The following is a 115,343-nucleotide window of genomic DNA, read 5'->3' on the forward strand; positions in this document are numbered from 1 at the left end:
AAAAACTTATATATATTTGTTCAGAAACAAAATCACTCATGGAGAATAACGCAACGAGTAACGAGTACGTACGCGGTACATTGAAAACCATAGTTTTGAACCTATTGGCTGAGCATGACCGAATGTACGGATATGAGATAACCCAGGAGGTAAAAGAAAGAACAGGCGGCGCTATCGCATTAACATTCGGCGCATTATATCCTGTTTTACATAAATTGGAACAAGAAGGAATGCTGATCACGGAGTCGGTCGAGGTGGATGGACGTTTGAGAAAATATTATTCACTGACAACCCCTGGAAATGAGGCTGCCCGTAATAAAACCAATGACCTTGAACGTTTTATAGATGCTGTGAGATTATTACTGGCCCCGAAAAGTTTGGCAACTGAGTAAAACCTTGTTACATGGCTCATATCTAAACAGATAATCCGATGAAACGCCTTCAGGAAAATCGCATTGATTTGATTAATAAATATTTGCAATCAAGCAAGCTGGATCCGGAACTCCTACCGGAGATCCTCGATCATTTGGCTTGTGAAGCAGAAGAGCGTCTTTGGGATGGGAAACCGTTTGAGCAGATCTATCATAATATGATGGAAACGGCTGATCGGCAATCACTCCTGAACCTGAGTGTTGATCATCAAAATCTGTTAGCCATGAAAAAATCATTAAATGACGTCGTTTTCGAAGGCCGCAACAAACTTTACGGAGCTTATGATTTAAGAAAAAGTTACGGGCAAACCATCCAGCGCTCCGTGCTGATGGGCGTGACGCTTTTCCTGCTGCTGGTCATGTTTCCCAACCTTTACGCGCGTCTCGTGCCGGAGTCGAAGCCGGATGACATTGCGTATATTGTGGAAGCGAACCCGATCGACATTACCCCGGAAATGCTTCCCAAACCACCACTTAAAGAGGAAGTAGCGCCAATGCCTAAAACGGTTCGTTCGCTGCCGCCGGTTGTTTTGCCGGATGAACAGGTAACGGTCGAAAATCTGCCACCAGCCATTGAAGAGCTGGCAAATGCCCAACCGGCAGAAAAAACGCTGGATGGCACCGAGGAGATAACATTAATTGTCCCTCCGGCACCAGAGGTTGCTTCATCAAAGCCAGCAACTGCCGGATTAGAAACAAGGAAAGAAGAAATATTCAGGAGCGTTGAACAAGCGCCTCAATATAAAGGTGGACTGGCGGAAATGGGTGCTTTCCTCCAAAAAAACCTGAGATACCCGGCTCCCGCAACGCAAGCTGGCATTCAGGGAAAGGTATTTGTTGAATTCACCGTTGCATCTGATGGAAAAGTTGAAAATGTAACTGCAATCAAAGGAATTGGGTTTGGCTGTGATGAAGAGGCAGTACGCGTTGTGAAGCTGATGAAAAATTGGGCCCCCGGCAAGCAAGCCGGAGTGCCTGTGAAGGTTCGCTTTACATTGCCTATCAGTTTCCAGCTCAATTAATGATTGCACACGGCATTGCGTAAATGCCTCCTTGTTATTGAAAAAATCCTCGCTTTGCCGGGGATTTTTTTGTTTTTTTGTAGTCAAATCAAAAGGGAAGGCAGCAGGTTAATGTACGCGATAGTAGATATTGAAACAACAGGTGGGGGAGGAGCAGCACGCATTACCGAAATCGCCGTTTTCCGGCACGACGGCCAGCAGATCGTCGATATATTCCATTCACTGATCAATCCCGAGATTTATATCCCGCCATTTATCACCCGCCTTACCGGGATAGATAACGAGATGGTGAAAGATTCGCCTACATTTTATGATGTGCAAGATTCCGTTCGCGCATTAACCAAGGATGCCTGGTTTGTTGCCCACAATGCAAAGTTCGATTATGGCTTTATCAAACGCGAGTTTGGTGCATTGGATGAATATTTCCAGCGCGATTTACTGTGCACCGTTCAGTTGAGCAGGAAAATATTTCCGGGACTGAAGTCTTACAGTTTGGGAAATCTGTGCGAAAGTCTGGACATCAACATTGAAAATCGCCACCGTGCTCACGGCGATGCAGCTGCAACCGTCCAACTATTTGAAAAACTGTTGTTTAACGACCGGAACAGTTTGATCCCTATGGATTTTATGCTTAAATAAGTGCAACAGGACGGTCTGGAATGATTCTTTAGGTAAATGATGGAAAGTACTAACCTAAAGTTACCGTCACATGAAAGCATACATCAACTTCCTCATCGTTTTGCTATTAACCGTAACACTTACAAGCTGTGAAGTTGTTGGCGGCATTTTTAAAGGTGGTGTCTGGACGGGTGTTATTCTCGTGGTTGCTGTAATTGCAATCGTAATTTGGGCATTGTCAAAAGCATTCGGAGGTGGTAGGAGGTAATTTCTCACTTCGTAATGGCCTTTTCGCTAAAAGATAAAGTTTGCTACAAGCTTGCTTATAAGCTTTCTCCGTTTCATCTTTGCACTCCCTTCAACGGAGGGGAATACATATTTGAAATGGGGGATTAGCTCAGTTGGCTAGAGCGCTTGCATGGCATGCAAGAGGTCGTCGGTTCGAATCCGATATTCTCCACATTCACATTCAGCCACTTACAATTAGATTGTAGGTGGCTTTTTTATTTTCAAACAGGTTAGGGTTTTTTGCTTCTCATCACGATTTATGATGATCTTCCTCATACTTTTGCTGTTTTTACACTAAGCGGACAACGCTGTTCGCGGAAAGTTGTCAGGTGGTCAGGGCTGCAGTGATGGGCTGGCTCAGCTCCTGAAAACAGAATGATATAATAAATCCAAAAATGAAAAGCTTCTTCAATCTGTTCGATTTCAAGCAGAAAGTAAATTATAAAAATGAAATTTTAGCCGGACTGACCGTCGCAATGACGATGATGCCGGAATCGCTTTCTTTTGCTATTCTGGCCGGTTTTTCACCTTTGGTCGGGCTTTATGCAGCATTCATTATGGGCTTGGTCACTTCCATTTTCGGCGGGCGGCCGGGCTTAATTTCGGGCGGAGCAGGAGCCACAGTGATCGTATTGATCGCGCTTATGCAATCGCACGGGGTAGAGTACGTGTTTGCAGCCGTGGCGCTGGCCGGCGTTTTTCAGATCCTGGTTGGCATATTCAAGTTCGGGAAGTTTGTGCGGTTGGTGCCGCAGCCGGTCATGTATGGCTTTGTGAATGGTTTGGCAGTGGTCATTTTTATGTCGCAGCTGGAACAGTTCAAAACGGTTGTAAACGGTAAAACTACCTGGTTAGCAGGTGCGCCGTTGCTGGTTATCGCTGGTTTGGTGGCGCTTACGATCGGCATTATTATCATTTTTCCAAAACTTACAAAGGCAGTTCCGCCTTCACTGGTCGCGATCATTATCGTATCCCTCGTTGTCCTGGGATTGGGAATTGAAACCAAAACAGTGCGCGACATTGCGTCCGTAAGCGGCGGGTTTCCTCCCTTTCACATTCCGGACATCCCGCTCAATTTCTCCACATTACAGATTATTTTTCCCTATGCGCTGGTCATGGGTGCGGTGGGGCTTACCGAAGGACTTCTCACATTGAATCTGGTGGACGAAATAACCGGAACGCGGGGCGATGGAAACAGGGAATGCATTGCACAGGGAAGTGCAAACATTTTAAATGGTTTTTTTACCGGAATGGGTGGATGCCCCATGATCGCGCAAACGCTCGTTAACCTTTCGGCAGGCGCAAGGGCCAGATTATCAGGCATTATCGCTTCGCTGACCATTCTGATGATCATTCTTTTCGGTGCGCCAGTCATTGAGCTCGTTCCCATGGCCGCGCTTACGGGGGTAATGTTCATGGTCGCCATCGGGACTTTTGAATGGGTCAGTTTCAGGATTATTAATAAAATGCCCAAGCAGGATGTTTTTGTAGGGATACTGGTTGCGGCGATCACGATTTACCTGCATAATCTCGCCCTAGCTGTCCTCATTGGCGTCATTATTTCGGCATTGGTATTTGCCTGGGAGAGTGCCAAACGGATCCGCGCGCAAAAAATGACCGATGAAAATGGCGTCAAACATTATAAAATCTACGGTCCGCTGTTTTTCGGATCGGTAACCGCATTTTCCGAGAAGTTCGACATTGCTACTGATCCTGAAAAAGTAATTATAGACTTTTCAGAAAGCCGTGTCGCCGATATGTCCGGCATTGAAGCGCTTAATAAGATCACTGAAAAGTATCAGAAAGCAGGCAAAAAAGTCCACCTCACGCATTTGAGCCCTGATTGCCGCAGGTTATTGGCCAATGCACAGGACGTGATCGAGGTAAATATCGTCGACGATCCCAATTACCACGTAGCGCTCTGAGCGGCGGAAGCCATATAGTATTCCCCAATTTTTCAACTACAATCCTCGCCAAAAAAGAGGAAGAAGTGCTCACGCCACTACTTCATTCGTATATTTAATACAAAAGAATTCGACATTAAATTAGCTTCACTCTTCGTTTAACATTTGCATATTGAAATAATATTTTCAAAATCAAGCCCCGGCGTGTTGCACACATCCTAATGGATTTAAAATGGAGAGTAGTCTGAAAATAGTTTATCTGGAAGATTCACAGGATCAAGCGGCCATTGTAACAAAAGCCTTACATAAAGCGCAACTGCTTCCAGAGATCACAATAGCTGGCACGAGAGAACAATTCATTACTGCTATCATGGAATCTGCTCCCGACATCATTCTTTCCGAATACAATTTACCCGGCATTAAATGCTCCGAGGCGCTTGAAATCCTGCGGTCACTTGACCTTACGATTCCCTTCATTGTCATTTCCGATGCGATCTCCGATACAATGGCGGAAGAAATGTTGCTGACCGGGGTAGACGACTATATAATCAAAAACGAAGCTGGGCGTTTGTCATTTGCAGTGCATAAAACCCTTGAAAAATACCAGGTTAAGCGGGAGCAACAGGCGTTGCTGCAACAATTGACAAATAGTGAAAGGCGTTTTCGCACCCTTGTTGAAAATAGCAGCGATGCGGTGGTGATACTCGATAGCGAAGCGCGTCCGACTTATGCATCGCATGCGGTAAAAAACGTCCTGGGATATACGGCTGAGGAAGTTATGGCTATGGACATTTTCTCCAAGGCGCACCCCGACGACCTTTCCGGGTTATCGGATACCATGATGAAAGTATTTGCCAATCCCGGAACGGCCATACCGGGGCACACCGGCCGAATGCTTCATAAGGATGGCACATGGCGCTGGATAGAAGCAACGGTAATCAACCTCCTGGACGAGCCGGCGGTGAACGGGATCGTTGACAATTTCAGGGATATTACAAAACAAAAGGTCGGTGAAGAGAAAATATTGCATCTGAACAGGCTGTACGCTTTCCTGAGCCAGGTTAACCACACGGTTGTACATGCGGCGGACGCGCAAACGGTCCTGAAAGAAGTTTGCAGGATTGCGTGTGAAACCGGGAGATTTCAGGGAGCCTGGGTAGGGATGTTTGTCCACGACACTGAAAAAATCAATGTTGTTGAACAGCATGCCGTGCCGGAAGAATTTATGGCTGGCTTTGCAAATGTAGCTGACGGGCAGACCATGTTGCGTTCGTTCCTCGGATCACAGCCTTATTATATCACCAATAACACACAGGAAAAATTTCTTTCCGATTCCTGGAAAGCGCTGGCAGCTTTGGCTGGATACCAGTCTTGTTTGGTTTTGCCCATCAAAAGATCGGGTGAGATCGTGGCGACGTTTAACCTTTACGCTTCCAAAACGGATATATTCACCGAGGCGGAAATTACTTTGTTGGAGGAAGCAGCCATGGAAATCTCTTACTCCCTGGATTTCTTCGAAAAAGAAAGACTGAAACTGATCGCTGACGAACAACTCAAACACAAAGAAAGACGTTTGCGGCAGGCCCAGGCCATAGCGCATTTGGGCAGCTGGGAAACGGACCTGGCAACCAATACCAGTGTATGGTCGGATGAAGCATGCCGGATTTACGGCCTGGAAGATCAGGACAACATTCAATCCACAGCGTCGTGGCTGTCATTTGTGTATCCCGAGGACCTGGAATATGTGATAAAAAGCAATCAGCTCGTATTGGATTCCATGCAGCCCGCCGACTATCATCACCGTATCATCAGAAAAGACGGGCAGGTCAGGCATTTGCACGTGCGGGCGCAGATCGAGCTGAACAGCCTGGGAGAACCAGCTATATTATATGGTGTTTTACATGATGTTACTGAGCAAAAACAAGCCGATGAAGAAGTAATTAAGGCACTTGAAGAAAGAAAAGTGATCCTTGAAAGCATAGGGGACGGGTTTTATGCATTGGATAAAAACTGGATCGTCAACTATTGGAACAAAGAGGCCGAGATCCTGTTGCATCTCCCGAAAGAGAAAATACTGGGTCGGAGCTTGTGGGATGTTTTTCCGCACGTCGTCCTGACAGATGTTTATCAGGCATATCATAAAGCAGTCGAACTCAATTCGATCCAGCATTTCGAGTTTTATTATGAAATGGACAATACCTGGTTCGAGATTACAGCTTATCCTTCCCTTAACGGCCTATCGGCGTATTTCCGGGACATCACCGAGCGGAAAGAGTCTGAATCAAGGCTCCGGGAGCTTAATGAGAGTTTACGGAATTACGCGAGCGAGCTTTCCGAATCCAACAAAGGTCTTGACCAGTTTGCTTACATCGTATCACATAACCTGCGTGCGCCCGTAGCAAATATTATCGGCCTGGGCGAGCTGATCAGTCAGGATGCTTATCCGCAACAGGTGAAAGACGAGTTCCTGGAAGGCATATTATTAAATGTGAAAAGACTGGATGATGTCATTTCGGATTTGAATACAATCTTGCGTATCAAACGTGAGGTAAGTGAAAACAAAGAATCGGTGAATTTGCAGCATTTGGTCGATAACATAAGGTCGAGCCTTCAAAATATCATTGATAGAGAGCAGGTCAGCATTCAAACAGACTTCCACGCCGTGGATGAGTTCTTTACGCTTAAAACTTACCTGTACAGCATCTTTTACAATTTGATTATCAATAGCATAAAGTATCGCCGGCCGGATCTGTCGCCTGTTATTTACATTAGCAGCAGCCTTGACGACGGCCTGGTAAACATTAGCATACGCGATAATGGGATGGGAATTGATCTCGGCCGAAAAGGCGCTCAGATATTTGGTTTATATAAACGCTTCCATCAGCACGTTGAAGGCAAAGGCCTGGGGCTGTTTATGGTCAAAACGCAGGTCGAAATGCTCGGTGGAAAGATTCATGTGAATAGTACTGTAAATGAAGGCACTGAATTCAAGATTGAATTTCAATCTGATCTGTATCAAAACCCGGTTTTATGAAGTTACCTCCCCAATTTATTGTGGTCGACGATGATCCGATCAACAATATGGTCTGCAAATATGTGATCGCGAGTGTTGCGCCCGCAGCCAGCATACAGCTATTTACCAGTCCGGAAGAAGCGCTCACGTCCCTCAAAGAAGCATTCGGGGATGCGACACCTTGTGGGGAAATGGTGCTCTTTCTTGACATTAATATGCCCACAATGAGTGGGTGGGAATTTCTGGATGAGGTGGCTTTATTTCCCAGTCAAATGCGCTCACAACTTGCAATATATTTGCTTTCGTCCTCCATCGACCCGGAGGATATCAGGAGTGCCGAAGAACATCCGCTTGTGCAGGGCTATTATTCCAAGCCGCTCAGTAAGGAAGTGTTCGGGAAGATTTATTCAAAGAATAAGTAAAAGGCGGTTCAGAAATTATTAGGGGCAGCACACTTTTTCCAATAGTCGATCATCACTTTGATAGTCGACTTAATCTCTTCAAATTCACCTGGTTTTACAAAAAAACCCTGCGCTGATGTGCTGTAAGCGTCGATCACAACCTGGTGGTTGATGGCTGTCGTAAAGTAAACGTAAGGAATGCATTTAAGGCTAAGTTCAGCGTCTGTTTGAACCTTTCTCCTCAGTTCCAGTCCGTTAAGCTGTGGCAAATTAATGTCCGAGATAATGATAAAGGGCCGTTCGTTAACCTGATACAAATATTGTAATGCCGTTTGCCCATCCGTAAAATACATCCGCGGATTGGAGTAACCAAGCTCATTAAAAACTTCTTCTAATACAAACTGATCGTCGGGGTCGTCTTCTATGATGATAATCGGGCCGTTCTTATTCATGCTATATAATTGTGTAGCGGGGAACTCAATTAAATTACAACCATACTTTTGCAGGAGGTCATTTGCCAAAGCTAAACAGCTTTAATGTTAAATCAACATTCGCGCCGTAAATAACTTTGCCAGCGAATTCTGCATGGCTTAACATTGCATTATGCGTCGCTGAATCGTCCCTGGCTTTTCGCCTGGCACATTTTTAGCAGTAATTAACGCTCAACTAAACATTATAATGTCATGAGCTCGAAGTATCATTATGAAGACAAAGAAGATTTCAACGGCGGTTTTGTAATTGGTGTGCTCGTAGGTGCGACAGTTGGTGCGTTAGCTGCCATGTTATTCGCTCCAAAATCAGGCGCAGAGACACGTCAGCAGATTAAAGACCTGGCCGATCAGCAAAAAGACAAGCTGAAAAATCAATGGGAAGAAACAAAATCAAAGGCCGCCGAAGTAGCTGGCACAGCCAAAGACAAGCTTAACTCTTTGACAGACCAGGTTAAAGACACAGCGAATGCATATGTCGATAAAGCAAAGGGTTCCGCTGAACAACTTGCCGGTGAGACAAAAGAAACTGTGGATAAATTTCCGAGACAATAACAATGTCTTCTAATCAGGACGATTCCGGGATCGGTCATGAATTTTCTTCCGGGGAAACAAAAAAGATCCCGGTAATCGAGGAAAAACTGGTTATATCTTCCAAAGTCGTGGAAACGGGAAGCGTTTTCATTTCAAAAAAAGTGCTGGAAGAGGAGGTTTTTGCTGATGCTACGGTTACAAGTGAAGAAGTGACCATAGAAAGAAAAGAAATCAATCAGTACGTGGACGCTGCTCCGGCACCTGTCCGACAGGAGGGGGATATTACCATTATTTCGGTTGTTAAGGAGGTTTTGGTTGTGGAAAAGCGGTTGATGCTTGTTGAAGAAATTCACATAAAAAAGCAACAGCACCAGGATCAGAAAACATATTCACAAGTGCTGAGAAAAGAAGAAGTCACGATATCAAGGGACACTTCAGGCATGGAAATTTAAGGGTGGGCGGCGAATCAACAAACCAATAACTTTTAAAATAAGAAATCATGGCTAATACAGTAGTTGGAATTTTCGAATATGAAAGTGATGCGCAGGAAGCGCAAAACTATTTACTGGCAAACGGATTCGCAGGCGGCGATGTCGATATCAAAACGGCTTCCTACAAGTCGGACCAGGAAACATCAACTGTTAATAATGATGACGATGATGTTATGGACCGTATCGGCAACTTTTTCAGGGATCTGTTTGATGGTGACGAAGAAGAAACAAGACGTTACTCGGAAGCGGGACGTCGTGGAACCATTGTTACTGTACATGCTGCCAATGCTATGGAAGCTGAAAATGCAGCTGCTATTCTCGACCAGTTCGGTGCAGTCGATGTGAATGACCGCGCTGCTCAGTACACAGCAGACCAGGGATATGCAGGAACCGCTACGGAAGTTCCGGTAAATCCATATCCGGATAACACAGTCGATCCTTATGCAAACCGATCGCTTAACGTTGTATCTGATGCAGACGATCTAACAACCCGTAACGACAGCTCCCTGATTGGCGATGAGTATTCAACCAACCGCGATCGTTCACTTATTGAAGATGACTATTCAACAATCCGGAATGACAGCTCAATTGTTAGCGATGACATTTCAACAAATCGCGAGAGTTCACTGATTGGCGATGACTATTCGACCAATCGGGATGAAAGATCCATCCTTGCGGATGAGCAATCCGGATCGTTACCAGTCATTAAAGAAGAGTTGCAAGTTGGAAAACGCGAGATCGAAACGGGCGGCGTGCGTCTGAGAAGCCGCATTATTGAACGACCGGTTCAGGAAAGCGTTCGCCTTCGTCAGGAGCAAGTGAATGTGAACAGGACACCTGTTGACCGCATTGCTTCGGAATCGGATTTTGACACTTTCACGGAAGGAACTATTGAAATGAAGGAATATGCAGAAATCCCGGTTGTAAATAAGGAAGCTCGGGTGGTGGAAGAAGTAAGCTTAAACAAAACGGTGGATGAGCGCGATGAGGTAATCAACGAAATGCTGCGTCATACAGAAGTGGAAGCCGAAGATCTGACCGATGAAGAGCGATTGAGAAGAAGGGGTCTCGACCTTTAATCAGGCATAATTAGAAAATCAAATAGGCACTTCAACAAGTGCCTATTTTTTTGTGCTCAAAAATGAAAATTTGTTAGTGAGCGATCTGATCTGTTTGGCATGCCTTTTATAATATCCTCCGCCTGGAATGGCTATCATGCCCAAACATTATTCATCAAACACTAACCGAATTATGAACAAGCCAATAATCTCATTTCTTGCAGCAATGCTTTTCGCTGCCACCGTGTCGTATTCTCAAAATGCAACCGTCTCGGGCGGGCAGGATTCTGATAAGAGCAAGCAAGGACAAAGTGCATCGCAAACTCAGCAAGGACAGTCTGCCTCTCAGAGTAAGCAAGGCCAGAACAGCGCGCCGGCTGCAACCCCATCCAATCCCAGGCCGGAGGGCAGGAGCAACGCTAACAGCGGCGACGTAAAATCAAGCACGAGACCGGGAGGCGCCACCAACGAGAACGCGAACGACGTCGGCAAATATTCTTCCGATAAAGAGGATTCGAAATCATTACTGAACTCAAAGGAAGCAGTAGCAAGGCGCAAAAAAAACCTGACCGAGTCGGATACGACAGTGAAGAAAGGCAGCGGTTCTGCACCAAAAAATACGAAGAACCACACCGGGAAGACCAACAATTACAAAAACGAAGCCACCAAGCATAATACGAAGCAGGAGTAGTTGCGCAGGAGTAGTTTCTGATTAATGCGGCAAAATGAAATACCGCCATAGAAATGTGGCGGTATTTTACGCTATGTAATCATTGCTTTGTCCTTGAAATTGGCACAATTTTTATAGAATATATGCAATTTTTTCTGTCGATGAGGAGTTACAATTAACATCAAGGATTCATTTAATTCATCAACCCATCAGCTATGCGTAATTATTATACCCTGTTTCAACTCTTATTTATTCTGCTTTCCAGCGTTCATTGTGCCCTCGGGCAGGGCACTAATGTAACCGGTGTCGTGCAAACAGCCACGGGTGAAGCGCTGCCTGGCGCCACGGTCGTCGTCACAGGAACGAATGCCGCCACCATTACAGATGCCGACGGAAAGTTTACAATTAACGCCCAAAACGGTCAGACATTACGGGTTACTTTTATCGGCTACCTGCCTTCGGACGTGCCCGTTACCGACCAGACCAGCTACACGATACAGCTCGCCGAGGATGCTCAGAATCTGGAAGAATTTGTGGTGATCGGTTACCAGTCGGTCCGCCGCTCAGATCTGACGGGCGCAACGGGTATCATTGATGCCCAGAATACGAACAAACGGATTGCCCGTTCGGTCCCGGAAGCATTGCAGGGCATGACCCCGGGCGTCGCGGTCCGGAATGGCGGTGCGCCCGGACAGGAAGCAGTAGTAAACATTCGCGGACTGAGTACACTGTTCGGAAATGCAAGCCCGCTGTATGTCATCGACGGTATGCTTGCCGATGCCAACACAACGGTCAATCCCAATGATGTAGAAACGATACAAGTGTTAAAAGACGCGTCGGCGGCGGCCATTTATGGTTCCCGGGCTGCAAACGGAGTCATTATCATTACTACCAAGAAAGGAAAAGAAGGTGCACTGAAAGTGGATGCATCGGCGCGTTTTGGCATTTCATCGCTTCCCAAACGGTGGGATATGATGAATGCACAGGAATACGTGGCAACAAATACCCGCGCTTACCAGGCAGCAGGTTATGCATTGCAGCCATCTGTGGCTAACTATAATGGCGCTGTTAATACAAACTGGGCTGACGAGTTGCTGCAAACAGGCAGTATTCAGGATTATAATGTCAGCTTGTCTGGCGGAGGCAAGGATAGCAAATATCTCATCTCCGGCTCTTATTTTGCGGATGAAGGTGTGCTCAAAGCCCGGGATTTCAAGCGTGGTTCGATGCGGATCAATACCGAGGCAACCCGCAATAAATTTACTTTCGGCGAAAACCTGATGGTGTCGAGCACCGAGCGGAATGCGCCTTTTCAGGGTGGATTTGCAGAGGGAAATGCCTGGTATGATGTATGGACGAGCCTGCCGATCATCCCGGTCCAAAGTGCCGACCTGCAAAGCACTTCCAATCCGGGCGGCTGGGGTTACGGGTCATTCAATGCCCGGTCATTTTCCAGAAACCAGGCTGCCATCAACGACATTACCCGCTCAACTTCCAATTTTTTCAAAGTGCTGGGTAATGCATTTATCGATTATAAAATCCTGAAAAATGTTACTTACCGCTTCAATGCCGGTTTGGAAACGAGTTTTGACAAAACCAATAACATCAGGAAAGAAGGCCTCTGGTACTGGAACCAATCGCCGGAATTCAGCAGCGTAGGGCAGACAAGGGCGCAATTCCTGAGCTATCTGTTTGAGCATACATTGAATTTCAATTTTACATTTAATAAACACAACTTAAACGGAGTCGTAGGTTACACGCAGCAGACCATTCGCAATGATGATGTTGGCGGGCGACGTTTACAGCTGGGTGTGTATGGCGGTGATTATTTTACAACCATCAATTCAGCCAGTGGTGGCATGACTGCGACGGGAACACGTTCACAAACGCTGATCAATTCCGCTTTGGGCAGGTTGAACTATAACTTTGCTGAAAAATATTACCTCACATTCACTTTCCGGGCTGATAAGGACTCACGTTTCTCGCCGGCTCACCGCACGGGATATTTTCCATCGGCCGCAGCTTCATGGAAAGTCTCTAATGAAGAATTTTTCAAATCTGACATTATCGACGAGCTGAAACTGAGAGGTTCTTATGGTGTCCTTGGCTCGGCGAATTTGAGTAACTATCAGTTTACCGGATTCTTGAACCAGGCTCCACGGGCAGTTTTTGGATCGGGGCAGACAGAATTTCCAGGTGCTACGCAAGCCAGGCTGGTTTATGAAGATATTAAATGGGAACAAAAAGCGACAACCAACATTGGTGCTGACCTGGTGCTTTTCAACAACAAGCTTGCTATTACCATTGACGCGTTCCGTTCTGTGGCAAAAGACGTTCTACTGTCCCTGCCATTGCCCCTTTACATCGGGAATTTGCAGGGCGATCCGTTGGTTAACATTGGTTCTATTGAAAACAAAGGCATTGAGCTGGATTTCGCCTACCGCCATACATCCGGACCATTCACATGGAGCGTTGCGCCCAATTTCAGTCTGATCCGGAACAAGGTGCTCGAACTGGGTAATCTGGGTGTGGATGAAGAAACGGGGGAGCCGAGAAATTACATTCAATCGGGCAATACGCGTTCGCAAGTGGGCCGCTCTATTGGTGAATATTATTTGATTAAAACAGATGGCCTCTTTCAGAATGACGAAGAAATTCAGGCGCATAAAGCACAGGCGGCTTATGCAAAACCGGGTGATGTCCGCTACGTAAACCGCATCGATCAGGGAACCAATGATGATATCAACGACCGCGACCGCACATTTGCGGGCAGTCCCTGGCCGAAACTGACTTCCGGTTTGATCCTGAACGGGTCGTGGTCGGGCCTATCGCTGAATGTCCAGTTCTATGGGGCATTTGGCCAAAAAATTTACAATGATGTGAGGAGGGACATTGACGGAATGGGCTACTCCAACTACCGCAGTGACATTAACCCGTGGACTCCACAAAATACAGACACTGATTTCCCACGCTTAGGTGTTTCGTATTCCACCGGAGCAGCAGGCGACCCAGCCAGTGCAGATCGTGGCATTGTATCCAATGTGCGCGGCAATACGGACCGCTGGCTGGAAAACGGGTCCTATCTGAGGCTTAGAAATGTGGAACTTTCATATTCCATCCCCGAAGCTGTGACTACCAAACTGGCTCTGAGCAACGCCAGAGTATATGTAAGCGCACAGAACCTGCTGACGTTTACCAAATATACGGGGCTTGATCCGGATGTGGTCGGAGCGAATTTCAATCTCGAACCGGGCGTCGACCTGGGCGGATATCCGTCTTCCCGTATCATTTCTTTCGGCATCAACCTGGGTTTCTGATCAGCAGCCTTTATCTCAAAAGACATCAACATGAAAAAGATATTTTTGCTTACCTCATTCATTTTAATGGTTGCCACGGCTTGTAACCGCGATTTTGATCAGCCGAATCCGAATAACCCTACCATTGCGTCTTTCTGGAAGAGCCAGAACGATGCCATTAAAGGGATCAACGCCGTTTACAGCACATTCCACAGGACTGCCACGCTTTATTCCCGGTTCCTGTTTTACCACGGCATGCTGCGTTCGGACGAAGGTTACGGCTCAGGCGGTGACATTACGCTCAACAATGTGATGGGTTTCAATCAGACCAATTACAACGAAGGACTGACCGCCGGGACGTGGCAAAATCTGTTTATCGGCATTTTCAGGGCCAATCAGGTGCTTGCTTATGTGCCGGGGATCGAGATGGACGAAGCATTGAAAAACCGGATCATCGGCGAAGCGAAGTTTATGCGCGGCCTGTTTTATTTCAACCTGGCGCTTTATTTCGGAAGGCCACCCATTATCCTTGAACCTTCCGAACCAACAGATCGTCCTGTAAATGCAACCAATGAGCAGGCGTGGGCGCAAGTTGTAAAAGACCTGACCGAAGCCGCACCTGCATTGCCATTAAGCTACACCGGAGACGACCTCGGCCGGGCCACACGCGGCGCAGCCATGGGTTTATTGGGAAAAGCCTTTTTGCAGCAAAATAAAAATCAGGAAGCAGCAACAGCATTGGCCTGGTTCATCACAGGAGAAGGAAAAGGGCTGTACACGCTTACCGCCAATTATCAGGACAACTTCAAAGCATCCACGGAAAACAACAGCGAATCGGTATTTGAGATCCAGTTCCGTTTTAATCCGAACGAGAACACGGATGACGACGTGGATGAAACCCGCATCAACAACACCGGAACTTCCATTGCGCAGTTTTATGCGCCACGGGGCGTAGGCTTTTCGGATGGAGGTGCGCGTCGCTGGCTGGTAGGGGAATTTAAAAAAGAAAATACCGCACTGGGCACCAGAGACCCCAGACTTGCCGCAACATTACTCTTCGATTCCACAGACGTTCGTGGTCCCAACTTTACCATGGTTTACGGCAAAACATTTGCCAGCCGTTACGGCACCAACACCGGCGAAAGCAGTTCAGTATGGTTCAGAAAACAGCTCAATGACAATGAAGCGGGCCGGACCGAGGAAGGTTTCCGTTCGCCCAATAACCATCGCTTGCTGCGTTATGCCGATATTTTACTCATGTACGCGGAGGCGCTTAACGGACTCGGGCAAACAGCACAGGCTTATCCATTCGTAGACATGGTGCGTGTGCGGGCAGGTCTGCGACCACTTACACAGGCCAGACCAGGCTTGTCACAAGCACAATTCGTTGCCCAGATCAAGCATGAGCGCATTACTGAGCTTACTGGTGAAACCTGGCGATTTGCCGATCTGCAACGCTGGGGAGATTTAGGAAAAGAGCTGGCTGCCCGTGACCCGGAATTTACGAACTTCGAAAAAGGCAGGAATGAATGGTATCCCATTCCACAATCGGATATCGATTTAAATCCTAACCTAACGCAGAATCCACGTTATTAGTAGTAAATTCTGGTTCATTTAAACCGCCGTTATGACATTCAAAACCCTGTATAAGCCAGTCCTGATCTGGTGCCTTGCATTTTTATTTATAGACGCATCCTGTAAAAAGGAAGCAAAAAGCCCCGAGCCGGGTAAGCAGCAGCAGGCAGCAACATTTTCCAACCCCTTATTGAATGCTGCTCCCGATCCCTGGGTTTTTCAAAAAGATACAACCTACTATTATTTGCATACGTTGGGCAACCGGATACAGATCTGGAAGACGGGTAAAATGAGCCGCTTGAAGGATGTAACGCCGGTTACGGCCTTTAATGCGCCCGCATCAGGCGGAAACTCGCGGGATATCTGGGCACCGGAGCTCTTTTTTCTGAATGGTAAATGGTATATCTACTATACCGGCTCCGACGGACAGGACCGCAACCACCGCATGTGGGTGCTTGAAAATGCGAATGCAGATCCGACGCAGGGCACCTGGACGGATAAAGGCCAGCTTAAAACACAGCCGAAAGACCTCTGGTCCATTGACGCGACTGTTTTTCAGCAGGATACTACGCTCTTTATGGTTTGGTCAGGAAGGCCTTTTGCAGGTGGAAGCACCGACTTAACCCAGAACTTATACATTTCGCGGATGGCTAATCCGTTTACCCTTGCCGGGCCTACGGTGAAGATCGCTGATCCGCAGTATGATTGGGAAAAGCGTGGGTTTCCAGTGAACGAAGGGCCGGAGATTTTGAAAAACCCGGCCGGACAAACCCTTCTCGTATATTCGGGAAGTTACTGCGGGGATGACCGTTATTCCCTCGGCATCTCACGTTTGCAACAAGGAAGTGATCCATTGAAACCTGCAAGCTGGACCAAACTGGCCAATCCGGTATTCACAGGCCTGGCTTCGGCCAATGCTTTCGGCGTGGGGCACAATGGCTTTTTCAAATCCAGAGACGGTAAGGAAGATTGGATCATTTACCATGCTAACTCGGCATCGGGGCAGGGCTGCGGCGGTTCACGGAATGTGAGAATGCAGAAATTTACCTGGACAGCGGACGGGCTTCCCAGCTTCGGCGAGCCGGTTTCTACGGGGCAAGCCATTGCCGTTCCCTCGGGCGAATAGCGTTTTGGCTTATATTTGGGGCCGGAACGCAGTTTACATTTAAAAGTTATTTATGAAAAAATTGAGCATTAGTCTGCTGTTGTTGATATTCGTACACATTGCCCATGCACAGCAGGCAGTAATCCGCGGGGATTTCGCGGACCCCTCCGTTATTAAAGTAGGAGACACCTATTACGCCGCAGGCACGAGTTCCAACTGGGCGCCGGGCTTTCCGATGATGAAGTCCAAAGACCTGAAAAACTGGACACAAACAGGATCCATTTTCCCCGACCTGACCGCCTGGGCGGATTATTACTACTGGGCGCCCGAGCTGAATTACGAGAATGGGAAAGTATATGTTTATTATACAGCACACAAAAAAGGAGGTAACCTGTGCGTAGGGGTAGCCAGTGCCGACACACCCGAAGGACCATTCAAAGATCACGGCCCGCTGGTTTGTCAGGAAGTAGGCTCAATCGACGGTTTCCCGATCCGGGATGAAAATAACAAGCTGCACCTGATCTGGAAAGAAGACGGCAATAGCGTAGGTAAGGCAACGCCGATCTGGGTCCAGGAAATCAATGAGGAAAAAACGGCGCTTGTGGGCGAAAAAAAGGAGCTTTTTAGAAATGATACGCCCTGGGAAGCCAACCTTGTAGAAGGCGTTTCGGTGATAAAAAACAATGGCTATTTCTATGCAATTTATGCAGCAGCAGGCTGCTGCGGGCCCGGTTGCACCTATGCAACCGGCATTGCGCGCTCTAAAAGCCTCATGGGGCCTTGGGAGAAATTCAAAGGAAACCCGATCATGACCGGCCAGGGCGACTGGATATGCCCGGGACACGGAACAGCCGTTACCTATCAGGGAAAAAATTACTTCCTTTATCACGCTTACGACAAGTCTTCAAACAAATATACGGGCCGTCAGGCGCTGGTTCGCGGTTTTGAGTTCACACCCGATAACTGGATCCGTTTTACGGATGAATATCTTACCCCGTCGGATAGCCCGAAAATGTTTACGGCAACAGATGATTTTAACAAAGAGAAACTTGATCTGCAATGGAGCTGGTCGGTTTTCAACAAGCCCGCTTTCGAGCTGAAAAACGGCCGTATCGGTTTACAGATTAAAGATGACCGCGAGCTGTTTATTGCAAGAAGGATAGAAGGCCCCAATTATGAGGCAACTGTGGAGACCATTCCCGCAAAAAGCGCAATGGCCGGTATAGCATTGATCGGTGATGAGAAAAATTTGATCTATGCTGTCGCAAAGCAGGATAGCATAGGCATTACCATTGTTAAAGATGGCGCAAGAAGCAGTCTGGGTAAGTTCCCTATTGCCACGCAGGGGAAAAATTTATTTATTAAAATGGCTGTAAAAAACAATACGGAGATTAGTTTTCAATACAGCCTCAATGGCACCGCTTTTACGGCTTTGAAGATCAGCGCGCCTGATATTACTTTCCTGCCTCCATGGGACCGGGCGGTCCGGGCCGGCGTTTTGGCCAAGGGTGTTGAGGGTGAAGTGGCGATTATAGAGAAATTTGTGTTTAAGAATCAATAATAAAAAGCCCACCGTGTCTTGAAGTAACGCACGGTGGGCTTTTTTAAGTTTGCATTGACTAATCGCCTTCCTGATCGTGTCCTTGCGTTTTTACAATCTTGTTATAAACGCCTAGCAGCAAAAATGGTGCTGCCCATTGTCCTACAAACAAAGCTGTATGCTTGCGTTTCATGATTTTCAATGCAAGCGAAACGCCCATTGATCCCAGCGCAGCCCATAAGAAAATGTCAGATGGTAACTTAGCGGTCTGCTCTTCGATTGCCTCGGCTACTTTGCCTTCGCTATGCGTGGCATTTGTTATATTTTCCATATTTATTGGTTTTAGTGCGGCTCGGGTATGTAAAAACCATACCAGCCTCCGCGTTGTTGATTCATATTGCTCTACACAATTCGTTTGTCCTTGAAAGCAGATAATGTTACCCCGAAAATGAGGTGCGCGATCATAAGCTGCGTGTAATATCCTTTTCGGTGCGTTTTGGGAGGATTAGGGTGGTTTTCAAACATTGTTTTCCACCAGAGTATCCCCGAGGTGCCTGCGACGGCCCCGTATAAAAGCCCGTTCAGCGGTGAAGCCTGCGCTTTGCCCAATTTGAGAAATAACTTATAACCTACCCCGAATCCTGCACCAATGAGATAATGGGATAGCCAGCCCAGAGGTGGCGCCGCTTCTTTTTCAATATCGAGAGATCTTTCCAGGAATGTGGCGAGCAGCTTTGGTTCGCTGAAATTTTCATCCTCCTTGTACGAAGCAATATAGCTGAACAGCGTCATGGCGGATGTGGCCGTCGCGGCAGCCAAAAGGGTGTTGGTTGCTGGTTTCATAACATAATCTTTATTGTGATGGGTTGGGAGTCATTCACGAGGCTAAGTGAATAACGGTCATGTTGCTTACAAAGATTGTACCGTTGCAAAACCAACAATATGTTTCCTTTTGCGATCGTATGGCCAACTTTGGCACACATTTTATATTCGCCGGAAGTTTAATGTACAGTAAAGCAAAACACATTATGGCAGATCGACATATAGAAAATGAATTGATTAAAGCGCCGAAATCACGGCAGCTGAAAGTTTTACCGGGAAATCCGTTCCCACTAGGCTCAACTTTTGACGGAAATGGGGTCAACTTCGCAGTATTTTCTGAAAATGCCGAAGAAGTTGATCTGTGTCTGTTCAAATCGGAGCATGATACCGAAGAATACATCAAGATCAAGATTGAGGAAGTGACGCACCACGTATGGCACGTGTACATACCCGGGCTCAAACCCGGACAGTTATATGGTTACCGTGTGGCAGGCCCCTATGAGCCGGAAAATGGACATCGGTTTAATCCTAACAAATTGCTGGTAGATCCGTACAGCCGCGCATTAGCCGGTGACCTGAAATGGGATGATGCATTATTCGGTTATGAGGTAGGCCATGAGGACGAAGACCTGAGTTTCAGCGAGTCCGACAGTGCGCCCTTTATCCCAAAATCGATTGTGATTGACGGCCAGTTCGACTGGGAAGACGATAAGCGTCCTGAAATTCCCTACCATGACTCGATCATTTACGAAGCGCATGTCAAAGGGCTGACGATGATGCATCCGGACATTCCCGAGGAAATTCGCGGCACTTATGCAGCCCTGGCCCATCCGGTTACTATTAACTATCTTACTTCGCTGGGAATAACGGCCATTGAACTGATGCCCGTCCACCAGTTTGTGGCCGACAGGCATTTACTGGAAAAAGGGCTGACCAACTATTGGGGCTATAACACCCTCAATTTTTTTGCGCCCGACCCACGTTACAGCAGCAGCGGGCACAATGGGGAGCAGGTGACTGAGTTCAAAAATATGGTGAAAGAGCTCCATAAAGCGGGTATAGAAGTGATTTTGGACGTAGTGTACAACCATACCGCGGAAGGCAATCACCAGGGACCAACGTTTTCTTTCAAAGGATTTGACAATGCTTCCTATTACCGGCTGACCCCGGAAGACCAGCGTTATTACATGGATTATACGGGCACAGGAAACACGCTGAATGTGCAATTGCCTAATGTGCTCGCGCTGATCATGGACAGCCTGCGATACTGGATCACCGAAATGCACGTGGACGGTTTCCGCTTTGACCTGGCATCTACGCTGGCTCGGACGCTGCATGAGACGGATAACCTGGGTTCTTTCTTTAACATTATCCATCAGGATCCCATTATTTCGCGCGTCAAACTGATTGCGGAGCCTTGGGACATTGGTGACGAAGGTTATATGGTAGGGAAATTCCCTCCTGGTTGGGCGGAATGGAATGATATGTTCCGGGATCAGATCCGTGATTTCTGGCGCGGGGAGGCGGTAGGGATAAGTGCTTTTGCCAACCGTTTTACAGGCAGCCCGGACCTTTACCAGGGCGATTACCGCCGCCCCACGGCAAGCGTTAATTTTGTTACGGCCCATGACGGCTTCACACTGCACGATCTTGTTTCCTATAATTCGAAGCATAATGAGGCGAATGGTGAGGATAACAAGGACGGGGCCGATGATAACAGGTCGTGGAACTGCGGTGTAGAAGGTGAAACGGACAACGAAGACATCATTCTGCTCCGGAACAAACAAAAAAGAAATTTTCTTGCGACAATGTTCCTGTCACAAGGCGTGCCGATGCTGGTGGCAGGTGACGAGCTGGGTCGTACGCAGGGTGGCAATAACAACAGCTATTGTCACGATGATGAAATATCCTGGGTTTCATGGGAAAAGGCTGATAACCAATTACTTGATTTTACCAGATCGCTGATCCGGTTCTGCAAGGAGCATCCGACATTCCGGCGCCGGAGATGGTTCCAGGGCTTGCCACTTCACGGTTCCGAAGCCAAAGACATTATGTGGTTTATGCCCGACGGAAGTCAGCTTACGGATGAGCAGTGGGAAAGAAGCTGCGCAGGTGCGATAGGGGTTTACCTGGATGGAAAAGGGATCCGGTGCGTAAATATGGACAACGAACGCATTGTAGACGACAGCTTCCTGCTGATTTTTAACAATTCCGATGAAGCGGTGGACTTTGTGCTCCCGTCAGAAGAATGTGGTGAGGATTGGGAAATTGTAATCGACACCGATGCAGGGATGATCGCAGAATCGGGCGATGATTTCAAACCCGGAGAAGTATTAACTGTGCCTGCCAGCTCCATTATGGTCCTGAAATGCCCGGATGCAGGAATAGAGAAAAATACTTTAACCTAGATCTTTTTGAAATAATGAAGAAGGAAGACATACAACCCTGGGATTGGCAAAGGATACTATTTGGGGAAGCGCCGCCTGAATTCCTGGTGGAAGTTTTTGTACGGACGTTCATCATTTATCTTGCTTTGCTCATCATCGTGAGGCTTATGGGTAAGCGCATGGGCGGTCAGTTGACGGTATCCGAGCTGGCCGTGATGGTCACGCTCGGGGCGATCGTCTCACCTGCCATGCAGATTCCGCAGCTGGGCGTGCTGATGGGTATCCTGATCCTGATCTGCGCATTGATCTTTCAACGCGGCTTGAACCTTACGGAGACAAAGAGCCCGGCATTTGAAAAAATAAGCCAGGGAGAAACGCAGCTTCTTGTCAAGCATGGTCGCATTCAGCTCGATCAGATGGCCGTTGCAAAGGTGTCGCGGCAGCAGCTTTTTTCCGCTTTGAGAAGTGAGAATGTCTATAACCTGGGTGATACGGGGCGCGTATACTTAGAAGCTTGCGGCATTTTTAGTATTTACAAAACCGAAGAGCCTGCCGCAGGCCTTCCTATTTTTCCTCCCACCGACGATGCTGTGAACTGTTATGCACAGGAACTGGTGGAAAATTGCCGCGCATGTGCCACCTGCGGTAATGTTACAGATTCGGAGGATGAGGACGAGGCATGCCAAGTTTGCACCGCTAAAACCTGGATCTCCGCAACCATTTCCGTAAAATCCCAACTTGCCGATTCATGAAACCAGAAGACATCCAAATCAATGATTGGCAACGAATATTTATAGGCGACGTTCCTCCTGCATTTTACCTGGAAGTGGTGTTACGCATTGCTATTATCTATCTCATCCTCATGGTTTCAATGCGGCTTATGGGCAAAAGAATGGCCTCTCAGCTCAGCCGCAATGAAATGGTAGCGATGGTATCTCTTGCTGCCGCCATCGGTGTGCCGCTGCAATCACCCGATCGCGGCATTCTTGCAGCTGTGGTTATTGCAATAATCGTTGTTTCCGTTCAGCAGCTGATAGCCAGGCTTGCCACCAAAAATGAAAGGCTGGAAACGGTTACACAAGGGGATATCACACCGCTAATCGAGGATTCCCATCTGAATTTGCATAACATGAAAAAGGTGGGAATAACCCGGGAAAGAGCGTTTGCGCAGCTTCGCAGTAAAAGTATCCGGCATTTGGGAGAGGTGAAAAGACTTTATTTTGAAGCCGGTGGCACTTTCACCTTAATGCGAAGATACGATGAGGTGCCCGGCCTGCCTATTCTGCCTATATGGGACAAGGAATATCAGTATGAGATCAGCGAAGCAGCGGATGAGTACGTTTGTGAGCAATGCGGAAATGCGGCGGTCGACAATGCAACCGATCAGAAATGCACCAACTGTGACAGTGACATATTTGTTTTTGCAGTAAAGTAGACGGCAAATCATCTAAAGCAGACCATGGGCACTGATTTTTTAAGGATAGAAAAGAAACATCCTAGCCTAGTCCATGAAAACCATACAGTTATTTGACCAATATGACCTTGGCGCGTTATTTTTAAAAAAAACAAACGAGGTTAACGACCTTATAGACGAATGGCCCGACGCTAATTTCGCGCCGGAGCAAATCGAATTGCACATTAGCAGTCTGAAAAACGATCATGAGCTGAAATTACCTCAGTTGGATTTTCTCAACGGACAGCATGAATTGTGTGAAAGGATTTATCCTGTTTCGGTTTACCAGCCGGGACGAAATAACAAAGCAAAGGTCAAGGTTTCAGTGCTGATCGTTCATTACGCCTTTAACGGACAAACATATCTCCTGGGATGTCGTCCGCCTATGGAAGTGCCGGCACCGATAGGGGAATGGCAGGCGGATACACTAAGCCAGCATATCAGTGTCGAATATATGGAATATGAAAAGTATCCCAAAAAGACATTGGCAGCGCATCAGGAATATGCAGCAGGTCTGCAACGCTGTTATGAATCGTTGCTAACAGCATTTGCAGAATTCAATAACAGGCTTGACGATATCATTAAAACCGCTATTAGTCAAAAAAGCGGTGAAATGGATGATATGCACCGGTTGATAGCCTTGCTGAGATAAGGTAAGGTGCAATGCATGAAGGAGTTAAACTGGGCAGATTAATGCCAACATTGGGGAATTTATAAAGCCGGAACATACCGGCTTTTCTTTTGAGCCCAAACGTCAAATTCGTCTTCCTATCAAAAAAAAGTTAAGCATCAGTCCGCCTTCTTTACAGCATTCATGATTTCATCGAGCGTGCCGGTAATGGTTGTAACCATTTTACTTTTGTTGAGCATCTTGTTTTCAGAATCGATCGTACCCGCAAACTTGCATGCAAACTGCGTATCTTTTTTATCAGTCAGCATTTTCCAGCCGGTTTTGAGCATATTGCCGTCTGTTAACTGTGCATGCACAGAAATGTTCTGGCTTCCTTTTGCCGGAATTGAAATGGTTTTTTCCAGAACTCCATTCATTTTAAGCGCGTCTTCCACGCTAAACTCAAATTTCCCATCACTTAATTTCAGCGGAAATAAATTCGGGTTAAACACTGCCACTTCGATATCCATGCCTTTGCTTTTTAGCGCAAGTGCATTCAAATCCACATGATTGATTTTTACTTTTGGTATTCTCAAAGCAGGCAGTCGCTTCGACACTTTCATGGTAAATTCGCGGTCACCGGCAATAGGAACATCCACCTCAAAAGAAGCTTTCATCTGATAGTCCGCACTGTCAATCTTATTGTCATCAAAATATTTGAGTACTCGGGCCATTGGCTTTACCAGCAGCTCCATAGGCATGGTAAGCGTGGTGCTGTCAGATGAACGGATGTTGATAGGTTTCTCATAAGCGTCTTCAATCACCTTTACGGAATCGATATAGACGACGTAATTAAGACGGCTTGTTTTAATGTCGACAGGAAGGGGATTATGAAGTATGACCTTGCTTTGCATTTTGATCCGGTCCGCATCAATATCCGTGATGTTTGTTGAAGCCACGCCGATTGTAGGCATCACCTTATCTGCCGCCTTTTCTTTTGCGTTTTCCGAAGAAGGCGACTTCCACCACCAGATCCCCACCCCAGCCAGTACAAGCAACACCAGCAAAACGATTAACCATTTATTGACCCGCATATGCATGAATTTTAGATACCAATTTATCCCCGCGGGCTATAATTTTTGTGCCATTGCCGATTTAGCGTGCATATATCTAATCTTTTGAGGAATGGTTTTTTAGTAAGGCGCGCTTCAACAGGAATATTAATCATCACTAACTAAAGAAAATAATATGTTAGCAATGAATTACCGCGGACCTTACCGCGTAAGAGCAGACCGGAACAAGCCAATGCCTGAAATTGAGCATTCCGGTGATGCGATCGTGCGGGTTACCCGCTCATGTATTTGCGGCTCAGACCTGCATTTATATCACGGATTAGTGCCAGACACAAGAGTAGGCACCACGTTTGGCCACGAGTTTATTGGCGTTGTTGAAGAAATCGGAGATTCGGTTCAAAATCTGAAAGTGGGCGATACGGTCCTTGTGCCCTTCAACATTGCGTGCGGAAAATGCGTTTTCTGCCAGCAGGGGCTGTATGGTAACTGCCATGAATCCAATCCGGAGGCAACTGCGGTAGGCGGGATCTTCGGTTATTCGCACACGGCCGGTGGTTTTGACGGAGGGCAAGCGGAATATGTACGCGTTCCGTACGCGGACTTTGGCCCGACGCTCATTCCCGAAGATATGGATCACGACGACGCGGTCCTGCTCACAGACGTAGTGCCCACAGGTTACCAGGCTGCTGAAATGGCCGGTATTAAACCGGGTGATACGGTGGTGGTCTTCGGTGCCGGTCCAATAGGCATTATGGCTGCTAAATCGGCCTGGCTGTTCGGTGCAGGCAGGGTGATCGTTATTGATCACATCGAATACCGGTTGGAATTTGTAAAACAATACGCGCAATGCGAAGCCTATAACTTCCGCTCACTGGAAGATCCTGTGCTTTTTATTAAGAAAACAACAGACTGGATTGGTGCTGATGTGTGTATTGACGCAGTAGGCTGTGAAGCGGCCGGCGATGCATTGCAGACCATTACAGGCCGGAAACTAATGTTACAGGCCGGTTCGGCCACTGCCTTACACTGGGCCATTAATGCTGTCAAAAAAGGAGGAATTGTGTCGATTGTAGGTGTTTACGGTCCTACGGGTAACCTGATACCCATTGGTAATGTAGTCAACAAAGGCATCACGATCAGAGCCAACCAGGCGTCTGTGAAACGATTGCTTCCAAGGTTGATCGAGCACGTGCAAGCGGGCCGCCTCGATCCGAAAGGGATCATTACGCACCGGATTCCGCTGGAAGAAGTAGGGGACGCTTACCATATTTTTTCCGCGAAACTGGACAACTGTATTAAAACGATTCTTATCCCACCATCAGCAAGAAAATAAGCTCGATATGAAAAAGACAGCAAGTGATTACAGCCATATTAACGGATGGGGAATTGACGCGGACCCTTTGGACGTGCCGAACTATCCGATAAAAAAACGAAACGAGAACGATAACAAAGGGATGATCTGGGAGCGCCCGGCGCAACAACCGGCGCTGGTGGAAATATTGCATTCCAACGAGCGTCCCGGACTTACAGCCGTGTTCGGCACACCCAATCCGCCAAGAGGGCTGAGCGGGCAGTTGCGGCGCTTTGCTTTCCGGTACAGTGAAAACACCTGGACACACTGGCTGGCACTTTTGGTAGCCGACCGGATCAACATGATGGAAGGAATCGGTGAAGATCTGAAAAACGGTCACATACCGGATCTGATCGCAGAGCACGGATTGAAATCCGAGCTGCAGTTTAATAAAATAGGATTGGCAAAAAAGGTGCTGACGGGTGCAGCAGTGATTACATTGGCTGTGTTGCTGATGAAGTCACGCTCGCGGGACGACAGTTAAGAAGCATGCATTTCAATCCAAAAAAGACCCGTACTCATATCAGTGCGGGTCTTTTTTTATAGCGCCATTTTCGCCTGGCACAATTCTTATTTAAGTGGGAGTTTTTTCTTTTAATCCGACACCGTTTTCTTATGACCACCAGACTTCAGAAAGACCTACTATGTTTTTCCCACCTCAGGTGGGACTTTGTGTTTCAGCGGCCTCAACATTTGATGACACGCTTTGCCCAAAATGGGAACGTTTATTTCCTGGAAGAACCTTTCTTCGATGCTTCCGGGGAGGCATATCTTGACATTAATAAAAAGCTGCCCGGATTATGGGTTTGCGTTCCGCATCTTCCGGCGGGCGGCACACAGGAGCAGACCAACGCGCTGATCAAAATGCTACTGGATTCATTCTTCGAGGAGCGTGACTGCGCGGATTTTGTCTTTTGGTATTATACGCCCGTTGCCTTTGAGTTTTCAAGATCATTTGCGCCCGGCCTGATCGTGTACGATTGCATGGATGAGCTGTCGGCATTTAAGTTTGCACCACCGCGTCTTAAATTCGTCGAGCAGCAGCTTCTGGCCAAGGCCGATGTTGTGTTTACCGGCGGCGTAAGTTTATATGAAGCCAAGAAGGCAAGTCACCACAACATTCATCCATTCCCGAGCAGCATTGATAAGCAACACTTTCAGGCAGCCAGAAACCAGCTGGCAGAGCCGGAAGACCAGGCTTCCGTTAAAGGAATAAAACTGGGCTTTTATGGGGTGATCGATGAGCGTTTTGATCAACAGCTGATCAGGGAAATAGCTGGCAAGCGACCGGACTGGCATTTGATGCTGATAGGGCCTGTTGTAAAGATCGATATGGCCGAACTGCCTGTTGCAGACAACATTCACTATCTGGGTTGCAAGACTTACCAGGAACTGCCCTCCTATCTGGCAGGATGGAATACAGCATTGATCCCGTTCCTTTTGAATGAATCCACGCGTTTTATTAGTCCTACAAAAACACCCGAATATCTCGCCGCAGGCAAGCCTGTGGTATCCACTGCGATCCGTGACGTTGTTTTTCCATATGCAAAAATGGGTCTTGTGAGTATCGGGCACGATGCAGATACTTTTATTAATGCTATTGAGCATGAGCTCACTAACCAGGAGAATGCGCAATGGCTGCAGTCCGTAGACGAATATCTGGCGGACAAGTCCTGGGAACATACTTTTAGCGCTATGCAGCGGTTGATGCTTTCGGCCAAAAAGCAGGAAACGCGGGTTGTGCTGACAAGGGAGCTCAAAAGTGCCAGCTAGTAGCAGTATCAGTCCGCATTAGCGGACATAACCGACGCGGAATTCAAAATAATAGCAATGCAAAACCATACCAATTACGGCTCGTCTAAAAGCCGGGAAGCGAATGTTGAGGACCTTACATTTCAGGATGATCTGCCCCGCGCGGTGCTCCGGCCCAATGAATATGTGCTGCTCGATGGAGAGTGGAAATTTGCAGTCGATCCGAATGACCGGGGGATTACAGAAAGCTGGTATGTCCGGCACAACTTTTCACAAACCGCGCAATGGCCCGGAAGTGTAGAACAGCATCTTGCAGCATCCCAGCATGATGTTGCTTCCTGGAAGGACAAAATTGTAGTCTGGTACGAACGTGAATTCGAACTTTCTCAGGAAGCATTGGCCGAGCATGACACGGACAGCATTTTGCAGCTGACTTTTGGTGCCTGCGGTTATGAGACCCGGGTTTGGTTAAACGGGCATCTGTTATCCACCATTGAAGGCGAGCAGGTCCATATGGGCGAGTACACTTCCTTCTCCTATGAATTGGAAGTGCTCCGACCGGTCAACAAGCTTACCGTTCGTGTTACCAGCAGTATGGACGCTGATATTCCGCGTGGTAAGCAGGAATCCCATGTTTACAAACGGGGCGGCATCTGGTACCAGACATTCACCGGCGCCGTCCGCAGCATATGGCTTGAAAGGGTAGAGCGGAACCGTTTGCGATCCAGGGTAGGTGTTGTGAGCATTATCGAGGATAACCTGGTGCGGTTCACACTTACCACGCGTATTCATGACCCGGGACAGTACAAGATCAAGCTGTCGGTTTTCGGTGCCGAATCGGGCAAATATGATAGACTCGTGGCAGAGGATGAATTTCCGCTGGTGCTTGTTGCAGGACAGAAGGCGCAGCGGCTTGTGCTGGACGTGCCGGATGCATTGTTATGGTCGCCCGAAACGCCTAACCAATACCGGCTTGTGGCGCAGCTCATTGATGAAAGAGGCGCTATTTCTGAAATTGAAACAAAATTCGGCCTCAGAAAATTTGAGGCCCGGGGCAGTCGCCTGTATCTTAATAATTTGCCGGTTTACCTCGACGGAATTCTTTACCAACCGGGTAATGCCAGCTATGACCAGATCAAGAAGCATTTGCTGGCTATGAAAGAGCTGGGATGCAACTTGGTAAGGATCCACATTGCCGGTGTAGACCCGCGTATTTATAAATTGGCCGATAAAATTGGCATACTGCTTTGGGTGGAAGTTCCCAGTCCGCACCAATCGACGCAGAAGAGCCGAGAGAATCACCGCGCCGAGCTGATGCGCATGCTGGCATTGATCGGGACGCATCCTTCCGTGGTGATCTGGAGCTTGTATAATGAAGACTGGGGAGCCCAGGACATTGCCGTGAATGTGGATACGCGCCAGTACATTACCGATATGTATCACTTCATGCAGATTGCCTACCCGCAGTTTATAGTTGTTGATAATGACGGCTGGCAGCATATTTCCTTTGAGGGAAGATTAAAGTCCGATCTGCTGACCGCGCATTTGTACACACCTGACCTCAATCATTGGAAATGGATGCTCGATGAATTGACAGCCGGGAATCTCAATTCGGTTGCAGCCTTTCCGCTCGTTGTCGGCGACCCGTTCTTTTACAGGAAACAGGTGCCGTTGATCGTGAGTGAATGGGGAGGTTTTGGATTTGAAAACTACGGCGGGCCGGTGGACGATTCTGCACGCGCCAGCCAGATCGCCCTTTTTAAAAAGGAACTGAGAAAGCGGTCCTTTTCTGGAGACGTTTATACGCAGGCCACCAACATTGAGGATGAACGCAACGGATTGATTGACTTTGAAACCGGCGAACTAATGGTTCCGGCCGGCTTGCTTACTTCGTCGCCCGACCCGGATCAAGAAAAGAACCCGCAGTGACAGACATTAGACCAAAAGAAATGCTGACTGAAAATAACATCCTCACTGAGTCAAAACGGATTTTCGAGAATCCATTCAAAACATTTTGGATGGCAGGCTTTGAATGCACCGATCAGTTGAACAACAGCGGCGAACGGGTTGATCTGCTCGAAATGACCGGTCACCTCGAACTGATCAGGGCGGATTATGCGCGGATTTCGTTACTGGGAATTTCAACGGTACGCGAGGGCATCCGTTGGAGTTTCGTGGAGAGGAGACCTTACGAGTATGATTTCAATCCAGTGCTGGAAATGATGCGTGCGGCTGACGAGCACGATGTGCAGCAGATCTGGGACATTTGTCATTTTGGTTACCCGGATGATCTGAGCCCTTTCCATCCCAAGTTTACCGCGCGTTTTGTGGCGCTTTGTGAGGCATTTGTTGATTTTTACTTACAAAATAATCCTGGGAAATTATTGCTCGTAACGCCGATCAATGAAGTGAGCTTTATTTCCTGGCTGGGCGGAGAGGTGGCCGGAACGGTGCCTTACTGTACGAAAAACGGCTGGGAATTGAAGTATGCATTAATGCGCGCCTACATTGCAGGAGCCAGGGCAATGAAACAGCGCAGCGGCCTCGTCCGGATCGTGACAACAGAGCCGCTCGTGAATATGGTGCCGGATTTTGACCCGGATTTGGAAGACCTGGCAACCGCCGCTGCCCAGAATGAGCAGCAGTTCCAGTCCGTCGATATGCTTTGCGGGCGGATATGCCCCGAGCTTGGTGGCAGCGAGGATCTGGTGGATGTAATTGGCTTTAACTTTTATTATAATAATCAATGGATCATAGGTGGATACCAGTTTCTCGGCTGGAACGATCCTGTGACTGATCCCCGCTGGAAACCACTGGCCGATCTTTTGCAAGCCGGATACGAGCGATATAACAAGCCTATCATTATATCCGAAACGAGCCATCCCAAGGAGGACAGGCCTTTATGGATCAATATGATCGCATCGGAATGTGCCGATGTGCTGGATCGCGGCGTGCCGTTGCTGGGTGTGTGCCTGTATCCCATCATCGACCGGCCCGACTGGGACCATCTCCATATCTGGCATCATTCGGGACTATGGGATACTGATTTTTCGAGTAAATACAGCCGGGTTTTGCATGAAGAATCGCAGCACGCGCTAATGGCGGCACAATTGCTTATTGCAAACACACTGGAAGCAAAAACGCAGCCCGCTATGCACTTGAATGTGACAGATCCGGACGAAGTGTCGTATCGTAAAACGAACGACTTCAATACGGAAGATCTGGCGACAATGAAGACGAGCGACTTTGATCCGGAAGGTCTGTCGTATAACTAAATGTTGTTTAGGGAAATAGGAATGTCGTTATATGAAAATCGGAGAGAAATTACAGAAAGTGCTCAGTAAGCAATATGCACCGGAGGAAATGATCACGCGGAAGTTTGAGCGTTACGACATCAGCTTCAAGACCGATGCAGATGGAAACCCTATCCTGCTTTTTATAGGCGCGCTTACACCGGATGGCAGGATCAAAGGTGAGCGTTTTACGCGTGTTTTAATTAAAGATAAACAAGGCGCAATCCTGAAAGACCATTGGGATGCGAAAGGTAAGATCTGAATATTGCATTCAATGTGCCGTAATGCTGCTCAGCAGGTTGTCAAGCGCCATGCGGACGTTTCCGAACGATGTATCCCTGGTCCAGTCGATAGTATAATGCAGAGATTTATTCAAAGGTCCCCAGCGTTCGGGCTCTCCGTCCATACTGATGACAATGCTGCGCGTGCGCGTGGCGGCCGCAATGTGGGAAACGCCCGTGCAGTTACTGATCAGCAGGTCTGCCCCTTCGATTAGCGCGGCAATTTCTCCCAAACCCGTTTTGCCGGTAAGATCCAAAACCCGACTTTTCATTAAGCCAATCACCTGCGCAGTAATAGGCGCCTCGTCCTTTGTGCCGGTAATGATGATGTGATAGCCTTGATCTGCGCAATGATCCGCCAGGCTCGCGAAATGTGCGGGAGGCCATTGCCGCCATGCACCGCGCGAGCCTGGATGCACACATATATAACGCCCATCCGGCAGGGAAACAGACTCCTGCAGATGCCGCCTTTCAGCCGCTGATATCGGGAATTCCAGATCGGTGCCTAGTGAAGGAATCCCGAGGTTTTCCAGCATTTTTAAATGTTTCTCAATCTCAGAAATGCCATTGGGATATTCGAGAAAAAGCGCTTCATTTCTGTGGTTACCAACACTATGAAAGCCCGCGACCGGACCGGCGTCTAACTTTTCCAGCATGTCATTGACAATGTTCCCGTTCCCCTGCATTTGCAGGATAAGGTCAAAATCCTCCTCCTTTAACTGCGCGTGAAACGCATCCCAGGCCGCTTCGTCAAACGGTTGCTCCGGTAAGCCGTGGTAGCCGGGGAAATGAATGAAACGATCGATATAATCAGAAAACCGCTCGCGGAAAGATGCCGCCCAGGGCAAGCCCAGCAATGTTATTTCGGCGTCGAGATAGCTATTGCGAAGCGCCCGTAATGCTGGCACGGTGCAAAGCATATCACCCAGTTGCAACGCCCGGAAAATGGCGATCTTATGTGTGGTATCGGGGTAAAATTTCATAGGAAAAAAACTTTATAACGCATGGCTCCGCGCAATGTCCAATATACGGAAAGGTAAGGGATCAGAAACGAAGTAATGATCATTTCCAACCGGTGCGACCAACTTAAATCTGTGCCTTTCAGGCGTTTCAGGGTAAAACGCATTACTGAAATGAGCCATATCCCAAGCGCAATTCCCGCAATCCATTTATTGCCTGCCAGCAATCCAAGAAAGGCGACAAAGGTCGACAATATAATGATATAATAATTCCACACCGGCCCGCTGGCGATCCTGGTCCTGTAAAGGTCGGGGTGCTTTTTGAACAGCAAGGCGTTGAACATACTTTTTTCCTGGTCACGAATGCTCGATCCCCAGCCCGCCTCGCGCACTGGATGGCATACCAGCGCTTCGTGCACCTTGATAATGGGTATTTTATTTTTCAAAAACTTGAATTGCAGATCAGAATCTTCACGCCAGGCTGCCGGAAACGATTCATCGAACCCGTTAACCTGCTCCAATGCGGCTCTGGTGCAAGCGCAGTTAGCGGTAATAAACTCGGCCGTGGCCAGATGTGAGACATTTTTCTGATAATCCGTGGGCCGCTCAGGAACCGGAACTTCAACCTGTCCTGTAAATGCAATCGCTGGCACAGCCTCATTTTTATAATATTGCCAGAACCCTTGCAGCCAGTCCGGTGCGGGAATGCAGTCATCATCCGTAAAAGCGATCAATGAACCCTTGCTGTTTTTCCAGCCGAAATTCCGCGCAGCGGCGGGGCCACTTTTTCTTTCAAGGGGAAGAAATGAGATGGATAAATGGGGCTGCTCGGCCCTGATACGCTCAATAAGTAATGCCGTTGCCGGATCGGGCCCGTCGGAGACCACAATAACCTCGAAGGCAAAGGCCCTGCACGTTTGCAGAGCTATGGCTTCGAGGCATTTGCGCAAAAGTGTGGGTCGCCGATAAGTTGGGATCACTACACTAATCAGGTCTGCCATTATTTTTCGAGGATGAAAGAATTAATGATCAGGGCGTCGAACGGTGATGTCCAGAAACATTCGATGGCATCCCGCGGTGAGCAAACGATCGGTTCGCCGCGCGTATTGAATGATGTATTTACAAGAACAGGCACGCCCGTTTTTGCCTTGAACTCCCGGATAAGCTCATAATATAACGGGTGCTGCTGTGCATTAATGGTCTGCACGCGAGCCGTGCCATCCGTATGACGCACAGCCGGAATGCGGTCCGCTTTGTCATCTTTTACAGGATATACAAAAAGCATGAACGGAGAAACGGTTGCGTCTTCAAACCATTCAGGGGCATCTTCTTCCAAAACTACCGGAGCAACAGGCCGGAAATCTTCCCGGTCCTTGATATCGTTAAGCCTGGCCTGCATATCCGGGTGAATAGGTGACGCCAGGATAGACCTGCTCCCCAGCGAGCGCGGACCAAATTCCATACGGCCCTGATACCAGGCAATAATTTTATCCTCAGCCAGGATAGCGGCCGTTTCGCTGGCAACATTATACAATCTCTTATAAGGCATCTTCGCCCAGATCATGAATTTTTCTATCTCATCATCGGTATATTCAGGTCCCCAGTAAACGTGATTCATTTCTGCCGTATAGCGCATATCGCCTTGCGCGTTCAACGCCACATCCAGCCACTGCGCCGCTCCCAGCGCCGTGCCTGCATCTCCTGCCGCCGGTTGTACCCACACATTTTTGAACGGGCCATGATCCCGGATCACTGCATTCATTACGCAGTTCAGTGCAACGCCGCCGGCCATGCACAGGTTTTCCGAATGGGTTTGTTCGTGCAGCCAGTGAACCAGTTTCAGCACAGTTTCCTCCAACGCTTTTTGCAGGGAATGTGCAATGTCATGGTGAAGCTGCTCAAAAGGATCATCTTTTTTCCTCCCTGGTCCCCACCATTGTTCCGGGTCGAAGTCATCAATTGTATATTGTCCGTTGTCCTCAATATGGATCACGGAACGGAAATCTTCTATATAGACCGGCTTACCATAGGAAGCAAGGGCCATGACTTTGTATTCATCGGATGAATGCAAAAAGCCCAGATAGGTTGTGATTTTTTCATATAACATACCCAGCGAGTGCGGCATATCCACCGTCGCCAGCTGTGTGATTTTATTTCCTTGCCCTAAAAAATAGCCCGTTGTTGCCTTCTCACCGCGGCCATCCAACGTCAGCACGGCTGCTTCTTCATAAGGAGAGGGAAAGAAAGCGCTTGCCGCATGCGCATTATGATGGTTGATGAATGTCCATTTTGCATTTAAATCACCCGCATCCGCAAAGCGTTTTTGCAAATGGTGCGGATAACCGTCCCGGAGCTGATCGGGTGCTTTGCGTATGTAATTGAGAAATAATGTATCCCAGCCATTGTATACATCTGCCGCTTCCAGCACATCAGAGCCGGAAAGCAGGTCGTCTTCGTATACGGCTGCTTCGCTTACGCCATCCGGATCAAATGAATACGCAATGTGGTCGACGTCCTTCATGGTGATGCCCGCTGTTTTGAGGCAATAATCAATGGCATGAAACGGAAGTTCCCACGTGGAAAAAGGAACAGGCCGTTTCCCGTGCTTGATATGCGTAAAACGCTCTTCTTCGGCGGCAGCAATGATCTTGCCGTCCTTTACGAGTGCTGCGGCGGTATCGTGAAACGCAGCATTGATTCCAAGGATATACATAAGCAGTGGTCTGGTTTAAAATGCAGCGGGTTGCTTACAAGTTTGGTGCCAGCAAGATGTGTGGAACTTATTGCTTGTAAATCCGAGATTCTAAAATGTTGATAAAAATCCTGAAATCGTTTCGTCCTGACAATGAGCAGGTTTCGTAACTCATTGATAATTAGGGAAGCGTTTTGTGCTGAATGGCATTGTTTTTATAACGCCGTTCTGTCCCCATCCAAATCCGCTGACCTATGCATCAAATCAACACGACAAATGGAAGGTTAAAAATCTTTACCTGGCACATTCACGGAAGCTATTTGTACTATTTATCACAAGGTGATTATGACATTTATATCCCCGTTACTGAACGCCAGAGTGAAGGCTATTACGGTAGGGGAGAAACGTTTCCTTTTGGTCCGAATGTGATTGAAGTGCCGGCAGAGGAAGTCAGGAACATGCAGTTTGACTGCATCCTTTTTCAGTCCGAACGTAACTTTCTGATTGATCAGCATGAGGTTCTCGCCGACTGGCAGAAACAACTCCCGCGCGTATACGTGGAGCATAACACACCGGAAAAGCATCCGACCAACACGCGGCACGTTATGTCCGATCCTCAGGTGACGCTTGTGCATGTAACGCATTTCAATAAGCTGATGTGGGACAGCACCGGAATTCCCAATGTGCGTGTGATTGAGCATGGGGTATGCATCCCGCAGGTTGCTTATCAGGGAGATATTCCCCGGGGCATTGTGGTGATAAACCATATACAGCAGCGGGGGCGGATCACTGGTTGGGATATTTTTGATGAAGTGAGAAAGCATGTGCCGCTGGACCTGATCGGCATGGGAACATCAGAATCCGGTGGGTTAGGCGAGGTGCTGAACCCGCAACTTCCCGAATTTATCAGCCATTACCGATTTTTCTTTAACCCTATCCGGTATACGAGCTTCGGGCTGGCGGTGTGCGAAGCCATGATGACCGGTATGCCAGTTGTTGCGCTCGCTACCACGGAATATGTGACCGTGATCAAGGATGGCGAATCCGGATTTATTGATACCAACATTGGAAATCTAATTGATAAAATGAATTCGCTAATAGCTGATCCTGTGAGGGCTGCGGATATGGGTACGAAAGCGAAACAGACGGCGCTGGAAAAATTTGACATTAACAGGTTTACCAGTGATTGGGAAAATATCTTCAGACAAACGATCCAACTAACGATCCACAATCATGACAAAAAGAATAGCATTTATCAGTGAGCACGCTTCGCCGCTGGCAACCCTGGGCGGAGTGGATAGTGGAGGCCAGAATGTATACGTGGCCGAACTATGCAAATGTCTGGCTAAACTGGGTTATGTGATTGACATTTTTACGCGGAGAGACGATGAAGATCTGTCTCAGATCGTTCACTGGCTTCCCAATATCCGCGTTATTCACATGGATGCGGGGCCTGCGCAGGAAGTGCCTAAGGAAATGCTGCTGGGATATATGGATGAATTTACCCAAAGCATGATCCGGTTTATCAACCAGCAGGACTTCCAGTATGATCTTGTACATGCTAATTTTTTCATGTCCGGCCTTGTGGCTTCCGAAGTTAAAAAACAACTGGATATTCCTTATGTAATCACTTTCCATGCCTTAGGTAAGATCCGTATGATCCATCAGAAAGATAAGGATGCATTTCCTGCAGCCCGGATGGACATTGAGCAGATGCTTGTGGACGACGCAGATTTCGTTATCGCCGAGTGCCCTCAGGACAAACAGGATCTGATCGAACATTATAATGCAGACCCTTCGCGCATTACGATCATTCCGTGCGGGTTCAGTTCCGAGGAATTTTATCCGTATCCCAAAGAAAAAGCCAGACGTAAGCTCGGCCTTGAAAAAGATGATGTGGTGCTGCTACAACTGGGCAGGGTTGTCCCCCGCAAAGGCATTGACAATGTAATCCGCGCCATCCGGTTCCTGAAACATATACCGAAAATCAAACTGCTTGTGGTAGGCGGTGCGGATGAGAAGCCTGACTTCGTAAACGATCCGGAACTCAAACGCCTCAAAGAAGTGGCAGAAATAGAGGAAGTATCCAACGCGGTGGAGTTCGTAGGACGACGGAACAGGCAGCAACTCCGCTATTATTATCAGGCAGCCGATTTCTTCATTTCAACGCCCTGGTACGAGCCATTTGGCATAACGCCCCTAGAAGCTATGGCTTGTGGCACGCCCGTCATAGGCTCCGATGTTGGCGGCATCAAGTTTACAGTGTTAGATAAAAAAACGGGCTTTCTGGTCCCTCCGCACAATCCTAAGGCACTTGCCGATGCTTTGCTGGAAGGATTATCATGCCCTGAAAAGTATCAGGCCTTGTGTAATAATGCTTTGAAACGGGTAAATGAGAATTTTACCTGGGCTTATGTCGCAGAAAAGGCGCATCAGCTATATTGCAAACTGAATGTTGTTTCAGCCAAAAAGCCTGTATATCTTTTTCATTACAAGAGAGCGCAAAGAAAACGGGCTCGTCTATACGGCCTACCAGCCGCAACTTATGCAGTTTCCTGATTAAACCATTGAAAATATGCCTTCACAACTGATTATTGATTGTAGTAAAGTTTTAAACGAAAAAGGACTGACCATTGCCTTCGCCGAAAGTGCGACGGCGGGTCGGCTAGCTGCGGAGTTTTCACTGACGGAAAATTCCGGCAGTGTCCTCAAAGGCGGACTTGTGTGTTATGATGCGGAAGTAAAAGTGGATGTGTTAGGTATGGATCCGGCTTTGATAGAAGAATTCACTCCTGAATCCGGGGAAGTTACCAAAGATCTGGCCCTACGCCTGAAAAACCTAATCAAATCTGATGTCCAGGTTGCGGTTACCGGGTTAACCACACCGGGTGGGAGCGAAACGGAACAAAAGCCAGTGGGCACCATCTTCATTCATATGTTCCTGAATGAACGCTCTATTGCTGCAAGGGAAGTTTTTGAAGGCTCTCCGGAAGAAATAGTGCTGCTCGCAGCAGACCTGGCCGCGAAGACGGTTATCCACGAACTGGAGCAATTATGAGTATGATTTAAAACCATACTCATAATTATTACTAATATCATTTTACCCCAATGTTGACCGGCTGGAGATTTTTTCTGGCCGGTCCTGTTAGTACGGTCCCGTCCGTATCAAAGCGCGCTCCGTGGCAGGGGCAGTCCCAGCTTTTTTCAGCATTATTCCAGTTCACAATGCAATGGGTGTGTGTGCAAACCGGATCAAGTGCCTGAACTTTACCTGTTGGATCTTTGTAAATGGCCAGCTTCTGACCGTCCAGTTCAACAATTTCACCTGAATCAACCGGTAATTGGGCAACTGAATCGATTTCGTGCAGTCCAAAGCGGTCTGCTATAAAGCGGCCCACGACGTCAGCATTTTCTTTGATAACCTCTGTAAAACCAGCGATCGGCTTAATTCTTGCCGGATTGTACAGATCCTCGTATTCGCTTTTTCCGTTTAAAATAATATCTGAAAGAACCATCGCCGAAACTGTTCCCAGGATCATACCATTTCCGTTGAAGCCTGTGGCTGTATAAATTCCGTCCGAGGCCCCGGGCGACTTGCCAATGTAAGGCAACCCATCCGCTGGAACATAATACTGTGCCGACCACTGGGTGTAAATGTCTTTGACCGGATAACATTGCTTTGTAAAATTGATCAGGTCAGTAAATGACTGCTCCGGATCACCGTGGCCCGTTTTATGGTCGTGACCTCCTGCGATCAGATACTTTTGCCCATCGATTTCATGCGTCCTGAAATAATGGTAAGGCTCTTGCATATCATACACCAGATCCTGGGGATATTCGTCATTGGTAAGCGTAGCTGCTATGACGTAACTGCGATAAGGCGCATTCCGGAAATGGAGCACATTAACTCCCCCTGGCGGAATGTGGGTGGCATACACAACCGTTTTTGCCTTAATTTCCCGCGACGTTGCTGAGGCAATGTGAACACCGTCTTCTGTTTTAATATCATCGATCAGCGTATTTCCCAATGTTACACCGCCCAGCTTTTCAAACTCCGAAAGAAGGCCCTGGATGTATTTGAGCGGATGGAATTGTGCCTGGTTTTCAAATACAATGGCTTTTTGAAATTCGGCGTTTACCGGAACCTGGCTGGTCACTTCCACTTTCACACCAGCCCGCAGCGAGCTGTCGAAAATATCGTCCAGCTCCTTGGTTTCTTTATCCGTTTGCGAATACACATATCCTTTTTTCCATTCAAAATCGCAGTCGATCCGGTAGGTTTCAACATGCTCATGGATCAAGCGTACGGACCCGGCGATGGAATCTGCGAATTGTTTGGCCGCCTCTTCACTGAATTTACTTTCGACTTCTGCATAGGTGGTGTCTGCAAATGTATTAATGTGTGCCGTCGTGCCACCTGTTGTGCCATATCCGGGATTGTGCGCGTCCACTAGGATGCAACTCCTCCCAGCCCTCTGTAAGAGTAAAGCCGTTGTTACTCCCGTAATTCCCGCACCTACAATGAGTACGTCAAATGTCCTGGAAGTGTCGAGCCCATTTGAAGCTGCTGCATGGGATGTATTTTTTTGCCAAAGGCTTGTGTTGCGTCCGTCGCGCATATTTTTATTGTTTTCCATATCAATTATCTAATTTTTTCGTCACTGCCGAACTAAAACCGTACCAACCGGCAGGCTATAAATGCGTGGTGCAGCAATAGTTTTTGAAAAGTGTTTAAAAAGATGGACTAGGGATTAATTTTGCAGGGAAGCCTTCTGACATGCGATATCGTTTTACTATCTTCTTCTTGCTTTTTTGCCTCACAACAAATGCACAGGTTTTGCGGAAAAGGACCACTATGCTCATGGGTGGCCGTTTTGACATCACCATCGTAGCACAAGATTCCGCCACAGCGGAAGCGGGCATTGATGCCGTGATCGTAGAAATTACGCGGATCGAAAATCTGATTTCCGATTGGAAACCCGACTCCCAGGTTTCGGAAGTCAATGCTAATGCGGGTATCCGGCCGGTGAAGGTCGCTGCGGAAGTTTTCGGGTTAACGGAAAGGGCCATTGCACTTTCCAAACTGACCAATGGTGCCTTCGATATCAGCTTTGCGGCTATGGAACGCGTCTGGAAATTCGATGGCTCAATGACAGAAATGCCCAGTGCCGATGCTGTTAAAAGATCTGTTGAAAATGTGGGTTACCAAAACATTATCCTGGATAAAGAGGAAGGAACTATTTTTCTGAAAAAGAAAGGAATGAAAATCGGGTTCGGGGCGCTGGGCGAAGGTTATGCGACGGACCGGTGTCGCGATATGATGTTGAAAGAGGGGATTAAGGCTGGCATAGTGAATGGTTCGGGAGATATGAGCGCGTGGGGAAAACAGCCTGACGGCCGCGACTGGGTGATTGGCATAACGGATCCGGGGCGTCCGGGAGAACTTTTTGCCGTGGTGCCGCTTCGTCAGGGTGCCGTAGTGACGTCGGGAAGTTATGAGAAGTTTGTGGTCATAGATGGCAAGCGTTATGCGCACATTATCAATCCCGCTACGGGTTATCCTGCCACAGGCCTCACGAGCGTGACCGTTTTCGGGCCCGGTGCCGAGCGCGCCAATGGCTTTAGCACATCGCTGATGGTTATGGGGCAGGAAGCCGGAATGAAGCTTATCAACCAATTCCCGGAATTCAGTTGCGTAATGATCACCGACGACGGTAAAGTGGTTACTTCAAAAAATTTCAATATTGCCAAATGCCGCCCTTAGTAACAATCCATTAGGACCTGGCCGTGCGACTGAAAGTAACTGATGTTTTTGTCCAGGCGGGTTTGACAAATATGGTCCAGCAAAGCGACTACATTGTTCTGCATGGCCAACGACCCGCAGAGCATGATTACACCATTGTTCGACAGGGTTTCGGCCACAAAAGCTTCGTCCCTCGTCAGCAGATCCTTCACATATTCCCTGGCGCCTTCCCGCGAATACGCAATGTGCAGGCTGTTTAATTTCCCGTTTTTCAGGTTAGTTTGAATGGAAGTTTTGTAAAGCGAAAACGACGCATCATCCCGGAAACCGCAGTATAAACGGCAATTCATCGGAGCAATTTGCTGATCGATCATGCCCAGGAATGGTGCTATGCCCGTCCCGTTGGAGATCATAATTACTGAAGATGCATTCTCGGGAAAGTGGAAATGCGGGTTGACCACAATCCTGGCACCAATCTCACTCCCTGGATTCAGGCGATATAGATACTCAGAACCCAACCCGCCTTCATGCAATTTTACACTCAATTGAATGTTGCTACCAACCTTGCCAATCGAATAAAGCCGCTCCCGGTGATCATTTGCAGGATAAATGGCAAGTAAATCGCCGGAGGTAAAATCGGTCGGATTATTTGCATGAAGGCTGATGAGAAAGGCTTCGCCCGCGGCTGAAACCGTTGTTTTATCAACCACCGTAAGCTGTTGCACGGGTTCATGGCGGGTTGTCAGCGAATCGGAGGATATGGCAAGCGCCACACCTGCATGCTGCGACCAGCTCGCTGCCCACTGCCCGAACTCATCCGGGGATTTGTCATTGACGGTGTGAATTTCAAGGGCAGGAACAGCCCAATCCTGTTTTGCCAAAAGATTATCAACCTCAAAGGCGAATTTGCAAAAATCGGGATAACCGTGTGAACCAAAGCCTACAACAGAAAAACGGACGGGACGGGGTTGTTTGTGCTTTTCCAGGTGTGCAGCGAAATGTGCAGCATTGGTAGGCGGGTTACCCAGCCCGTAAGTGGCCGCCATGACAATGATGTTTGATGCTTTCGGGAAAACTTTATAATTGTTAAGCTCCGTAACATAAGCCGATCGGCCTCCTGCGATCAGCTGCTTGTGAATGGCATTGGCGAAACCAAAAGTGCTGCCGTTTTCAGATCCTACCAGGATGATAAACTCACTTTCATCCGCCGTGTACTTATTTTTTACCCGGTTAGCCCTGCGCCTGAATGTCATCGCAAAGCCAGAGTAGATGAAAAAGAGAATGTTACCACAAGCAACGGCAAGGATAACAGCCCATATCGCATGGGTGCGGCCCGTGTGCAGGTCCAGGTTCAGCTCGGTGAGCAATGTAGCCGTCGGATATCGGACCTCGCTTAAAATGTCTCCGTTAATCTGATTAACCGTTATCTCACGGTCCGTAAGTTTTAATGTATAGTAATCCTCAGGGTCTTCAGAAAATGGAAATTCAACGGTCTGAACTTCGGATAAATTTATTTTCTTAAAAACTTCAAAATCAGCCGGATCTCGAACAGGTCCCGACTTGATCGCATCAAAATCAACCTCAGCCGATACAACCGGGGATTCTATCAATCCAAACCGGGCCAGCGAGAGATACGTGCCACTTAATGCAATGATGAAAATAGGAATGAGCGACAGCCTGCCGAGGACCACATGGTAATACTGCGCAAAATTATCCTTCACAATGCGGCTGAAAAAACGCTTCAATCCACGCTGCCGCTGAATGATGAGCATTGTGCCGGAAACGGTGATCAGAAGCAATAAAAACGCAGTCAGCCCGATAAAAAACCGGCCTGTTTCATGAATAAAGAGTGAGCGGTGCAGCGCAGTTACCCATTCGAAAAATTCGCTTTTGGGTGCCGGGTAACCCAGTAGGGTGCCGGTTTGCGGATCAATGTAAGCTTGCAGTTTTTTCCCTTCTGCATCACTGCCTTTGATTTGAACAAACTGATTTTTATCAACCGTAAGCTCGCTGATTCCAGGATATTGTTTTCGTAAAACGGGTAATGTTCCCGCCAGCGTCGTTTCACTGAAATGATCGGTGCGGTAGGGCAGGACTTTTTCGGACAATGGCTGAAATGCCAGAATGATGCCCGTAACAGCGGCGAGGGTCAGTAAAAGAAAAGAAGATACAGCCAACGCAAGGTGGCTGTATCTCCATACAGAAATGGTCATAAGGAACTTAAACTTTAATTAGCGCTGAAACGGACGTAACGAATGTATCCAGTTCCCTCGTTTTTCGCAGCCAGTGACTCGGTAGTCAATGGGATTTCCAGGTCTTTCACGTGGTATTCCTTGTCTTCCACAGCGCTTTCAAAACGGATCTTATATCCCGCATTGATCTTGGCATTATCAATTTCAAACACGTTCACGCTCCGGTCGCCTCCCGTTACCGAAGCACCGGTAATGGCGCTTATGTTCGCTTTTTGCTTGGATTGGAACTTGTGCCATTCTTTCATGCTGTTGTACCACTTTTTATCAGGCCCCAGCACATACAATGTCTTCTCGTAAGCACCTTTACTATTGATAAGCGAAATCACGATATAAGCGCCCTCACCCATGTAATTGGTCATCTGGATCATGCACTTGTATTTGCTCGTGCCGGTCGCCTGTGCAACAGCATTGTTTGGGCGGCCGATCGTCAGTGTCAGGAAAAGGAGTGTTATTTTAAATAAATTAGACATGAAAGTTATTTCAGGAAATTGACAGTTACATTGTTTTTAGAAAGCGACTCATTCTCTCCCGCCAGGTCAAAAGCAGTTTCGTTGAAGTTTGTCTCGATCTCTTTTTTGGCACCGATGGAAAGCAGATATTTCAGCATTGCATCGTCTTTCGAAACCATAGCAGCCTTGTGCAATGCGGTGATGCCTTCGCTGTTTTTTGCATTCACATCTATCTGATATGCTTCCAGACTTTTAACCAGTGCCAGGTCGTTTTTTGCTACTGCGATATGGTATAATGTGTTACCGTTTTTCGCCGGTGCAGCGATTTTAAAACCTTTGTCCTGCAACACTTTTATTTTGGGTCCAAACTCACCAGCTGTTCTGGCATTGTAAGATTGAGCCAGATAGAAGGCAAGGTTATCGCCGTTTTTATCCGTTGTATTAATATCTGCACCTTTGCCGATCAGATAACCGATCACCTCAGGAGAATTACCACGAACAGCCATTGCCAACGCACTAACGCCCTTTTCGTTCAACTGGTTAATGTTCTTAACACTGGAAAGTAATATGCTAATGGTCGCTGTATCCCGACTGCTGGCCGCGGCATTCATGAAAACCGTGTTGCCGTCTTCGTCCGCTTTGTTCACATCCACGCCTTTGCTCAAGAAATATCTGATGATGTCTTCCTGCTTTGGCTTGCGCACAATAGCATGCAATGCATTCTCTCCATTCTTCCCGATAACAGTCGGTTTCAGTTTCAGACTTTCCAGATATTGATAAACTTCGATAGGGTTAGCACTGCCACGGGCGCCTTGTGCAGCCATCAGAATCGCATCCGAATTGGCAGGAACTCCTTTCGTTAAAAGTGTTTTCAAAACATCGATTTTACCCGCACGTGCAGCGTAACTGAATGCATTGTGTCCCGCAGCGTCAGTGCTCTTTAAGTCCAGGCCTTTGGATATAAAATAATTTGTCAAAGCCAGGTCTTTATCATTTGCTATGCCGATCAGCAATGCATTAGCACCATCATTATTCAGGTCTTTTTTCAAATCGGCGCCATGCGCCAGGCATATGTCGTAAACTTTGGTGTTCTGCTGACCACCGCCCGCTGCAAAGTTGATCGGCGTAGCGCCGTGGCCATCTACGTAATTTCCTTTCGCTCCTTTGGCAACCAGATATTCCATCAATTCTACATTGCCTCTCATAGCAGCCCAATGTAGATAAATCCGGCCGTCGTGGGTTGCCTTATCCACTGTGTTGCCCGGCTGGGTCAGCAGATATTCAATGGTAGGGTTGGGCGCTCCTGCGTTAATGGCAAGCACAACCGGATCAAACATATTGTTATTGAACTGAGCAGGATTGCTTCCTTTTTCAATCTCCGCTTTCACTGCATTCACATCCGGGGAGGTTTTCCAGAACGATTGTTCCAGAAGCACATTCTGCTGAGCCTGAGCAGCGAACGATAAGAATGCACAGGCAGCAATAAGAAGTTTTTTCATATTAAGACGAATAAAAATAACGGGTTAACAGGTGCAACTTGCCTGTTTTGAGAGTCAAGATGCACAAAGTTAAACGATAATTGGTCTAAATATGGATTTGCGGCAAGTTTTTGAACTGAAATTAAATATGCAAAAAGGATTCACTTTAACACCCCGCTTGATACGATATGTTTCGAAAGCTCGCTGGCGAAGCGCTGCGCGCCAGGCTCGCTCAGATGGCATACATCACAGAACAAAACCGAATCTTCGGGCATAACCGCCGCCATATTAAAGTAACCGGTCTTTTGTTCGCGATGCACTTTTTCCAGCATTGCATTATGCATCCGGATTCCTTTCGCAACATTTTCCGGCTTGCCCCACGTGGTCACCGGCGACACCATGTAGCAGGGGGTGAAATATTTTTTGTCGGCCTCCTCACCCGTCAATGTTACGCCGGGCGGGAAGAAGGTTGCATATTTTACCAAAAGCAGCGGGTCCTGTTTCTTGTTGGCGAGTTGGGCAATGTCATTCAGGTTGTTATAGTAGGATGCAGCCGTTTTAATGTCCTCACCATAACCGGCATATGCAGGATCAACCTGGTCATTGCTGATGTAGTTCCGGTGTTTTAGTTTGTCTATCAGTGTTTTAATTAATAAATGAATGGAGTAGGGTATCACAGTCACATTCATTTCCGGATGCTTCAATAGCAAATTGATCTCGTCATACCATTTGATGTGGCTGTAATCCGGGTAAAACATTTCGGGCGAAATGTTGTTGGCGCGGTTCTCATTGATGGCTTCATAAAAAATGACCAGGTCATAGGGCTGGTTTTTGAGCAGCCGGTATTTTACAAGATTGTCGCGGGAGTTGTGGCCCGGCATGGCGACATTGAAGAAGTTGAATTTTTTAACCGCCGGATAGGCCTTTTGAAATAATGTATCCAGCCGCTTTTCCAACCTCGACCAATGCGTGTTAACCACCGATCCGCCCAGGATCAGGATGTTCCGGGTGTCGCCGCCACGTTCCACTCGCGCCTCCTGCATGGCTTCGATATAAGGGTAATATTTCTTTTCAAGATATCGGGCCGGCTGAAAGAACGGATAACCGACCAGGGAAAGGCCTATCCTGAAAATGACTTCTGAAAAGACATAAAGCAGCGCAGTCAAAGTCAATGAAAGATAGAATTTTCTTGATATCATGCAGGATCGTAGTAATAATTGCTTTGTCATAAGGACACATCACTACTTCAATTCCGTTGCATAACAGCCTGGGACTTTAAGATTTATACTTACTTTTGAAAAAATGCAATTCAAGTCATGCAGATTACATTTCCAGGCATACATAACGATAGTCCGGGTTCGCACTGTCGCGTAACCCTCGCCGTCCTGCTTCCGCTATGCGATTAATTCCGGTCTCAACATTATTCTCAAAACAGGAGTGGCAACTGGCGGCCGGAATTGTTTGCATTTATCTGCCTGTGCGGATATTTGTAGGCAATGTATCGTTGGACGGAGAGACCATTTTAAATAAAATGCCGCTCTGGATTGCAGAATTCTTTGTTAACCTGCTGTTTTTCAGGGTCTGGATCGCGATCATTGGTGCGATACAATATTCCTCCGGCAGGCTGGATGCAACCTTTACGTTCAAGTTTCCGAGGCGACTTTTTACCTATGCCGTTGGCTTGGTGCTGGCGGTGTTATTCAATTTTGCATTCATTTTCCTTTGGCGCAATATGGAAAGGTTGCTGGCACAGCAATTACAGATCGTCATCAAAAGGACCGAGCAGGAGATACAGCCTTTCAACCGTCAGCAAAAAGCAAAAGCAAATACGGGCCTGACGGTGATGGCTATGTTGGCGACCATTTATATGGTCTCGGTCAAGCGCAGCAATGAACAGCTGGAACAAGTAAGTTTGCGCGCAGCACGGCTTGAAAAGGAAAATCTGCAAACCCGCTTCCTGGCACTCAAAAATCAGCTGAGCCCTCATTTTTTATTTAACAGCCTGAGCATTCTGACCTCTATCATTGAAAAGAATCCACAGCAATCGGTGTTGTATGTCAATAGGTTATCCAAATCTTACCGTTATATCCTGGATCATTCCGATCTGGAATCGGTAACATTGAAAACGGAGCTTGATTTCATTGAAGCGTATGTCTTTTTGCTGAAATCAAGGTTTGAGGAAAAGATGCATGTGCACATTGAAATCCCTGTTGCTGCCCATTACCAATATAAAATAGCTCCGCTCACATTGCAATTGCTCATTGAAAATGCAGTGAAGCACAACCAAATGTCGCTGGAAAATCCTTTGCATATCAGTATCGAAATGATTGGATTACAGCTGATTATTAGTAACCCCATCAGAAAGCGGAACAACGTGCCGGCTTCGGCTGAAATTGGATTGTCCAACATTATCCGCAGATATGGATTGCTGACCAAAGAGCCCGTAACGGTCTCTGAAACAGGCGGTTTGTTCGTTGTAAAAATTCCCTTGCTGACATGAAAGTATTGATCATCGAAGATGAAGGCCAGACCGCTGAACGCCTGGAAAACCTCATTCACAGGTATGACAAGACCATTAGGGTGCTCGACAAAATCGGGTCTGTTGAGAAGACGCTGGCATATTTTGCAAAACAAAATGCGGAGCTTCCAGACCTGATCTTCATGGACATTCACCTGGAAGACGATCTCGGATTCCGTATTCTGGAAGAGCTGAAACTAACCATTCCGGTTATTTTCACAACTGCTTACAACGAATATGCATTAAGGGCCTTCAAAACATTTAGTATAGATTATTTGTTAAAACCAATTGATTATCAAGAGCTTTCGGAAGCCATCGACAAGTTTAAAACGATTGTAAAACCTACATTGCCCGAAAACCGGTTTGCCCGGTTACTGGAAAATTATAAGGAGTCGGCCTATAAAGAGCGGTTCATGGTCACGGCCGGAACGCGATTGCAGAGCATTGCGGTGGCGCAAGTCGCCTATTTTTCCTATGAGCGAAAGACCACACTGCTAAACACAACAGACGGGAAATTTTACAGCCTTGATTACAGTTTGGATAAGCTTGTTGAACTGCTTGATCCGAATCGATTTTTCAGGGTTAACAGGTCGCAAGTGATCTCTCTACATTCCATCCGGTCGGTGAATCAGCATCCCATGGGCAGAATGGTGGTGGAAATCGAGCCTACGCCACGAGTTGAAGTGACTGTAAGCCTGGATCGCATCGCTGCATTTAAGGATTGGCTCGGTAAATAGCATCATTGATACATTCCTTAAATCCGATATAACTGTCATTCAGGCCAAAATTCCCGGCACTCAGCTCCTGCGTTCTTCCATTCCTTTGCTTATCCGGCTATCTTATGAACCGCTTTAATTTACGAGCGGACACATTTTGATGACCGGGGAAAACGATGGAGTTATTGAAATCCATAAATTATTTTGATTTTGAAGACTGCGAGGAGGCAGAGCTGGGCGCTGTGGCAACAATCACAACGGGATGCCAATATGCTCAGTTTGAATGGCCTGATGAAAATTTACAACCATTCACGCTGATTGAAAAACTGGTCGGAGACAGCATTATCCTGGGAGAACCGAAATATATGCGCGTTTCCGAGCGCGAGAAAAAGAAGTTCGGTTTCCTGCATGGCGACATTATATTTACTCATAATAGCAGTTCCAGTCAGCTTGGCAATTGTGTCCTTTTCGATCTTCCGCATTTTGTTTTACATACCAAATATCTGCGCATTGTTGCCAATGAGCACATGAATAGCCATTTTATGTTACTAATGCTTAGCCAATTACGTTCGAAAGGAAACATTCACAGCATTGCAAAACAAAAAGGCAGCGTTTATTACGTGAGCATTGAAGATTTGAAGCGGTTGAAAATCCTTGTTCCCACAATGGAAGAACAGAAACAATTGCTCGATTTTCATATTCGCGCTTGACTAAGCACATTTGTCTGCTTATGTTAGGGGCGAATATGCATCGAGGATTTTACAATTAAGATATGTCGATTACCAAAGAAGAAGAATTAACGGGAATGCAGCGTGCGAGTGAAGTGGTTGCCGTGATCCTGAAAAGAATGACGGCGTTTGCAAAACCCGGAATGACAACCAAGGAACTCGACAATTTCGGGGCAGGGCTTTTTAAAGAATTTGGGGCAAAATCAGCGCCTAACCTCGCTTATGGCTTTCCCGGCTGGACTTGTATCAGCGTTAATAATGAGTTTTGCCACGGCATCCCAACGGATAGAACGATCTTGCGCGATGGCGATCTGGTGAACATTGATGTTTCGGCAGAAGTGGGTGGTTACTGGTCTGATAACGGCGGATCATTTGTGTTGGGACCGGACACAAACGGGCATCAGCAGCTTGTGGATGCTTCCAAACAAATCCTGAAAAAGGCGATCAGCAACATCAAGGGCGGCGTAAGAATCTCGGATATCGGTTTCTTGATAGAATCAGAGGCCAGAAAACGCGGTTATAAGGTGATCAAAAACTTGAATGGTCATGGAATAGGTCGGCATCTACACGAAGAACCGTCCGAAATTGCCAATTACCGCGACCGTTCTAATACGAGGCGCTTCAAGAAAAACTCAGTTGTCGCCATCGAAACGTTTATTTCAACACGTTCATCGCTGGCCGTGGAAACAGGCGACGGCTGGACAACAGTAGGGGACAAAGGCGGTTTCATGGCCCAGCACGAGCACACAATTGTGGTAACCGACGGCGCGCCGATCATTTTAACGGCGAGCAACGATATCTGGGCATTATAAAAGCATTCACATTTTCCCAACAACAGCCATTACAAGTGTGGCGGCGTTGTGAGCGGCGATGTCGTAAAAAGCCATAATGTCATTTTGCGCTTTTTCATTGGCATTGTCGCTTAGGCTGCGGATGATCAGGAAAGGGGTGTTTTGCTGATAACAAGTCTGGGCAATAGCGGCACCTTCCATCTCAGTTGCAGCGGCGTTCAGCTCTTCACGGAGGCGTTTCGTGATGATTTCAGAAGAAACAAAAACATCGCCGGTGACAATGATTCCCTGCTTTACAGCCGGTTCGAAACTGCCGTTATCGCGTTTGATCTTCGAGAATGTCAATCCTTTGGAAACAACTAATGCCTTCTTAACCAATGTGCTGTCACAAACAAATAACCTCGGGTTTTCCAGCATTGTTGCCGGGTTTTTGGTAGACCAATATTGCATCCCGTTGTCTTCGGCCATACCAAAATCATGGTAAGTCACATGCGTCCCAATCACAATGTCGCCTGGGTTAAGCGCAGGATCAATGCCGCCCGCGATTCCGGAAAAGACAATTTCGCGTGGCTTGAAATGTTCGATCATTAACGTCGTAGTGATCGCAGCATTCACCTTTCCGATCCCCGTTTGCGCCAATACGATCTGGCGGCCGTTTAGTTTGCCTTTTGTAAACCGGATCTGCTGTATTATCGTGTCTTTTTTCTCCTCCATCTTGCTTTGCAGCAACACCAGCTCAGGAGGAAATGCACCAAGAACGCCCGTTATGCTCTGCGCTTCAATGTTTGTGATTTGTAAAAATAAAAAGAGAAAAAGAAGGAGTGATTTTTTCATAAAAAGTTAAAGAATGAGTGCCAGAATGGCAAAAATGTCAATAATCCAGAGCGCCAGACTAATTTCCCTGATCTTGCCGGTTGCAATATGCAGCGCGGTCCAGCTCAAAAATCCCCAGATAATTCCTTGCGTAATGGAGTAAGTAAATGGGATCAGCACCATAGCAAAGAACGCCGGAAACGCTTCGCTCAGGTTCCCCCAATTGATCTTGACAACTGGTTTCATCATAAAAACGCCCACCAAAACAAGTGCCGGAGCAGTTGCAATAGCCGGAATAGCGCTTAGCAAAGGCGATAAAAAAAGAAAAGGAAGAAAGAGAATCGCTCCCGCAACAGCGGTGAGGCCTGTTTTTCCTCCTTGCTCGATCCCTACGGCTGATTCAATGTAGGCGGTTCCCGGGCTGCTGCCAACCAATCCGGCGATGGTTGTGGAAAAGGCGTCGGTAACGAGTGATCGTTTAATGTTCCTGGGTTCACCGTTCTCATCCAGCAGTTCCGCCGCTTCGGCGAGTCCTACGAATGTGGAAAGGCTGTCGAACATATCCGTGAAAACGAATGCCAGGATAATAGGGGCCAGACTCCATTTCAGTGAATTGACCATATCCAGCTCGAAAAGCAGGCTGAAATCAGGTTGTGAAACAATGGTGTCGATGTTGATGATGGTCTCCGTTCCGCCCCACCACCGTCCGATGGGCCAGGCGAGCAGGCTCGTCAAAACGATGCCGATAAGAATGCCGCCTTTAATATTTTTAATCAAAAGAACGACCGTGATTAATAAACCCGCGGCAAAGGTGAGTGACGAAGCGTTTAATTTACCCAAACCCACCATCGTTGCGGGATGGGCTACAATGAATTTGGCATTTGCAAAGCCTATTAATGTAATAAAAAGGCCGATTCCGGCTGCTATGGCAAACCGCAGCGATTTTGGAATGGCCCTTACAATGTAGGCGCGCACATTAAAAAACGATAACAACAGGAAAAAGATACCCGACCAGAACACAGTCCCCAGCGCAACCTGCCAGCTCAATTTCTCGGTAAAAACTGCTGTGAATGTAAAAAACGCATTCAACCCCATCCCCGGCGCAACCAGGATCGGATTATTTGCATACAAACCCATCATTAAGCTGCTGAAAAAAGCAACCAGAATTGTGGCCGTCAGCACTGCTGAAAACGGCATACCTGTTTGGCTCAATATGGATGGGTTGACTACGATAATGTACGCTGTGGCCAGAAACGACGACACTCCTGCAAGAATTTCAGTGGACAATGAAGTGTTGTGTTTCTTTAATTCAGCAGCGGAAAACATACGTATCGGTTTATTTCAAAGATATTGATTGCGCTTTGTTTAAAAAAATGCATTGACGGGAAATGGTAACCCAGGCGCCCTAGGTAAGACCTGGATGATTAACATAGATCACCAGCCAATGCCATAATCTTCACCGTGGTTACTGGATCCGCCCCAGAAGCTTTTATGTTGCCAGTCAAAATAGATAGCATTGATCGGTCCGCTGGTTCTTGGTTGATAGTAAAGCTTGTAACCCATTCGGGTAAGTTCTTTTCGGGACCAATCGGGCATAGCTTGGTTGAGAATAAGCCCGCCCGGCTCTTTTTCATGTGCTCCGAAACTCGCATACATCTGCAAGGTCTTAAAGCTGGGTGCTTCCGTAGCCTCTTGCACCGTCATACCAAACTCAACTATATTCAAAAAGAATTGCAGCAGCAATTGGTCCTGTTCATCCCCGGCTTGTTTTGCAAATGACAGAAACGGCTTTCCATCTTTCAGCGCAAGGCTTGGGGTCAAGGTAACCCGGGGCCTTTTACCCGGCTCTACAACATTGAATGGATTCTCCTTCGCATCCAGAACGAATGACTGCATACGCTGGCTCAGTCCCACACCCGTATTGCCTGCAATGCAAGCAGGCACCCAGCCGCCACTGGGCGTAATGCTTACCACCCAGCCTTCTTCATCGGCTGCTTCCACAGATGTCGTCCCCGCTGTGAATTCATCCATATATTCTTTACTTAATCCGTTTGCATTACGGTTAAGCGAAGCATGGAAATTTCCCCATGATTTAATTTGATCCGCATAGGGATTTTTCTTTCCCTCGAATGGATACGGATCTCCGGGAAGTGCCTTCGCATCATTCGTTTCCCAGTTAATCTGCTTGATCCTTTCCTTAGCATATTCTTTCGAAAGCAAACCTTTCATTGGTTCCTCAGGCGCAAAAGCCGGATCGCCGTAGTAAAAATCCCGGTCGGCAAAAGCAAGGTTCATGGTCTGATACAAAGTATGCACGTATCGCGATGAATTGTAACCCATACTTTTCAGATCGAAGTTTTCCAGCATATTCAAAGTCTGCAACAACACAGGGCCCTGCGTCCATTGTTGCATTTTATAGACATCGATCCCTCTGTAAGAAGTCATCAGCGGTTCCTCGATCTTTACTTTCCAACTGGCCATGTCCTGTTCTGTGATCAGGCCGCCTTGTTCCTGCGTTGCTCTGGCGATTTCCTTGGCAATATCACCTTTGTAAAAACGATCGTAAGCCGCGTAGATCGCTTCTTTTCGGCTCTTCCCCTTTTTTAATGCTTCCTGTTCTGTGTCAACCAGTTTTTGCAATGTCGCCAGCAGGTCTTTCTGAACAAATATTTCACCCGCGTCCGGCGCCTCTCTTTTCGAACCAAGATGTGGCAAGAACACTTTTGTAGAATATGGCCATTTTTTTATTTCGGCCTTATCTCTTTCGATCGCATTGGCGGTCTGCGCTTCAATGGGATATCCTTCTGCCAGCTGCATCGCTGGTGCGAGCACTTCTTTCAGGGACATTGAACCATATTCTGCCAGCATTGTCATTAAACCACCAGCCGTTCCCGGCGTTGTTGCCGCCAATGGCCCATATTCCGGTGGGTATTTCATGCCCTTGTTTTTGAAAAAATCAGCGGTTGCTCCGGTTGGCGCAACACCCATCGCATTGATTGCGATTACTTTTTTCGTTTTTGGATTGTAGATCAGCGCCTGCGTTTCACCGCCCCAGCTCAACACATCCCACATGGTGCAGGTTGCAGCCAGCATTGCGCAGGAAGCGTCAATAGCATTTCCTCCTTTACTGAAAATCATCGCTCCCGCCGTAGCCGCCAGCGGTTTCCCGGTGATACCAATCCAGTGCCTGGCATGCAAAGGAGGTTTTTGCGTGGTAACCGGAAAGTTGTTAAAAGACTGGCCGTTCGCTGCAAAAGCACATATGCTGACGACAGACCAATTGAGTAGGAGACGTAATTTCATAAACGTAGCTGGTTCAGGTTTTGCGGGATCAACAGTCCTAATCATACTGCCGTCCTTACGCAATTTAAACATTTACTCGTTGCTGAGCCGCCCACTAGTGAATTTTGTTACTCCACATATGTTGTTACCCCATATATGTGGTTACTCCCGATATTTTGTTTACTCCAACTATTGAATGTTGTTCATGACGTGACACCCGCACGCCATGAACCTTAACCATTCAAAACAGTGAACCTTGTGTATAACTGCCTCCTGGAACTCCAAGAAGTGGGAAGTTTGCAATTTGCTCGTATTTAGAGCCTGTAACCAGTGATCTCCTGAGGAGAACCATTTCGCTGGCTTGAAATGATGCCAGGAACTCGCGGTAAAGCCAATCTATGGCTGCTTTGGCGGTTTGCAAGGCGCTCATATTCCTTGCAATGGTGAAATGCGGATCTTCACAAAAATGATTCTCACCCGGTGCCCATTGCCGCACATGCCGACCTATTTCTGATTTTAACTTTTTAGCCAGATCAAGCACCTGATCGGATGCCGTTGTTTCCAGATCGACATAAAATTTGCCGTATTCGTACTTCTTGAATTGCGTCAGCGAAATAGACAATGGAGATGTATGGCGGGCCACTTTCTCAAACCCCTGAATAATGCGATCCACTTTGTTTTCATGAATCGTGCATTTGAAGAGCGTCAGGTGCGGCACAAGATTGGCAGCATAGGCGCACCCATAGTTTTCTTCAAAATAACGCTTCACATTATGAAGCAATGCCTCTGTCACCTTATCACAAGAAAATACCAGGAGATATTCATACATGTGATGCCTGATGCTGGCCAGTGTATTCCAATGGTTGTTGTTGATGTGAACCCGTTTCATAATTTTTGCTGATGAAGTGTAACCTTGATGTAAAAATAATATTGTTATTTTAAATATCAAACATTTGACACTAAAAATATCTGAAAAATTTTAGATAAGCTGTTGACAGGGCTAGTTTTTTGAGTGGACATTACCATTTAGAAAGCAAAAAAACGACGCAGCCCGTACAAATTGTTTACGAGGCCACGCCGTTTTTGAAGAGAAAGATTCACCCTATAAATGACGAACTTAAATGATCGGAGAATAGTGATCAGTTCTTGATCAATTTCGAAGAATGCAATGTTCCATCCTGCTCCCGAACCTGTATTACATAAATGCCTGCTGTAAGCTGTTTCAAATTGATGGCGCCGTCATGCAGCTTTTGCAACTCATTCTTATTAGCCTCATAAACCACTCTGCCCGATTTACTGACAATTTTTACTTGCTCGGGTTGCTTTGTAGCCGGCATTTCAATCGTAAGCCAGTCAGCCACCGGATTGGGATGAAATACAATAGCAAGGTTGTTTGCCACACGGATGTTCCTTATTCGGCTGAATGCAAACTTTCCATCATTGTCGACCATCCGCAAACGATAATAATGTTCCGCTGCTAACGGTCGCTCATGTACGTAGGAATAAGTACGTTCAATCTTGCTGTCTCCATTCGACTTCACCTCGCTGAGTGCAAGCCAACTCTTCCCGTCCGTGCTGTGCTGTATTTCAAAGAAGTCACTATTGGCTTCAAATGAAGTGCTCCAAGTCAACACGACATCCCTTTCCTTTTGCGCAGCTACAAAGTCTACTAATGTTACCGGCAACCCGCTGCCGGTTTCGGTTGCAGTAAGGGTGTTGATATTGGTCCAGTCTCCTGTTTCGGAGACCTTATTCGCTATCGGATCGGGCGTGCTTTTGTTGGTCGGGATCGTGAAAATTTGTTCTGGCCCTGCGTGCGCGATTTGCAACAGATTCTCATCGTTACCATTCAATTCTGATTCAAGATACGTTATGAGCACTTGACCTTTAAAAGAAAGTGGATTAGCTAACTTGTAAACGCGATTGATACTGCTGGTTGGCTTTCCGGCAATCGGCACATCCGAATGGGTTATTTCATTATCATTCAGGTTCATCGGCTCGCTTGGCGTCAGAGACAAAGAGCTCACGGTAACGGTTGTTCCCGGCGATATAAAAAAGCTGTTCGCACCAGTCTTCAATTGCGCCTCAGCATCGGCAACGATGGATAAGAATCCCAGCAGTGCTATGAAGCTATGTTTTGTTTTCATAATATATTATTTAATTACTGAATGAACTGAATTTTATTGGATCAAAGCTTTTGTAGCATTCTTCCGTTGAAATGAGCAGTGGAGTTGGCGGTTTCGAGCTCGACACCGTTTTTCCCAGACTTCCCGGTCGCGTAGACTTTATCACCCTGCTGCAATTCACAATCAATTGTTATAACAGACGTATGCCTAAAAGCTGCATTAAAGGCGAAATCAAAGGCAATTTCCGTTTCTACATTGTTTCGGCTTCTTATCAACCTAAATCCTGGATCGAAAATCAGCTCCGGGTCCGCATGCTTCCATTCTATCATAGCGTCAAAATGGTAAATGCCGTTGAAAGGTGCTGTGAAACTATTTGTTACCCCGTCATATGCGTTACCCAAATTGTAAGCAATATTTCCAAAATTTACTTTTACAGGAGTAAGACCTTGAGTAGAGTTAATATTTCCTCCACCATCTATACCCAACTCTGAAAAAGCTATTAAATTAATTGCGGGAGCCTGCCAGGACGCGTTCCCATTTGCATCTGAGGTTAGCAGTTTGCCCTGGCCCGGTGATTGCCCATTTCCAGCTATTTTTACCTTTCCATTAACATTCAATGCCAACCCATTTGCGCTGGAAGCGTGAACGCCAATTCCGTTATCGCTCACCCCTGCAACACCAGTTCCGGTCGCGGATGATCCTCGAACCCCAATTTTTTCAGACAAGCCTGAAATGGCTATCGAGCCTGCCTCATTACTTGAATTTTCGACAAAAAATAAGGCTCCGCCGCTGGTTCCGGTCTGGCTATACGGCAGATTAAGTCTTGTTCCTACCATTCGCCACAGTGGATTGTCACTGTCACCTGTATTGTAATAAAAACCTTCTGGCCCTATTGGAGTGTTTACATTAAAAAGGAGGAGAGCGTTTGCAGGATTTGGAATTGTAAATTTATCGGTAATAGATTGCAAGGAGACTTTTGGTAAAAGTATGCCCTTGTTTGTGCTATTAATGTCAAGTACAGAGCTGGCATTCGGAGTGTTCGTATTAATCCCGACGCTTTGCGAATAAGCGCTTTGCCAGAGGAAGCCCATAAAAAGGAATGTAGCTAAGAGTTTCATAGTGCTATTTTGTAAGGTAAATTTTGTGTTAAAGTTCAATGGCAAGGTGCCCGGTAAAATTCGCATCCCGATCAGACATAGCTAAGGAGACTTGGGGGCCGTAGGCTCTCGCAATTACGTTGACTGTGTCTCCTGTCTGTAATTCACAATCTAAAGCGATATGCGATGTATGAGATTCGTCCGCGGACAGAACCCTGTTCTCAGACAAGTCCGTGGTAACCCCGTTCCTTGTGCGAACAACTTTGATAGTTGGACTAAATGTGTCGTCTATTGCAGGTCTTTGCCACCGGACCATTACATCGAAATGATATATACCGTTTTTAGGGGCGATAAAGGAACTATGAGGAGACATATTTACCTCATTATAGTTCGTGCCTATATCATATTTTTGATTTGCGAAAGCAATTTTGATGAAACTGCTTTCTGACATATTCTGATTGCCACCACCCGAAACGCCACTGGCATGAAAACCATTAAAGATATTATCAAACTCGTTTATTGGCATTTGCCAAGAGGCGTTTCCTGAGGCGTCTGAGGTTAACACTTTTCCTAGACCAGGCTGGAAATTTCCGCCTGTGATCTTCATTTTTCCGTTAACTTCCAAAGCGGTAGCATTAAGAGATGATGCAAATACTCCTGTTCCTGCTCCACTGCTATATCCGTAAACAGCATTTCCATTTGAGGAAAATCCTGCAATCGCTTGACCGGTCCCTGCGTATCCACCAACAGCCGCTGCTGTTGCTATTTGCGATGTATTTTCAACACTGAAAAGTGCGCCCGGATTTATGGCAGTTTGACTAAATGGTAGCTTTAAGTTCTCCTCTATATTCTTCCAAGATGGACTTGCAGCCGTACCTATATTGAAGTAAAAGCCTTCCTTGTCCAGTAATCCAGGATTTGTATTGAATACAAGCAACCCTATTTCCGGATTGGCGATGGTTCCCGCGTCTGTGGTCGACTGCAAAAAAACACGAGGCAACAAAACCCCCTTATTTGTCGCCCGAACATCCAAAACCGCGCTGGGATCGGGGTAGTAAGTGTTGATTCCTAGATTGCCAACGGTTTGTGCGAAGAGCTTTTGCTGGAACCAGAGTAGGGAAAATAGTAAAACAATTTTCTTCATAACATAGTAAGGTTTACAAAGTTGAAATGACGCGTTTCCTTAATGCGTATGATAAAAATTGCGGGGATTCTGAATTCTTTAATAATCCATTGTGCCAGTAGACGGTTTGAGTTATTTTAAGGTAAAATCGTTCAGGCTATAACCTCCTTTTACGCGTCCTATTCAAGTGGGTGCACAGGTGCTTTTTCAGTTTTCAAATAGTTTTACAAGTAACTTTTCAACTGCAACAGACTTTTGACTCTGTTCTTTTACCATACCTATTACCATGCTTATTTTGAAATATTGCCGTAAACACTTCGGGACAGTCTGGATGTGTATTTTGACGTTGGGTTCTGTTTTTCTGACAGGTTATACGGATAATAAAACGGTTGTTGCCAATTACAAGGATTCCCTCGAACTGGGTTCGTTTATAGAGGAGAGCTTTCCCTACATTTCCACATCTGTGGATGCACGCAAGCTTGGACCGGCTTACCCGCAAGACAATATGGCGGCGCGGACATTGGCTTTGCAGCTCGGTAACGACACTTATGTTTGTTTTGACACCGATCTTTTGCGGTGGTCGGTGGCTTGGACAGGGAAGTATTTGCCGATGGTTTTGATGGCGCAGGTCTCGTACAAGGACTTTTTTAATAAGAATAACAAAATCGCTTCACTCACCGGCGATGCGAAAATAGCCACGGGGCTCTATCCCGGCTGGACGCTGGAAAAGCCATTCTCGGCAGATTTATCCAATATTAGTGAAACAAAGCAGCCAACCTGGGCGCCGATGCCTGTGGAGCAAGGTCGGTGGAAGGGCGTTTATGTGTATGGAAATCAGGCTGTTTTGACCTATACGGTGGGTAGTACGGACGTCACTGAGCTGCCGGGAAGCACGAAGTTTGAAGATCAAACGGCTTTCACGAGAGCATTTCAATTTGAAAAGACTACAAAGGAAATTTTCCTGACAGCGGCAGAAGTCCGGCAAGCAACCGGTTCGGAGGTGAAGGGTAAAATTGCATATCTATACCACGGGGCGAACAAGGATACAGTTACGGCAGTCGGCATTCTGGGCAAAGCAGGCTCATTGCAGCCTGAAATTACGGGTAATCAATTCTTGACGGTAAGGGTCCCCGCATCTCAAAAGGCTATCAACGAGACGGTTGTGATCTGGAAAGGTCCTGCCAGACTTAAAAAAGCATTTGAAAATTATTGCAAAAAGGGCGAGGTGGCCATTCCCGACTACAAGAAAGGCGGGCCGGCTCTATGGAAGGAAACGGTTGTTACCAAAGGGAAACTCTCGCCGGACACGGCAGCGTTTGTCACGGATCAGTTAACGCTTCCGTTGCCGAATCCGTGGAAGCGCAATGTGCGTGTGGCGGATGTTGGGTTTTTCAAAGATGGGCGTGCCAGCGTAGTGACTTTTGAAGGGGATGTGTGGATGATCGAAGGAATTGACAAAAACCTTCAAAATCTGAAATGGACGCGCTTTGCTTCCGGTTTTCATGAGCCTATGAGCATTGAAATCGTGAATGATCAGGTTTATGTATTTGGGCGGGAAGGCATTGTGAAATTGCACGATCTTAATAAAGATGGCGTGGCTGATTTCTACGAGAATTTCTCCAATGTGATGGAGCAATCGGCCGAATCTAGAGAGTGGGCTGCGGATATGGTGGCAGCGCCGGATGGTAGTTTTTACATTGCGAAAGGCGGAAGCCTGGACAACGGGCCGGGGATGACTGCCAAAACCGGAAAAGGATTCAGATCCGGATCGACGCAGAATGGGGCAATCCTTAAAATAAGCCGCGACGGTCTGAAATCGGAGGTGATAGCGACAGGTTTGAGGGGGCCTTACCTTGGAATTCATCCTGAAAAGGGCATTCTTACTGCTTCGGATCAGCAAGGTAATTTTGTTCCGTCAACACCTATTTATTTGATTAAAAAAGGGGATTACTATGGCGTTCAACCCACTGCCCACCGCTCAGATAATCCGGAAGTGGCGCCTCCGCTGACCTGGATTCCGCATAGAGTGGACCGTTCCAGCATTAGCCAGGCGTGGATTACCGGCAATAAGATGGGCCCGCTGAATGGCAGCCTGATCCATTTCTCATTTGGCCGGCCTGGTTTGTTCAGAGTTTTGATTGATAGTTCTTCGAATGTAACGCAGGGAGGGGTTTCGGTCATTCGTGCTGATTATCCTGCGCCCACTTCCAAAGGCATTGTTAACCCGGTCGACGGGCAGCTATATGTTGCCGGTTTCAACTTGTGGGGCTCTACTTCGACAGGCATCAGTGCATTGCTGCGCTTGCGCTATACGGGTAAGCCGAGTTACCTGCCCAACCAGTTTAGGGCTGGCAAACAGGGGGTTATCCTTGGTTTTGATGCGGAGCTTGATCCGAAAATGGCAGCGGATGCAGCCAATTTCGCAGTGAAAAGATGGAATTATCAGCGTACAGAAGAATATGGTTCCGGTCACTTCAAAATGGATGGCACTTCCGGTGAGGAAACCTTGACTGCGGCCGCTTCCTATTTGTCATCAGACCGTAAAAAGATTCTGATCCTGGTTCCCGGGATGGCCGAGGTGATGCAGATGGAAGTTTCTTATAAGCTGGCTGCGGCTGACGGCAAAAAGATGAACGATAGCTTCTGGTTTACAGTGAACAAAGCGGAAGATATGGATTTGACGTCGTATGGGTTTAGCAATGTTGATCTTGCCCTGCTGGACGTCAAAAAGCCGGTAATCGCGGAAACGGCTGATAAAAAGGTCGTGGTTTCAGCGGAACACGGCCGGGAAATATTCCAAAAAATGGCCTGTGCCGGTTGCCATTCGGAAGGCCTGAAAACAGACGGCATGTATGGTCCGCCATTTCAGAATCTGTATGGTTCCAAACGCGTTTTTGAGGATGGAACAAGCGCAGTTGCAGACGAAAAATACATTAAGGAATCTATTCTGAAACCGGGCGTCAAAATCGTGAAGGGTTATAATGAAGAGATGCCCTCGTTCGTCGGCATCCTGACCGAGCCGGACATTGAGTCTGTTACATTGTTTATTAAGTCTTTGAAAAAGTAGTTGATTTAAATCTGAAAAGTGAAACATGGAGCTGCTTTTTCGTCGGCGTTTTGATTAGAAAGACGGTTCCTGAATGAAAGTCCGTTTGGCTATACATGGAGTTGCCTTCCAGTTAATGTGTCCGGGTACAATTGTTGTATTTTCTGCTGCAACATTAAACGGATATCATGACGGACGTTACAAAATTGCCCGAACCGGGGACTATAATTCTGGCAGGGGCCACGGGCGAGCTGGGTTTCCTGACTGCAGGCTTTATATTGAAGCGAGGTGGTGTCGTGAAGGCACTCGTCAGGAAAGGCAGCAGCAACCCCCGCGTTTCAGAACTCCGGCGTATAGGGGCTGAAATCATTGAGGTGGATTTTGCTGATGTCAACGAGCTGACACGTGCTTGCGCTGGCGGGACTTGCTTGGTTTCTGCACTATCGGGGCTTCGGGATGTGATTGTGGAGATGCAGATGCGTTTGTTAAATGCGGCTGTTGCCGCCGGTATTCCGCGATTTATCCCTTCCGATTTTAGCATTGATTTCACCAAGCTGCCCGATGGCAGCAACCGCAACCTTGATCTCCGGCGCGAATTTGGCAGAATGCTCAATGACGCACCCATTGCTGCCACATCTATTCTCAACGGAATGTTTACGTACCTGTTAACCGGTCAGGCACCGGTGGTTTTGTTTAAAATCAAACGCGTGCTTTACTGGGGAAGTGCGGACCAGCCCATGGACTTTACAACCATGCGGGACACTGCCGATTATACCGCAGCTGCGGCACTGGATCCTACTACGCCGCGCTATCTGCGGATTGCGGGAGAGGTGGCGACGATCCGGGACATTCAGCGGGCAGCCTCGGAAGCAACGGGTGAAAAGTTTGGTACGCTGCGGCCAGGTGGCATGGGTTTACTTGGCACAATGATTAAAATCACGCGCACTTTATCTCCGCAGAACGACGAAGTTTTTCCACCCTGGCAGGGCATGCAATATCTTCATAACATGTTGAGTGGCAAGCCAAAAATGAGTCCGCTTGACAACGATCGCTACCCGGATATCCGCTGGACGCGCATACGCGAAGTGCTGACAACGCGCTGATATAAAGGGTAGACTTGCGGGCAGAAAGCGCTTTTTGAACTATATATAAGAAAACAAATACGATTATGCAGGTCCAAAATGACAATCAAAAGCAATGAAGCCATTTTTTGAATCTTCGGAGCCGGACATGTCACTCGATCGTGTAGATGGGCGGGTAAAAGTTACGGGGGCCGCGACTTATTCAGCAGATTACCACTTCCCTAATATGGCTTATGCCGTGCTGATTACCAGCACCATAGCGAAAGGAAGCATTGTAAGCATTGATTCCAAAAAAGCAGCGGCTGCCCGCGGCGTCCTCGCTGTGATCAGCCATTTGAATTCCCCCGGCGTTCCGGGATATGGGGATGTTAAACAACCGGCCGAAAGAGCGGCTGTCGGAACAGCATTTCGCGTTTTCTATGATAACCTCGTCTATTTCAGCGGCCAGCCGGTTGCTATGGTGGTTGCGCAGACATTGGAGCAGGCAAATCACGCTGCGTCACTCGTCAAAGTAAAATATCAAAAGGAGGCTCATCGGACTGCCTTTGAGGAAAATATAAAAAATGCAGCCCTCGAAGAAGGCGTCCGGCGAAATAAGAATTCACCTTTTCAGGATTATGTAAGGGGAAATCCGCATGCCATTCGTGATGCGAAAGTAAAAATTGAGGCCACTTACACCATTCCTACCCAGCATCACCAGCCCATAGAACCGCACGCGATCATTGCGGTTTGGGAAGGCGCGGATAAATTGACCATTTATGATAAAAATCAGGGAGTTAAGTCTGCCCAGGGGAATCTGGCGCAAGCTTTCAAACTGCCCCGGGAGAATGTAAAAGTGAATGCGCAGTTCATTGGCGGTGCATTTGGATCGGGCATCCGTGTGTGGCCGCACACGGTGGCAGCGGTGCTGGCAGCGAAGAAACTGGCTCGGCCGGTAAAGCTCGTTCTGGCTCGTGAATTAATGTTTACGTCCGTCGGCTATCGTCCTTATACGGTTCAAAAAGTGGCTATCGGGGCGGATGAAAAGGGCATGCTTTCGGCCATTGTGCATGAAGGGGTAGGGCAGACCTCCACTTATGAAGAACATTTGGAGCGGACCATCCTCGCGTCTCGCGCCATGTACGCCTGCCCGAATGTGTCTACGCGATACAGGCTTTTGAAACTGGATGTTAACACGCCGACGTGGATGCGCGGGCCTGGTGACGCAACGGGAATGTTTGCACTAGAATCGGCACTGGACGAGCTAGCCTATGCAATGAAAATAGATCCGCTGGAAATGCGGTTGCGAAATTATGCCGAAAGCGACCCGGAACGGAATCTGCCCTGGTCGGCAAAAGGACTTCGGGAATGTTACGAGCTGGGAGCTGAAAAATTTGGTTGGAAAGATCAGACCATGGCACCTCGCTCCATGCAAAAAGACCGTATGCTGGTTGGTTATGGAATGGCTTCGAGCCTTTATGGTTTTCACCGGCACCCAAGCAAAGCCAAGGCGATTATGCTCGCCAACGGGTCAGTTATCGTGCAAAGCGCAACGATGGATATTGGGCCCGGAACAGGAACAGCCATGACCAGCATTGCATCGAAAGTCCTGGGGATAAGCCCGGAAAAAATCCGGTTTGACCTGGGCGATTCCAGCCTGCCGGATGCACCGGGCCAGAATGGCTCATCCACCATTCCAAGCGTTGGCTCGGCAGTGCACGTCGCTTGCGAAGCCCTGAAAAAGAGATTGTCTGAACTGGCTGAGGCGATGCCCGACTCCGGTTCCAAGACCATTTCGTATCCCGACATTCTGAAATATCACAATTTACCACAAGTCGAAGTCACGGAAGAATCTAAATCCGGGCCGGAGCGTGACCAGTATTCCATGTATTCTTTTGGGTGTCATTTTGTGGAAGTGCAGGTGAATCCGGTTACGGCGGAAGTACGGGTGAAGCGTGTCGTCACCTGCGCGGACGTTGGCAAAATCATCAATTACAAAACCGCCAGGAGCCAATCCATTGGCGGCATAGTGGGCGGCATAGGCATGGCGCTCATGGAAGAAGCCGTTATGGATCACCGTTATGGTGGCTACGTGACCAATGATCTGTCAAGCTATCATCTCCCGGTCCACATGGACACCCCTGAAATTGAAGTAATTTACATCGATAAGCCTGATATGGTCGTCAATCCCATCGGCGCTAAGGGTCTCGGAGAAATCGCCATCGTAGGCGTAGCCGCCGCCATCGCCAACGCAGTTTTCCACGCCACCGGAAAGCGCGTAAGAGAGCTGCCGATCACAGCTGATAAGTTGGTTTGAGGAGAACTTAACAAGATGCGCTATTCAAATAAGCCCCTTATCTACTCAAAAACCAACCTTACAATTGTATGATTTTTGGTGTTGATGGTAGCGGTGATGTGGATGCGGAGTAGGACGCTTAGATCTTTTACTATTACCAGTCCGATGCCTTTTTGTTCGGGGTAAAGGGAGATTTTTAGCCATTCTTCGTAGGAGCGATAGGATTTATTGAGCCATTTTATCAGGTCTTCCGGCATGCCGGTTCCGCTATCTTCGATGATGATCTGCTTCTTGCCGTCCTCAATGCCGGAGGATATTGTTATTTCTGACGCGCTGATTTTTAATGCATTATCCAGCAAATTATGCACGATAATCGATAGCAGACTGGGATCGCTCCACACGTGAAAACCTGGCTCAACATTATTTTTTAAAACTACTTCCCTGGAAACGGCAATGCCGGAGAAAAGCGCGCAGATGCGATCGATCATGTCCCGCGCCTCTACCTGGCTCATTTGTGTGCGCGAAGAGCTGTTTTTGTTTTGAATTTTGATGTAGTCCAACAAATTTTTGGTCAGCGTTCCAATGCGCACCGTGGTGTTGAGTGTTTCGTCGCTCATCCTGTTTATCAGCGGATTACCATTTTCCAGTTTTTGTAAATAATCGTTGATATAGCGCAGCGAATAGCCGATATAATGCAAGGGCGTCTGAATGTCGTGATTTACGGCTGCTACAATCTGGCTGATAACCCGGTAATGCCGGACCAGATTGTCTTTTCGCTCTTTTTTTACCAGATAACCCGCCCGCCATTTTACAGCCATGAAGTACAATCCCAGCAAGGCAAGCGCGATCAGCAGCCGGAACCACCACATTTCATACCAGGCCGGCCGAATGTTCAGAACGATCGTTTTATAGGTGTAGTCGTTGGTCTCAAAGCCGTTTTTCTTTCTTATCGTCAGGTTGTATTTGCCGTACGACATCTTTGGAATGGAGATCGTGAAGTCGGTATTGACGCGCAACCATTTTTCCTTTCTTCCTCCGCCTGACAAGGAATAACGCATCTGAATGTTATTTACATGACCGGGATACGGCGTCGTAACCTGCAAGCGAAGCTGTTCCGAGTTATGTGGAACAAGCAGCGTGTCTTTGACCGGGATGTCTTTCCCATCCAGGCTGACAGAACTCACAAAAACCCCCCTATCAGGCAATTCGGGCTTGATTTTGTTTGGAGAAAACCACACCAGGCCATCCATTGAAGGAAGTGATAAAGTGCCGTCGGCCAGCTTTACCGAACACGGATAGCAGCCACCATTGAACTCATTCGTAGCAAATCCCTGGCTGCGGTCGTAATACAAATAGTAGACCATATTGTGACTATTCCGGACATAGTCCAGTAAATGTCGCTTCGCTACCTGAAATAGGCCCCTGTTTGTGGTGATCCAAAAAAAGCCATTCGCATCTTCGCTGATGCAATGTGCAAAGGCAAGAAACCGGTCCCTGTCCAATGGAAACGGGATCAAGCGGTCTTTTTGTAACAGGAAAAAACCGTTGCCATAAGTCGTGACCCAGGTTCCCTCCGGGGTTGTGTAAAAGCTCCGGATGCTCATATCCTTGAAGTTAGTGAGCTTCTGAAAGAGCTTGGTGCGGACATTATATCTGAAAGAACCCTTTGTAGTTCCCAGCAGAACGACGTCAGCTGACTCCTGGCCTATGATGGAAACACCTCCGAAATCTGCTTTTAAAACCAATTTAGGTTTGTAGCCGTTGCCGGACTTCACCAGTTCATGCAGCGTGTTGTTTTCCCCGCCCAGCCAGACCCTGTGTTGCTTATCGATAAAGAGCGACATGAATTTTTGCTGCAATTTTAGCTGGAAGAGTACATTTCGTGCTGTTTTATCCAGTTTAAAAAGGTCGTCACCGATCCCAAACCAGAAAGAACTGTCGGGATTCATAGCCAGGGAGAATTTGTAACCAAAGTTTTTCATAAACGGTGAAACCATGCCTGCAAAAAACGGAGCACCTGCTGCGTTCCGTCCTATGCGGTATCCCTGGCTGGTTATTACCGCATTTTTTCCAGCTGGTTTTTGTGCGTAGTAGGCATCATCGGCGTCCTTACCGGTTATTTTAAGCGTTACAAAATTTTTATTTTTAATTAAAAACAAACCCTTGGTCGTGCTTCCCAGCAGCAGAGCGCCGGTGGTTTTGCTGTAATGGGCGGCCACGATATCCTGCTCCTCAAAATCAAAACCTTGCAGGATCATCTTTGTGGTCAATCGTCCCTTAGGCGATAATTCGAGCGCGTAGAAGCTGTTATTCAGATGGAGAAAAGCACTTTTCGCAACATTGTTCCAATACAATTTAAGATTGTCTTTGCCCTTGACAAACAGAGTGTTACGAACAATGTCGCCATCGGGCGAAACGATTTCATTGCTTTTCCCAATCCTTATTCTGATAATCCTGCCTAATGCGTCGATGGCGAACGGTTGAGACCCGATCAGGAAAAAATCCCGGAACAAGCCGCGGGATGTCGAGATCAGCTTTTGATTTTTATAGCAAGAAATGGTGTTTTGCCTCCAAATGTAGAATGTTGCGCTGTCCGCAGCCACGAAGTAATGCTCCTCCATCGGCCTGTTTGGATATTGCGGGGGCAAGGTTCCCAGCATGCTGTTGTGCCTGATCTGCTTGCCTGTGAAAGGATCGGTCTGCGTGTATTTTTTATAAAAAGCGGTGTCAGACTTTACCAGCCCATTGTTGCGAATGCCAATGTACTGGTTGTCCTGCGTGAGCCCGTAAAATTCGTAATCGGGATCGGCCTGCGGACTTGGTAGGGCGGGAACAAAGCCGCGTATCCGGTTGCTTGAAATGGCCACATTGGACTTATCGAAAGTAATAAACTTCTGCCCGTCGAAACGCACGACGCCCACCTCTGTCGCAAGCCAAAAAAAGCCGTTCTTGTCTTCCATAATAGCCTTCACGCTATTCTGTGGGAGCCCGTTTTCATCCGTGAAATGTTGCACGCGGTACGATGAAAGTTCGTGTTGCGGCTGCGCTTTAATGTAAAAGGCAACGAGCATCAGGCAAAGAAAGCACCGTAAAACGATGACCGGGCAGATTCTCATTCGAGCGTCAATAACACGTTTCCATTTAAGAGAATGCCGGTGCTTGAAGTTACCCGTTCAATTCAAAATATCTCGTAAGTTCAATGACGTTGGTTACGCCGAGTTTTTCAAAGATCTTCGCCTTGTAACTGCTCACCGACGAGGACGACAGGTGAATGTGCTCGCTTATGGCTTTGGTAGACAGTCCTTTGGATAACAATTTGGCCACTTCCAGCTCTTTGTCCGTCAGCTTATCGGTAATCAAATCCTGGCTGCCTTTATTAAAAAGCTGACCGAAAACCTGCTCCATAACCGAAGGGCTCGCGTAAATTTTTCCACTGATCACACTGTCAATCGCATGCTTAAATTCCTCGTTAAGTGCCGTTTTCGAAATGTAGCCATTGGCCCCGGCTTTCAAAAAAGGGAGCGCATAAAGCTGCTCGTCGTAGCTGGAACATACCAGGATCGGGATCTTGGGCTGTTTCATCCGCACAGAGGTGATCATTCCCACTTTGTCGCCTCCAGGCAGGTTAATGTCCATGATCAGTAAGTTGTACGGCTGTTTTTCAAGCAAGGCCAGCGCTTTGTTGAAATCGCCGGTTGCTGTGACGACAGCGCCTGGCATATGTTCCATCAACAAATGCTGGATCCCCATCAAAATCAATGGATGGTCCTCGGCCACAATAATTTGAATGCTCATGAGGAACGTAAGTAATAATGACACCTGGCATATTCACATAACAAGTTAGAAAAAATAGTTATAGAATTAATTTGCCAGGGTATTTAATTTTTTTAGTCCTAAAATAACATATTTCAATTATCAATTCAATTATCTCGCGTGTCGCTGACAGCTATACGTTGTAGTTTTGCGCCATGAAAATCGCCGTAATAGACCAGCATCCGGTCCTTCGCTCAGGGATGCGCATCTTTCTCAGGGATCACTTTCAGAACCTCACAATGATCCAAACCTCTTGTATGCAAACGTTCGGGAAATGTGATGAACAGCATACTTTTGATATCATCATCATTGGTATGACAGAGGAAGCGGATGGTGTTGATGATGTTGCATTAAAGCGCATTATGAACGAATATCCGGAATCATCATTCGTCGTTTACGCTGGAAAATTACAGTGTGACCTGGCTAATTCGCTTTTGAACGATGGTGTCAGCGGATATTTACTCAAAACCAATCATCCCGACGAACTGGTGACGTGCATTAAAACGGTGATCAATGGTGATAAATATCTCTGTGAAGAGGTGAAAAGCACCGCGAACGTATATTTAGTATAGGTTAATTCGGGCTATTTGTTGGTTTAGATTTGTTTAGGCAGGCGAATTCGTTTTGTTTTACAAAAACAACAATCAACGATACGCAACGATGAGACAACTCCTGTTACTAAGCTTTCTATTTCTCCTGATATGCTGCAAATCCGCAAAGGTTTCCGACAAAAGTTTTAGCAAGGCAGACATTATTGTAGAGCAGGTTAAGCCGAATGTCTACCGGCACATTACTTACTTCCAAAGTGAGACATTCGGAAAAGTGCCTTGCAACGGGATGGTTGTATTTGATAAAGGTGAAGCCATCATTTTTGATACGCCGGTAGATGATTCCACTTCTTCGCAACTCATCAGCTGGGTTCAGGATAGCCTCGATTGTAAGGTTGTCGCCATCATTGCAACGCATTTTCACGAAGATTGTGTAGGCGGGCTCAAAGAGTTTCACCGCCGCAGGATTCCTTCCTATGCCGAAAACCGCACCATAGCCTCCACCAAACTCAAAAATTTCCCGACCCCTGAAAAAGGGTTTGATAACAAGCTTGCATTAAAAGTAGGCAACAGGGACGTGATCACGGAATTTTTTGGGGAAGGACATACCAAGGACAATGTTGTCGGTTATTTTCCAAGCGAAAAAGTAATGTTTGGCGGATGCCTCATTAAGGAAGTCGGGGCAGGAAAAGGTAATTTGGAAGACGCCAACGAAGCCGCCTGGCCCGCAACAGTGACCAGGCTAAAACAGCGATATCCCGACGTTGAAGTGGTAATCCCTGGCCACGGCAAGTCAGGCGACACTGCGCTGCTGGATTATACGATCAAATTGTTTGAGAAAAAGTGATCAGTCGGATTTAAGTGATTTGACAGGATTTAATGAGGCGGCTTTGATGGCCTGATAGCTTACTGTAAGCACGGTTAAACCCAATGCTAGCAACCCGGAAATTGTGAATATCCACCACGATAATGTGGTGTGATACTGGTATTTGGCAAGCCAGTTGGATAAGAAATAATAAGTTAGGGGAGTTGCTATGAGCAGTGCAACGACAATGAGATAAACAAATTCTTTGGAAATCATCAGCCAGATGTTCATAATGGTTGCGCCAAGCACTTTCCGGATGCCAATTTCCTTGGTTCGCCGCTCGGCAGTGAATGCTGCCAATGCGAAAAGTCCAAGGCAGGAAATAAGAATTGCGAGCACGGCGAAGAAGGTAACCAGCTTGGCAACACGCTGTTCCACTGCAAACTTCAAGCCATATTCCTGATCTGCAAACTTGAAATCGATCACTGCATCCGGCAGATGCTTCTTGAAAATGGACTGGACCTTTTCCATGGCCGTCGCCGTTTCGGTTCCGGGTTTTAGTTTAAGGTAAAGAAAATTCGGCGCGTAGGTCATGAAATAGATCGTCTGCTTCACCTGCTGAAAAGGCGATTGCATGACCATATCGTCAATCACACCCACAATGTGATATACATCATCATTAAAAGTGGCATCTTTCCAGCGGATCGTTTTCCCGATCGGATCTTTCAAGCCCATGTATTCAACGGCAGATTTATTTAAAATAACGGCCATAGAGTCGGACGGAAATGCTTTTGAAAAATCACGTCCTTCCTTCACGTGCCAGCCCACCGTGTTGCCGTAACTGTGTGAGGCTGCAATGACGGCGAAATTTTCCTGCAAGTCAGGCGCTTTTCCAGCCCACGAAAAACCGCTCGCATTGGACATCACGTCCGTCGCCGGGCCGGACGACTGCGCAACATCGGCCACATAACCCGATTGCAGCAGATCATTATTCAGCGCATCCCATGGGCCGCCTCCGCGTGGCATTTGAACATTAATAAGCCCGTTTCGTTCGTACCCAACTGCCCGGTTTTGCCCGAACTGGATCTGCCGGAAAACCACAATGGTCCCGATAATTAAAGAAACAGAAACCGTGAATTGTAAGACGACCAGTATTTTTCTTGGCAAGGATGTAATGTTGCCAAAGTGAACATTCCCCGATTTTAAGATTTTAGCAGGCTTAAAAGACGATAGATAGAAAGCAGGATAACTTCCCGAAATGACCGAAACGACACCACAAAACGCAAGGATCAGGATCCAGAAAGCCGGGCTGGTGATGAATTCGGTGCCTCGTACCAATTGCAGGTTTTTATCGGCAACCGCATTGAAATAAGGCAACGCAACTTCAACCAGAACAAATGAAATAAGCAATGCGATGGTAACGGTAATGAGGGATTCAAACAAAAATTGGAAAACAAGCTGGTAACGCATCGATCCAACCGCCTTTCGAACACCCACTTCACGGGCTCTTTTCTCAGACCGCGCCGTGCTCAGATTCATGAAATTGATGCAAGCCAGCAGCAAAATGGCGATGCCGGCAACGCTGAAAATGTACACATATGTAATCTGACCGCCCGCATTCCGGCCATTTTCCCAATCGGCGAACAAATGCCAGCGGTCCATAGGATGCAATAGTAAGCTTGGTTTCAAACTCGCTTCCATCTTATTATCCTTTACGCGGCTCATCATTAACCCACTGATCCGCTCAGAAACCGATGCAATGTTTGTTTTGGACGTAACTTTTACGAGTATTTCAAATGTCTTAATGCCCCAGTTATCCTTAGCCTCGCCCATCCATTGCCTCCTTTGGGCACTGACAAACAATTTCCAGGGTGCTATGAAATCGAGATTTTTGTATTCAGAGTTCTGAGGGAAATCTTGATAAATGCCGCCAACTTCGGCCCGCAGCTCGTGATCGATCAGGATGATTTTACCCAGTGCTTCGCCTTTTCCAAAAAATGCGCTTGCAGCGGATTCGGAAATGAGCACCGCGGAAGGGTTTTGAAGAGCCTCCCGGCTGCCTTTCACCATTTGAGGCGACAGAATGTGCGCGCCCTGCGGCTCCATGAAACGCCCTTTACGCCGAAACTTGCTCTCACCCGATAAAATATCATAATCGTCGCTGCTCCAGGATACGGCCACCTGTTCCAGATCTTGTCCGTGACTGTTGCGCAGCTCGGCAGCGAGTGGGAACGGCATATTGGCAGACGTGATCACCTTGCCATTTTGCGTCGAATTCCACATAACCCGCGCGATGCGGTCGCTGTTTTCAATCTTTTTATTGAAATTCCATTCGTCCCACACCCACATGGAGATAATCAGCGCAACGGCCATCCCGAGGGCCAGGCCGGCAATGTTGATGAAGGAATAAGCTTTATTTCTGGCAAGTCCCCGGAGAGCAATCTTCGCGTAGTTCTGTGTCATGGCTGGCAGTCGTTCGATTTACGATAAAAGCGCGCGGACTGGCAATCCTCCTCCCATCCCCGGCAATTTTGTTGGCCCCTATGCGCGGGGAATTTTGCAATATTTTCCCGATGGAAGAAAATAACAGGAAGCTTTACACAAAGGAGCTCCGGATCAGAACGCACCTCCTGTATGTGGAACGCCTCCTGCGTCAAGCGGATGTTTCGCACCTTACCAACGAATACAAATCAAGAAGAACTCATTTGCTCAATATGCTCCGGAGCTATGCGCAAGCTGGAAAGTATCCTAAAAACTACGATTACAAAGGACAGCGCAAACCGTGTTTCATCGACAAAGACCAGAATATATGCGCGGTAGGTTATCTGGTTGAACAAACTGCCGGCCGGCGTACGGCAGAGCTTATCAACGCGGACTATCAGTACGCCGACATTCTGGATATGAATAGCGAATCGGTTGATAACTGGATTGCATCGAGCGGGTTAACGAAGGAAGAATGTGCGATGATCCAGCCTAATTACGGCTCATATCCCTATCCCGATCAGCCTTCAAACCGCATTAAGCCAATGTATGCCATCAGTTCAGCCGTTTTGATGGGCGCAAATGCGACTTTTAATGTTATTAATATTGCGGATATTGCCAGGGGCGCCGATTCCAAAACGGCCCCGGTCCTTGGATTTTTGGCCGGGACAAGCCAGGTTGCTATGGGTGCTTTTGGCTTTGCGCGCGAGAGGCGTTTGACCAGAGGTGACAATTCGCCTCAATTTACCAGTCAGGGCAGGCTTTCTTTGTTCAATATAGGCATAGGCACCAGCACCATCCTATTGAGCAGCTGGAATCTTTTGCGCCAGAAAAAAATGGAGCAGAAACGCACATCCTGGAACATTTACAGCTTTCCGGATGGAAATAATCAGGCAGGTCTGGGGCTGAGTTTCAGCAGGAAGCTCTGATTAGCAATGTTGCCGGGCAGCCACATTGCCTGCTCGCCCGGTTGTATCCACATTCGCATTTAACGATATGTAAGAATTCAGACAAAGATTCGTTTTTTTGTGTGATGCGAAGTTGCTTTTGGGGTTTTTGTTGGGTGGTATTGATCGTGCTGGGTTGCGTGGAGAAGGGCCTGGCTCAATCCAATGAATATCAGTTTGCACGCTATAACACCGAACGCGGACTATCTCACAATGAAGTCAACTGTTTCCTCAAAGACAGCCAGGGTTTTGTCTGGATCGGCACAGCCAATGGCCTTAACCGGTTCGACGGCTACTCGTTTCGCGTTTTCAAGCACATTCAAGGCGATTCCACCACCATTTCAAATCATCGGATCAATGCGATATTTGAAGATCCGCAGGGTTATATTTGGATCAGTACACCGGTTGGATTTGATATCTACGATCCCATCGCTGAGCGCATTGACCACAATGCTGACTTGGCGGCAAAAAGGCTCGGATTGCCCGATGCCAATTTCAGCCGCATTATAAAAACACGCTCCGGCGACTACTGGATCAATCACAATCGCCTCGGATTATTGAAATTTATAACCCGTTCTAAAAAGCTGGTCAAGGTTAAATTCAGCCCGTCCGAAGACTCATCCGAGCCCGCCAAGCGTCTGATCTCCGATTTCGATGAGGACACGCAGGGTAACTTGTGGGTGGTGTGTGACGATGGGTTTCTGGCCCGTTTGCATGCAAAAACCTACCAGGTGGATGTGCAAAGTGCCATGTTACAAAACCGAAACCTGGGTAATTTGTCCAACCATAAGGTTTTTGTGGATGACGATGGCGAGCCCTGGGTTTATGTGGTAAAAGCCGCATTGGGTGCATTTTATTTTGATTTCAAAAACAACACATTACGCATTGCCAACACCGCAGGAGCAGATTTCCGCCTTAGTAACAATACGGTAAGTTCCATGGTCACCGGGCCGGATGGGCGCATCTGGATGGGCACGGATCATGGGGGCATTAATGTCGTGGATAAAAAACGCGGGACCGTTTCCACTATGCTGTTTAATCCCGGCGACCCCAGAACGATCAGCCAAAACAGCATTCAGGCTTTGTACAAGGACCCGACGGGCATGATCTGGGCCGGGACATTTAAGAAAGGATTTTGCAGTTACCATAAGAATATCTTCAAATTCTCGCTGATACAGCACGCACCCGGCGATCCACGCAGCCTTCCTTTTGACGATGTGAATATGTTTGTGGAAGATCAGAAAGGCAACCTCTGGCTGGGTATGAATGGTGGGGGTTTGATTTATTTTGATCGTAAAAACAACACATTCAAGCAATACAAGAACATTCCGGGCGACCCCGCAAGTTTGAGTAACAACGTGATTGTCAGTCTTAGTCTGGATAAAAGCAATGTGCTCTGGATAGGGACTTATTTTGGGGGGCTCAACAGTTTTGATGGCAAAACCTTCACGCGCTACCTGCACGATCCGGCTGATTCCACGAGCCTCATCGATGACCGCGTCTGGGAGATTTTTGAAGATTCTCAAAAGCGATTGTGGGTAGGCACCCTCGCCGATGGCCTCGATTTATTTGACCGTAACAAAAAGACATTCCGGCACTACCGGCGGCTGGCCCCCAACTCCGTCAGCTCGGATTACATTTCGGCCATGCTCGAAGACAGGCAAGGCAACATCTGGATCGGAACTGCAAACGGGATTGACGTTTTAATGCGGCAAACGGGCCGTTTTGTGCATTATGCCTACAAAGCCGGCGATCCTAAAAGTTTGAGCAGCGATGCAGTTACTTCACTCGCGCAGGACCATTTCGGCAACATCTGGATCGGGACTTCGGAAGGGTTGAACAGATACGACGCGCGCACCAATGCATTCGTGGCCTATAATATACGACACGGCCTGCCGGATAACTCCATTCTGACAGTGGCCGTCGATGAAATGCATAATTTGTGGCTTGGTACGCCCAAAGGATTGGTTCATGTCAATATTTCAAAGCGTTCGGGTGGAGTGCCTGTCACGTTTCAGGTGCGGACTTTCAATGAGGTCGATGGTTTGCAGGGTAGGGGGTTCAATGAAAATGCTGCGCTCCGGCTGCAGTCGGGCGAAATGGTTTTCGGCGGGGCCGACGGTTTCTCAATTTTTGATCCAAAACAAATTACAAACGAGCGCACTGCAACTCAGGTAATGCTCACTGATTTCCAGATTTTCAATCAAAGCGTTCAACCTGGCGAGCTTTTCGATGGCGAGGCTGTGCTGGCCAAGTCGGTTTCATTGACAGATCGCATTGTGTTGAAATACAGCCAGAATGTATTTACGATCGAGTTTGCTGCGCTGAATTTCCTGCATCCCGAGAAAAACCATTACCAGTATACATTGGAAGGGTTTAACGAACAGTGGTTTGAAGCCGACAATACGCGCAAGGTGACTTACACCAACCTCGATCCGGGGACTTATGTTTTCAAGGTGAAAATGAAAGAGGGCGGCTTGTCCACGGAGCGCAGCCTGCGTGTGGTGATCCTGCCGCCATTCTGGCGGACGCCTCTGGCTTATCTGCTTTACTTCCTGTTTGCAGCCGGTGCGTTAATGGTCGCGCGGTGGATCCTGATTGAGCGCGAGCGGATGAACTTCAAACTCGAACAGGAGCGACATTATGCCCAGCAGCTGCATGAGCTGGATATGATGAAGATCCGGTTTTTCACCAATGTAAGCCACGAGTTCCGCACGCCGCTTACCCTGATGCTTACGCCCCTTGAAAACCTGCTGAAAAATATCCGTTCCGATCACACTGTACACCGGCAGTTGTCGCTGGTGCACCGGAATGCGCAGCGGCTTTTTAACCTGGTAACCCAGATGCTCGATTTCAAAAAGCTGGAAGTGGAAGAAACGCAGTTCCGGCCGGAGCGGGGAGACATTGTCCGGTTTTTGCGGCAGATCGCGCAGACTTTTTCGGACCTGTCCGAGCATAAGCACATTCGTTACCGGTTCGAAAGTGAACTAGCATCCCGCTATGCTGATTTTGATCAGGATAAGTTGTCCAAGATCATGTATAACCTGCTTTCTAATGCATTCAAATTCACGCCGGAAAATGGGCGCGTAACTGTGACTTTGCACATTGTGAACCAGGACAATAGCGAAGCTTTGGAAATCAGTGTGGCCGATTCCGGGATTGGTATTCCGCCCGACGCGCAGGCCAAGGTGTTCGAACGGTTTTACCAGCATCCGATGCCCGATAATATGATGAACCAGGGCAGCGGGATCGGGCTTGCGATTGTCTCGGAGTTTGTAAAAATGCATGGCGGCACCATTGATCTGGAAAGCACAGTGGGCCAGGGAAGTACATTCACCGTCACATTCCCTTTGCAGGAAAATCCGTCCCGTGTGTATGCATTGCCCGCGGCAGAGGCATTGGCACCCAGTATGACCGACGTGGAAATAGTTTTGCCCGTGGAAAAAGCGGTGAAAAACAAGCCGCTCGTGCTGCTCGTGGAGGACAATGACGAGTTTAGGGTGTATTTAAAAGAAGTATTTCAAAAAGAATACGACATCCTGGAAGCCGGTAACGGGAAAACCGGACTGGAAATCACATTGGAACAAATCCCTGACCTGATCGTCAGCGATGTAATGATGCCCGAAATGGACGGGATTGAGCTTTGTCGCATTATTAAAACGGACCGGCGCATTTCGCATATTCCGGTGGTGCTGCTCACAGCCCGTGCGGAAGAAGAACAGCAATTGCAAGGTTACCAGACCGGCGCCGATGCGTATGTGACCAAACCTTTCCGGCTGGATATTTTACAAGTCAGGATCGCCAACCTGATCCGTCAGCGTGAGCAGTTGCAGCAGCAATTTCAGCAACGCGTAGAGATCCGTCCGAGCGAGGTTGCCATTCGTTCGCTGGATGAGGAATTTGTAACCAGCGCAGTGAAAGTGGTGGAAGCAAACATGTCCAATGCCGAGTTTACCGTAGAGGAACTGAGCGATGCCATGTCCATGAGCCGCATGTATTTGTACAAAAAAATCCTTTCACTGACAGGCAAAACGCCCATCGAATTTATTCGCATCATCCGCATACGCAGGGGCGCGAGCCTGCTGGAAAAAAGCCAGCTATCCATTTCCGAAATCGCTTATCAGATCGGTTTTAACAATCCAAAATACTTCGCAAAACTCTTCAAAGAAGAGTATAATATGCTTCCCACAGTCTACCGTAAAGAGCCCCGCGGCCAGGAATAGTACAAAAGATCATTTTGATACTAACATATAATCAGCATACACTTGCTCATTAACTGCTCAATCGCATTTTTTAAATAATCCTCTCATAATGCATTCACAGATGAAAAAATAGGGCAATTTGTTGTCCGAGTTTACAAATCAACCCCTATTTGTAAACATTTGGATCCCCTGCTGATTGTTTTTTAAAGGCACATTTGTCCAACTATTCATTCGATTTATACCAAATCCGGCACTTCACCCAGGAGTCTAGGAAAAATCTAAATCGGAGGTGAACAAATAGTCACTTTATAAAACCAAACAACATGCAACAAAATTTGTACGAAACAAGGCGGGTAAGTCGCAGCTTGCAGCTCCTCGCCGGGTTGCTACGACCTCTTCTTTTAACATTGGGGATCATGGGCGCTGGGCTGGGTGCCTTTGCGCAGGGCGATGGAAAAAAAACGATTACCGGTACGGTGGTTTCGGTGGATGGCGACGATGGAATTCCAGGCGCAAGCGTGGTGGTGAAGGGAACCTCTGATGGTACAACTACAAATACGGAGGGTGAATTCTCAATTGAGGCGAGTGCGGGAAATACATTGGTGATCTCTTTTATCGGGTATGTGACGCAGGAGATTCCGGTAGGGAACAAAACAAAAATCGACATCCGATTGCAGGAAAGCATTGCAGCTCTGGACGAAGTAGTGGTGGTAGGATACGGAGAAATGAAGAAAACCGACGTTTCCAGTTCACAGGTGACGGTTTCAGGCAAAGACCTGAGCAAAACCATCAACACCTCGCTGGAACAAGGTCTGCAAGGACGGGCAGCGAACGTAATGGTGCAGCAGAATTCGGGTCAGCCGGGTGCGGCGCCTTCGGTTTTGATACGCGGCTTGAGCTCGCTTACCGGCACAACGCAGCCTTTATACGTGATTGATGGTGTGCAGATCAAGCCGGATAATATGAAGGATGATCCGAACAACCGTCCAACCGGTTTTTCCAACATTCTTTCCAGCATTAACCCGGACGATATCGAGACGATCAACGTTTTGCAAGGTCCTTCTGCCACAGCGATTTATGGAGCGGTAGGAGCGAATGGTGTTGTCATGATCACCACCAAACGCGGTAAGGCCGGCGAAGCGAAAATTACTTTCAACTCGCTGCTGACATTGCAATCGGAGCCGAAGCACATTGATGTAATGAACCTGCGTGAATATGCACAGTTTCGGAATGAAGCGGCGGCTGTGGGTAGCACCGCTACGGAACCGCAGTTTGCAGATCCTTCTGTCTTGGGGGATGGTACAAACTGGCAGAGCGCACTTTTCCGTCCAACCACATTGCAGAAGTATTCTGTGGGCCTGAGCGGCGGTACGGAGAAATCGACTTATTATCTTTCCGGTGAGTATTTTAATCAGAAAGGGATTGTGGAAGGTTCGGGTTTCAAGCGTTATAATGGTCGCTTGAACCTTGAAAACCAAACGCGTAACTGGCTGAAAATCGGTGCGAATATGAGCGTTGGTATCACAGAGGAAAAAGTGAACACGAACAATGGCGGCATTATCCAGCTTGCATTGGACCAAAACCCGAGTGTACCGGTAACCAACCCGGACGGAAGCTGGGGCGGGCCTGTTTCTACACAGTTCCAATTCACAAACCCGGTGATGATCTCCAAGATCTACAATGATTATAACCGCCGTACTTCGATCCTGGGAAGCCTTTTTGCAGATGTGAAGCTGCTGAAAAACCTGACCTGGCACACGGAGGTGAACGGAAGCTCTGAGTTTTTGAAATACTACTCATTCCACCCTTCTTATACAATCGGCGGTTACGTGGTTTCGCAAGACGCAGCTACCTCGACACGCTCGGTCAACACCAATAACTGGTGGAGCTTGCACAGCCGTATGACCTATGATTTGAAACTGGGACGTCACGGTGTCAATATTATGGCTGGTCATGAAGCACAGGCATTTACCTATGAATCATTGAGCGGTACGCGTAAAAAGTTCATTACCAATACAATAGAAGAGCTTTCTGGTGGTGACGCATCTGTTATTTCCAATGTCAGCAACAACAGCGGTAAAGGTTCAGGATCGCGTGAATCGTATTTTGCACGTGTGAATTATAGCTTCAATGAGCGTTACTTCTTGCAGGGAACTTACCGAATGGACGGTTCTTCGGCATTCCGTGAAGGACGTCGCTGGGGCAACTTTCCGGCCGTTTCGGTGGCATGGCGCGTTTCGGAAGAGCCTTTCCTGAAAAGTGTCAATGCAATCAATGACCTGAAACTGAGATTTGAGATCGGTCGCTCGGGTAACCAGGGCAGCGGTGGTAATGCCATCTATTCAACGCTTCAAACGGTTCCAACGGGCTGGGGCACAGGCTTCCTGGCTTCTAACTTTGCCAATGAATTCCTGACCTGGGAAAAAGACGACGTGATCAATGCCGGATTGGACCTGCATATGTTCAGCAACCGCGTGGAACTGATCGTGGATGCTTATATCAAAAACATTACGAGCCTGATCACAGTTAACTCATATCCGTTTACATATGGTGGTGACATTGCTTACTCACCAGGTTACCTGAGCTGGCCGGCTGTTAATGCTGGTTCCATGAAGAACCGCGGTGTCGGCTTCACATTGAACACCGTGAACATCGACAAAGCAGGTTTCTATTGGAGAACAGGCATTAACCTTTCGTTCGACCGCAATAAGGTAACGTCACTGCTGAACCCGATCACACCAACCTGGAACGCGACTTCGGTTGGTTTCAAAACAGAGGTGGGACAACCAGCCAGTATGCTAACCGGCTACATTGCCGAGGGACTTTATCAGGACGCTGCCGACATTAAAGGCCATGCGATCCAGACATCCAACGGCGAGCTGACGATGAATCCGCTGACAGGCAGCTGGGTAGGGGACACGAAATTCAAGGATCTAAACGCGGACGGCATCATCGATGCAGAAGACCGCACGGTGATCGGTAACCCATGGCCGAAGTTCACATTGGGTTTCAACAACAATATGACCTACAAAAACTTCGAGCTGAACGCGTTCATGACGGGAAGTTTCAAGAATGATATCCTTAACTATCCGCGTTATCGTGCAGAAGTGCCGGGTAATGGCGGTGTATTTGGAAACCAGTGGAAATCGGTGGCCAACTATGCACGCCCAAGCAGCTATGCAGTAGGTGATGCGGAAACGGTAACTCTTACCAATCCTGGTTACGTAATCCCGCGTATCGCGCCGGGTGACCCGAATGGTAACAACCGGATGAGCACCAATTTCATTGAGGACGGCAGCTACGTGCGTTTGAAAAACATCACATTGAGCTACAACTTCCCTAAGTCCTTGCTGAAAGACACTTTTATCCGCGGATTGAAAGCATCGGTAGGCGCGCAAAACCTGTTTACCATTACGAAATACAAAGGTTATGATCCTGAGATCGGAATGGTAAGCTATGGCGGAACGGTCATGGCCGGCATCGACACAGGACGCTATCCGTCTGTCCGTATGTATTCTTTCGGTCTGATGGCTGATTTTTAATCGATCTGATCCCATTTATTTTAAAAGAAATTTTATATGCAATTCAAAATAAAACTCCTGGCAGCCATCGGCACATTGATGCTTATGCAGGGATGCAGCGAAGAATTCCTGGACCGCCCGCCACTGGACGCGCTCACTTCGGGTAATTTCTATAAAACCGATGCCGAAATCCTGGCCGGAACGGCGCCGCTTTACAACATTGTGTGGTTCGATTTTAATGACAAGGCCAACATGTCTTTTCAGGAAGCGCGTGCCGGTAACCTCAATTCCAACGACCGGACGGCATACGTTAAGCACGCCATTCCATCGACGGATGTAAATACGCTTTTGCCGGGTTACAAATCGTTTTACAAAATCATTGCGCAAAGCAACAATGCTTATAAGGCGATCAAGGAAGCGACCGGAAGCACGGCTTCGGCCACTGTAAAAGCGCAGGGATTGGGCGAATGCCGTTTCATGCGTGCAACAGCCTATTACTATCTGGTATCCAACTGGGGCGCAGTGCCGATTGTGTATGATAACGTGGCACAGCTTAACTCGCCACCGGTCCGCAACCGCGTTGAAGATGTGTGGAAGCTGTTAATTCAGGATTACCGTTTCGCAGCAGAAAACCTTCCCGTTACTGCCGATCAGGGCCGTTTGACAAAATATTCAGCCGAAGGAATGCTGGCCAGAATGTACCTGATGCGTGCCGGATTGAACCAGAAAGGAACGCGTAACCAGTCGGATCTGGACAGTGCGAAATATTATGCGGAAGATGTGATCACCAAAAGCGGCCGAACGCTGGCTCCAACCTATGCGGAGCTGTTTGAAAGTGCTAATAACAACTCTTCCAAAAATAATCCGGAAAGCTTGTTCTCGCTGCAATGGATGCCGGTAAGCAGTCCGTGGGGAGTTAACAATTCGTTCCAGGCATACTTTGCTTACGACGCCAACATTACCACAACGGGTGATGGCTGGGGCGCAGCGCAAGGCTTGTCGGCGGATCTGGTTAAATATTTTGTAGAAAACCCTGCGGATTCACTTCGCAGAAAATCAATCGCCATGTTCGATAGCGATGTGTACCCGAACATTCAGAAAGCGACCGGTGGTTTGAAATACAACAGGCCTGCGCAATTATCGGCGATTAAAAAATACATTGTCGGATCGCCGGCAGATAATGGTGGTTTGGGCGGATTCATGGCTGCCAATATCAACTCCTATATGCTGCGTCTGGCCGAAGTTTATCTGATTTATGCAGATGCAGTTTTGGGTAATGCGGCTACAACCAATGATGCCAAAGCATTGCAATACTTCAATGCGGTGCGCAAAAGAGCAGGCCTGGCGGCTAAAACTTCACTGACTTTCGAGGATATTTTCAAAGAAAGAAGAATTGAAACCGTATTTGAAGGTAACTCCTGGAATGAGATTGTCCGCTGGTATTATTTCAACCCGGCCAAAGCAATTGCTTACACCGCTGCACAACGCAGGGAGAACTATACAATGACTTACGTGCCAGGTTCTACCAATCCGAAGAAATACACCGTGACTTATTCGCCGGCTGAGTATTATCCGTTATCGGAAAATACGCTTTACCTGCCGTTGCCTGAGGGTGAGCTCGTGAATGCACCCTCATTGAAAGGCGAACCGGTTCCTTTTGATTTCAGCACATTAGTTGACTAACCCTAATTTTTGAAAAGCAATGAACTTTAAAAATATATATAGAACAGCACTGGGGCTGTGCCTGGCAGCGGGAATGCTGCTTTCGTTCCAGAGCTGTAATGACGACGATGTGGACGGCGCACCTTCCATCACAAACGTCCGCCTGCTCGACCCTACCAAAGCCGACAGTTCGCTGAATGCAGCAGAACCCGGCAGTCTGATCGTGATCCAGGGGCAGAACCTGGGGAGTGTGATGAAAGTCTATTTCAATGATTTCGAAGCTACATTCAATGCTGCATTGGGCAGCAATTCGAATCTCATTGTGACCATTCCGGCGAATGCGCCTACGAAGGCTGTGGACGCGGGGGTTTCCAATAAGATCAAAGTACAGACCCGGGGCGGAGAGGCTACTTACGACTTCGTATTATCGGCGCCAACGCCGGTGCTCACAGGTTTGTATTCCGAATTTGTAAAGCCGGGAGGCACGCTGGTTATCAACGGAGATTATTTTTATAACATTAAATCCGTAAAAGTAGGCGCGACCAACTTGCAGATCCTGAGCACTACGGTGAAGCAGATCACCGCCAAAATGCCCGCTACTGCCGTTTCGGACATTGTTACGGTGGAGGGAGAATTTGGCAGTGTCAAAACCACTTTCAAAGTGAACGGTATGGAAGGGCATATGGTCAATTTCGATGTGCCAGCCACAACCTGGGGAGCAGAAGTATGCTGGGGCGGAGCGGCGATTGTGCCGGCAACGGATGCGAACGCGATCTCAGGTAAATATTCGCGGATCAAACAAACCAAATTACCCGCAACCGGCTACGCCGACGCGTGGGTTTTCTCTACTTGCAGTTTCGATTTCAAGCTGGCAGCAGGTCCGGCCGCTGAGAGACAATTCAAATTCGAGCACAACATTGCAGAGCCTTGGAAAGCAGGTAAATACGAAATCACGATCACCGCAGGCGGCACCGAATTCGTATACGCATTCCAGCCCTGGAATTCCACAGAATTCACCGCAACCGGTTACCAAACCAATGGATGGAGAACGGCAGTCATAGAACTTTCCGAATTCAAAAGTGCATCAGGAGGCACCATCGCGGACGCATCCAAAGTAAGCGATCTGAAAGTATCATTCGGCACAGCCGACGTTGCCATTGCTTCGTTCAATGGAAGTGTTGATAATTTCAGGATTGTGAAGAAGTAACAGTACGGCCGGCGGCCCCTGTCACCCTCAGGGGCGCACCGCCTGACGGCCGAGCCCCTGTCACCCTGAGCGGAGTCGAAGGGGAGGAGCACGATGCCGAGGGCGTCAGGCCTAGCCAGTAGCGCCCCTTCGACTCCGCTCAGGGTGACAGGGAGGCAGGCCCATAACATAGCCCCATCAACCAACGGGCAACACAAATTGCATGATGTATCATTTTAAACCTTTACCCAAACTAGCGTCGCTGCTCCTGCTGCTTTCGCTTGTTTTCGATTGCGATCCGGTTTCAGCTCAGCAGAGCAAACTTGTGAATGATCCGGTTGATATCAGCGGTGATTTTCGGGATTTTTCCAACACATTGTTTTTTGCCGATAGTCTGGCTTCATTTGATCCTGCAACAGGTGTGGGAAAGATCAATTGGAAGCGGCATGAGGCTTTCGCTGCGCATAATTTTGATAATTCCATGCTGAGCTATAAGCGCTCTTATAGCAATGAATTTCCTTCTATTGAATACGCCCAGGACCCTGTTCTGCCGTTTTCGGTTGAGTTTACATCGCCGCGTACAGTCCGTATCCGTGCGAACACGGGTGCGCAGGGGCCTTCCGGTGAACTTTCATTGATGCTTGTTCGCGAGCCTGTGAAAGATGCTTCCTGGAAGTATAAGAAGATTAGTGGTGGCCACGAATACACGAATGTACACGGATCTGTTACTATTTATGAAAATCCCTGGAAGATCCTGATCCGGGATGCCAGTGGAAAAGTGCTTACGCAAACGCGGGGGCAGGCGGATGGAAGGGCTTCCTATACGCCGACATTGCCGTTCTCATTTGTCCGCCGGGCTGCCGACTATTCACGGAGTGTTGCTGCGGTTTTTTCTATTTCGCCTGACGAGAAGATTTTTGGTTGCGGCGAGTCGTTTACGCGGCTCGACAAAAACGGGCAAAAGGTCATTTTATGGACGCATGACCCTAATGGTGTTCAAACGCAGACCATGTATAAACCGATTCCATTTTACATGAGCTCGCGCGGCTATGGAATGTTTATGCACACAACTTCGCCCATTACGTGCGACTTTGGCGCTACTTACGGAGAGTCCAACGCCATGCAGATCGGCGATGAGAGCCTGGACCTGTTCGTATTTTTAGGTCAGCCCAAAGACATTCTGGATGAATATACAAACCTGACCGGCAAGGCATCCATGCCGCCATTGTGGTCATTTGGCCTCTGGATGAGCCGCATAACGTACTTCTCAGAACAGGACGGGCGCAATGTCGCCGCCAAACTGCGTGAGAACCGCATCCCTTCCGACGTGATCCATTTCGATACAGGCTGGTTTGAGACGGACTGGCGTTGCGACTACAACTTCGCCCCAAGCCGCTTTAAAAATCCCGAAGGCATGATCGCGGACCTGAAAAAACAGGGTTTCCGCACATCGCTGTGGCAGCTGCCTTATTTTGTTCCGAAAAACACACTGTATCCCGAAATCGTGGACAAAGGCCTGGCCGTGAAGAACGCGAAGGGGACCATTCCATATGAAGACGCTGTGCTTGATTTTTCCAATCCCAACACCATTAAATGGTATGAAGATAAAATTTCGGGGTTGCTGAAACTCGGCGTCGGCGCTATTAAAGTTGATTTTGGTGAAGCTGCACCATTATCGGGCGTATATGCATCTGGTCGCACGGGCTTTTATGAGCATAACCTGTACCCATTACGCTATAATAAGATCGTTTCGGAACTGACAAAAAAGATAACCGGCGACAACATTATCTGGGCCAGAAGCACCTGGGCAGGCAGCCAGCGTTACCCGATCCATTGGGGCGGGGATGCGGAAACCACAAACAAGGGGATGGAAGCACAGCTGCGCGGCGGATTGTCGCTCGGACTTTCGGGTTTTACGTTTTGGAGCCATGATATAGGCGGTTTTACCATGAAAACGCCCGAAGATCTGTATCGCCGCTGGTTAATGATGGGCTTACTGAGCTCTCACACCCGCACGCACGGGCAGGCGCCCAAAGAACCCTGGGAATATGGGAAAGATTTTCAGGATTATTTCAGAAAAGCGGTGGAGCTGAAATACAAGCTTATGCCATACATTTATACGCAATCCAAAATCGCTTCCGAAAAAGGCTTGCCGATGGTGCGCGCGCTACTGGTAGAATTTCCGGACGATCCGGGTGCCTGGATGGTGGATAATGAATATATGCTGGGATCGGATATGCTGATTGCGCCGTTTTTTGAGAATGCGAAAACCCGACAGGTGTATTTACCAAAGGGGAAATGGGTGGATTACCAAAGCCGCAAAGTGTACGAAGGCGGCTGGCACGAAATTGCCGCCGGTGAATTGGAAGTGGTCATGCTGGTCCGAGAAGGTGCCGTATTACCCCATGCAAAAGTGGCCCAGTCAACGGATCAGATCGATTGGAAAAATATAGAATTGGTGGGTTTCAATGTGGAAAGTCCGCGGACGACTATGAAGTTGTTTCTGCCGGGTGAAAGTGTAGTAAAAGATGTTTTGGTTATAAAAAAAGGCGGAAAGCTTGTGATGAGCAAGGATTCCTTTGTCGCTATATCCCCCGTAAATAGTCCCGCAACCCCATAAATATTCTGCTGCGCTGGCGTTAGTTTTGTAACAAAATTTACTTTGTTAACAAACAAAAAACGCTTAAAATGAGGAAGCTGGTTTTATTTGCGCATATGTCTCTTGATGGTTTTGCCGGTGACTCGAGCGGTGGCCTTGGTTTTTTGACATACAACGAGGAGCTGCAACAATTCGCGGACGAAGTGGTCAAAACAGTTGGTTCCCCGGTATATGGCAAGAATACTTATCATTTAATGGAAGGTTACTGGCCCACGGTTCTGAACGACCCGAATGCCAACGGACATGCACTCGCCCATGCGAAATGGGTGCAGGAAGTTCCGAAAATCGTTTTCTCGACGACTTTGGAAAGTGCGGATTGGAATAATACACTGCTGATCAAAGACAACATTGTAGAAGAGGTGAACAAGCTGAAAGAGCAACCGGGTAAAGATCTTGTGATATTCGGCAGCCCTGGTCTGGCTAAAAATCTGATGAAACTCGGGCTGATCGACGAATATCAATTGACCCTGCATCCCATCATATTAGGAAAAGGAAATAGCTTGTTCGACGGTAATGCACAGATGAATAATTTAAAATTGCTGGAATCAAGAACACTGGCTTCGGGGGTTGTTACGTTGCATTATGCGAATCAGTGAATGTGAAGTTTTGAAAATAGTTTAAAGCGCAATCCGACATTCATTTGATCAGGACCAAGAAACAGCAGTTCCAAGATGATACCATTCAGACCTTTGCCATTTAAAATCAATCAGGTATACCTCACTTCCGACACGCATTATGGGCATAAAAACATTTGCCTGGGAACAACTACGTGGCCGGAGGATCATGCCGCCGGATGTCGGAAATTTCCGCTCATTGAGGAGATGAATGATGCCATCATTGCCGGCATTAATGCAACTGTCGGCAAAAATGACCTGCTGATCCATTGCGGCGACTGGTCTTTTGGTGGTAAGGATAACATCCAGATATTCAGGAAGAAAATTGCCTGTAAAAATGTGATCTTACTGCAAGGCAATCACGATCACCATATCTCGCGTTCGCATGTAGGCCCGCAAAATTTATTTATTGAATTTACCCAGATAGGCTTCTATCAGGTGGAATCCCTCAAATTCGTGTGTGCCCATTATCCTATGGCGATCTGGCACCAGTCGCATCACAATGTTCCGCTTTTCTATGGACATGTTCACGGCTCGTACGAGAATGTGGGCAAATCCCTGGATGTGGGAATAGACAATATCTTCAAAATAAAGCAACACTACGCGCCAATTGGGTTGCAAGAGGCATACGACATTTGCCAGCGTAAGCCTGCATTTCTCGAATCGCATCACGACGAGTTTACCAATTGAATTGTTGCTTATTATCTTTTCCTTTTTATAGGTGGGACAGTTTGTAAGTAGGCGAATATGGCCGAGCTTTCATCTTCCGTCAGTTCCGGGAAGAGGGGCATAGGATAACTGATAACCGAATTGTCCTTTGAAATGCCCTCGGTAATTGCACGTCGGAACTCAGCATCCGTCCAATTCCGGATGCCGGTTATGTGCGGCGTAAGATTCGGCGATTTGATCTTTTTTCCGCTTGCATCCCGCAATTTATTCCCGCCACCCATATAGCCCTTCGATCTGGCGGGGTCCAGCGCGTCAAGGGAAGCAAAACTTTTGGAATGACAATGGTAGCAAGCCAGGTTATCGACCAGATATTTGCCCAGCATCACCTTATCATCTGTTGGCTTTTGAATGTTGCCGTAGTGATATTCCTCAGGTTTCATCATGCTCAAACCAAGCCTCCCCGCAGGCGTGTACTTCGTTTTGCCCGCCGTCCTTGCGGATGGTTTTACGGCAACATCATCTGATTTTAAGTAGGCAATGATGTCGTCCAGGTCCTGATCGGCCATATTGGGGCGGTGCATATAAGGCATTAGTCGACCCGTCCTGCTTACGCCCGTGCGGATCAGGTAAGCCAGTTCGCCGGGCGTATATTTGCCGGCACCGTGCTGGGGATCCTGTGTGATGTTTGCAGAGTAGATCTTACCGATGAATTTTGGCGAGTCTTCCAGCTTTTTTCCACTGAAATCCTTCGTCTCAAAATTGTAATGACAAGATCCGCAGACCAGCATAGTGAGTCGTTTTCCTTCTGCAACTTCCTGGGACTCGACTTTGTATTCAATCTTTTCGGTTTGGTACTGAATTTTACACCCCGAAGCAATAAATATCGCCCCCGGAAGCATCCACTTTTTCCAATTCATGGCTTTAAAATGTACTTTTTGAAATACAAAAACTAGCTGTTACAAGCAGCCAACGGCTCCTTTTAATGACCGTCACTGGCCACTTCATCCGTCAGATTACGCAGATGTCATGAGTCCGGATGCTAGTTTAGCAATGTTGTATAAGGAAGGAAAGTACACTTTGCAGCAATTGGCCTTAATGGACAACGAAGCGGCTATTTTATGGCATCAATTGGGTCATAGGGGTTTTAGTAAAAAAAGTATAATAATTTCTCCCGTGAAGTTTCCGGATATCTCACACGCTTTGCAATGTATATTACCGGGAGGAATGGTTCGTGTTGTCGGACAGGTAAGCCATTACAGCTTGTTCCGCGCGGTGGTTTATTTTGAGGGAATCGGGCTTCGTGGCTTCTCTTAGGAAGCGATAATAGCGGACTGTATTTTGCAAAGCATTTAAACAGGATTCGGCGTTATGTTCCGCCATCGTGTTTTTCATGAATGTTAAGTCTTGGTCGGGAAGCAGGAATTCTATTTTTCTTACCCCTTTTGGCAACTCATTATTACTGATCAAAGCCAGCGGCCCTAATACGGTTTGCTGGATAAATGAGAAAAATGTTGTCGTTTCAAAATACTCTCCACGGCCAATTTTTGCCGCTGCGTAGTGAACCCAAACCCAGAAACGGTCTTCAATCCACTGCAAATCGGGATAGGGGAATTTCGCCGCCGACTGTGTCAGTACGTCGGTTAATACACCATTTCTTTCCCAAATAATAACCGGATCTTCCACTCTCGAAGCCATATCAGGCAGGCAGACGAACTTTAAGTCGACATGGAGCATGGGGTTATTGTATAGACAAATCAGTAATCTTGGCTCACCTACATGCTCGCCGGTGAAGCACGCGAGCAAATCGCCGGCAGATTCTGCCAATGCTTTTTTATCTTCAAAAGAAATGGTCTCGGACTGATGAACGATGACCAGGTCAATGTCTGAGAATTGGTCCATCCGGCCATCAATCCATGAACCACCTGCTGCCAGGGCTAGGAATTCATTATTAGATGAAAGAATTTCGGAAAAGGAAGTAACAAATTCTTGAAAATAGATAGGCTTCATGAAGAGAATTGGTTGGAAAATTATTGCGGAACACATTGCAATAATGGTATAGTTCCCAATTTCTTCAAAATTTCAATAGCGGCGTCCGTGGACTTTAAATTTCCGGCTTTCAGCGCCATGCTGCACTTCCAGGATCCCGCGATAGTCGGAAATGCCGATCTCGCTTTTAATTTCGTCCCTGATAATCAACCTGACGTTGTAGTTTTCACCCGAAAAATAATCCGTAAAACCCTTCCGGTCTTTATCGGTCATGGTGTAGCTAACATTGATGGTCCGGCCATCGATCATCAAATTGCCTTTTTTTAAGGGTGTGGCGACGAAAATGTATTGATTTTCGGACAATGGTGTCGTTGCAAGGCAAAAGTAATAGCCGGGCTCTACTGCGCGCGACTCGGTGGAAACGGCTGGTAAGTGATTCGAAGAAGCTGCACCCAAATCCCATGCAGTCCAGTTAAGACAGGCGATAATGAAGGATAGAAAAAGCATATAAGTCAAGGATTAAGTTGGACAGAGTGTATACTTCAATTGGGACTGGGCCATTTAACGGAGGTATCCCAAGCTTTTATATCACGTGAACATTAGGCCAAAACCGGATCAGCAGGCTGAAAGAGAATCAGCAAAAATTTCAACCATAAAGAAAAAAAGCCGGGAAGATGTTTCGACCCGGCTAAATTTAATACGTTGAGTATAGTCTAGGTTGATATTTATAAGTACAAGTGTGTTTTTTAAGCTTGTAAGCCTAAGGCCGGCGTACCAAGCCCGCTGCCGGGACAGTACTTAACATTTTACTTTGAAGCTGAGACTTCAACTTACTGTTTTCCTCAGCACGTGCGCGTGCCTCTTTGAGGTAGATGCAGAGTATAAGAAAAAGACTAGCTATTAGTAAAGTGCATTTATTGCTCATAAGTATGCGGATAGTGTGGCCCCCTAGCAGACCATGTATAGAGCAAAATTTCCATGCCAGAAAATGGAGAAATTAAATACAAAAAAGCGGAATAGATAACCAATCGGTTACTTCATTCCGCTTTTTTGTATTTAATCCTAAATTGATAGCACTGGAATAATTAGTGCAAGGAAGAACTGCACCATTATTTGCGAAACTTAGAATAATTATAAATAAATTATCCGGTTTCGTGTCGTCTGAAACGGTTTTCTGAGACGTAACTTCCCCATTGAGATCATGGAAGCGCTAATATATCGGGCGACTGTCCACACTTTTCTGGAAAGACGAACATTAATACGACAGCTTGCTGATTGTGCCGTCCTGATAGCTAAGCAAATAGTAGAGTTTGCCGTTGCCACGAATAATGTCAGTTGGCCGCGAAAGACCGTCGAGCAGGATCTTTCCGTCTTCATTGAGCACTTTGCCAGACTTAGCCGCAAATCCCATTGCTCCGAAAACACCATGCTGGATGACGATGGGCTTTTGGTTCGCTGAAAGTGTAATGCCGGTCAGGGTTGTGAAGTTAGACTTGTAGACCTCAACCGCTCCCGAGGTCTTTACCTCAAAAATTTTGGCATCGCCCGGTGTAAAAGGGAAGCCGGTTAATGTGCTTACGAGGAATTTGCTTCCGTCGTAAACGATGCCCGTTGGCACAGCCTCCACGCCCGTCGCAACATTGGGTATTTTAGCAAACAAGCTTAGGGCGCCGTTTGTCTTGTCTCTTTTAATAATGGCATTGCTTCCGGCGTCAACGATGTACATATGATCGTCCGGCCCGAATGTGAAATGGTATGTATTTGAATTAATGGGATTGGTCAAAGCCAGGCTTTCGACATAGCTTCCAATGTCTGCTGAGTCGATAAGGGCCAGCGCAACAGGGCTGTCGCCGGATTTGAAGGACGACACATCGGCTGTGTAAAGTATGCCGTTGGAGCCATGCAGAAAATATAATTTCCCTGCGCGGTAAGCCAGATGAGCTATTCCTTCTATGGATCCTTCCCGCATCAGGGACTGGAGACCGGTAACAAATGTTGTTTTAACGCCCGATTGGGTAATCATGGATACGCTGCCATCATCGCCCTTACCAGACCCGGCTTCGGTTACCCACAGGTTGTTCTTGTCATCCGCGGCCATCCCGATCGGATATTTCAGCCCGCTTACAAATAGTTCGGAAGACAAGGTTTCCGGTTCAGGTTCAAAAATGTCGTGGTCTGTGCAAGCCAGGACGATGAGAAAAGCCAGTAATGTTGAAAGTGAGTAAAGTAATTTTTTCATTGTTTTGAAATTGAGGTTGTTAAGGATGATGATTGTGGCGTTTTTGGCTGTGCAGACCAGGGAAATCCTGTGAAGAACGCTGTTGCAGCATTTTCACAGAACCTGGCATTCGACATAGTGATTAAGAAAAAAACGTTGAGTAAAATCTTAGCGCAAAAGACGATAGGAAAGCGCCATGGCGCAATAGCAAATTATTGCTATACGTGCCGGTTTTACTTCCTTAATCATTGTTGTGACAGGCGGTTAGAAAAAAGGTTATTTGTTCTTTAATCGAAAGTCAACTTTAAGAGTACACAAGTTACATCCGTCTTATATTCACTCCCATCTCTTCATGCTGCGCAGACTTTTACAATTCAAGATGAATTTGTCTTGCATAAAAATCCACTTGTATGGTCTGCTAGCTTTCCTGGTTTTGCTTTTTACGGATATCTGTGTGGCGCAGGCTCCGCAAACGCGTGTAAACATTCAGTTGCTTGGTCCGGAGCAAGGCTTGCCCAGCCGGAATACACGCGCTCTCGCCCAGGATGGCCGCGGCTTTATGTGGGTGGCAACCGGCCAGGAACTATGGCGCTATGACGGTTACAGTTTCCAGAATTTTACGGGCATGCTAACCCGATCCATTGGCAGCGGGACCCTGATCAACCAAATCAAGACCGGGCCGGGTGGCGACATATGGGTGACGCATAATATCGGCGTCAGCATTGTTGATGTCCTTAACCTGACGTGTAAGACCATTAAGCCTTCGACTGCTCTCAAAAGTGTTGATTCCCAACAGCATCTGGATGTTTTTTTTGATAGTGATCAAAATGGCTGGGTTTCAATACCGCGTGGAAAGCTCATTAAGATCAGTAAAGATTTTGTTCCTGAGGCACTATATACGCCACCAACCAATGCGGGGCCGGCCGCTGGTGTCGGCAGCCAGGTTACCAACCTGTTTCTGGACAGGAAAGGCAAGCAGTATGCGTTTAGTGACGGGACTTTTTTGGACGAAATAGATGATAAAGGCAAACTGGTTAAACGAACTGATCTGATAGGAAATGACATTAACCTCCGTCCATTTCGCATCTTCAGTGTGGTGCAGACAAGTGTAGATACGTTATCAATATATTTCGAGCAAAAAAAAGAGGGAAGCACTTCCGGATGCGGCATTACGCTTTCAAAACCGAACATGTTGGCCCTATTACTGATACGGACGCCCCGATAGCGCCCGGGATTATTTATACCGATAAAGGAAATTACAAGTGGTATAAATCTTCAAAGGAAATTGGTTTACTAAATCAAAAAACGGGTCAATTCACCGATCTGACCACCCGCCTGCTGCAAAAATCAGGTGCAGACATTTACTTTTTTGGCGCGTGTTTAAGCACCGACGGCAGTTTTTGGGTGGCAGGCGTCAACGGTCTGATAAAAGTTACGCTAACCGAAGAGATTTTTAGAAGATACATGAGCGTGCCTTTGGAAAAGACCGGCGATATCGGCAGCAGCGTCAGAGGCATTACTGAGGATAATTCCGGAATGATCTGGGCATGTTCCTATGGGTATAACCGCGACGGTTTGCAATATCTGCTTCATCAGATCGATCCCGTGACACACAGGAGCAGGCATATGCAGCTGCACAGCCAGAACAGGACTTTGAAGAATGTGGTGATTCCTTATAAAGTGCTTTTTACCAAAGACGAGGTTTATGCAGTAACAGATGGCATCGAGTTCCTCAAAATTGATCCTGAGACCGAGGCTTACACGGAGGTGGATTTTCCGTTTGTGAGCGGGCGCGGCTTTACTTCTTTTTACAAACTTAATGACTCAACCTTCTGGACAGGCACCTGGGGTGGAATGGGCATTTATCGGCACGCGGCCCGGATGTTTCAGTTTGGCAGCACATTGGCAGAGTCCAAGGGATTTACTTTTCGTTTTGAAACAGATATTCAAGTCCAAAACCTGAAACTGGATATGCAGACGAGGAAAAATCTGTATCTGATTTTCAAAGAAGCGATGAACAATGCTGCCAAATATTCTAATGCCAGCACCGTAGATGTATTTACAACGCGGGAAAGTGGCCATACGAAGCTGACTATCCACGACAATGGCAGGGGCTTTGATCCCGATTTCATCAGGAAGGGCAATGGATTGGCGAATATGCACCACCGTGCGGCACAGATGAACGGCCAGCTTATGATACATTCCGTCATTGACGCCGGAACCACCATTACGCTGGTATTCTGAAGCAATGAGGATGACTAGTATTTGCTATATTGTAGAAGAAATTCGATTGCTAATTTTGCAGGATATTGTATTTCAACATCATATCAATTGCTATTGACTCACCGTATGGCGTCAAGGATCATAATTTTCGACGATAATCAGGAAAGGTTGAACAGCGTGTCCATGCTTCTCAATCTCTCCGACGGTTTCGTGTGCACCGGAACTTTCCCCAATGCCAACAACCTTCTGGCCAACATTACCGAATCGAAACCGGACCTTGTGCTCATGGATATAGACATGCCCGGAATCAACGGCATAGACGCCACCATCCTGATCAGAAGGCATTTTGGTGCATTGCCCGTGCTGATCCAAACGAACTTTGAGGAAGATGAGCGGATTTTTGGCAGTCTGCAAGCCGGTGCCAACGGATATTTATTGAAAAAGACAAGTCCGGAGCGGTTTATCGAGAGTTTGCGGGAAGCACTTGAAGGCGGCGCGCCTATGACCGGCAGCATTGCCACCAAAGTCCTGCGCTACTTTTCTGCTGAAACCACAGCTAAAAAAGACTACCGCCTGACCGAGCGTGAAAAGCACATATTAGGTTTTCTGGTCAAAGGTTACAGCTATAAATTAATCGCCGCAGAATGTGATATTGCCTACAACACAGTAAATAACCACATCCGCAATATTTACGATAAACTTTACGTAAACAGCGCCACCGAAGCAGTAAGCCTGGCGATCAGGGAAAGGCTGGTGTGAGGTTTGGGGGGCTCAGTTGTCAATTAAACTTAAACATATCAACATTCCGGCTGAATGATTTCATAGAAGTCATCTGGTCCATAGATGGATAAGTAATATTTGGCATTGCATTCCCGACATTATTGAGCGTGCTTTCAACAAATAATTTGGCTGTAAGCTGTTCTGATACATTTAATTCGGACTTGCAGTGCGTTTCTTCAACAATGTCTAGTTTCTTTATTGCCAAATCCTTTGCATTCATGTTGCTTTTTGTGAATAATCTGGCATGCATATCATTTGCTGATCCGCTCAATTCAGCATTACATGACGTTTCCATCCTCAGGTTAAAGGAATTCAATTTAACCATTCCGGTAATGGATGATTTGGTTTGAAGTTTTACAACCAGAGAATTATTTTCAAGTGGAGAAAGCAATTTGATATTGGAAACGCTGCCCAATATGCTGTTTATATTATTGTTAAAAGTCAGCTTTATTTTAGGGCTTGTTACATTTCTTAACGGTTGATTTCTCTCGTAATGAATAACAAGCGTGTCGCCGTCGACCTTACTCACAATGTGCTCAATAATATTTGATTCTGCAATTAAAGAAACAGAATTGGTTTCTCCTTTTTGTAAATCTACATCCAGTCCGATAATTCTTAAATGATTAAAATTCGGAATCTCCCGACTGGAATTTGTCATTTGCTTATTGCCGACAATTTCTGTTTTGATGCCTTGGCCGACCACTGTGGTGCACGTTAATGCAAATAGGGATGCATAGAATAGATTTTTCATGGTATATAGATTTTGTATACACCAATAATACAAAAGTTTATAAGATTAGTCAAATACAAAATGCGGGGGGGGCTGATTGTTTCTACCTCAGGGAAAAAAGGGAACTTCGATTCATATAGGGATAAATTGATCCCCTATTGCACAAATTGAGACATACATTTACATTTGAAATATGTATGAGCGGAAAACATTGCCGAACCTGAATTGTAGCCTTGATCTGATAGGCGAAGTGCTCTATGGCAAATGGAAAATCCGTTTGCTGTGGTTTATCAATGAAGGTCATAAACGTCCAAGCGAGCTCCAACGCAAAATTCCCGATGCGTCACGCAGGGTTTTGAATATTCAGCTGAAAGAATTGGAAGAACACGAATTGGTGACCAGGAAAATTTACCCCGTTGTGCCGCCAAAAGTGGAATACAGCCTAACAGAATTTGGCAAGACACTAATCCCCGTCATCGCCGCATTAGGGCAATGGAGCGATGAACATGAAGACCGTTTGCGTGATGTGATTTTGAGACAAGTGGTGAGTTCTGAATGATGGATTAATTTGCGCAATGAAAGCAGACAAAAAAAGGGAAATGTATAAAGCAAAAAACAGAACTTAGGCGATTTCTCGTCTAAGTTCTGTTTTGTAAGCGGCAGCGGGATAAATTTCAAATCACTACTAGCCGCAACTCCCATCTGATTGTTGCCTAACAGATTCAAATCCTTCAATATCCTTCGTTTTGCACAATCGCCGGGCTGCTGGTAATTACTGCCAGTGCCGGAATTGGGTACAGCAGTTGGTAAGCTTTAATGGGCGATGAAATGCCCACAGTTGCTTTGCCAGGTCCTGATACTTTCGCATTCATGACTGTGAGTGCGCGATCCGTACGCAGGAGATCAAACCAGCGATGTCCTTCAAATGGGGATTCCAACCTTTCTTCGTTGTAAACCGCTGCCTTGAATGTTTCGTAGGTCAGGCCGCTCAAATCTTTAAGGCCTGCGCGCTTCCGGACCGAATTAATGGCCGTGTAAGCATCGGCAACCGGTCCTTTGTTTACTTCATTCAATGCTTCTGCATACATTAAGAGAATGTCGGCATAACGGATCACGTACCAATCCGCTCCCGAATCGGCATAACCGCCGCCTGTTTCGCGCTCCACGTATCCACGGATGTATTTGGCTTTAACAAATGTGCTCCCATTCTGATATCCGTCGGCGATATTGTTGCGGCGTACATCGCCTGTTGTATAGGCCGCAGCGATATCGTCGGTGGGTTGGTTAAATCCGTAAGCTCCGCCTGAGGGAATGGTAATCCCCTCGGAACCGGTTGGCGCGAAGTGATTGGGCAAGTTTGAACCCAGGCCATTGGCTGCGCCTTTGAATTGCGCCTGCCAGATCGCCTCCGGATTTCCCTGCTGTCCGGCTTTGTATAAATCAGCATAAACAGGCAGCAGACTATAAGTGCCGGATGAAACTACTTTTTTGAATTCGGCAGCAGCTTCTGCATATTTTTTCTGTGTCAGGTAAACCTGCCCGAGCAGACTTTGGGCAACCCCCAATGTTGCGCGTCCCACAGAAGCGTCATCATAAGAAACGGGCACCAATCCCTCCGCCTTGATAAGGTCAGCTTCAATTTGCTTGTAAACATCCTGAACCGAGGCACGGCCAACTTCGTAACTGGCATCGATGTCAGTAACCGGTTCCGTTACCAGCGGAACGCCTCCGTATAACCGCACCAGATTGAAATAAGCCAGCGACCGCAATGTAAGCGCTTCGCCGGTGTATTGCTTTTTCAAATTATCCGCAACAGTTGAGCCATCGATCTTGGCAAGAATGCTGTTGCTTCTGGCGATCAGCACATAACTATTCTGCCAGAAGGCGGTAAGGTGCTCATTGTCTGTTGTTTCGCGGAATTCATCAAGATTTCTTTTTGCATCATTTCCATCTCCGCCAGCAGTAAGTTCGGTGGTGTTATCGGAACGAAGATCGACGAGCAGGGGATAATATCCATTACCGGAATACACTTGTGCAAATGCAGAATAAGCACCTACCAGCGCCTGGTTGAAATCAGATTCGGTTTTGAAAAAATCAGTTTCACCGACCTGGGAAATGGGTTTGGATTCCAGGAAATCATCACAGGACGTGCCCGCAAATGCCAGGGCAACCAGGATAACAGCTGTTTTTATATTTTTTGAGGTCATGTCAATTCAATGTTAAATGATCTGGGTTTCAGTTGGATCAAAAGCCAAGGTTAAGGCCAAATACAATCGTTCTCGCCATAGGGTAAGTGCCATAGTCGATGCCCGGCGTAAGCGCAGAAGAAATCCATGGGTCACCTTCGGTGGTGTTTACTTCGGGGTTGTAGCCCGAGTATTTGGTAAAGGTGTGCAGGTTCTGAATGTTCACATACACCCGCGCATTTTTCAGGATCGACCCATTGAACAACTTGTCAAATCTATAACCGAGGGTAACGTTTCTGATGCGCAGGAAAGAGGCATCGTCTACGAGGTAAGATGAAATCGTGCGGTTGTTGGCCGAGCTGCCCGCACCAAACGTCCTGCCATCACCCGGCTCTTCCGGAGACCGCCAGTAATTCTCGGAAATAGTCCCGTTGTTGCGGTAAGCGCTGCGTTTTGTCAGGTTCATCACCTCTACATCCTGAACGCCTTGCAACGAAAACCCGAAGTCCAGGCTTCCATAAGTGAAGCTGTTGGTCATTCCATAAGTAAACTTGGGAAGGTTATTTCCAATGATTGTTTTGTCAGAATCATTGATCACGCCATCATTATTGATATCGCGGAACTTGGCATCACCGGCAAAGGTGTTGGGTAAATGCGCGGATGCATTCACTTCGTCGATTGTGTTATAAACGCCATCAAAAATGTAGCCATAGTAGCTTCCCAGCGGGCTGCCGATCTGTGTAATATGTGTCAAAGAGTTCTCCTGAGCCCGGTTAGCAACAATGATTGGCGTTCCGCCCGCACCAAGGGATTCTACTTTGTTTCTGTTAAAAGAAATGTTGGCATTGGTATTCCAGGTAAACTTATCCGTCTTGAAATTTCTCGTCTCCAATGCGATTTCAAGTCCTTTATTACGCAGACTTCCCAAATTGCGCAGGGCCGTTTCGTAACCTGTTGAAAGCGGCACAGGCACGTTGAGAAGCAGGTCGGAAGTCAGTTTGTTATAATAATCAACATTCAGGAAAATACGGTTTTGGAACAGCCCCAGATCGAGACCGAAATCGATTTCCTTGGCTTTTTCCCATCCCAAATTTGCATTGCCTAATGAACCCTGCGCCAACCCGCTGGCGATAGAACCGTCACCCGAGCCTAAAATATAATTGCTGCCATAAATCAGTCCGACAGAAGCATAGTCGGGAATCTGGTTGTTTCCAATCAAACCATAGCTTGCACGCAACTTCAACTCACTCACGGCATTTACATTAGCCATGAAGTTTTCCTCCCCGATTCTCCATCCAACCGAAGCGGAAGGGAAGTTTCCCCATTTATTGTCCGAACCAAAACGCGACGAGCCATCGCGGCGGAAAGTGGCCGTCAGAAAATACTTTTCATTGAAATTATAGGTCGCACGGCTTAGCAACGAAAGCAATGTCCATTGCGAACGAATAGAGCTTCCGCCCGTCACAATCCCGGCATTCAAAGTTGGCACAAGGTCGTTTGGAAACGAATTTGCATTAACTGCCGTGGAGTTGAAGCTCGACTTCTGTTCAGTCAAACCCACGAGTACATTCACGTGATGCTTTTCAGCAAACGAGTTGTTATAGGTCAATGTATTTTCATTAATCCAGCTGACATTGGTAGCCGCGTAAGAACGACCGAATGATGGATTTACACTGATAAAGGAAGGTGAGAACTTGTTGTTGCTGAATGTATTGACATCCGCATTGATGCTGGTTTTGAATTGCAGGTTTTTCAAAATGTCAACAGTCGTGAACATGCTGCCCACCGTGCTGAACTGGTTCATGGTGTTCTTGATGCCTTCACCAAAAGCCAGCGCGTTGTTGTAAATAATATTTTGCGTGGTGCCGTCGTCATAATGCAGCGTGTAAGATGTTGCATACGTGCCATCGGCATTGCGTGCAGGATACAAACCCGGAACGGACATTACTGTGGTCGCTACGGCGCCGTAATCCTGGATTCCGCCCGTGGTTGCGATCCGGTTATTGGTGTAAGATGGCGCAACACGGAAGCCTACTTTTACTCTTTCCGACACTTTTGCGTCCACATTTAAACGAAATGCATATTTCTTGAATCCCGAGTTAATCACAATTCCTTCCTGGTTCTGATAGTTACCGGAAAGATAGTAACGCGCATTTTCTGTTCCGCCCGAAGCTGCAAGCTGATAATTTTGCATCGGTGCACGGCGGTAAAGCAGGTCTTGCCAATCGGTGAATGGGAGGGAGGCCGCGTTTTTAAATTCATCCGCTATTTTATATTGAGGGCCGCTTCTTACGGAGTTAGGGTCCGTAGCCTTTCCACCTGCACGCACCCAGTCTGTGTTTCTCTGGTCTGTGAGCCGTTGTGTATATTGCTGGTTGCTCATGATCCCAACTTTTTTCGCAATTTCCTGAAAACCGTAGCTTGCATTAATGCTGATTTGTGACTTGCCCGCTGCTCCTGTTTTTGTTGTGATCAAAACCACACCATTAGAGCCTCGCGATCCGTAAATAGACGTAGCCGACGCATCTTTCAAAACATCAATAGACTGGATATCACCAGGGTTAATGCTGGCCAGTGGGTTTACCGGAGACTGATCCCCAATATCGCCGCCCTGCGCAGATGCATTACTAACCGAGTTGTCAAGAGGTACGCCGTCTACCACATACAAAGGCTGGTTACCTGCTGTAATAGAGCCTGTTCCCCTGATTTTCAAAGAAATTCCCCCGCCCGGCGCAGCCGAAGTTTGCTGCACCTGAACACCCGCCATTTGTCCTGCCAGCGCTTCACCAAATGAAACCACCGCCCGATCCTGCAATTGCCGGGAACTAACAGAGGCCACCGAACCGGTCAATTCTCTTTTTGACTGGCTTCCATAACCTACAACAACGACTTCATTGAGTGATCTATCGCCTGTTTCGAGTTGAGGTGAAATCGTTGACCGGTTGCCGACCGGCTCTTCCACGTCACTATAACCTATATACGTAAAGAGCAATGTGCTATTGCGAGGCACCTGAACTTTATAAGCGCCATTCGCATCAGAAACAACACCGTCTGTGCCGCCTTTTACCCGAATGGATACGCCAACCAGCGGCTGGCCAGTCGCTTTCTCAGTAACCTGGCCACTAACATCAACAAGATTTGCCCGACTGGAAGTCTGAGCCTGTATGGCAGTGCCACAAAAAAACAGAAATAGCACTTTGAAGAGTATTCCCGGAGGCACTCCGCACGCGTTGCGGAAACAATTGGATGCTTCGGTAAAAATTTGTTTTCCCATAGGTCATGGAAGATTAAGTTGTCTAGAAATGATTGAATCGAAAGGTATCGAAACAAATATAATGTTTTTATTAAATGTAAAATGTTTTCGTAAGAAAAAAATAACAATGACAGTTTAAAAAGAAAGGTAATGTAGATTTTGGGGAAATTTTATTGATAAGAGACAGTAGAAAATGAAAATGCTTCCAAACGCAGGTCCGGAAGCACTTTCATTTTCTAAAAAAAATACGGATTATAGGAAGCGGATGCCGCTATTTATATTGCTGCCAATTCAGTTGCTTCTTCATAACAGGCAACTTGTGTTGTTGCGCATAATCGTTCCTGACTTGCTGTACATCATTCCACCATTGGTTCAATGGATAATGCAATTCCCTGTAAATAAGATAGCTGAGATCGAGGGTGCGCACTGGCTGGTGATCCTTAATGTCGTCTACTTGTTGCAGGAACTTGCGTCCGTTGGCCTCTGCAACGAGCGGGTGCCATTCTTTAAACCATACTTTCTCGACGAATGCGAGCGTACTGTCGCGTTGCGTTTTTAGTTTATTAACCTTTTCAAGCGCAGCATCCAGTTGTTGAATTGCTGCGGCTGGATTGCTCGCCGCATTTGAGGACGCTTTTTGTAGCAAATCGGTTACCTCATTCAATGCCACCAGCATCCGCAAGTTTTGCCCGCAGATCGCCGCAACAGATTCCAGCACTTCTAGGTTGTAAAGCTGCGTTTTGGCGAGCGATTTGTTTTTTTGAAGTAATCGAAGTGCGTATGCATTGCGCGGAAGCATCGCTTTTGCAGTGGCAAGGCGCTCTGCATTAACCGGGTAAGTTTGGTTTGGAACCGCAAGGGAACCGGACGCTGGCACAGGTAAGAGGGGTAAGGTCTGGTCTCTTTCAGGTTGGAGGAATAAGCTATCCGAATTTCCCTTGATCATCGGTCGCCAGGTTGATGGAATCCAGTCCCAGCTTTCGGTATGAAACTCTGCCTGAGCACTTAACGCGCGGTACACACTATCCATATCCTTTTGAGCGGGTCCGTAAAAAGCATTCATAAACCGCGCCGAGGCGTTTGCGGGAGTAAGGTTTTTATTGTTCCATCCGGCAGCTGTGGCTGTAGCATATCCCAGCCAGAATGTTTCAGGATGCAGGCCCGCATCGCCCCAGCCCGCAATCACTACGCCTGCAAAAGAGGACAGGTTTTCGTCAAATGCGGTTTTGATTTCTTTCATCATATCCGCCACCCGGCCCGAGGAGCGGTCGCTCCCATCCGCCATGACATTGGTTTTTGTATGCAAAGGATAATAGTTGGGAAATACAGGTTCGCCACCCTGCGTGGCTGTGTAAACAAACTGCCTGATCCCGTGCTTTTTATAATCGGCGGCAATCGCATTGTTATAAACACCATTTACCAAATGCTTGGGCAATGCGGTAATGTCCTCTTTTCTCAATGGAAATTCACCCCAAAAAAGCACCGTGCGGCCCTGTTCGTGCAGCCTATCGGCCATTTTTTTAATAAACCACGCCAGTAAACGTCCATTTCCGCCAAGACTGTCTGCCACCGGTTTTTCCGAAGGCGCTTTCCCGGTGTAGTAAGCCTCATCATTGGAAAGAATAATGTATTTGCTGCCTTTACTCGCATTGATCAATTCGCTGAACATTGCGTCGAGCAGTTTGAATGTTTCGGGATTGGTAACCGAAAACTGATAATTAATGTCGTCGATCAGCCGCAGTTTCCGGTATTCCGGATGTTTCAGGATAAACGAGACATGTGCTGGTGCATCCAGAAACGGCACGAGATCAACATAATGCGCTTTTGCATAATCCGCCAGTTCCTGATATTCTGCCGGAGATAATGCATAAGGCTCCACAATCGCAGGTGCGGATTTGTATTGAAAATGACCTTCCAGCTTGATCGTAAAAGCATTGATCTTAAACGTGGACGCCTGCCGGACAATACGCTTCAATGCGCTTAGCTTCTCCAAATGGTGGGCATCATCCCAATAAATCATCCTGATGTCCACATTAGGCCAGTCGGTAACCTCACCTTCCGGAAGCTGCATTTTTGGAGCCTGCTCGCGTAGTAATTGCAAGAAGGTCTGAACACCATAATACAAACCTTGTGAAGCATTAGCCGTTATGGTAACACTTCGTGGTTTCAAACTCAGCCGGTAAGCCTGGCGCGCAAGCGCAACCCGGTTTGTATCAACACTTTCTCCAATTTTAACAGATCCTTTTTGAACCACCAGCCGAATGGTAGGAGAATTAGCGGAACTACCAGTTGCAATGGAAAGCGGAAGGCCGGCTTCCTTTAATCCCTCTCGCAGGCTTAGTAAAGCCTGTTCCTTGGAAAGTGCCGGATCGGCAACAATCTTCCAGTTTTTGTCAATTGGAAACATTTTTTTAGCCAGCGCAATCTGTTGCGGAAGCGGAAGTAAGGCTGAACCTGGGCCGGTTTTTTTTACATGATTTGGCTGTGAGGCCTTGTTCTGTGCATTTGCCAAGATTGCTACGAGGACAAAGCAGCAAGCCAGCAAAAAGCTCCTGCTGGTTTTAATTGAACGAGCCTTTGGGGAATTCGGAATGGTGTACAAGGCGGAAAATTTTAAAGGTTGTTTTTGGAATAGCTTTGGGGGTGCTTGGACAGAAAATGGCATAGTACATTCCACAATCACTCCGAGTGCCCGCTAGGGAATGCAATTAAAAACAAAAAGATAAGGAAACGAAACTTTTTGATTCAAATTTAGAGATGAACGTTTCTGTTCAGCGTTCGTTGCTGTACCCAATGAGCTGCCAGCAGTTTGAAACAATTTTGAAGAAGGAAGTGCAGATATGGTTCTTTCTTCACTTCCTGTTTATGGTCGGGGAGGTGGGAGAGGGAGGTTTTCATCGGGGGGTGTAGGTAGTGTGTTACATTATTCTCTTTCTATTCCTAATTGAAAGCAAAGTGCATCCACTACGTCAACCTGTGTGTCCAAACTGGTCGCAGTTCCATAAAGCAATGAAAGTCTTTGTTTATCCAGAGTGCGAATTTGATGGCACAAAATGACGGACTCGTTACCAAGACCAAAATTATTTGCAGAGATTAACACTTCGTTTGGGTAGATTTTCCCGCCAGGGTTGCGAGTTGTGATCGGAATAACCTGTGTGAATTTCACTAATGTCGGCCAGAAACATTGGATCTTTCGCAGCCATTTTCATTGCCTCAAGTTTCTTAGACTTAGCATCGATTTGATCATCGACATATACAGTTACCTCCGTTTTATCGCGAAAGTTGGGTGGAAGCGTCAAGATCACCTGATTGTTTTTTACCGGACAAACGATTTTATAAGTCATAGCCAATTTATAAGTCATAGCCAAGAATTTTCCGTAATGTACAAAATTTTAAAATAGTGAGCTTGCTATGTATTGCAGCCCCTCATTCTCAATCCATAACAATCTATTTTGCATTTACATCCAAAATCTTCTCAATTCGCCACACCCCTAAGCAATTATCACCTCAATATTATGCTGCTTCAGCATCCTCAAATCCGACTCTTCAATCTTATCATCGGTTACCACTTTGTCAATCTTATCAAAACCGCAAATAAACGCCAGGCCCGACTTTTTGAATTTTGAGGAATCGGTTACGACGATTACTTCTTCGGCGATGTCGATCATGATTTGGTTGAGGTGGGCTTCTTCCATGTAGTGGGTGAAAAAACCGGCGTTTGACTTCATGCCGTCGATTCCCAGGAACAGTTTGTTGCAGTATAATTGCTTGAAGTTCCGCTCGGCCATCGGACCTACTAGCGACATGGAGAATTCTTTCAGATATCCACCCGGCATATGGACCTGCAGATTTTCGTATTGCGCCAGGTTATTGACAATGTCCAGCGCGTTGCTGATCACAGTCAGGTTTTTGAATTTGTCGAGGTTATTGGATATTTCAAAAGTTGTTGTGCCGGAATCCAGAATGATGCTGTCATCTTCATTGATCAGCGACACGGCTTTCCGGCCGATCAGCCGCTTGGTATCGTGGTTGATCTTCCTTTTTTCGGTAACCGTCAGGGCAATGTTGTTGGTTTTAAAAGCCCCGCCGTGCGCCCTTACGAGCAGGTTGCTATTTTCCAGCTTATCCAGGTCATTGCGGATCGTTACTTCACTCACTTCCAGCATTTCACTTAGATCATTCACATTTACTTCGCCCAACTCATCGAGCTTTTGTAAGATCAGCGAACGGCGCTGTGCGGTCTTTTTCATGGTATCAAACCTTTATTCAGTTAATGTCTATTATTCATTTGTCTGCAAGCCAGCCATGCAGGGCCGGTCAAACGAGTTTGTAAAGGTAGCAACATCCGGGGAAATGGTGTTGTAGAAACCAGTATGAACCGTTTCAACCGGCAAAAGGGTTTTCATCCTGATGCGGAAAAGCCCTGTGCACTTCAATAATCTTTTCAATGCGGCTAAGGATCAGCGTCATCATTTCTTTCGGGAATGATGCTTCCACGACAATCAGTTTCAGGTCTGCATCCGGCGTTTTAAAAACCTGAATGTAGCTGACTTCGAACCTGCTTTTGCCAAACAATTGCAAAACCCTGCTCAAAACATTATTGGTGTCGGTGGCGTAAATTGATATCCGGCTTGAATCAGTACACTGGGTTTCCATCGGTGCTATTTTTTGACTTTCACGATGAAGGAAACCCGCTTCGTTTCATGGATAAAAGAATGCGCACCGTGACTGTCCCGGCGTGTGTTGCCATTTTTTGGATATTCATAAATGCCGTAAAAAGTAATTTGGTGACCGTCGGGGCAATCCGGTTTAATCTGCACTTGCGAGGTAAGCCGCTGCGCTCCCGACCAATCATTTCTGGCAAAAAACAGCATGCGACGGTTGTCCATCGCCACATAAGGGTCTTCTGTATAAAGTTGCAGGCCAAAATCGTGCAGCGAATCAAGGTCGGATTTAGTAAAAACGCTGATCCACTCGCCCGGATTGGCGATTCCATCGCCGTTACCTTCTCCGACCACTGTTTTCTCTTCCACTTCCAACTTTACGGCTTGTCCGTCGGCAATTTTAAAATGGGTGAGCGTTTTTTCAGGTGAGTAAAAAGGGACTTCCAGCAAAAACTGATCTTTTTTGTCATTATAACGTACTACTAATTTCAGTTTAGCGCGATCCAGACCCGCACTCCGCGAGCGAATTCTAAATCCTGTTTTTTCATGTAAAGCGCCTTGCGCGAGTTTTCCAATCGCGATGGCCGGGTCGATAACCTCTATTTCTTCATCCTGTGCAATTAATTCAATGTGAATAGAATCCACCGCAGATCCACCTTTGTTAAACAATACCGGACTCAGGTACACAATGTCTCCAACGCCAGGCATTTGCCGGTCAAGCTTGTAGGTCGCCATCGTAATGTGCCCGGGATCACCGGACTTGTATATTCCAATGTTAGTCTGCTCACCGGTTCCCTGCCATTGTATGCGGCCTTTTTTGTCGCTTCGCACATGCGAGCGGGAAATTTTGCGGGCAGGCACATCCAGTTGAATCAGCTCAAATCTGGTATTCGGCGCGTAAATGCTGTCAGTTATAATGTTTACAGCAAGATTGGGCACGGATGGGCCATCGGGCAGCCATTTTTTGGTTTGTAAACTAAATCCTTCCTTGTGCACATCATCCAGCACGGTAAATCCCGGAATCTTGCGGTTTGTGCTGACATTGTAATTCCAGACTGAAAAGTTGGGATACAAATCAATATGATGCCATTTCTCCGGGCGGGCTAGCGGCATCCGGAAGTAATTCATGTGAAAATCAAACTGTCCTTTAATGTTGACCGCATTGTGAAAGCCCCTGAAATAACCGATGCCATAATGCCAGCTTTCGTAGTTCAGTTCAAGGGTTTGGTAAGCGTCATCTATCTCCTGGTCATGCTGACGCAGAAAATCCTTGCTGCCTAAATGCATCCTAACAGGCAAGCCGATAAAATTGCGCCCCATTTCTTTAAACGGCGTATAAATCTGCAAAGCTTTCGGCCCGACCGTAAACGAAGCCGAAGGACAGAAAAACGAAGCACTTGACAGCAGATGCGGATATTTGGAAGCAACCAGCATCGACATAAATCCACCCATGCTCAGCCCGGAAACCGCCCGGCCTTCCCGGTAAGCCTTGGTGCGATAATGCGCATCAATATATTGTACAAATTCCGGGAAGTAATCAACAAACTGCCGGTCTTCCTTTACCGGTGCAATGTCGTAGGGTCGCGGATATTGTGCAGGCATATAGCCATCCCATTTGGCGATGATCACATCATTGTCAGCTACATAGCTCGCAAAGTTGTCCAGCGAATCGGGTCCGCAGCGTTCGTGATTTCCATTAAATTCATCGTAATAGCGAGCTTCGCCAGAACGTGAAACTTCCCCCTCGGCCGGACCATTGAACCGGCCTGCATTGCCGTGGAAATAATAGATTACCGGATAATGCCGCTCAGGATGCACATAATAATCTGGCGGCAGGATCAGCCGAAAATTCCGGTTTTCCCTGAACACCTCACTATAATGCACCTTGTCTTCAATGATCGCTTTGCGCTGTGACGGCTGCGCGTAAACGTTCCGCATTGCAGCTGTTAATAACAATATAAACACCCCGAGCAACACCAGATAATTTTTGCCCTTTTGTAAATTAAAAAGTTTGTCAATCTTATTCATATGATGCTAGCAATTACCAAAGGCTGGATGGAGGAAAAGAGCGCTCACGCAGTAACGATGAAGATTCAGGGATGGACTTAGGATTATTTTTTGCCTTTTGAAATGAGCTCGCCCATTTCCATACGGACTTTATGCCATTGTTCCGGATCATAGCTCCAGACGTCCAGGTTACCAATGGATTTTTCGCCAAAAGGCTCCTTAATAAGCTGATCAACAAGCGCATCTGCACGTTTGGTGTTGCCGTCGATCTTTGCCAGCAATCGCAGATATTCATATTCCTGCACGCCGTCACGCATGGTTTTCAGGCGGATCGACGGACAAGGCTCGGACACATTCGGAACCATGCCGGGTTTGTAAATGACCGAGCCGTTTCCGTTGAATGTCCGGTATGTGAATTCCGCATCGGCCTCAGACGCTTCTTTGTAAAAGTCTTTCCAGGATTCGGGATCGTACCAGCCACGTTCCCAGCCAGCACCCACGCCCCAGCTGATCCAGGAGAAAGTTTTGTATTTCCAGCACGACCAGCTGATCGCGCGGTCGTTGATCAAAGGTAAATCAATAAATGTGGAACTGCCCACCCAGCTGTTCAGCTTAGCTTCATAAAGCATCGGCCCGTAAAGCCAGTCTTTAATGCCCATTTGCTGGTAATGTTTTACGGTGTCAATGTTGTAGTTGATCGTATGCGACGCCCAATCGGTGATGGATTTGCCAATGACGTCCATGGCATCTTTGGTATAACCGCCATCGACCCGGAACTTGGCCTCGGGATATTCTTTTTTGAATAAATTTCCATAAAACACCATCCGTGACCATGCTTCGGGAAAATAGGATTCATCCAAACCATTGAGATAAACTGTCAGCAGTGTTTTTTTAGGATTCACCATTGGCAGTAAATGCTGGCGAACCTGCCGAATGCTGCTTGTATAAATGGCCTGATTCGCTGCATTGCGCTCGACCTCGGGTTTGCCGATGTCCGGCCAGCCGGCAGTGCCGTGTTTGCCATAGACATCGAACGGGAGCGCAAAAGTTTCGAGCGGCTCGCCATAACCCGGGCCGTCGCTGTAACCCTGGGCTTTAGTGAAAGCTTCCCCGGTCAGGTATTTTTTCAATCGCTGGTCAAATTTGGCCCATTTGATTTCGACCTTGGCATTTTTTATCTGGATCTCCGGATCATAAGTCGGGTCCATCAGGGAAATGCGGTTTCTTTTAAAGAGCTGATATACGGCCAGTTCTTGTTTCTCGTCCATCCGGCTGAGGAAACCTTCGTGTTGCAGGCTGGCTTTGAAAAGGTTTTCATTTGGCAATTCGAAGTCCCAGACGGTCAGGTTGACGGGGATCTGTTTCTTAATTGTGCCAATTGTAACGGTGATTACGCTTTGGTATGTTCCCGGTTTTGCCTTTTGAATGTCCAGGGGAATGAACTGATCCACCCAAATAATCTGAGAACGCTGGTTAACAATTCGGTTATTGAAATCCGGCAATGTGAACGGGTACACCCAGCGGCCGTGCACTTCGGCCGAGTCGGTTTGAATAAATTTAAATGGGATCAGCGCATCAGGATACCAGCCTTTTCCCAGAGTAGACCTGGGATAACCCGTGCTGGTGCTCTCCACATTAACCGACCATTCCAGAAAAAGCTCCGATTTCACAGCCAATTCCGTGCTCCCGTTCTTGAAGGGCGCCATGTCAATTTTGATCCCGGTTAGGTCTGAATCTGATTCATTTGTCAGGACAAGCTGAAAAGAAACATATTCCCCCCGCGCTCCTTGTAATGCGACTTTTTTACCATCATATATCCAGTTTTTATCAAGCAGATTGCTTTTTCCAGCCTGGTTAGAGGGAACGCCTTTGAACCGGTGTTCTATAATTTCATTGGTGACCGGGTCCAGCCGGACGGATGAAGGCAGTGCGCGCAGCAGCCATGGGTCTGCGGCGTAAGTTTTATTTCCAATGCTGAATGCAGTGAATGCTAACAAACAGAGGAATAGTCTTGCAAATTGTATCATAATCATGTTTAGGAATAGCTGGTGCATTTATTTTTCAACCGGAAATATCATCAGCTGGCTTAGCGCTTCATTTTCCCCGATTACCATGTATTTTCCGTCGGCCGAGGCTGCCAGCGTACTCAGCTGAAAGCCCCGCCATAAGATTCCCTGCTCTATGCCAGGTGCCACCATCGTAAATTCGGGATTTCCGAGATCATAAAATCCGGCACCATTCTCATCATAAGAAAACAAATGTGAATAACCCGGCGCACCGCCAGCAAGACCATAAAGCTTTCCATCTCCTCCGAATGCCAGGGCTTGTAACCGGGGCATCATAGTAGGCTTACCCAGGTTCCTGACCTTTTTTGTAGCGGGATCCAGCACAAACAGCTGTCCATCACCTGCATTGCCGCCATAAAGTTTCCCATCCGGTGCTTTGGCCCAGGCTTCAACCTGGCCCAGAACTTCGCGTCCCCAAACTGCGGGTAGTGGGTTTTCCAGAAACTCAAATGTCTTTTTAGCCGGATCAAATACAAAAATACGGTTGCCTGCCATACTTCCGTAAATTAACCCGGCATTGTCCTCAATGAGGGATTTGCACAAGTAAACTTCCGGCCCCACGGCGTATTCGTGCAGATTGTTCAGCTCTTTTTCCTTGGGAGCAACCTCGTCGAAGATTTGTACTTTTTTTGTTGAAATGTTAAAGGTAAAAAAGCGACCGCTTGGATAGCTAATGCCATACAAATCAGCACCTTGCTTGTTGCCAAGCAATGTAAAAATGCTTTCTCCGGCAACTGGTATACCCAGGTCTTTCACTTCAATGCTTCCGCCGGCGCCGACGTTAACCTGTATCAAATGCCCTGGCTGCTGATTGTTGTTCACCTGCGCCATCGTTCCTGCGAAAAGCTGGTTGCCGGTGCCTTTACAAAAGCCGGTGGAAATGCCTTTTTGGTCCGGCACAACTTCTTGTAAATCTTTTGTGGTCAACAGGTTTTTGCCGGAAATGGAGGCTGTGAAAAGATAGGGGGATAAGCCTTCTTTGGCCGTAGTGCCACCCAGTACCAAATCTCCCTGCACAGTTAGGGACGTAATTGCATTGCGGTACATTGGCAGGCGTTTTTCAGCGCTGTTAGGAAGCGAAACTTCGATTGCAAACGCTTCTTTTGGCGTAAAAAACGTGTATTGCGCAAGCAGCGGGCCCGACCAGGTTATCAATAAAGCCGATATCAGTATTTTAGTAACATTTCTCATTTCCGGATTGCTTTTTCTGGATTGAATTGAATCATAAACGGAGTAGTGTTATCGCCAGCGCTGGAAGGGTTACGCCGGGCTGCAAAGTACAGGTTACCGTCTTTGTCTCTGACATCCAGGCCCGTAGCCTCCGTCACTACGGTTGTGGGATATTCCTGGAGAATTGTCTTTTTGCCCGTGGCCGGATCAAATTCCACTAAAAGGGTTCTGTCTTTTACAACATAGTTATCGTGGCCGCCGATGATGTAATACAGCTTGCCGTTTCTGCCAATGTTCAGGTTGGGTACATAGGGTCCCCATGCATCCCCATCGCCGGTTTCAATCACGCCACCCAAGTCTTTCACTTTTCCGATACCGTCTTTTTCTGGATAAAATGAGATGAGTTTTGCACCATAAGTGATGAGGTAAATAATGCCTTTGGCTTCATCTTTGGCATAGGCTGTGACGCCTGTAATGATTTTTGAGCCGGGCGTTCCCGGAAATGCGGGCAGGCTTTCTCGTGCAAAGACGAGTGAATCGCTATCCTTTTCGTACTTCACCAATCGTTGCCGCCAATCCACATAATAGCAGTTTCCCCACCAGTCCGTGAATAGTACGCGGGGGACGTGCGAGCTGGCGAGGCGGCCAAGGTCGCGCAGGTGGTTTTTAGCGGGGTTATATACCAAGAAATGCGCCTGGGGATACGAAATTGCATATAACATTCCGGTTTTCGGATCCATGTCCACATCCTTGATGCTTTCATACTGCATGCCAATTCCCAGGTTTTTTAGGCCGTTTTTGGCATCCCATTTCATAAAAAAACCGCCGGCATACCCTTGTGGGTGTTCCATCAAATATTCTTCGCGGGACTCGCCGCCATCTGTTGAGAAATAAATGGAGCCGTCCGGTGCTGCAACAATTTTGGAATGTATTTTCCCCTGCCACTGATAATCGCGGAGATTCGCCATATCCCGGATAAATCCGTTCAGTTTCATCGCGTTGTTCGCAGGATCGTAGGTGTACAGGCCAATGTTATTGCGGTGATTGGTTACGCCGATATGCACCGTATTGGAAGCCGCATTGTATCCGATCGAACCCCAGGTGGAGTGTGCATCCGGGAAGTCGGGATACTCGATAAAGGCAATGTTCTTCTCGCTAATGGCAGATTTCTGGGCTGGTGCAGGCTCCACAAGCAGTAAGCCCGCCATCCAGCATGCCGCGAAGCATAATGGTTTAGGAAAGTTGAAATTCATGAATGCTGTTCTGAATTAACAGTTAAAGGTTTAGGAAAAGATTCTTCGATCTCTAATATTGCTAACTTATATAATTTTGTGCAAAAAACTATATATGAAATAAAAAAATCTTCATTTCATTTCTATTTTCTTTCAAATATTGAGTTTTCTAATCTTTCAACTTATGCGTTGCTGGCTTCTTCAAACCCCATGAGCAGGGCTGCTACAATGGTCAGAATAATTCCTGCGATAATAATGGGATGTGGAATGGTTTGGTATAAGGCCAGTGATAATGTAACGGTAAGCACTGGCGCAAGGGCGGTGGTGATGGGTGCAATGATGATCGCTTTGCCGTAACGAAAGGCATAAACCAGGCAAAGCGCACCAAATGCGTTCAGTGACTGTAAGATAGCAGATAAGTAAGGGCCCTTAAACCCCCATTCGATAGGCTGGGTAAAATCCGTCATGTATAAGGCAAGCGGGATCAGCGCAATAGACGAGAGCATCATATAAAAATAGAGACTTTCGGCCGACATGATCTCGTTGGCAAACCGCATGATACAGCCTTGGGCCCCCCAGGCAAGAAGCGGTATAGCCGTGAGCGCCAGCCACATATAGCCGCTGGTCCGGGCCGAGCCGGCAGGCTGGTAGGAAAGCATAAAAATGGAAATCAGCGCCAGTGCAATTCCGATCCACCCTTTTTTGCCCGTTTTTTCATGAAGTAATACAACGGCCAGCAGGATCGTAACCACCGGCGTGAGTGACAGGATCGGGAAGACGAGATAGGCTGGCGCAATGCGCAGGATGAAGAAAAGCGCCAGTTGCCCGCCAGCTCCCAACAGGCCTACCGCGCTACCCCATAGCACCGATCTTTTATCAAAATCCAGTTTCCAGTTCTTTAATTTTAAGGCCGCCAATGCAGCCGGGATCATCGTCAGCGCCCAGACGGCGTAGCCCAATGTTGCAGGAAAGCCATTTTTCTCTGGAATTTCTATGACAGCGCCCCACACCCCGATGAACAGGACATGAATAATTACGTAAATCGGCCAGTGGTTTTTGGTGCTGCTCATTAATCTTTGATTTTGCTGCTTTTGTACAATTGGTGTTTCTTGATTTTCATGTAAGCGATTGATAGCTAAGGAGCTGCGGATTTAACATAAGTGTCAAACCAATTGATCATTCGCCTGTTCAGATCGGCTTTGCTGTATGGTTTCAGTTCGGGCCGCCAGCCGTGACCTTCGCCTTTGTATTGCACGAGCTGCGTCTTTACACCTTTCTTTTTCAGGGCGATATACATTTCTTCGGCCTGGGAAAAAGGAACTTCGTTATCGGTTTCGCCGTGAAGAATCAATGTTGGCGTGGTTACCTGGGCCGCATTCCGCAGTGGCGACCATTGCCAAAGCAAGTCGAATTGCTCATAAGCGCGGCCTCCGAATTCAGATTCCATTAAGGAGTGATACAAGGAAGTTCCCGCAAAACTGACAAGGTTACTGAGCCCGCCATCCGTAACCGCTGCTTTGAAACGCGAAGTCTGCGTGACGATCCAGTTTGTCATATAACCTCCGTAACTCTGGCCGGTCACGCCCAGTTGTGCGGCGTTAAGCCAGGAGTTTTTCTCCAAAACAAAATCCACACCGGCCATTAGATCCTGATAATCACCGCCGCCCCAGTTATTAATGGTGCCGTTCGAAAATGCTTGTCCGTAGCCGTGGCTGCCTCTTGGGTTTATATACACAACCGCATAGCCCGCCTGTGAAAGCAAATGCATACGTTCGTCAAAATCATGGCCAAACATGTTGTGCGGGCCGCCATGAATCAAAAGGATCAGCGGATAATGTTGTGTATGCTCAAAATCCACCGGCGGCATAAGCCATCCCTGGATTGCCGTTCCATCAAAGCTCTCAAACCAGAATGCTTCGGCTTGTTGCAGCGTTTTTGTTTCGAGCCAATCTGTATTTTCGTGCGTGATCTGGTCCGAAACTGCGCCGTGGTTTTTGGCTGAAAAAAGCTCAGCCGGATGATTTGTAGCTGACTTTACAAATACAAAGTCTTCTCCGTTTTTATCCAAACAAAATTCAGAAATGCAGCTTGCGCCGCCCAGAACTAATCCAACTTCTTCTTTATCAATGCTTACGCGGTAAATGGATGTGTCCCCACGATCACCCGCAGTGAAATAGATGTAATGTCCGGACGGATGCCAGCGAATGTGCTCAATCCGCCGGTCAAACGATTTGGTCAGATAGCGAAAGTTTTCACCGTTGGCAGAAATCAATGCGATATGCGTATCCTCAGCAGTGCTGTCGTTGGTCCCGAAGGCCCCTGAAACGGCCAAAAAGGCAATGTTGCTTCCATCCGGCGACCAGGCTGGTTGATAAGCCAGGCCCGTATGCTGCGTGAGGCGGGTGATTACTTTTGTAAAAATATCAACCCTCCAGACATCGCTCTCCTGCATATCATCAGGCCGCGCGCTTCTGTTGCTGATGAACGCAATGTGCTGACTGTCTGGTGACCAGCTAATGGAATGTTCATTAACCTGGCCCTGCGTGATCATTTCCGGTGATCCTCCCGCAGCAGCGATTATATGTATATGCGTATAGGAAGAGTCGGCATAAGTGGCCCTGCCTAGTCCGCCTTTGGATTTATAAAGCAGGCCGTCTATGACCCGGATATCTTCATTTTCTGGTTCTGCTGTTGCAATGTCTGCGCTGAGGTAGGCGATAAATTGTCCATCCGGCGACCAGATACAGTTCTTTTCTGCCAGATGATTGATGAAGTAGGAAGAATCATGCCGACGGACCAAAAATCGGCTTGCTGCTGTCTGAACGGTGTAAATGTAAAGGTCGCCTTCGGCGGTTTCGTATAAAAGCTCCTTCCCGTCGGGCGACCAGGCATGCACATTGCCTCGGCCCAAAATGGTTTTCGCAGTTCTGTCTGCCGACAAAAGAATCGTCAAATCATAACGATCATTTTCAGCTAAATCCGCTACGGAAATGTGATATACAAGCTCCCCGCCAACAGGAGATAGCAGCGGCGTGCCTACTTTTCTGATTTTGGATAAATCGGCTATCAAAAGTCCCCGGGATGAGGGCTTCGTT

90 protein-coding genes and 1 tRNA gene (1 of these 91 running past the window's edge) are annotated in these 115,343 nt (G+C 47.3%); 51 read left to right on the forward strand and 40 right to left on the reverse strand.

What is annotated here, in order from left to right; genetic code table 11:
- Window positions 1-38 precede the first annotated feature (38 nt).
- The 8 genes from G395_RS0116035 (at window position 39) to G395_RS0116070 (ending at window position 7,698) form a co-directional block, all read left to right on the forward strand.
- A complete protein-coding gene (locus G395_RS0116035) occupies window positions 39-392 on the forward strand; it encodes a PadR family transcriptional regulator (protein ID WP_026630988.1) in 354 nt (117 codons plus the stop codon).
- A 38-nt stretch (window positions 393-430) separates the two neighbouring features.
- On the forward strand, window positions 431-1,453 hold the full coding sequence (locus G395_RS0116040) for an energy transducer TonB (protein WP_051350196.1): 1,023 nt from the start codon (window positions 431-433) through the stop codon (window positions 1,451-1,453).
- 111 nt (window positions 1,454-1,564) lie between these two features.
- The gene (locus G395_RS0116045; protein ID WP_026630990.1) at window positions 1,565-2,092 is read left to right on the forward strand and encodes a 3'-5' exonuclease; all 528 of its coding nucleotides are present in this window, start codon (window positions 1,565-1,567) and stop codon (window positions 2,090-2,092) included.
- 70 nt (window positions 2,093-2,162) lie between these two features.
- Window positions 2,163-2,339 carry a hypothetical protein gene (locus tag G395_RS32420; protein ID WP_169720042.1) on the forward strand — a complete coding sequence of 59 codons (177 nt, stop codon included), beginning with the start codon at window positions 2,163-2,165 and terminating at the stop codon, window positions 2,337-2,339.
- Window positions 2,340-2,457: 118 nt separating this feature from the next.
- Window positions 2,458-2,531: transfer RNA gene (locus G395_RS0116055), tRNA-Ala, on the forward strand.
- 223 nt (window positions 2,532-2,754) lie between these two features.
- Window positions 2,755-4,284 carry a SulP family inorganic anion transporter gene (locus tag G395_RS0116060; protein ID WP_026630991.1) on the forward strand — a complete coding sequence of 510 codons (1,530 nt, stop codon included), beginning with the start codon at window positions 2,755-2,757 and terminating at the stop codon, window positions 4,282-4,284.
- Window positions 4,285-4,495: 211 nt separating this feature from the next.
- Window positions 4,496-7,297 (forward strand): PAS domain S-box protein, encoded by a 2,802-nt coding sequence (locus G395_RS31170; RefSeq protein ID WP_051350197.1) that lies wholly within the window; start codon window positions 4,496-4,498, stop codon window positions 7,295-7,297.
- Window positions 7,294-7,698 (forward strand): response regulator, encoded by a 405-nt coding sequence (locus G395_RS0116070; protein WP_026630992.1) that lies wholly within the window; start codon window positions 7,294-7,296, stop codon window positions 7,696-7,698. Before G395_RS31170 ends, G395_RS0116070 begins: the two co-directional genes overlap by 4 nt.
- An 8-nt stretch (window positions 7,699-7,706) precedes the next feature.
- Here the strand turns inward: G395_RS0116070 and G395_RS0116075 are convergent, their stop codons facing one another.
- Window positions 7,707-8,129, reverse strand: coding sequence for a response regulator (locus G395_RS0116075; protein ID WP_026630993.1), 423 nt, complete (start codon window positions 8,127-8,129; stop codon window positions 7,707-7,709).
- Between the two features lie 231 nt (window positions 8,130-8,360).
- Between G395_RS0116075 and G395_RS31175 the strand changes: the two genes are divergently transcribed.
- From G395_RS31175 to G395_RS0116120, 8 genes are all read left to right on the forward strand, one after another.
- On the forward strand, window positions 8,361-8,720 hold the full coding sequence (locus tag G395_RS31175) for a YtxH domain-containing protein (protein WP_026630994.1): 360 nt from the start codon (window positions 8,361-8,363) through the stop codon (window positions 8,718-8,720).
- A 2-nt stretch (window positions 8,721-8,722) separates the two neighbouring features.
- Window positions 8,723-9,151, forward strand: a complete 429-nt coding sequence (locus G395_RS0116085) for a YsnF/AvaK domain-containing protein (protein WP_026630995.1) — start codon at window positions 8,723-8,725, stop codon at window positions 9,149-9,151.
- A gap of 47 nt (window positions 9,152-9,198) precedes the next feature.
- On the forward strand, window positions 9,199-10,269 hold the full coding sequence (locus G395_RS0116090; RefSeq protein WP_026630996.1) for a YsnF/AvaK domain-containing protein: 1,071 nt from the start codon (window positions 9,199-9,201) through the stop codon (window positions 10,267-10,269).
- 172 nt (window positions 10,270-10,441) lie between these two features.
- A complete protein-coding gene (locus G395_RS0116100) occupies window positions 10,442-10,939 on the forward strand; it encodes a hypothetical protein (protein ID WP_026630997.1) in 498 nt (165 codons plus the stop codon).
- Window positions 10,940-11,133: 194 nt separating this feature from the next.
- Window positions 11,134-14,235, forward strand: coding sequence for a SusC/RagA family TonB-linked outer membrane protein (locus G395_RS0116105; RefSeq protein ID WP_026630998.1), 3,102 nt, complete (start codon window positions 11,134-11,136; stop codon window positions 14,233-14,235).
- Window positions 14,236-14,265: 30 nt separating this feature from the next.
- Window positions 14,266-15,810, forward strand: coding sequence for a RagB/SusD family nutrient uptake outer membrane protein (locus tag G395_RS0116110; RefSeq protein ID WP_026630999.1), 1,545 nt, complete (start codon window positions 14,266-14,268; stop codon window positions 15,808-15,810).
- A gap of 31 nt (window positions 15,811-15,841) precedes the next feature.
- Window positions 15,842-16,915, forward strand: coding sequence for a glycoside hydrolase family 43 protein (locus G395_RS0116115; protein WP_026631000.1), 1,074 nt, complete (start codon window positions 15,842-15,844; stop codon window positions 16,913-16,915).
- 52 nt (window positions 16,916-16,967) lie between these two features.
- The gene (locus G395_RS0116120) at window positions 16,968-18,455 is read left to right on the forward strand and encodes a family 43 glycosylhydrolase (protein ID WP_026631001.1); all 1,488 of its coding nucleotides are present in this window, start codon (window positions 16,968-16,970) and stop codon (window positions 18,453-18,455) included.
- Between the two features lie 58 nt (window positions 18,456-18,513).
- On the opposite strand, the gene G395_RS0116125 is transcribed toward G395_RS0116120, so the two are convergent.
- Together G395_RS0116125 and G395_RS0116130 are read right to left on the reverse strand one after the other, a co-directional pair.
- A complete protein-coding gene (locus G395_RS0116125; RefSeq protein WP_026631002.1) occupies window positions 18,514-18,765 on the reverse strand; it encodes a hypothetical protein in 252 nt (83 codons plus the stop codon).
- A gap of 71 nt (window positions 18,766-18,836) precedes the next feature.
- Window positions 18,837-19,277 carry a hypothetical protein gene (locus G395_RS0116130; protein WP_026631003.1) on the reverse strand — a complete coding sequence of 147 codons (441 nt, stop codon included), beginning with the start codon at window positions 19,275-19,277 and terminating at the stop codon, window positions 18,837-18,839.
- Window positions 19,278-19,462: 185 nt separating this feature from the next.
- Here G395_RS0116130 and glgX point away from each other — a divergent pair, with 185 nt between their 5' ends.
- From glgX to G395_RS0116150, 4 genes are all read left to right on the forward strand, one after another.
- Window positions 19,463-21,664, forward strand: coding sequence for a glycogen debranching protein GlgX (glgX, locus tag G395_RS0116135; protein WP_051350214.1), 2,202 nt, complete (start codon window positions 19,463-19,465; stop codon window positions 21,662-21,664).
- 14 nt (window positions 21,665-21,678) lie between these two features.
- A complete protein-coding gene (locus G395_RS0116140) occupies window positions 21,679-22,395 on the forward strand; it encodes a DUF421 domain-containing protein (protein ID WP_026631005.1) in 717 nt (238 codons plus the stop codon).
- Complete coding sequence (locus tag G395_RS0116145; RefSeq protein WP_026631006.1) at window positions 22,392-23,078, forward strand: DUF421 domain-containing protein; 687 nt, start codon at window positions 22,392-22,394, stop codon at window positions 23,076-23,078. The genes G395_RS0116140 and G395_RS0116145 overlap by 4 nt, the downstream gene beginning before the upstream one ends.
- 73 nt (window positions 23,079-23,151) lie before the next feature.
- Window positions 23,152-23,748, forward strand: a complete 597-nt coding sequence (locus G395_RS0116150; RefSeq protein ID WP_026631007.1) for a hypothetical protein — start codon at window positions 23,152-23,154, stop codon at window positions 23,746-23,748.
- A gap of 137 nt (window positions 23,749-23,885) precedes the next feature.
- On the opposite strand, the gene G395_RS0116155 is transcribed toward G395_RS0116150, so the two are convergent.
- Window positions 23,886-24,800 carry an LEA/WHy family protein gene (locus tag G395_RS0116155; protein WP_169720043.1) on the reverse strand — a complete coding sequence of 305 codons (915 nt, stop codon included), beginning with the start codon at window positions 24,798-24,800 and terminating at the stop codon, window positions 23,886-23,888.
- A gap of 154 nt (window positions 24,801-24,954) precedes the next feature.
- Between G395_RS0116155 and G395_RS0116160 the strand changes: the two genes are divergently transcribed.
- The 6 genes from G395_RS0116160 to G395_RS0116185 all read left to right on the forward strand — a co-directional run bounded on the left by G395_RS0116160 (window position 24,955) and on the right by G395_RS0116185 (window position 31,437).
- Entirely contained in the window at window positions 24,955-26,112 is a 1,158-nt protein-coding gene (locus G395_RS0116160; protein WP_026631009.1) for a zinc-dependent alcohol dehydrogenase, read from the forward strand.
- A gap of 7 nt (window positions 26,113-26,119) precedes the next feature.
- Entirely contained in the window at window positions 26,120-26,614 is a 495-nt protein-coding gene (locus G395_RS0116165) for a hypothetical protein (RefSeq protein WP_026631010.1), read from the forward strand.
- A 212-nt stretch (window positions 26,615-26,826) separates the two neighbouring features.
- A complete protein-coding gene (locus G395_RS0116170) occupies window positions 26,827-27,903 on the forward strand; it encodes a glycosyltransferase (protein WP_229204187.1) in 1,077 nt (358 codons plus the stop codon).
- A 57-nt stretch (window positions 27,904-27,960) separates the two neighbouring features.
- Entirely contained in the window at window positions 27,961-29,811 is a 1,851-nt protein-coding gene (locus tag G395_RS0116175; RefSeq protein WP_035361474.1) for a glycoside hydrolase family 2 protein, read from the forward strand.
- Entirely contained in the window at window positions 29,808-31,157 is a 1,350-nt protein-coding gene (locus G395_RS29550; protein WP_310588889.1) for an amine oxidase, read from the forward strand. The genes G395_RS0116175 and G395_RS29550 overlap by 4 nt, the downstream gene beginning before the upstream one ends.
- 31 nt (window positions 31,158-31,188) lie before the next feature.
- Entirely contained in the window at window positions 31,189-31,437 is a 249-nt protein-coding gene (locus tag G395_RS0116185) for a hypothetical protein (RefSeq protein ID WP_026631013.1), read from the forward strand.
- A gap of 9 nt (window positions 31,438-31,446) precedes the next feature.
- Here G395_RS0116185 and G395_RS0116190 read toward each other — a convergent pair whose 3' ends face one another.
- From G395_RS0116190 to G395_RS0116200, 3 genes are read right to left on the reverse strand one after another with little or no spacing between them, the layout of a single operon-like run.
- Entirely contained in the window at window positions 31,447-32,439 is a 993-nt protein-coding gene (locus G395_RS0116190; RefSeq protein WP_026631014.1) for a glycosyltransferase family 9 protein, read from the reverse strand.
- Window positions 32,436-33,416, reverse strand: coding sequence for a glycosyltransferase family 2 protein (locus G395_RS0116195; RefSeq protein WP_026631015.1), 981 nt, complete (start codon window positions 33,414-33,416; stop codon window positions 32,436-32,438). Before G395_RS0116195 ends, G395_RS0116190 begins: the two co-directional genes overlap by 4 nt.
- Window positions 33,416-35,128: a carbamoyltransferase family protein gene (locus G395_RS0116200; RefSeq protein WP_026631016.1), complete on the reverse strand. Its 1,713-nt coding sequence runs from the start codon at window positions 35,126-35,128 to the stop codon at window positions 33,416-33,418. The genes G395_RS0116195 and G395_RS0116200 overlap by 1 nt, the downstream gene beginning before the upstream one ends.
- 233 nt (window positions 35,129-35,361) lie before the next feature.
- On the opposite strand from G395_RS0116200, the gene G395_RS0116205 reads away from it, so the two are divergent.
- From G395_RS0116205 to G395_RS0116215, 3 genes are read left to right on the forward strand one after another with little or no spacing between them, the layout of a single operon-like run.
- On the forward strand, window positions 35,362-36,369 hold the full coding sequence (locus tag G395_RS0116205; RefSeq protein WP_026631017.1) for a glycosyltransferase family 4 protein: 1,008 nt from the start codon (window positions 35,362-35,364) through the stop codon (window positions 36,367-36,369).
- On the forward strand, window positions 36,341-37,666 hold the full coding sequence (locus G395_RS29555) for a glycosyltransferase family 4 protein (protein ID WP_051350199.1): 1,326 nt from the start codon (window positions 36,341-36,343) through the stop codon (window positions 37,664-37,666). The genes G395_RS0116205 and G395_RS29555 overlap by 29 nt, the downstream gene beginning before the upstream one ends.
- Window positions 37,667-37,682: 16 nt before the next feature.
- Window positions 37,683-38,165: a CinA family protein gene (locus G395_RS0116215; protein WP_026631018.1), complete on the forward strand. Its 483-nt coding sequence runs from the start codon at window positions 37,683-37,685 to the stop codon at window positions 38,163-38,165.
- Window positions 38,166-38,202: 37 nt separating this feature from the next.
- Here G395_RS0116215 and G395_RS0116220 read toward each other — a convergent pair whose 3' ends face one another.
- On the reverse strand, window positions 38,203-39,744 hold the full coding sequence (locus G395_RS0116220; protein WP_035361477.1) for an FAD-dependent oxidoreductase: 1,542 nt from the start codon (window positions 39,742-39,744) through the stop codon (window positions 38,203-38,205).
- 200 nt (window positions 39,745-39,944) lie between these two features.
- On the opposite strand from G395_RS0116220, the gene G395_RS0116225 reads away from it, so the two are divergent.
- Window positions 39,945-40,871: an FAD:protein FMN transferase gene (locus G395_RS0116225; protein ID WP_229204188.1), complete on the forward strand. Its 927-nt coding sequence runs from the start codon at window positions 39,945-39,947 to the stop codon at window positions 40,869-40,871.
- Here the strand turns inward: G395_RS0116225 and G395_RS0116230 are convergent.
- The 4 genes from G395_RS0116230 to G395_RS0116245 form a co-directional block, all read right to left on the reverse strand.
- A complete protein-coding gene (locus G395_RS0116230) occupies window positions 40,868-43,063 on the reverse strand; it encodes a PepSY domain-containing protein (RefSeq protein WP_026631021.1) in 2,196 nt (731 codons plus the stop codon). The two genes, G395_RS0116225 and G395_RS0116230, sit on opposite strands and share 4 nt — an antisense overlap.
- 14 nt (window positions 43,064-43,077) lie before the next feature.
- Window positions 43,078-43,572, reverse strand: coding sequence for a DUF2271 domain-containing protein (locus G395_RS0116235; RefSeq protein WP_026631022.1), 495 nt, complete (start codon window positions 43,570-43,572; stop codon window positions 43,078-43,080).
- Window positions 43,573-43,577: 5 nt separating this feature from the next.
- The gene (locus G395_RS0116240) at window positions 43,578-45,050 is read right to left on the reverse strand and encodes an ankyrin repeat domain-containing protein (RefSeq protein WP_026631023.1); all 1,473 of its coding nucleotides are present in this window, start codon (window positions 45,048-45,050) and stop codon (window positions 43,578-43,580) included.
- A 140-nt stretch (window positions 45,051-45,190) separates the two neighbouring features.
- Window positions 45,191-46,228, reverse strand: a complete 1,038-nt coding sequence (locus G395_RS0116245) for a hypothetical protein (RefSeq protein ID WP_026631024.1) — start codon at window positions 46,226-46,228, stop codon at window positions 45,191-45,193.
- Window positions 46,229-46,425: 197 nt separating this feature from the next.
- Between G395_RS0116245 and G395_RS0116250 the strand changes: the two genes are divergently transcribed.
- The 4 genes from G395_RS0116250 (at window position 46,426) to map (ending at window position 49,803) form a co-directional block, all read left to right on the forward strand.
- Window positions 46,426-47,529, forward strand: coding sequence for a sensor histidine kinase (locus G395_RS0116250; protein ID WP_026631025.1), 1,104 nt, complete (start codon window positions 46,426-46,428; stop codon window positions 47,527-47,529).
- Window positions 47,526-48,284: a LytR/AlgR family response regulator transcription factor gene (locus G395_RS0116255; protein WP_026631026.1), complete on the forward strand. Its 759-nt coding sequence runs from the start codon at window positions 47,526-47,528 to the stop codon at window positions 48,282-48,284. The genes G395_RS0116250 and G395_RS0116255 overlap by 4 nt, the downstream gene beginning before the upstream one ends.
- Before the next feature lie 164 nt (window positions 48,285-48,448).
- Window positions 48,449-48,973 (forward strand): restriction endonuclease subunit S, encoded by a 525-nt coding sequence (locus G395_RS0116260; protein WP_169720044.1) that lies wholly within the window; start codon window positions 48,449-48,451, stop codon window positions 48,971-48,973.
- A 62-nt stretch (window positions 48,974-49,035) separates the two neighbouring features.
- Window positions 49,036-49,803 (forward strand): type I methionyl aminopeptidase, encoded by a 768-nt coding sequence (map, locus tag G395_RS0116265; RefSeq protein ID WP_026631028.1) that lies wholly within the window; start codon window positions 49,036-49,038, stop codon window positions 49,801-49,803.
- Window positions 49,804-49,809: 6 nt separating this feature from the next.
- Here map and G395_RS0116270 read toward each other — a convergent pair whose 3' ends face one another.
- The 7 genes from G395_RS0116270 to G395_RS0116300 all read right to left on the reverse strand — a co-directional run bounded on the left by G395_RS0116270 (window position 49,810) and on the right by G395_RS0116300 (window position 58,244).
- Entirely contained in the window at window positions 49,810-50,616 is an 807-nt protein-coding gene (locus G395_RS0116270; protein WP_026631029.1) for a 5'-methylthioadenosine/adenosylhomocysteine nucleosidase, read from the reverse strand.
- A gap of 6 nt (window positions 50,617-50,622) precedes the next feature.
- Window positions 50,623-51,921, reverse strand: coding sequence for an NCS2 family permease (locus G395_RS0116275; RefSeq protein WP_026631030.1), 1,299 nt, complete (start codon window positions 51,919-51,921; stop codon window positions 50,623-50,625).
- Between the two features lie 108 nt (window positions 51,922-52,029).
- Window positions 52,030-53,898: a gamma-glutamyltransferase family protein gene (locus G395_RS0116280; RefSeq protein ID WP_026631031.1), complete on the reverse strand. Its 1,869-nt coding sequence runs from the start codon at window positions 53,896-53,898 to the stop codon at window positions 52,030-52,032.
- A 220-nt stretch (window positions 53,899-54,118) separates the two neighbouring features.
- A complete protein-coding gene (locus tag G395_RS0116285; protein ID WP_026631032.1) occupies window positions 54,119-54,766 on the reverse strand; it encodes a 2'-5' RNA ligase family protein in 648 nt (215 codons plus the stop codon).
- A 250-nt stretch (window positions 54,767-55,016) separates the two neighbouring features.
- Window positions 55,017-56,024, reverse strand: coding sequence for a T9SS type A sorting domain-containing protein (locus G395_RS0116290; protein WP_026631033.1), 1,008 nt, complete (start codon window positions 56,022-56,024; stop codon window positions 55,017-55,019).
- A 41-nt stretch (window positions 56,025-56,065) separates the two neighbouring features.
- On the reverse strand, window positions 56,066-57,121 hold the full coding sequence (locus G395_RS0116295; protein WP_026631034.1) for a phage tail-like protein: 1,056 nt from the start codon (window positions 57,119-57,121) through the stop codon (window positions 56,066-56,068).
- 28 nt (window positions 57,122-57,149) lie between these two features.
- Complete coding sequence (locus tag G395_RS0116300) at window positions 57,150-58,244, reverse strand: phage tail-like protein (RefSeq protein WP_026631035.1); 1,095 nt, start codon at window positions 58,242-58,244, stop codon at window positions 57,150-57,152.
- A gap of 274 nt (window positions 58,245-58,518) precedes the next feature.
- Here G395_RS0116300 and G395_RS0116310 point away from each other — a divergent pair, with 274 nt between their 5' ends.
- The 3 genes from G395_RS0116310 to G395_RS0116320 all read left to right on the forward strand — a co-directional run bounded on the left by G395_RS0116310 (window position 58,519) and on the right by G395_RS0116320 (window position 64,647).
- The gene (locus G395_RS0116310) at window positions 58,519-61,290 is read left to right on the forward strand and encodes a DUF6797 domain-containing protein (protein ID WP_229204189.1); all 2,772 of its coding nucleotides are present in this window, start codon (window positions 58,519-58,521) and stop codon (window positions 61,288-61,290) included.
- Window positions 61,291-61,457: 167 nt separating this feature from the next.
- The gene (locus tag G395_RS0116315) at window positions 61,458-62,372 is read left to right on the forward strand and encodes an NmrA family NAD(P)-binding protein (RefSeq protein ID WP_026631037.1); all 915 of its coding nucleotides are present in this window, start codon (window positions 61,458-61,460) and stop codon (window positions 62,370-62,372) included.
- Between the two features lie 94 nt (window positions 62,373-62,466).
- Window positions 62,467-64,647 (forward strand): xanthine dehydrogenase family protein molybdopterin-binding subunit, encoded by a 2,181-nt coding sequence (locus tag G395_RS0116320; protein ID WP_026631038.1) that lies wholly within the window; start codon window positions 62,467-62,469, stop codon window positions 64,645-64,647.
- A gap of 41 nt (window positions 64,648-64,688) precedes the next feature.
- On the opposite strand, the gene G395_RS0116325 is transcribed toward G395_RS0116320, so the two are convergent.
- Window positions 64,689-67,742, reverse strand: coding sequence for a sensor histidine kinase (locus G395_RS0116325; RefSeq protein ID WP_084439660.1), 3,054 nt, complete (start codon window positions 67,740-67,742; stop codon window positions 64,689-64,691).
- A 49-nt stretch (window positions 67,743-67,791) separates the two neighbouring features.
- Complete coding sequence (locus G395_RS0116330) at window positions 67,792-68,421, reverse strand: response regulator transcription factor (RefSeq protein ID WP_035361482.1); 630 nt, start codon at window positions 68,419-68,421, stop codon at window positions 67,792-67,794.
- Window positions 68,422-68,594: 173 nt separating this feature from the next.
- Here G395_RS0116330 and G395_RS0116335 point away from each other — a divergent pair, with 173 nt between their 5' ends.
- Together G395_RS0116335 and bla are read left to right on the forward strand one after the other, a co-directional pair.
- On the forward strand, window positions 68,595-69,011 hold the full coding sequence (locus G395_RS0116335) for a response regulator (RefSeq protein ID WP_084439662.1): 417 nt from the start codon (window positions 68,595-68,597) through the stop codon (window positions 69,009-69,011).
- An 88-nt stretch (window positions 69,012-69,099) separates the two neighbouring features.
- A complete protein-coding gene (gene bla, locus G395_RS0116340; RefSeq protein WP_026631042.1) occupies window positions 69,100-69,834 on the forward strand; it encodes a subclass B1 metallo-beta-lactamase in 735 nt (244 codons plus the stop codon).
- Here bla and G395_RS0116345 read toward each other — a convergent pair whose 3' ends face one another.
- On the reverse strand, window positions 69,835-72,255 hold the full coding sequence (locus G395_RS0116345; RefSeq protein WP_026631043.1) for an ABC transporter permease: 2,421 nt from the start codon (window positions 72,253-72,255) through the stop codon (window positions 69,835-69,837).
- Between the two features lie 110 nt (window positions 72,256-72,365).
- Between G395_RS0116345 and G395_RS0116350 the strand changes: the two genes are divergently transcribed.
- The 8 genes from G395_RS0116350 (at window position 72,366) to G395_RS31180 (ending at window position 87,754) form a co-directional block, all read left to right on the forward strand.
- Window positions 72,366-73,202, forward strand: coding sequence for a hypothetical protein (locus G395_RS0116350; protein WP_157486710.1), 837 nt, complete (start codon window positions 72,366-72,368; stop codon window positions 73,200-73,202).
- A gap of 104 nt (window positions 73,203-73,306) precedes the next feature.
- Window positions 73,307-77,443 carry a hybrid sensor histidine kinase/response regulator transcription factor gene (locus G395_RS0116355; RefSeq protein WP_026631045.1) on the forward strand — a complete coding sequence of 1,379 codons (4,137 nt, stop codon included), beginning with the start codon at window positions 73,307-73,309 and terminating at the stop codon, window positions 77,441-77,443.
- A 302-nt stretch (window positions 77,444-77,745) separates the two neighbouring features.
- Window positions 77,746-80,964, forward strand: coding sequence for a SusC/RagA family TonB-linked outer membrane protein (locus tag G395_RS0116360; RefSeq protein ID WP_084439664.1), 3,219 nt, complete (start codon window positions 77,746-77,748; stop codon window positions 80,962-80,964).
- Window positions 80,965-81,000: 36 nt separating this feature from the next.
- The gene (locus G395_RS0116365) at window positions 81,001-82,626 is read left to right on the forward strand and encodes a RagB/SusD family nutrient uptake outer membrane protein (protein ID WP_026631047.1); all 1,626 of its coding nucleotides are present in this window, start codon (window positions 81,001-81,003) and stop codon (window positions 82,624-82,626) included.
- A gap of 19 nt (window positions 82,627-82,645) precedes the next feature.
- Window positions 82,646-83,812, forward strand: coding sequence for a glycan-binding surface protein (locus tag G395_RS0116370; protein ID WP_026631048.1), 1,167 nt, complete (start codon window positions 82,646-82,648; stop codon window positions 83,810-83,812).
- Window positions 83,813-84,014: 202 nt separating this feature from the next.
- Window positions 84,015-86,411, forward strand: a complete 2,397-nt coding sequence (locus tag G395_RS29560) for a glycoside hydrolase family 31 protein (protein ID WP_157486711.1) — start codon at window positions 84,015-84,017, stop codon at window positions 86,409-86,411.
- Between the two features lie 68 nt (window positions 86,412-86,479).
- A complete protein-coding gene (locus G395_RS0116380) occupies window positions 86,480-87,046 on the forward strand; it encodes a dihydrofolate reductase family protein (RefSeq protein ID WP_026631049.1) in 567 nt (188 codons plus the stop codon).
- A 75-nt stretch (window positions 87,047-87,121) separates the two neighbouring features.
- On the forward strand, window positions 87,122-87,754 hold the full coding sequence (locus G395_RS31180; RefSeq protein WP_051350203.1) for a metallophosphoesterase: 633 nt from the start codon (window positions 87,122-87,124) through the stop codon (window positions 87,752-87,754).
- Between the two features lie 11 nt (window positions 87,755-87,765).
- Here the strand turns inward: G395_RS31180 and G395_RS29570 are convergent, their stop codons facing one another.
- The 4 genes from G395_RS29570 to G395_RS0116405 all read right to left on the reverse strand — a co-directional run bounded on the left by G395_RS29570 (window position 87,766) and on the right by G395_RS0116405 (window position 91,958).
- Entirely contained in the window at window positions 87,766-88,650 is an 885-nt protein-coding gene (locus tag G395_RS29570) for a c-type cytochrome (protein ID WP_051350204.1), read from the reverse strand.
- Between the two features lie 295 nt (window positions 88,651-88,945).
- A complete protein-coding gene (locus tag G395_RS0116395; RefSeq protein ID WP_026631050.1) occupies window positions 88,946-89,740 on the reverse strand; it encodes a nucleotidyltransferase domain-containing protein in 795 nt (264 codons plus the stop codon).
- Window positions 89,741-89,812: 72 nt separating this feature from the next.
- Window positions 89,813-90,226, reverse strand: coding sequence for a hypothetical protein (locus tag G395_RS29575; RefSeq protein ID WP_051350205.1), 414 nt, complete (start codon window positions 90,224-90,226; stop codon window positions 89,813-89,815).
- Window positions 90,227-90,974: 748 nt separating this feature from the next.
- The gene (locus G395_RS0116405) at window positions 90,975-91,958 is read right to left on the reverse strand and encodes a ScyD/ScyE family protein (RefSeq protein WP_026631051.1); all 984 of its coding nucleotides are present in this window, start codon (window positions 91,956-91,958) and stop codon (window positions 90,975-90,977) included.
- A gap of 331 nt (window positions 91,959-92,289) precedes the next feature.
- Between G395_RS0116405 and G395_RS0116410 the strand changes: the two genes are divergently transcribed.
- The 3 genes from G395_RS0116410 to G395_RS0116420 all read left to right on the forward strand — a co-directional run bounded on the left by G395_RS0116410 (window position 92,290) and on the right by G395_RS0116420 (window position 94,919).
- On the forward strand, window positions 92,290-93,162 hold the full coding sequence (locus G395_RS0116410; RefSeq protein ID WP_169720045.1) for a two-component regulator propeller domain-containing protein: 873 nt from the start codon (window positions 92,290-92,292) through the stop codon (window positions 93,160-93,162).
- Complete coding sequence (locus G395_RS0116415; RefSeq protein WP_026631053.1) at window positions 93,099-94,181, forward strand: sensor histidine kinase; 1,083 nt, start codon at window positions 93,099-93,101, stop codon at window positions 94,179-94,181. Before G395_RS0116410 ends, G395_RS0116415 begins: the two co-directional genes overlap by 64 nt.
- A gap of 105 nt (window positions 94,182-94,286) precedes the next feature.
- Window positions 94,287-94,919, forward strand: a complete 633-nt coding sequence (locus G395_RS0116420; protein WP_026631054.1) for a response regulator — start codon at window positions 94,287-94,289, stop codon at window positions 94,917-94,919.
- 19 nt (window positions 94,920-94,938) lie between these two features.
- Here G395_RS0116420 and G395_RS0116425 read toward each other — a convergent pair whose 3' ends face one another.
- Entirely contained in the window at window positions 94,939-95,691 is a 753-nt protein-coding gene (locus G395_RS0116425; protein WP_026631055.1) for a GIN domain-containing protein, read from the reverse strand.
- Window positions 95,692-95,863: 172 nt separating this feature from the next.
- On the opposite strand from G395_RS0116425, the gene G395_RS0116430 reads away from it, so the two are divergent.
- Window positions 95,864-96,229, forward strand: a complete 366-nt coding sequence (locus G395_RS0116430) for a winged helix-turn-helix transcriptional regulator (protein WP_026631056.1) — start codon at window positions 95,864-95,866, stop codon at window positions 96,227-96,229.
- 172 nt (window positions 96,230-96,401) lie between these two features.
- On the opposite strand, the gene G395_RS0116435 is transcribed toward G395_RS0116430, so the two are convergent.
- The 13 genes from G395_RS0116435 to G395_RS0116505 form a co-directional block, all read right to left on the reverse strand.
- On the reverse strand, window positions 96,402-97,877 hold the full coding sequence (locus G395_RS0116435; protein ID WP_026631057.1) for a RagB/SusD family nutrient uptake outer membrane protein: 1,476 nt from the start codon (window positions 97,875-97,877) through the stop codon (window positions 96,402-96,404).
- 37 nt (window positions 97,878-97,914) lie between these two features.
- Entirely contained in the window at window positions 97,915-101,130 is a 3,216-nt protein-coding gene (locus G395_RS0116440; protein WP_026631058.1) for a SusC/RagA family TonB-linked outer membrane protein, read from the reverse strand.
- Between the two features lie 250 nt (window positions 101,131-101,380).
- Window positions 101,381-103,711, reverse strand: coding sequence for a glycoside hydrolase family 20 zincin-like fold domain-containing protein (locus G395_RS0116445; RefSeq protein WP_262485395.1), 2,331 nt, complete (start codon window positions 103,709-103,711; stop codon window positions 101,381-101,383).
- 321 nt (window positions 103,712-104,032) lie between these two features.
- Complete coding sequence (locus G395_RS32750; protein ID WP_310588890.1) at window positions 104,033-104,275, reverse strand: type II toxin-antitoxin system PemK/MazF family toxin; 243 nt, start codon at window positions 104,273-104,275, stop codon at window positions 104,033-104,035.
- Complete coding sequence (locus G395_RS32130; protein WP_035361485.1) at window positions 104,190-104,471, reverse strand: hypothetical protein; 282 nt, start codon at window positions 104,469-104,471, stop codon at window positions 104,190-104,192. Before G395_RS32130 ends, G395_RS32750 begins: the two co-directional genes overlap by 86 nt.
- A gap of 129 nt (window positions 104,472-104,600) precedes the next feature.
- Window positions 104,601-105,359 (reverse strand): transcriptional repressor AgaR, encoded by a 759-nt coding sequence (gene agaR / locus G395_RS0116460; RefSeq protein WP_026631060.1) that lies wholly within the window; start codon window positions 105,357-105,359, stop codon window positions 104,601-104,603.
- 133 nt (window positions 105,360-105,492) lie between these two features.
- Window positions 105,493-105,765, reverse strand: a complete 273-nt coding sequence (locus G395_RS0116470) for an ACT domain-containing protein (RefSeq protein WP_026631061.1) — start codon at window positions 105,763-105,765, stop codon at window positions 105,493-105,495.
- A gap of 5 nt (window positions 105,766-105,770) precedes the next feature.
- On the reverse strand, window positions 105,771-107,711 hold the full coding sequence (locus tag G395_RS0116475; protein ID WP_169720046.1) for an alpha/beta hydrolase: 1,941 nt from the start codon (window positions 107,709-107,711) through the stop codon (window positions 105,771-105,773).
- A gap of 173 nt (window positions 107,712-107,884) precedes the next feature.
- Window positions 107,885-109,807 (reverse strand): glycoside hydrolase domain-containing protein, encoded by a 1,923-nt coding sequence (locus G395_RS0116485; RefSeq protein WP_026631063.1) that lies wholly within the window; start codon window positions 109,805-109,807, stop codon window positions 107,885-107,887.
- Between the two features lie 27 nt (window positions 109,808-109,834).
- Window positions 109,835-111,037, reverse strand: a complete 1,203-nt coding sequence (locus G395_RS0116490; RefSeq protein WP_026631064.1) for an NHL repeat-containing protein — start codon at window positions 111,035-111,037, stop codon at window positions 109,835-109,837.
- On the reverse strand, window positions 111,034-112,269 hold the full coding sequence (locus G395_RS29585; protein WP_211237781.1) for a hypothetical protein: 1,236 nt from the start codon (window positions 112,267-112,269) through the stop codon (window positions 111,034-111,036). Before G395_RS29585 ends, G395_RS0116490 begins: the two co-directional genes overlap by 4 nt.
- Before the next feature lie 161 nt (window positions 112,270-112,430).
- Window positions 112,431-113,318, reverse strand: coding sequence for an EamA family transporter (locus G395_RS0116500; RefSeq protein ID WP_026631065.1), 888 nt, complete (start codon window positions 113,316-113,318; stop codon window positions 112,431-112,433).
- A gap of 65 nt (window positions 113,319-113,383) precedes the next feature.
- Window positions 113,384-115,343: the 3' portion of a S9 family peptidase gene (locus G395_RS0116505; RefSeq protein WP_026631066.1), read on the reverse strand. It continues 5 nt past the right edge of the window; 1,960 of the gene's 1,965 nt are visible here — the last part of the coding sequence; the start codon falls outside the window, past its right edge — the gene reads right to left on this strand; the stop codon is at window positions 113,384-113,386.

This window comes from Dyadobacter alkalitolerans DSM 23607 (genome assembly GCF_000428845.1).
Lineage (GTDB): Bacteria > Bacteroidota > Bacteroidia > Cytophagales > Spirosomataceae > Dyadobacter > Dyadobacter alkalitolerans.

What these genes read in the sequence shown, in the direction of transcription:
- G395_RS0116325 (WP_084439660.1), bottom strand. Translation starts at nt 67,742, where the DNA reads ATGAGAATCTGCCCGGTCATCGTTTTACGGTGCTTTCTTTGCCTGATG.
- G395_RS0116415 (WP_026631053.1), top strand. Translation starts at nt 93,099, where the DNA reads ATGCGGCATTACGCTTTCAAAACCGAACATGTTGGCCCTATTACTGAT.
- G395_RS29560 (WP_157486711.1), top strand. Translation starts at nt 84,015, where the DNA reads ATGATGTATCATTTTAAACCTTTACCCAAACTAGCGTCGCTGCTCCTG.
- G395_RS0116185 (WP_026631013.1), top strand. Translation starts at nt 31,189, where the DNA reads ATGAAAATCGGAGAGAAATTACAGAAAGTGCTCAGTAAGCAATATGCA.
- G395_RS0116130 (WP_026631003.1), bottom strand. Translation starts at nt 19,277, where the DNA reads ATGAAACCAGCAACCAACACCCTTTTGGCTGCCGCGACGGCCACATCC.
- G395_RS0116420 (WP_026631054.1), top strand. Translation starts at nt 94,287, where the DNA reads ATGGCGTCAAGGATCATAATTTTCGACGATAATCAGGAAAGGTTGAAC.
- G395_RS0116245 (WP_026631024.1), bottom strand. Translation starts at nt 46,228, where the DNA reads ATGATATCAAGAAAATTCTATCTTTCATTGACTTTGACTGCGCTGCTT.
- G395_RS29575 (WP_051350205.1), bottom strand. Translation starts at nt 90,226, where the DNA reads ATGCTTTTTCTATCCTTCATTATCGCCTGTCTTAACTGGACTGCATGG.
- G395_RS32130 (WP_035361485.1), bottom strand. Translation starts at nt 104,471, where the DNA reads ATGACTTATAAATTGGCTATGACTTATAAAATCGTTTGTCCGGTAAAA.
- G395_RS0116215 (WP_026631018.1), top strand. Translation starts at nt 37,683, where the DNA reads ATGCCTTCACAACTGATTATTGATTGTAGTAAAGTTTTAAACGAAAAA.
- G395_RS0116040 (WP_051350196.1), top strand. Translation starts at nt 431, where the DNA reads ATGAAACGCCTTCAGGAAAATCGCATTGATTTGATTAATAAATATTTG.
- G395_RS0116410 (WP_169720045.1), top strand. Translation starts at nt 92,290, where the DNA reads ATGCTGCGCAGACTTTTACAATTCAAGATGAATTTGTCTTGCATAAAA.
- G395_RS0116060 (WP_026630991.1), top strand. Translation starts at nt 2,755, where the DNA reads ATGAAAAGCTTCTTCAATCTGTTCGATTTCAAGCAGAAAGTAAATTAT.
- G395_RS0116285 (WP_026631032.1), bottom strand. Translation starts at nt 54,766, where the DNA reads ATGAAACGGGTTCACATCAACAACAACCATTGGAATACACTGGCCAGC.
- G395_RS0116175 (WP_035361474.1), top strand. Translation starts at nt 27,961, where the DNA reads ATGCAAAACCATACCAATTACGGCTCGTCTAAAAGCCGGGAAGCGAAT.
- G395_RS0116475 (WP_169720046.1), bottom strand. Translation starts at nt 107,711, where the DNA reads ATGCGGAACGTTTACGCGCAGCCGTCACAGCGCAAAGCGATCATTGAA.
- G395_RS0116335 (WP_084439662.1), top strand. Translation starts at nt 68,595, where the DNA reads ATGAAAATCGCCGTAATAGACCAGCATCCGGTCCTTCGCTCAGGGATG.
- G395_RS0116330 (WP_035361482.1), bottom strand. Translation starts at nt 68,421, where the DNA reads ATGAGCATTCAAATTATTGTGGCCGAGGACCATCCATTGATTTTGATG.
- G395_RS0116380 (WP_026631049.1), top strand. Translation starts at nt 86,480, where the DNA reads ATGAGGAAGCTGGTTTTATTTGCGCATATGTCTCTTGATGGTTTTGCC.
- G395_RS0116430 (WP_026631056.1), top strand. Translation starts at nt 95,864, where the DNA reads ATGTATGAGCGGAAAACATTGCCGAACCTGAATTGTAGCCTTGATCTG.
- G395_RS0116485 (WP_026631063.1), bottom strand. Translation starts at nt 109,807, where the DNA reads ATGATACAATTTGCAAGACTATTCCTCTGTTTGTTAGCATTCACTGCA.
- G395_RS0116300 (WP_026631035.1), bottom strand. Translation starts at nt 58,244, where the DNA reads ATGAAGAAAATTGTTTTACTATTTTCCCTACTCTGGTTCCAGCAAAAG.
- G395_RS0116235 (WP_026631022.1), bottom strand. Translation starts at nt 43,572, where the DNA reads ATGTCTAATTTATTTAAAATAACACTCCTTTTCCTGACACTGACGATC.
- G395_RS0116440 (WP_026631058.1), bottom strand. Translation starts at nt 101,130, where the DNA reads ATGGGAAAACAAATTTTTACCGAAGCATCCAATTGTTTCCGCAACGCG.
- G395_RS0116125 (WP_026631002.1), bottom strand. Translation starts at nt 18,765, where the DNA reads ATGGAAAATATAACAAATGCCACGCATAGCGAAGGCAAAGTAGCCGAG.
- G395_RS29570 (WP_051350204.1), bottom strand. Translation starts at nt 88,650, where the DNA reads ATGAATTGGAAAAAGTGGATGCTTCCGGGGGCGATATTTATTGCTTCG.
- G395_RS0116115 (WP_026631000.1), top strand. Translation starts at nt 15,842, where the DNA reads ATGACATTCAAAACCCTGTATAAGCCAGTCCTGATCTGGTGCCTTGCA.
- G395_RS0116035 (WP_026630988.1), top strand. Translation starts at nt 39, where the DNA reads ATGGAGAATAACGCAACGAGTAACGAGTACGTACGCGGTACATTGAAA.
- G395_RS0116140 (WP_026631005.1), top strand. Translation starts at nt 21,679, where the DNA reads ATGAAGAAGGAAGACATACAACCCTGGGATTGGCAAAGGATACTATTT.
- G395_RS0116045 (WP_026630990.1), top strand. Translation starts at nt 1,565, where the DNA reads ATGTACGCGATAGTAGATATTGAAACAACAGGTGGGGGAGGAGCAGCA.
- G395_RS0116150 (WP_026631007.1), top strand. Translation starts at nt 23,152, where the DNA reads ATGAAAACCATACAGTTATTTGACCAATATGACCTTGGCGCGTTATTT.
- G395_RS0116250 (WP_026631025.1), top strand. Translation starts at nt 46,426, where the DNA reads ATGCGATTAATTCCGGTCTCAACATTATTCTCAAAACAGGAGTGGCAA.
- glgX (WP_051350214.1), top strand. Translation starts at nt 19,463, where the DNA reads ATGGCAGATCGACATATAGAAAATGAATTGATTAAAGCGCCGAAATCA.
- G395_RS0116270 (WP_026631029.1), bottom strand. Translation starts at nt 50,616, where the DNA reads ATGAAAAAATCACTCCTTCTTTTTCTCTTTTTATTTTTACAAATCACA.
- G395_RS0116085 (WP_026630995.1), top strand. Translation starts at nt 8,723, where the DNA reads ATGTCTTCTAATCAGGACGATTCCGGGATCGGTCATGAATTTTCTTCC.
- G395_RS0116435 (WP_026631057.1), bottom strand. Translation starts at nt 97,877, where the DNA reads ATGACCTCAAAAAATATAAAAACAGCTGTTATCCTGGTTGCCCTGGCA.
- G395_RS0116500 (WP_026631065.1), bottom strand. Translation starts at nt 113,318, where the DNA reads ATGAGCAGCACCAAAAACCACTGGCCGATTTACGTAATTATTCATGTC.
- G395_RS0116355 (WP_026631045.1), top strand. Translation starts at nt 73,307, where the DNA reads ATGCGAAGTTGCTTTTGGGGTTTTTGTTGGGTGGTATTGATCGTGCTG.
- G395_RS0116155 (WP_169720043.1), bottom strand. Translation starts at nt 24,800, where the DNA reads ATGCGGGTCAATAAATGGTTAATCGTTTTGCTGGTGTTGCTTGTACTG.
- G395_RS0116200 (WP_026631016.1), bottom strand. Translation starts at nt 35,128, where the DNA reads ATGTATATCCTTGGAATCAATGCTGCGTTTCACGATACCGCCGCAGCA.
- G395_RS0116275 (WP_026631030.1), bottom strand. Translation starts at nt 51,921, where the DNA reads ATGTTTTCCGCTGCTGAATTAAAGAAACACAACACTTCATTGTCCACT.
- G395_RS0116295 (WP_026631034.1), bottom strand. Translation starts at nt 57,121, where the DNA reads ATGAAACTCTTAGCTACATTCCTTTTTATGGGCTTCCTCTGGCAAAGC.
- G395_RS0116240 (WP_026631023.1), bottom strand. Translation starts at nt 45,050, where the DNA reads ATGAAAAAACTTCTTATTGCTGCCTGTGCATTCTTATCGTTCGCTGCT.
- G395_RS0116110 (WP_026630999.1), top strand. Translation starts at nt 14,266, where the DNA reads ATGAAAAAGATATTTTTGCTTACCTCATTCATTTTAATGGTTGCCACG.
- G395_RS0116160 (WP_026631009.1), top strand. Translation starts at nt 24,955, where the DNA reads ATGTTAGCAATGAATTACCGCGGACCTTACCGCGTAAGAGCAGACCGG.
- G395_RS0116220 (WP_035361477.1), bottom strand. Translation starts at nt 39,744, where the DNA reads ATGGAAAACAATAAAAATATGCGCGACGGACGCAACACAAGCCTTTGG.
- G395_RS29585 (WP_211237781.1), bottom strand. Translation starts at nt 112,269, where the DNA reads ATGAATTTCAACTTTCCTAAACCATTATGCTTCGCGGCATGCTGGATG.
- G395_RS0116255 (WP_026631026.1), top strand. Translation starts at nt 47,526, where the DNA reads ATGAAAGTATTGATCATCGAAGATGAAGGCCAGACCGCTGAACGCCTG.
- G395_RS0116490 (WP_026631064.1), bottom strand. Translation starts at nt 111,037, where the DNA reads ATGAGAAATGTTACTAAAATACTGATATCGGCTTTATTGATAACCTGG.
- G395_RS0116145 (WP_026631006.1), top strand. Translation starts at nt 22,392, where the DNA reads ATGAAACCAGAAGACATCCAAATCAATGATTGGCAACGAATATTTATA.
- G395_RS0116360 (WP_084439664.1), top strand. Translation starts at nt 77,746, where the DNA reads ATGCAACAAAATTTGTACGAAACAAGGCGGGTAAGTCGCAGCTTGCAG.
- G395_RS0116105 (WP_026630998.1), top strand. Translation starts at nt 11,134, where the DNA reads ATGCGTAATTATTATACCCTGTTTCAACTCTTATTTATTCTGCTTTCC.
- G395_RS0116070 (WP_026630992.1), top strand. Translation starts at nt 7,294, where the DNA reads ATGAAGTTACCTCCCCAATTTATTGTGGTCGACGATGATCCGATCAAC.
- G395_RS0116075 (WP_026630993.1), bottom strand. Translation starts at nt 8,129, where the DNA reads ATGAATAAGAACGGCCCGATTATCATCATAGAAGACGACCCCGACGAT.
- G395_RS0116100 (WP_026630997.1), top strand. Translation starts at nt 10,442, where the DNA reads ATGAACAAGCCAATAATCTCATTTCTTGCAGCAATGCTTTTCGCTGCC.
- G395_RS0116205 (WP_026631017.1), top strand. Translation starts at nt 35,362, where the DNA reads ATGCATCAAATCAACACGACAAATGGAAGGTTAAAAATCTTTACCTGG.
- G395_RS0116230 (WP_026631021.1), bottom strand. Translation starts at nt 43,063, where the DNA reads ATGACCATTTCTGTATGGAGATACAGCCACCTTGCGTTGGCTGTATCT.
- G395_RS0116470 (WP_026631061.1), bottom strand. Translation starts at nt 105,765, where the DNA reads ATGGAAACCCAGTGTACTGATTCAAGCCGGATATCAATTTACGCCACC.
- G395_RS0116170 (WP_229204187.1), top strand. Translation starts at nt 26,827, where the DNA reads ATGACACGCTTTGCCCAAAATGGGAACGTTTATTTCCTGGAAGAACCT.
- G395_RS0116315 (WP_026631037.1), top strand. Translation starts at nt 61,458, where the DNA reads ATGACGGACGTTACAAAATTGCCCGAACCGGGGACTATAATTCTGGCA.
- G395_RS0116395 (WP_026631050.1), bottom strand. Translation starts at nt 89,740, where the DNA reads ATGAAGCCTATCTATTTTCAAGAATTTGTTACTTCCTTTTCCGAAATT.
- G395_RS0116090 (WP_026630996.1), top strand. Translation starts at nt 9,199, where the DNA reads ATGGCTAATACAGTAGTTGGAATTTTCGAATATGAAAGTGATGCGCAG.
- G395_RS0116320 (WP_026631038.1), top strand. Translation starts at nt 62,467, where the DNA reads ATGAAGCCATTTTTTGAATCTTCGGAGCCGGACATGTCACTCGATCGT.
- G395_RS0116425 (WP_026631055.1), bottom strand. Translation starts at nt 95,691, where the DNA reads ATGAAAAATCTATTCTATGCATCCCTATTTGCATTAACGTGCACCACA.
- map (WP_026631028.1), top strand. Translation starts at nt 49,036, where the DNA reads ATGTCGATTACCAAAGAAGAAGAATTAACGGGAATGCAGCGTGCGAGT.
- G395_RS0116280 (WP_026631031.1), bottom strand. Translation starts at nt 53,898, where the DNA reads ATGAAATTACGTCTCCTACTCAATTGGTCTGTCGTCAGCATATGTGCT.
- G395_RS0116195 (WP_026631015.1), bottom strand. Translation starts at nt 33,416, where the DNA reads ATGGCAGACCTGATTAGTGTAGTGATCCCAACTTATCGGCGACCCACA.
- G395_RS0116350 (WP_157486710.1), top strand. Translation starts at nt 72,366, where the DNA reads ATGGAAGAAAATAACAGGAAGCTTTACACAAAGGAGCTCCGGATCAGA.
- G395_RS31170 (WP_051350197.1), top strand. Translation starts at nt 4,496, where the DNA reads ATGGAGAGTAGTCTGAAAATAGTTTATCTGGAAGATTCACAGGATCAA.
- G395_RS0116120 (WP_026631001.1), top strand. Translation starts at nt 16,968, where the DNA reads ATGAAAAAATTGAGCATTAGTCTGCTGTTGTTGATATTCGTACACATT.
- G395_RS31180 (WP_051350203.1), top strand. Translation starts at nt 87,122, where the DNA reads ATGATACCATTCAGACCTTTGCCATTTAAAATCAATCAGGTATACCTC.
- G395_RS32420 (WP_169720042.1), top strand. Translation starts at nt 2,163, where the DNA reads ATGAAAGCATACATCAACTTCCTCATCGTTTTGCTATTAACCGTAACA.
- G395_RS0116345 (WP_026631043.1), bottom strand. Translation starts at nt 72,255, where the DNA reads ATGACACAGAACTACGCGAAGATTGCTCTCCGGGGACTTGCCAGAAAT.
- G395_RS0116365 (WP_026631047.1), top strand. Translation starts at nt 81,001, where the DNA reads ATGCAATTCAAAATAAAACTCCTGGCAGCCATCGGCACATTGATGCTT.
- G395_RS0116165 (WP_026631010.1), top strand. Translation starts at nt 26,120, where the DNA reads ATGAAAAAGACAGCAAGTGATTACAGCCATATTAACGGATGGGGAATT.
- G395_RS0116405 (WP_026631051.1), bottom strand. Translation starts at nt 91,958, where the DNA reads ATGAAAAAATTACTTTACTCACTTTCAACATTACTGGCTTTTCTCATC.
- G395_RS0116370 (WP_026631048.1), top strand. Translation starts at nt 82,646, where the DNA reads ATGAACTTTAAAAATATATATAGAACAGCACTGGGGCTGTGCCTGGCA.
- G395_RS31175 (WP_026630994.1), top strand. Translation starts at nt 8,361, where the DNA reads ATGAGCTCGAAGTATCATTATGAAGACAAAGAAGATTTCAACGGCGGT.
- bla (WP_026631042.1), top strand. Translation starts at nt 69,100, where the DNA reads ATGAGACAACTCCTGTTACTAAGCTTTCTATTTCTCCTGATATGCTGC.
- G395_RS0116290 (WP_026631033.1), bottom strand. Translation starts at nt 56,024, where the DNA reads ATGAAAACAAAACATAGCTTCATAGCACTGCTGGGATTCTTATCCATC.
- G395_RS0116190 (WP_026631014.1), bottom strand. Translation starts at nt 32,439, where the DNA reads ATGAAATTTTACCCCGATACCACACATAAGATCGCCATTTTCCGGGCG.
- G395_RS29555 (WP_051350199.1), top strand. Translation starts at nt 36,341, where the DNA reads ATGACAAAAAGAATAGCATTTATCAGTGAGCACGCTTCGCCGCTGGCA.
- agaR (WP_026631060.1), bottom strand. Translation starts at nt 105,359, where the DNA reads ATGAAAAAGACCGCACAGCGCCGTTCGCTGATCTTACAAAAGCTCGAT.